Annotated in this window: 107 protein-coding genes, 1 tRNA gene and 1 pseudogene (2 of these 109 running past the window's edge); 59 read left to right on the forward strand and 50 right to left on the reverse strand. The window is 55.7% G+C overall.

What is annotated here, in order from left to right; all coding sequences use genetic code 11:
* The 6 genes from trxB to CFT68_RS04125 form a co-directional block, all read right to left on the reverse strand.
* Positions 1-410, reverse strand: the 5' portion of a protein-coding gene (trxB, locus tag CFT68_RS04100; protein ID WP_088842141.1) for a thioredoxin-disulfide reductase. The gene continues 538 nt to the left of window position 1, outside the view; 410 of the gene's 948 nt are visible here — the first part of the coding sequence; the start codon lies at positions 408-410; its stop codon lies beyond the left edge, outside the window.
* Between the two features lie 176 nt (positions 411-586).
* Positions 587-1,450 carry a sigma-70 family RNA polymerase sigma factor gene (locus tag CFT68_RS04105; protein WP_022823752.1) on the reverse strand — a complete coding sequence of 288 codons (864 nt, stop codon included), beginning with the start codon at positions 1,448-1,450 and terminating at the stop codon, positions 587-589.
* Between the two features lie 136 nt (positions 1,451-1,586).
* Positions 1,587-3,746 carry a polyribonucleotide nucleotidyltransferase gene (gene pnp / locus CFT68_RS04110; RefSeq protein ID WP_088842142.1) on the reverse strand — a complete coding sequence of 720 codons (2,160 nt, stop codon included), beginning with the start codon at positions 3,744-3,746 and terminating at the stop codon, positions 1,587-1,589.
* A gap of 192 nt (positions 3,747-3,938) precedes the next feature.
* On the reverse strand, positions 3,939-4,214 hold the full coding sequence (gene rpsO, locus CFT68_RS04115; RefSeq protein ID WP_088842143.1) for a 30S ribosomal protein S15: 276 nt from the start codon (positions 4,212-4,214) through the stop codon (positions 3,939-3,941).
* Positions 4,215-4,385: 171 nt separating this feature from the next.
* Positions 4,386-5,819, reverse strand: a complete 1,434-nt coding sequence (locus CFT68_RS04120; protein WP_088842144.1) for an LptF/LptG family permease — start codon at positions 5,817-5,819, stop codon at positions 4,386-4,388.
* A 117-nt stretch (positions 5,820-5,936) separates the two neighbouring features.
* A complete protein-coding gene (locus CFT68_RS04125; RefSeq protein ID WP_088842145.1) occupies positions 5,937-6,350 on the reverse strand; it encodes an START-like domain-containing protein in 414 nt (137 codons plus the stop codon).
* A 135-nt stretch (positions 6,351-6,485) separates the two neighbouring features.
* On the opposite strand from CFT68_RS04125, the gene CFT68_RS04130 reads away from it, so the two are divergent.
* A tRNA-Met gene (locus CFT68_RS04130) sits at positions 6,486-6,559 on the forward strand.
* Between the two features lie 155 nt (positions 6,560-6,714).
* Here the strand turns inward: CFT68_RS04130 and CFT68_RS04135 are convergent.
* From CFT68_RS04135 to CFT68_RS04185, 10 genes and pseudogenes are all read right to left on the reverse strand, one after another.
* Positions 6,715-7,128, reverse strand: a complete 414-nt coding sequence (locus CFT68_RS04135) for an EamA family transporter (RefSeq protein WP_088842146.1) — start codon at positions 7,126-7,128, stop codon at positions 6,715-6,717.
* Positions 7,129-7,226: 98 nt separating this feature from the next.
* Positions 7,227-7,883 (reverse strand): phosphatase PAP2 family protein, encoded by a 657-nt coding sequence (locus CFT68_RS04140; protein WP_170934692.1) that lies wholly within the window; start codon positions 7,881-7,883, stop codon positions 7,227-7,229.
* A 375-nt stretch (positions 7,884-8,258) separates the two neighbouring features.
* Positions 8,259-8,603, reverse strand: coding sequence for a 50S ribosomal protein L20 (rplT, locus tag CFT68_RS04145; RefSeq protein WP_088842148.1), 345 nt, complete (start codon positions 8,601-8,603; stop codon positions 8,259-8,261).
* 146 nt (positions 8,604-8,749) lie between these two features.
* Entirely contained in the window at positions 8,750-8,944 is a 195-nt protein-coding gene (rpmI, locus tag CFT68_RS04150) for a 50S ribosomal protein L35 (protein ID WP_088842149.1), read from the reverse strand.
* Between the two features lie 182 nt (positions 8,945-9,126).
* Positions 9,127-9,684, reverse strand: a pseudogene (gene infC, locus CFT68_RS04155) (translation initiation factor IF-3); the annotation flags it as partial.
* 265 nt (positions 9,685-9,949) lie between these two features.
* Entirely contained in the window at positions 9,950-11,899 is a 1,950-nt protein-coding gene (thrS, locus tag CFT68_RS04165; RefSeq protein ID WP_088842152.1) for a threonine--tRNA ligase, read from the reverse strand.
* A 210-nt stretch (positions 11,900-12,109) separates the two neighbouring features.
* Positions 12,110-13,252, reverse strand: a complete 1,143-nt coding sequence (locus tag CFT68_RS04170; protein WP_088842153.1) for a tetratricopeptide repeat protein — start codon at positions 13,250-13,252, stop codon at positions 12,110-12,112.
* 72 nt (positions 13,253-13,324) lie between these two features.
* The gene (locus CFT68_RS04175; protein WP_088842154.1) at positions 13,325-14,200 is read right to left on the reverse strand and encodes a tetratricopeptide repeat protein; all 876 of its coding nucleotides are present in this window, start codon (positions 14,198-14,200) and stop codon (positions 13,325-13,327) included.
* 177 nt (positions 14,201-14,377) lie between these two features.
* Positions 14,378-17,338, reverse strand: a complete 2,961-nt coding sequence (locus CFT68_RS04180) for a DNA gyrase/topoisomerase IV subunit A (protein WP_088842155.1) — start codon at positions 17,336-17,338, stop codon at positions 14,378-14,380.
* A gap of 166 nt (positions 17,339-17,504) precedes the next feature.
* Positions 17,505-19,436 carry a DNA topoisomerase IV subunit B gene (locus CFT68_RS04185; RefSeq protein WP_088842156.1) on the reverse strand — a complete coding sequence of 644 codons (1,932 nt, stop codon included), beginning with the start codon at positions 19,434-19,436 and terminating at the stop codon, positions 17,505-17,507.
* Between the two features lie 193 nt (positions 19,437-19,629).
* On the opposite strand from CFT68_RS04185, the gene CFT68_RS04190 reads away from it, so the two are divergent.
* The 4 genes from CFT68_RS04190 (at position 19,630) to CFT68_RS04205 (ending at position 23,747) form a co-directional block, all read left to right on the forward strand.
* Positions 19,630-20,814 (forward strand): AI-2E family transporter, encoded by a 1,185-nt coding sequence (locus CFT68_RS04190; RefSeq protein ID WP_088842157.1) that lies wholly within the window; start codon positions 19,630-19,632, stop codon positions 20,812-20,814.
* Between the two features lie 207 nt (positions 20,815-21,021).
* Positions 21,022-21,492, forward strand: coding sequence for a ferritin-like domain-containing protein (locus tag CFT68_RS04195; protein WP_088842158.1), 471 nt, complete (start codon positions 21,022-21,024; stop codon positions 21,490-21,492).
* A gap of 169 nt (positions 21,493-21,661) precedes the next feature.
* On the forward strand, positions 21,662-23,146 hold the full coding sequence (locus CFT68_RS04200) for an exonuclease domain-containing protein (protein ID WP_088842159.1): 1,485 nt from the start codon (positions 21,662-21,664) through the stop codon (positions 23,144-23,146).
* A 184-nt stretch (positions 23,147-23,330) separates the two neighbouring features.
* Positions 23,331-23,747: a hypothetical protein gene (locus tag CFT68_RS04205; protein ID WP_088842160.1), complete on the forward strand. Its 417-nt coding sequence runs from the start codon at positions 23,331-23,333 to the stop codon at positions 23,745-23,747.
* 16 nt (positions 23,748-23,763) lie between these two features.
* On the opposite strand, the gene CFT68_RS04210 is transcribed toward CFT68_RS04205, so the two are convergent.
* The gene (locus tag CFT68_RS04210) at positions 23,764-24,186 is read right to left on the reverse strand and encodes a hypothetical protein (protein WP_088842161.1); all 423 of its coding nucleotides are present in this window, start codon (positions 24,184-24,186) and stop codon (positions 23,764-23,766) included.
* 104 nt (positions 24,187-24,290) lie between these two features.
* Positions 24,291-25,886 carry a hypothetical protein gene (locus CFT68_RS04215; protein WP_141106434.1) on the reverse strand — a complete coding sequence of 532 codons (1,596 nt, stop codon included), beginning with the start codon at positions 25,884-25,886 and terminating at the stop codon, positions 24,291-24,293.
* Between the two features lie 144 nt (positions 25,887-26,030).
* Here CFT68_RS04215 and CFT68_RS04220 point away from each other — a divergent pair, with 144 nt between their 5' ends.
* The gene (locus tag CFT68_RS04220) at positions 26,031-27,617 is read left to right on the forward strand and encodes a hypothetical protein (RefSeq protein WP_088842163.1); all 1,587 of its coding nucleotides are present in this window, start codon (positions 26,031-26,033) and stop codon (positions 27,615-27,617) included.
* Positions 27,618-27,873: 256 nt separating this feature from the next.
* Here the strand turns inward: CFT68_RS04220 and CFT68_RS04225 are convergent, their stop codons facing one another.
* A complete protein-coding gene (locus tag CFT68_RS04225; RefSeq protein WP_088842164.1) occupies positions 27,874-28,995 on the reverse strand; it encodes a DNA topoisomerase IB in 1,122 nt (373 codons plus the stop codon).
* Positions 28,996-29,333: 338 nt separating this feature from the next.
* Between CFT68_RS04225 and CFT68_RS04230 the strand changes: the two genes are divergently transcribed.
* The 3 genes from CFT68_RS04230 (at position 29,334) to CFT68_RS04240 (ending at position 32,169) form a co-directional block, all read left to right on the forward strand.
* A complete protein-coding gene (locus CFT68_RS04230; protein WP_088843664.1) occupies positions 29,334-30,143 on the forward strand; it encodes a M48 family metalloprotease in 810 nt (269 codons plus the stop codon).
* A gap of 140 nt (positions 30,144-30,283) precedes the next feature.
* Positions 30,284-31,462 carry an App1 family protein gene (locus CFT68_RS04235; protein ID WP_088842165.1) on the forward strand — a complete coding sequence of 393 codons (1,179 nt, stop codon included), beginning with the start codon at positions 30,284-30,286 and terminating at the stop codon, positions 31,460-31,462.
* Between the two features lie 71 nt (positions 31,463-31,533).
* Positions 31,534-32,169, forward strand: a complete 636-nt coding sequence (locus CFT68_RS04240) for a GNAT family N-acetyltransferase (protein WP_088842166.1) — start codon at positions 31,534-31,536, stop codon at positions 32,167-32,169.
* Positions 32,170-32,212: 43 nt separating this feature from the next.
* Here CFT68_RS04240 and CFT68_RS04245 read toward each other — a convergent pair whose 3' ends face one another.
* Both CFT68_RS04245 and mtgA read right to left on the reverse strand, forming a co-directional pair.
* A complete protein-coding gene (locus CFT68_RS04245; RefSeq protein WP_088842167.1) occupies positions 32,213-32,662 on the reverse strand; it encodes a YybH family protein in 450 nt (149 codons plus the stop codon).
* Between the two features lie 15 nt (positions 32,663-32,677).
* Positions 32,678-33,424, reverse strand: a complete 747-nt coding sequence (gene mtgA / locus CFT68_RS04250; protein ID WP_245815271.1) for a monofunctional biosynthetic peptidoglycan transglycosylase — start codon at positions 33,422-33,424, stop codon at positions 32,678-32,680.
* A gap of 266 nt (positions 33,425-33,690) precedes the next feature.
* On the opposite strand from mtgA, the gene CFT68_RS04255 reads away from it, so the two are divergent.
* Positions 33,691-34,404 (forward strand): VIT1/CCC1 transporter family protein, encoded by a 714-nt coding sequence (locus CFT68_RS04255; protein ID WP_088842168.1) that lies wholly within the window; start codon positions 33,691-33,693, stop codon positions 34,402-34,404.
* Between the two features lie 69 nt (positions 34,405-34,473).
* On the opposite strand, the gene nhaA is transcribed toward CFT68_RS04255, so the two are convergent.
* Positions 34,474-35,790 (reverse strand): Na+/H+ antiporter NhaA, encoded by a 1,317-nt coding sequence (gene nhaA / locus CFT68_RS04260; protein WP_088842169.1) that lies wholly within the window; start codon positions 35,788-35,790, stop codon positions 34,474-34,476.
* A gap of 86 nt (positions 35,791-35,876) precedes the next feature.
* On the opposite strand from nhaA, the gene CFT68_RS04265 reads away from it, so the two are divergent.
* The 7 genes from CFT68_RS04265 to CFT68_RS04295 all read left to right on the forward strand — a co-directional run bounded on the left by CFT68_RS04265 (position 35,877) and on the right by CFT68_RS04295 (position 41,343).
* Positions 35,877-36,260, forward strand: coding sequence for an ArsR/SmtB family transcription factor (locus CFT68_RS04265; protein WP_245815272.1), 384 nt, complete (start codon positions 35,877-35,879; stop codon positions 36,258-36,260).
* 88 nt (positions 36,261-36,348) lie between these two features.
* A complete protein-coding gene (locus CFT68_RS04270) occupies positions 36,349-36,927 on the forward strand; it encodes an ArsI/CadI family heavy metal resistance metalloenzyme (protein WP_088842170.1) in 579 nt (192 codons plus the stop codon).
* A 181-nt stretch (positions 36,928-37,108) separates the two neighbouring features.
* On the forward strand, positions 37,109-37,618 hold the full coding sequence (locus CFT68_RS04275; RefSeq protein WP_088843667.1) for a GNAT family N-acetyltransferase: 510 nt from the start codon (positions 37,109-37,111) through the stop codon (positions 37,616-37,618).
* Between the two features lie 57 nt (positions 37,619-37,675).
* Complete coding sequence (locus CFT68_RS04280) at positions 37,676-38,107, forward strand: arsenate reductase ArsC (RefSeq protein WP_088842171.1); 432 nt, start codon at positions 37,676-37,678, stop codon at positions 38,105-38,107.
* A gap of 21 nt (positions 38,108-38,128) precedes the next feature.
* Positions 38,129-39,181, forward strand: coding sequence for an ArsO family NAD(P)H-dependent flavin-containing monooxygenase (locus CFT68_RS04285; protein ID WP_088842172.1), 1,053 nt, complete (start codon positions 38,129-38,131; stop codon positions 39,179-39,181).
* Positions 39,182-39,388: 207 nt separating this feature from the next.
* Complete coding sequence (locus tag CFT68_RS04290; RefSeq protein ID WP_088842173.1) at positions 39,389-40,021, forward strand: LON peptidase substrate-binding domain-containing protein; 633 nt, start codon at positions 39,389-39,391, stop codon at positions 40,019-40,021.
* Positions 40,022-40,104: 83 nt separating this feature from the next.
* Positions 40,105-41,343: a metallophosphoesterase gene (locus CFT68_RS04295; protein WP_245815273.1), complete on the forward strand. Its 1,239-nt coding sequence runs from the start codon at positions 40,105-40,107 to the stop codon at positions 41,341-41,343.
* Here the strand turns inward: CFT68_RS04295 and CFT68_RS04300 are convergent.
* Positions 41,340-42,254: a diacylglycerol/lipid kinase family protein gene (locus CFT68_RS04300; RefSeq protein ID WP_088842175.1), complete on the reverse strand. Its 915-nt coding sequence runs from the start codon at positions 42,252-42,254 to the stop codon at positions 41,340-41,342. The genes CFT68_RS04295 and CFT68_RS04300 overlap by 4 nt on opposite strands.
* 169 nt (positions 42,255-42,423) lie before the next feature.
* Complete coding sequence (locus CFT68_RS04305) at positions 42,424-43,233, reverse strand: M48 family metallopeptidase (protein ID WP_088842176.1); 810 nt, start codon at positions 43,231-43,233, stop codon at positions 42,424-42,426.
* A 182-nt stretch (positions 43,234-43,415) separates the two neighbouring features.
* On the opposite strand from CFT68_RS04305, the gene CFT68_RS04310 reads away from it, so the two are divergent.
* A complete protein-coding gene (locus tag CFT68_RS04310; protein WP_088842177.1) occupies positions 43,416-43,610 on the forward strand; it encodes a hypothetical protein in 195 nt (64 codons plus the stop codon).
* Positions 43,611-43,730: 120 nt separating this feature from the next.
* On the opposite strand, the gene CFT68_RS04315 is transcribed toward CFT68_RS04310, so the two are convergent.
* Positions 43,731-44,534, reverse strand: a complete 804-nt coding sequence (locus CFT68_RS04315) for a murein L,D-transpeptidase catalytic domain family protein (protein ID WP_212590361.1) — start codon at positions 44,532-44,534, stop codon at positions 43,731-43,733.
* Positions 44,535-44,677: 143 nt separating this feature from the next.
* On the opposite strand from CFT68_RS04315, the gene CFT68_RS04320 reads away from it, so the two are divergent.
* On the forward strand, positions 44,678-45,070 hold the full coding sequence (locus CFT68_RS04320; RefSeq protein WP_088842179.1) for a hypothetical protein: 393 nt from the start codon (positions 44,678-44,680) through the stop codon (positions 45,068-45,070).
* A gap of 129 nt (positions 45,071-45,199) precedes the next feature.
* Here the strand turns inward: CFT68_RS04320 and CFT68_RS04325 are convergent, their stop codons facing one another.
* Positions 45,200-45,604, reverse strand: a complete 405-nt coding sequence (locus CFT68_RS04325) for a hypothetical protein (protein WP_141106435.1) — start codon at positions 45,602-45,604, stop codon at positions 45,200-45,202.
* Between the two features lie 258 nt (positions 45,605-45,862).
* Entirely contained in the window at positions 45,863-46,336 is a 474-nt protein-coding gene (locus CFT68_RS04330; protein ID WP_088842181.1) for a DUF4199 domain-containing protein, read from the reverse strand.
* Positions 46,337-46,639: 303 nt separating this feature from the next.
* On the opposite strand from CFT68_RS04330, the gene CFT68_RS04335 reads away from it, so the two are divergent.
* Complete coding sequence (locus CFT68_RS04335; protein ID WP_088842182.1) at positions 46,640-48,262, forward strand: ABC-F family ATP-binding cassette domain-containing protein; 1,623 nt, start codon at positions 46,640-46,642, stop codon at positions 48,260-48,262.
* 17 nt (positions 48,263-48,279) lie between these two features.
* On the forward strand, positions 48,280-49,101 hold the full coding sequence (locus CFT68_RS04340) for a hypothetical protein (protein WP_141106436.1): 822 nt from the start codon (positions 48,280-48,282) through the stop codon (positions 49,099-49,101).
* A 99-nt stretch (positions 49,102-49,200) separates the two neighbouring features.
* Here CFT68_RS04340 and CFT68_RS21450 read toward each other — a convergent pair whose 3' ends face one another.
* On the reverse strand, positions 49,201-49,371 hold the full coding sequence (locus CFT68_RS21450) for a lmo0937 family membrane protein (RefSeq protein ID WP_141106437.1): 171 nt from the start codon (positions 49,369-49,371) through the stop codon (positions 49,201-49,203).
* Positions 49,372-49,716: 345 nt separating this feature from the next.
* On the opposite strand from CFT68_RS21450, the gene CFT68_RS04345 reads away from it, so the two are divergent.
* Together CFT68_RS04345 and msrA are read left to right on the forward strand one after the other, a co-directional pair.
* Positions 49,717-50,607, forward strand: coding sequence for a 3-hydroxyacyl-CoA dehydrogenase family protein (locus tag CFT68_RS04345; protein WP_088842184.1), 891 nt, complete (start codon positions 49,717-49,719; stop codon positions 50,605-50,607).
* A gap of 217 nt (positions 50,608-50,824) precedes the next feature.
* A complete protein-coding gene (msrA, locus tag CFT68_RS04350; RefSeq protein WP_088842185.1) occupies positions 50,825-51,367 on the forward strand; it encodes a peptide-methionine (S)-S-oxide reductase MsrA in 543 nt (180 codons plus the stop codon).
* Between the two features lie 93 nt (positions 51,368-51,460).
* On the opposite strand, the gene CFT68_RS04355 is transcribed toward msrA, so the two are convergent.
* Both CFT68_RS04355 and CFT68_RS04360 read right to left on the reverse strand, forming a co-directional pair.
* On the reverse strand, positions 51,461-52,267 hold the full coding sequence (locus CFT68_RS04355; protein ID WP_088842186.1) for a hypothetical protein: 807 nt from the start codon (positions 52,265-52,267) through the stop codon (positions 51,461-51,463).
* A gap of 20 nt (positions 52,268-52,287) precedes the next feature.
* On the reverse strand, positions 52,288-53,112 hold the full coding sequence (locus CFT68_RS04360) for a 2,3,4,5-tetrahydropyridine-2,6-dicarboxylate N-succinyltransferase (RefSeq protein WP_088842187.1): 825 nt from the start codon (positions 53,110-53,112) through the stop codon (positions 52,288-52,290).
* A gap of 122 nt (positions 53,113-53,234) precedes the next feature.
* On the opposite strand from CFT68_RS04360, the gene CFT68_RS04365 reads away from it, so the two are divergent.
* The 5 genes from CFT68_RS04365 to CFT68_RS04385 all read left to right on the forward strand — a co-directional run bounded on the left by CFT68_RS04365 (position 53,235) and on the right by CFT68_RS04385 (position 59,457).
* Positions 53,235-54,386 (forward strand): glycosyltransferase, encoded by a 1,152-nt coding sequence (locus CFT68_RS04365; RefSeq protein WP_141106438.1) that lies wholly within the window; start codon positions 53,235-53,237, stop codon positions 54,384-54,386.
* Between the two features lie 94 nt (positions 54,387-54,480).
* On the forward strand, positions 54,481-55,494 hold the full coding sequence (locus CFT68_RS04370; protein WP_088842189.1) for a 3-oxoacyl-ACP synthase III family protein: 1,014 nt from the start codon (positions 54,481-54,483) through the stop codon (positions 55,492-55,494).
* Positions 55,495-55,669: 175 nt separating this feature from the next.
* Positions 55,670-56,329: a metal-dependent transcriptional regulator gene (locus CFT68_RS04375; RefSeq protein WP_088842190.1), complete on the forward strand. Its 660-nt coding sequence runs from the start codon at positions 55,670-55,672 to the stop codon at positions 56,327-56,329.
* A gap of 175 nt (positions 56,330-56,504) precedes the next feature.
* On the forward strand, positions 56,505-57,896 hold the full coding sequence (gene mnmE / locus CFT68_RS04380) for a tRNA uridine-5-carboxymethylaminomethyl(34) synthesis GTPase MnmE (RefSeq protein WP_088842191.1): 1,392 nt from the start codon (positions 56,505-56,507) through the stop codon (positions 57,894-57,896).
* 271 nt (positions 57,897-58,167) lie between these two features.
* Positions 58,168-59,457, forward strand: a complete 1,290-nt coding sequence (locus CFT68_RS04385; RefSeq protein ID WP_088842192.1) for a citrate synthase — start codon at positions 58,168-58,170, stop codon at positions 59,455-59,457.
* A 77-nt stretch (positions 59,458-59,534) separates the two neighbouring features.
* Here CFT68_RS04385 and CFT68_RS04390 read toward each other — a convergent pair whose 3' ends face one another.
* The 7 genes from CFT68_RS04390 to lepA all read right to left on the reverse strand — a co-directional run bounded on the left by CFT68_RS04390 (position 59,535) and on the right by lepA (position 66,532).
* Positions 59,535-59,894 (reverse strand): hypothetical protein, encoded by a 360-nt coding sequence (locus CFT68_RS04390; protein WP_088842193.1) that lies wholly within the window; start codon positions 59,892-59,894, stop codon positions 59,535-59,537.
* Between the two features lie 133 nt (positions 59,895-60,027).
* Positions 60,028-60,348 carry a hypothetical protein gene (locus tag CFT68_RS04395; protein WP_141106439.1) on the reverse strand — a complete coding sequence of 107 codons (321 nt, stop codon included), beginning with the start codon at positions 60,346-60,348 and terminating at the stop codon, positions 60,028-60,030.
* Between the two features lie 358 nt (positions 60,349-60,706).
* Entirely contained in the window at positions 60,707-62,656 is a 1,950-nt protein-coding gene (locus tag CFT68_RS04400; protein WP_088842195.1) for an OmpA family protein, read from the reverse strand.
* 17 nt (positions 62,657-62,673) lie between these two features.
* Positions 62,674-63,255 (reverse strand): 7-carboxy-7-deazaguanine synthase QueE, encoded by a 582-nt coding sequence (locus CFT68_RS04405; protein WP_088842196.1) that lies wholly within the window; start codon positions 63,253-63,255, stop codon positions 62,674-62,676.
* A 269-nt stretch (positions 63,256-63,524) separates the two neighbouring features.
* Positions 63,525-64,442, reverse strand: coding sequence for a bifunctional 5,10-methylenetetrahydrofolate dehydrogenase/5,10-methenyltetrahydrofolate cyclohydrolase (locus tag CFT68_RS04410; RefSeq protein ID WP_088842197.1), 918 nt, complete (start codon positions 64,440-64,442; stop codon positions 63,525-63,527).
* Positions 64,443-64,458: 16 nt separating this feature from the next.
* Complete coding sequence (locus tag CFT68_RS04415) at positions 64,459-64,638, reverse strand: hypothetical protein (RefSeq protein WP_141106440.1); 180 nt, start codon at positions 64,636-64,638, stop codon at positions 64,459-64,461.
* Between the two features lie 106 nt (positions 64,639-64,744).
* Entirely contained in the window at positions 64,745-66,532 is a 1,788-nt protein-coding gene (gene lepA, locus CFT68_RS04420; RefSeq protein WP_088842199.1) for a translation elongation factor 4, read from the reverse strand.
* Positions 66,533-66,863: 331 nt separating this feature from the next.
* On the opposite strand from lepA, the gene CFT68_RS04425 reads away from it, so the two are divergent.
* From CFT68_RS04425 to CFT68_RS04470, 10 genes are all read left to right on the forward strand, one after another.
* Positions 66,864-67,271: a GlcG/HbpS family heme-binding protein gene (locus CFT68_RS04425; protein ID WP_088843668.1), complete on the forward strand. Its 408-nt coding sequence runs from the start codon at positions 66,864-66,866 to the stop codon at positions 67,269-67,271.
* A gap of 45 nt (positions 67,272-67,316) precedes the next feature.
* On the forward strand, positions 67,317-68,543 hold the full coding sequence (gene fdhA / locus CFT68_RS04430) for a formaldehyde dehydrogenase, glutathione-independent (protein WP_088842200.1): 1,227 nt from the start codon (positions 67,317-67,319) through the stop codon (positions 68,541-68,543).
* 141 nt (positions 68,544-68,684) lie between these two features.
* Complete coding sequence (locus CFT68_RS04435; RefSeq protein ID WP_088842201.1) at positions 68,685-69,560, forward strand: carboxypeptidase-like regulatory domain-containing protein; 876 nt, start codon at positions 68,685-68,687, stop codon at positions 69,558-69,560.
* A gap of 119 nt (positions 69,561-69,679) precedes the next feature.
* Complete coding sequence (locus tag CFT68_RS04440; RefSeq protein ID WP_088842202.1) at positions 69,680-70,033, forward strand: hypothetical protein; 354 nt, start codon at positions 69,680-69,682, stop codon at positions 70,031-70,033.
* A 354-nt stretch (positions 70,034-70,387) separates the two neighbouring features.
* Positions 70,388-70,609 carry a hypothetical protein gene (locus CFT68_RS04445; protein WP_088842203.1) on the forward strand — a complete coding sequence of 74 codons (222 nt, stop codon included), beginning with the start codon at positions 70,388-70,390 and terminating at the stop codon, positions 70,607-70,609.
* A gap of 77 nt (positions 70,610-70,686) precedes the next feature.
* Entirely contained in the window at positions 70,687-74,166 is a 3,480-nt protein-coding gene (locus tag CFT68_RS04450; RefSeq protein ID WP_088842204.1) for a methylmalonyl-CoA mutase family protein, read from the forward strand.
* A gap of 148 nt (positions 74,167-74,314) precedes the next feature.
* Positions 74,315-74,443: a hypothetical protein gene (locus CFT68_RS22245; RefSeq protein WP_262490704.1), complete on the forward strand. Its 129-nt coding sequence runs from the start codon at positions 74,315-74,317 to the stop codon at positions 74,441-74,443.
* Positions 74,444-74,467: 24 nt separating this feature from the next.
* Positions 74,468-74,701 carry a hypothetical protein gene (locus CFT68_RS04460; RefSeq protein ID WP_088842206.1) on the forward strand — a complete coding sequence of 78 codons (234 nt, stop codon included), beginning with the start codon at positions 74,468-74,470 and terminating at the stop codon, positions 74,699-74,701.
* 57 nt (positions 74,702-74,758) lie between these two features.
* The gene (locus CFT68_RS04465; RefSeq protein WP_088842207.1) at positions 74,759-76,588 is read left to right on the forward strand and encodes a peptidoglycan D,D-transpeptidase FtsI family protein; all 1,830 of its coding nucleotides are present in this window, start codon (positions 74,759-74,761) and stop codon (positions 76,586-76,588) included.
* A 997-nt stretch (positions 76,589-77,585) separates the two neighbouring features.
* Positions 77,586-78,398 carry an FkbM family methyltransferase gene (locus tag CFT68_RS04470; protein WP_088842208.1) on the forward strand — a complete coding sequence of 271 codons (813 nt, stop codon included), beginning with the start codon at positions 77,586-77,588 and terminating at the stop codon, positions 78,396-78,398.
* A gap of 83 nt (positions 78,399-78,481) precedes the next feature.
* On the opposite strand, the gene CFT68_RS21455 is transcribed toward CFT68_RS04470, so the two are convergent.
* Positions 78,482-78,685 carry a hypothetical protein gene (locus CFT68_RS21455; protein WP_141106441.1) on the reverse strand — a complete coding sequence of 68 codons (204 nt, stop codon included), beginning with the start codon at positions 78,683-78,685 and terminating at the stop codon, positions 78,482-78,484.
* 483 nt (positions 78,686-79,168) lie between these two features.
* Between CFT68_RS21455 and CFT68_RS21460 the strand changes: the two genes are divergently transcribed.
* The 3 genes from CFT68_RS21460 (at position 79,169) to CFT68_RS04485 (ending at position 81,645) form a co-directional block, all read left to right on the forward strand.
* On the forward strand, positions 79,169-79,378 hold the full coding sequence (locus CFT68_RS21460) for a transposase (RefSeq protein ID WP_141106442.1): 210 nt from the start codon (positions 79,169-79,171) through the stop codon (positions 79,376-79,378).
* A gap of 267 nt (positions 79,379-79,645) precedes the next feature.
* A complete protein-coding gene (locus CFT68_RS04480; RefSeq protein ID WP_170934693.1) occupies positions 79,646-80,713 on the forward strand; it encodes an OmpA family protein in 1,068 nt (355 codons plus the stop codon).
* Positions 80,714-80,817: 104 nt separating this feature from the next.
* The gene (locus CFT68_RS04485; RefSeq protein WP_088842210.1) at positions 80,818-81,645 is read left to right on the forward strand and encodes a polysaccharide deacetylase family protein; all 828 of its coding nucleotides are present in this window, start codon (positions 80,818-80,820) and stop codon (positions 81,643-81,645) included.
* Between the two features lie 158 nt (positions 81,646-81,803).
* Here the strand turns inward: CFT68_RS04485 and CFT68_RS04490 are convergent, their stop codons facing one another.
* Entirely contained in the window at positions 81,804-82,697 is an 894-nt protein-coding gene (locus CFT68_RS04490; protein ID WP_088842211.1) for a ferritin-like domain-containing protein, read from the reverse strand.
* A 44-nt stretch (positions 82,698-82,741) separates the two neighbouring features.
* Positions 82,742-83,509, reverse strand: a complete 768-nt coding sequence (locus tag CFT68_RS04495) for a ferritin-like domain-containing protein (RefSeq protein ID WP_088842212.1) — start codon at positions 83,507-83,509, stop codon at positions 82,742-82,744.
* Positions 83,510-83,972: 463 nt separating this feature from the next.
* Here CFT68_RS04495 and CFT68_RS04500 point away from each other — a divergent pair, with 463 nt between their 5' ends.
* The 7 genes from CFT68_RS04500 (at position 83,973) to CFT68_RS04525 (ending at position 90,359) form a co-directional block, all read left to right on the forward strand.
* Positions 83,973-84,977, forward strand: coding sequence for an alpha/beta hydrolase (locus CFT68_RS04500; protein WP_088842213.1), 1,005 nt, complete (start codon positions 83,973-83,975; stop codon positions 84,975-84,977).
* Between the two features lie 237 nt (positions 84,978-85,214).
* Positions 85,215-85,442 carry a hypothetical protein gene (locus tag CFT68_RS21465; protein WP_141106443.1) on the forward strand — a complete coding sequence of 76 codons (228 nt, stop codon included), beginning with the start codon at positions 85,215-85,217 and terminating at the stop codon, positions 85,440-85,442.
* 386 nt (positions 85,443-85,828) lie between these two features.
* On the forward strand, positions 85,829-86,248 hold the full coding sequence (locus CFT68_RS04505; RefSeq protein WP_088842214.1) for a response regulator: 420 nt from the start codon (positions 85,829-85,831) through the stop codon (positions 86,246-86,248).
* A gap of 165 nt (positions 86,249-86,413) precedes the next feature.
* Entirely contained in the window at positions 86,414-86,551 is a 138-nt protein-coding gene (locus CFT68_RS21770; RefSeq protein WP_170934694.1) for a hypothetical protein, read from the forward strand.
* A gap of 372 nt (positions 86,552-86,923) precedes the next feature.
* Entirely contained in the window at positions 86,924-87,553 is a 630-nt protein-coding gene (locus CFT68_RS04515) for an FKBP-type peptidyl-prolyl cis-trans isomerase (protein WP_088842216.1), read from the forward strand.
* A 90-nt stretch (positions 87,554-87,643) separates the two neighbouring features.
* Entirely contained in the window at positions 87,644-88,276 is a 633-nt protein-coding gene (locus CFT68_RS04520) for a hypothetical protein (RefSeq protein ID WP_141106444.1), read from the forward strand.
* 112 nt (positions 88,277-88,388) lie between these two features.
* The gene (locus CFT68_RS04525) at positions 88,389-90,359 is read left to right on the forward strand and encodes a KUP/HAK/KT family potassium transporter (RefSeq protein WP_088842218.1); all 1,971 of its coding nucleotides are present in this window, start codon (positions 88,389-88,391) and stop codon (positions 90,357-90,359) included.
* 277 nt (positions 90,360-90,636) lie between these two features.
* Here CFT68_RS04525 and CFT68_RS04535 read toward each other — a convergent pair whose 3' ends face one another.
* Positions 90,637-92,442, reverse strand: coding sequence for a M61 family metallopeptidase (locus CFT68_RS04535; RefSeq protein WP_245815274.1), 1,806 nt, complete (start codon positions 92,440-92,442; stop codon positions 90,637-90,639).
* 211 nt (positions 92,443-92,653) lie between these two features.
* Between CFT68_RS04535 and CFT68_RS04540 the strand changes: the two genes are divergently transcribed.
* The 3 genes from CFT68_RS04540 (at position 92,654) to CFT68_RS04550 (ending at position 95,067) form a co-directional block, all read left to right on the forward strand.
* Positions 92,654-93,214 (forward strand): C40 family peptidase, encoded by a 561-nt coding sequence (locus CFT68_RS04540; RefSeq protein WP_088842220.1) that lies wholly within the window; start codon positions 92,654-92,656, stop codon positions 93,212-93,214.
* 831 nt (positions 93,215-94,045) lie between these two features.
* Complete coding sequence (locus tag CFT68_RS04545) at positions 94,046-94,486, forward strand: DUF2147 domain-containing protein (protein WP_088842221.1); 441 nt, start codon at positions 94,046-94,048, stop codon at positions 94,484-94,486.
* A gap of 170 nt (positions 94,487-94,656) precedes the next feature.
* The gene (locus CFT68_RS04550) at positions 94,657-95,067 is read left to right on the forward strand and encodes a DUF2147 domain-containing protein (protein ID WP_245815275.1); all 411 of its coding nucleotides are present in this window, start codon (positions 94,657-94,659) and stop codon (positions 95,065-95,067) included.
* A 19-nt stretch (positions 95,068-95,086) separates the two neighbouring features.
* Here the strand turns inward: CFT68_RS04550 and CFT68_RS04555 are convergent, their stop codons facing one another.
* The gene (locus tag CFT68_RS04555; protein ID WP_141106445.1) at positions 95,087-95,548 is read right to left on the reverse strand and encodes a hypothetical protein; all 462 of its coding nucleotides are present in this window, start codon (positions 95,546-95,548) and stop codon (positions 95,087-95,089) included.
* Positions 95,549-95,673: 125 nt separating this feature from the next.
* Between CFT68_RS04555 and CFT68_RS04560 the strand changes: the two genes are divergently transcribed.
* Positions 95,674-96,306 carry a hypothetical protein gene (locus CFT68_RS04560; RefSeq protein ID WP_088842223.1) on the forward strand — a complete coding sequence of 211 codons (633 nt, stop codon included), beginning with the start codon at positions 95,674-95,676 and terminating at the stop codon, positions 96,304-96,306.
* A gap of 83 nt (positions 96,307-96,389) precedes the next feature.
* On the opposite strand, the gene CFT68_RS04565 is transcribed toward CFT68_RS04560, so the two are convergent.
* The 4 genes from CFT68_RS04565 to CFT68_RS04580 form a co-directional block, all read right to left on the reverse strand.
* Entirely contained in the window at positions 96,390-98,411 is a 2,022-nt protein-coding gene (locus tag CFT68_RS04565) for a M1 family aminopeptidase (protein WP_088842224.1), read from the reverse strand.
* 201 nt (positions 98,412-98,612) lie between these two features.
* Positions 98,613-99,257, reverse strand: coding sequence for a cytochrome c oxidase subunit 3 (locus CFT68_RS04570; protein ID WP_088842225.1), 645 nt, complete (start codon positions 99,255-99,257; stop codon positions 98,613-98,615).
* 155 nt (positions 99,258-99,412) lie between these two features.
* Positions 99,413-99,757, reverse strand: a complete 345-nt coding sequence (locus CFT68_RS04575; protein ID WP_088842226.1) for a hypothetical protein — start codon at positions 99,755-99,757, stop codon at positions 99,413-99,415.
* Positions 99,750-99,995 carry a hypothetical protein gene (locus CFT68_RS04580; protein ID WP_088842227.1) on the reverse strand — a complete coding sequence of 82 codons (246 nt, stop codon included), beginning with the start codon at positions 99,993-99,995 and terminating at the stop codon, positions 99,750-99,752. Before CFT68_RS04580 ends, CFT68_RS04575 begins: the two co-directional genes overlap by 8 nt.
* Positions 99,996-100,284: 289 nt before the next feature.
* On the opposite strand from CFT68_RS04580, the gene CFT68_RS04585 reads away from it, so the two are divergent.
* The 4 genes from CFT68_RS04585 (at position 100,285) to CFT68_RS21905 (ending at position 104,556) form a co-directional block, all read left to right on the forward strand.
* Positions 100,285-101,088, forward strand: a complete 804-nt coding sequence (locus tag CFT68_RS04585; protein WP_141106446.1) for a TapB family protein — start codon at positions 100,285-100,287, stop codon at positions 101,086-101,088.
* Positions 101,089-101,115: 27 nt separating this feature from the next.
* A complete protein-coding gene (locus CFT68_RS04590; RefSeq protein ID WP_245815276.1) occupies positions 101,116-101,634 on the forward strand; it encodes a DUF4920 domain-containing protein in 519 nt (172 codons plus the stop codon).
* A 210-nt stretch (positions 101,635-101,844) separates the two neighbouring features.
* Positions 101,845-103,992: an NAD-dependent DNA ligase LigA gene (gene ligA / locus CFT68_RS04595; RefSeq protein ID WP_088842229.1), complete on the forward strand. Its 2,148-nt coding sequence runs from the start codon at positions 101,845-101,847 to the stop codon at positions 103,990-103,992.
* 114 nt (positions 103,993-104,106) lie between these two features.
* Positions 104,107-104,556: a rhodanese-like domain-containing protein gene (locus CFT68_RS21905; RefSeq protein WP_212590362.1), complete on the forward strand. Its 450-nt coding sequence runs from the start codon at positions 104,107-104,109 to the stop codon at positions 104,554-104,556.
* A 39-nt stretch (positions 104,557-104,595) separates the two neighbouring features.
* Here CFT68_RS21905 and CFT68_RS04605 read toward each other — a convergent pair whose 3' ends face one another.
* Positions 104,596-105,903: a glycoside hydrolase family 2 TIM barrel-domain containing protein gene (locus CFT68_RS04605; RefSeq protein WP_170934695.1), complete on the reverse strand. Its 1,308-nt coding sequence runs from the start codon at positions 105,901-105,903 to the stop codon at positions 104,596-104,598.
* 243 nt (positions 105,904-106,146) lie between these two features.
* On the opposite strand from CFT68_RS04605, the gene CFT68_RS04610 reads away from it, so the two are divergent.
* The gene (locus tag CFT68_RS04610) at positions 106,147-108,654 is read left to right on the forward strand and encodes a glycosyltransferase (protein WP_245815277.1); all 2,508 of its coding nucleotides are present in this window, start codon (positions 106,147-106,149) and stop codon (positions 108,652-108,654) included.
* 95 nt (positions 108,655-108,749) lie between these two features.
* On the opposite strand, the gene CFT68_RS04615 is transcribed toward CFT68_RS04610, so the two are convergent.
* Entirely contained in the window at positions 108,750-109,685 is a 936-nt protein-coding gene (locus CFT68_RS04615; protein ID WP_088843673.1) for a polysaccharide deacetylase family protein, read from the reverse strand.
* A 129-nt stretch (positions 109,686-109,814) separates the two neighbouring features.
* Here CFT68_RS04615 and dapA point away from each other — a divergent pair, with 129 nt between their 5' ends.
* Positions 109,815-110,684, forward strand: coding sequence for a 4-hydroxy-tetrahydrodipicolinate synthase (dapA, locus tag CFT68_RS04620; protein ID WP_088842231.1), 870 nt, complete (start codon positions 109,815-109,817; stop codon positions 110,682-110,684).
* A gap of 282 nt (positions 110,685-110,966) precedes the next feature.
* Here the strand turns inward: dapA and CFT68_RS04625 are convergent, their stop codons facing one another.
* Together CFT68_RS04625 and CFT68_RS04630 are read right to left on the reverse strand one after the other, a co-directional pair.
* Positions 110,967-111,698 carry a (Fe-S)-binding protein gene (locus CFT68_RS04625; RefSeq protein ID WP_088842232.1) on the reverse strand — a complete coding sequence of 244 codons (732 nt, stop codon included), beginning with the start codon at positions 111,696-111,698 and terminating at the stop codon, positions 110,967-110,969.
* 100 nt (positions 111,699-111,798) lie between these two features.
* The gene (locus CFT68_RS04630) at positions 111,799-112,653 is read right to left on the reverse strand and encodes a hydroxymethylglutaryl-CoA lyase (protein ID WP_088842233.1); all 855 of its coding nucleotides are present in this window, start codon (positions 112,651-112,653) and stop codon (positions 111,799-111,801) included.
* 238 nt (positions 112,654-112,891) lie between these two features.
* On the opposite strand from CFT68_RS04630, the gene CFT68_RS04635 reads away from it, so the two are divergent.
* On the forward strand, positions 112,892-113,293 hold the beginning of the coding sequence (locus CFT68_RS04635; protein WP_170934696.1) for a M23 family metallopeptidase. It continues 933 nt past the right edge of the window; the window shows 402 of its 1,335 coding nt (coding positions 1-402); the start codon lies at positions 112,892-112,894; its stop codon lies beyond the right edge, outside the window.

The following is a 113,293-nucleotide window of genomic DNA, read 5'->3' on the forward strand; positions in this document are numbered from 1 at the left end:
GACACACCCGAACCATTTAGGCGTTGCTCGGAGGGCAGGCCTAGCCACTTGGCCGAAGCCCCAGTTGCAATAATGACGGTGTCCGCTGTCAACTCCAGCTGCTCATCAATTGTTACGCGGTGTGGATGGCCCGAAAAGTCTACGGCCGTGGCGATACCGTAGCGGATATCAGTGCCGAAACGAGCCGCCTGCTTCTTCAGGTCCTCCATCATTTCCGGCCCCATGATACCGTCAGGGTAGCCCGGAAAATTCTCTACGTCATTCGTAATCGTCAGCTGCCCACCGGGCTGCAACCCCTGATACATAACGGGCTGCATATTAGCACGCGCAGCATAAATAGCTGCTGTATAGCCAGCTGGCCCAGAACCGATAATCAAACACTTTATGTGTTTGGGGGTGGTGTTCTCCATAAGTGTGAAAAAGCGCACGCTACAGCCTGCGCCATGAGAGGTTGAATTGGGAGTGCAAAGGTAATAGTTGCCGCGCGAGGTTTGTCCGCTGAAATAACGGCATACCTCTAGGCCACTGCTTTACAACAAAAAACCCCAACGGTAAGGTCGGGGTTTTTTGGTATCGTGGGTAAAAATTACCCCAGGTAAGGCTTCAGGGCCTTGCTACGCGACGTATGGCGCAAGCGGCGAATAGCCTTTTCCTTGATCTGACGAACCCGCTCACGGGTCAGGTTGAACTTCTCGCCAATCTCCTCAAGGGTGAGGGAATGCTCGCCGTTCAAGCCAAAATAGAGCGTGATTACATCGGCTTCGCGCTTCGTGAGCGTGCTTAAGGCGCGCTGTACTTCCTTACGGAGCGAGTCATTCATCAGGCCCGTATCCGGCGACTCTTCGTCCTCATTTTCGAGTACGTCGAGCAGGCGGTTCTCCTCGCCTTGCACGAAGGGAGCATCCACGGATACGTGGCGGCCAGAGATTTTCAGGGTATCAACTACTTCAGAAGTAGTCAGCTCCAATACTTCGGCAATTTCTTCGGGCGAAGGTTCACGCTCGAATTTCTGCTCCAGCTCGGAGAACGATTTGCTGATTTTGTTCAATGAGCCTACCCGGTTTAGGGGCAGACGCACAATGCGCGATTGTTCCGCTAGCGCTTGCAGAATGGACTGGCGAATCCACCATACGGCGTAAGAAATGAACTTAAAGCCGCGGGTTTCGTCGAAGCGCTTAGCCGCTTTGATCAAGCCGAGGTTGCCCTCATTGATCAAGTCGCCCAGCGATAAGCCTTGGTTCTGGTACTGCTTAGCCACCGACACCACGAAGCGTAGGTTGGCTTTGGTCAGTTTTTCCAGCGCCTGCTGGTCACCTTCCTTAATGCGTTGCGCCAGCGTTACCTCCTCATCGGGGGTTAGCAGATCGACCTTGCCAATTTCCTGGAGGTATTTATCCAGCGACTGGCTTTCGCGGTTGGTAATCTGCTTGCTGATTTTTAGCTGTCTCATTGCGGGCGCGAGAGAATTGAATTGTTGATGCTTGGAAACGTCGTGTTGATCCGGTATACGAAGGATACCCAAACGCGGGTACCGGGGTCAGTTGTGAGCAACACCCCGATACCCGCGAAAGTTCGGCAGCTTCTATCTATGCGGCGCCGTTTGAGTCGGCAGCGCGCTCCGGTTTCGGCAGCAACACTTTCCGCGAGAGACGGTACTTACCGGTTTTCTTGTCGATATCCAGCAGTTTCACGTCAATTTCCTGACCTACTTCCAGTACGCCTTCCAGCGCAGCGAGGCGCTCATGCGAAACTTCGGAGATATGCAGCAGGCCATCTTTGCCCGGCATAATCTCTACGAAAGCACCATAGGGCTGAATGCTGCGCACTTTGCCTTTGTAGGTAGCACCAATTTCCGGTACGGCTGCAATTGCCTGAATCCGGTCGATAGCGGCCTGCATATCTTCCTGATTGGAAGCGTAGATGCTTACGTGCCCTTTCTCGTCCTTCTCCTCGATGATAACTGTAGCGTTAGTATCCTTCTGGATCTGCTGAATCACCTTGCCACCTGGCCCGATTACCGCACCGATAAACTCTTTATCGATGAGCATCTTGTGCGAACGGGGCGTGTGAGGCTTCAACTCAGCAGCCGGCTGGCTGATAGTCTTGGCCATCTCCCGCAGGATATGCAAACGACCTTCGCGAGCTTGGTGCAGAGCGGCCGTCATGATTTCGCTGCTCAAGCCCTGGATTTTGATGTCCATCTGGCAAGCCACGATACCTTTTTCGGTGCCGGTTACTTTGAAGTCCATGTCGCCGAGGTGGTCCTCGTCGCCCAGAATATCTGAAAGCACGGCGTATTCGCCGGTTTCTTTATCCTGCACAAGCCCCATAGCAATACCCGATACGGCAGCGCGTACTGGAATACCAGCATCCATGAGAGCCATCGAACCAGCGCATACCGTAGCCATCGACGAAGAGCCGTTCGACTCCAGGATGTCCGACACAATGCGGATAGTATAGGGGTTTTCGTCGTCGGAAGGCATTACCTTCTTCAACGAGCGCAGGGCCAGGTTGCCGTGGCCAATTTCCCGGCGGCCGGGGCCGCGGTTAGGCTTTACTTCACCGGTCGAGAAGGCCGGGAAGTTATAGTGCAGCATGAACTTGCTGTAGCCTGAGGTCATGGCCGTATCGATAATCTGCTCATCGAGCTTAGTACCGAGAGCTACCGTGGTCAACGACTGAGTTTCGCCGCGGGTGAACAGGGCCGAGCCATGAGCACCGGGCAGGTAGTTCACTTCGCTCCAGATAGGGCGAATCTGGGTCAGGGCGCGGCCGTCGAGACGGGTACGCTCCTTAATCATCATGTCGCGGATAGCTTTCTTCTCAGCCGAAGAGTAATAACGGCCGAACATTTTCATATCCAGCTCAGGCTGCTCTTCCAGCAGTTTCTCCGTCAACGACTTTTTGATGGCACCGAAGCCTTCCTTGCGGCCGGCTTTGCTGGTGTTACCCGACTGCGCTACTTTGTACGCGTGCTCATACACACCTTCGTGAATGCGCTTCTTCAGGTCGTCGTTTTCTTCGTACTTCGGATACTCGCGCTTTACATGGGATTTCTCCACTTCAGCAGCCAGCTCCAGCTGTACGCGCACTTGTTCTTTGATGGCTTCATGAGCGTAGGCAATGGCTTCTACCATTTCCTCTTCGCTCACTTCGTTCATTTCGCCTTCTACCATGGCTACCGAATCAGCGGTAGCGCCTACAATCAGGTCGATGTCGGCGCGGGCAATGTCAGCGGTCAGGGGGTTGATTTGCAGCTTGCCGTCGATGCGAGCCACGCGTACTTCCGAAATCGGACCCGCAAAAGGAATATCAGAAATAGCCAGAGCAGCCGAAGCAGCCAGGGCGGCCAGCGCATCAGGCTGCACCGTTTTATCAGCCGAAATCAGGGTAATCATCACCTGCACCTCGTAATGATAATCCTTGGGGAACATCGGGCGCAGGATGCGGTCTACGATGCGGCATACCAAGATTTCGTAGTCGGACAGGCGACCTTCCCGACGCTGGAACGAGCCAGGAATATTGCCGGCACCACCAAATTTCTCCTGATAATCTACCGACAGCGGCAGGAAATCCACGTCGCCACGGGAGCTGGGCTGCGAAACGACCGTAGCGAGCAGCATGGCATCGCCAAGGCGCACCACCACGGCGCCATCGGCGAACTTGGCCAGCTTGCCGGTTTCGAGGGAAATCTGCCGGCCATCAGGCAGGGTAATGTGTTTGGTAACCGCGGTGTAGTTGGGCATCTTATGGTTTGCTTGAAAAAGCGACAGCGGGCGAGCAGCCAAAAAAACAGACCTAGGAAAGGTCTATTTTACTCTAAAAGTTCTTTCTGCGAAAAGGTACAGATTCAGGGCGTTAGCAACTAGAAACTGCCCGGATAAAAAAAGAGCAGGGAACCTTCCGGTTTGGAAGGCTCCCTGCTCCAGCGAGGCGGGCTACTTGCGAATACCCAGCTCCTTGATGATGGCGCGGTAGCGGTTAATCTCGCGGTGCTGCAGGTAATCCAGCATGCGGCGACGCTTACCAACGAGCTTCAGCAGACCCAAACGAGTCGAGAAGTCTTTCTTGTTTACCTTCAGGTGCTCCGTCAGGTGGTTGATGCGGTGCGTGAACAGTGCAATTTGCGATTCAGCGGAACCAGTGTCGTTAGACGTCTTCTGGAGGCTGTTCTTCTCGAAAATAGCCTGTTTTGCTTCGGTAGTGAGTTTCATCGGCAGATAGGTTTCCCCCGTCCTGGATTTAAGATGAAAAAAGAAAAATTGAACACCCCAAACCTTGGGGTGGGCGCAAAGGTACGGTTTTTTGGGAGGAACCTGCTAGGCCAGTCTTAGAAGTTTTTGCAGCATTTCTTGGCGGCCCTCTCCTGCTGCACTGGCCTAGGCCTATACCGTGCGCTTATAGCCCCGTAGCGGCCAGCGCAACCATGACGGACGAAACCGCTCCCAGTCTACATCCAGTATTCCGGAATCGTGGCGGGCTTGGTAGAGGAAGAACAGGCCTACGGGCGCCAGAATGGCCGTGGCCATCCACATGCCTACGCCTACCGGCATTATTACTTCCCGGCCGTACTTCTCCCCCATGATGGAGATGACGTAGTACACGATAAAGAAGACGATTGAGATAAGGATAGGAACTCCTAGGCCACCTTTTTTGATAATGGCCCCCAAAGGTGCCCCGATCAGAAACATCAACAAAATAGCGGCCGACTGCGTGAATTTGCGGTAAATCTCAATTCGGTAGTTGGCGGTATCCTTAGCCTTATTGTTAAGCCGATCGGCACTTGTACTGAGGTACGACTGCACATTACGAGCTCGGTTTGCGGCTTGCTGCATGATTTGAGAGCTCTCAGACCCCAGCTTTTTGGTAGGAACCCGCCAATTTTCAACCTTGTGAAGTGCTACCTGGCCGGTGGTATCGAGCCGCATGTAGGAATAGTAAGGATTGAGCTGCTGCACCAGCTGCTTACGCTCCCTGAAAAGACTGGAGTGCAAGGAATCGGTTGTATGATGCAGCTGCTGCAGATTCAGCATCATTTTATTTTCCTTGAACAGCTCCTTTTTTGTGCGGTCCAGGCCAAAGGATTCCAGAGAAAGCGTAATTAGGTTGCGCTTAAAATTCTGGCGGATGAAACTGGCGCCGGAGCGGTTATTGGCATCGGGTTGCTCCACGTAGGTGCGGCCACGGTAGAGCTCTAGGCCTAGGTATTGCCCTCCGAAGCGCGTAAACATTCTCCCCGAGTCGGCTAGAATTACGCGCATATTGCCGGAGCTTTGGGTATGGTCATAAATCATCACCCCCTTGAGCAAATCACCATTGGCGCCCAGCTTCTCATTCACCTTGATGGTGTAGCCGGGAATGCCGTTGTAGAAAACACCTTCGCGAATATCCAGGGCAAGCTTTTGCTGGCGCACATCCCACAACAAGCTGTAGGCCTCTAGGTTAGCCATCGGCACGATGGTATTATTAAACCAGAAAGCGCCTCCTGCCAGCAACGAGCTAACCAGGAGTACGGGCTGCAGAATGCGCGTGAGAGAAATACCGGAAGTCTTGATGGCCGTCAGCTCGTGGTGCTCACCCAGCGTGCCGAAAGTCATTAGGGAAGACAACAGCACGGCCAGCGGCAGCGATATGGGCACAATCAGAACGGTGAAGTAGAATAGCAGCTGCAGGATAACCCCAAAGCCCAGGTCCTTACCCACCAGATCGTCCATGTACTTCATCATGAACTGCATCAGGAAGATAAACTCCACCACGGCAAACGTGAGCATAAATGGGCCAATGAAGGCCTTAAGAATAAGCTTATCTAGTTTTTTCATCTGGAAATCGGTTGCAAACCTCTACTTCGGCGTGCACCTAACGCAAAAAAGGAGCAAACGGGAAACGAAGATACGGCTCGTTTCGCGTGTGCTCCTTTTCCTGGGTAAATATCCGACTTAGCCGCCTACCTGTTCCCGCAGTTTTTGAATGAGGCTGTCCCACATTTCCTGCAGTTCTACATCGTCCGTCTCCTCCGAGTAGTCCATGATGCGCAGATACACTTCCTGCGTCAGTTGCGACTCTTCCAGCAGAAAATCCAGATAGTTTGCGTCTGGAGTGTGGCGCTTGTTCTGGTCCAGGAAAACAAAGCGGACCGAACGGTTGGTGCGGTGGGAATTCATTTCAGCGAAGTGCGGCTGATTATCCCATATGAAATTGTAGCAGTGGTCTTCATCAATGCGTACATCCTGGCAAAACCATTGCGAAAGACCGGAAGCCGACGCCAGATACGGGTACAGGATTTTAGGGGAGGCATTAATGGGGTACTCAACCGTAAAACGGTGCTTGAGACGAGTAGCAGAAAGGGGCATAAGCAGAACTTTGTAATATTTATTGGCTCGGAAGCACAGGAACTTACCGTCCGGAAGCAATATACACGGGATTTTTTTCCCACAAATACTTGCATCTGCCCAAATCTTGTCTCTACCTTTGCACCACCAAAACAGGGCGGGGTAGCTCAGTTGGTTAGAGCACAGGATTCATAACCCTGAGGTCACGAGTTCAACTCTCGTCCCCGCTACAAGAAAAGGCCTTCCTATTGCAGGAAGGCCTTTTTTATTTTCCGTAATATTTTCAGGTCGGAGTAGTTTGCTAAGACTGGTCCAGATATCTCAACGCGTATCCGGATGGCCTGAGAGGGATATATCCTGAATGCCTATCCAGATCCTGATATCCTCAAAGAATAAGCACAAGGGTACCGATAATAATTAACCCTGCTCCTATTCCGGCCTGCAGCGTCAATTTCTCTCCCAGAAACACTACTGACAAAACAATAGCCAGTGCGACGCTGAGTTTGTCAACGGGGGCCACCTGCGACACTTTCCCAAGCTGCAGCGCCTTGAAGTAGAAAATCCAGGAAAGCCCCGTAGCCACTCCCGAGAGGCCTAGGAAAACAAGGTTTGTGGGGGTAAGAGTATGAAGCTCCGCTAGGCCACCCCGGAAATACACTATGCCCCAGGCTAGGCCTACAATCACAACAGTTCGGACAGCCGTTGCCAGATTAGAGTCAATTCCTTTGATTCCAATTTTAGCTAGAACGGCGGTTAAAGCCGCGAAAAGTGCTGATAGCAAAGCATACATCCACCACATAACAGCTCCGTAGAAAGGGGAAATACCTTTCTACGGAGCTGCTGTTTAGTTGGTGCTTTTTGTGGCCAGCTAGGTTGTAAGCCAACACTTCAGGCCCTTTATTTAGGCTGCCACGTAAAACGTAGGCTAGGTACACCTCCTAGGCCAGTTTGCCCGCCCATAGCATAGCCGGTTTGCCAGGTTGGACTGAAGCTCATACCCTGAGGCAGGCGAGGCTTGCGGCCCCAACGGTTGCGGTGCGTGAGGTAGCCTACGTGCGCCGATAAGATGCCGATGCCCGCCCCGGCCACAACATCGCTCTGCCAATGCTTGCTATTAATCATGCGCAAAGCGGCTACGCTGGTGGCCAATGTATACGCTCCTATTCCATACCATTGACTTTTATCCCGAAACTCGTTGTGGACTATACTGGCGGCCAGAAAAGCCTGCGCCGTATGCCCCGAAGGGAAAGAGAGGTTATCAGAGCCATCGGGGCGGGTCTCCCGTGTGAGGTTTTTCACCGCATACACCGTTGTGAGCATCATAATCTCACTTTTTAGTATCACAAGGCCAACATTGATACGATCATTCTTTGATTCTACTCCAGCCAATGCCACTAGTCCCAACTCGGCGTAAGGAGCCATAATCAAGATATTATCGAGCTTGGTGCGGTAAGTTGGAAAAAGCCTATGAATGTCGCGGTTGGCTTGCTGATTTGTATAAAATCCGCCTCCATTGAATGTATAGGCACCATAGCCAATCAGAACAGCAGGCACGATGGTAGCCCTAACGAGTTTTCCCTTGTACCAGGGCGACTTTGTAGCTGAGGAGACTCCAGCAGGGTTCTCAAACTTGTGTGTGGTATCGGCCGGTACAGTAGGCACAGTTGGGACTTGTGCCAAGGCGGGGATGTAAGAGGTACACCACAAAAAGGCGCTGGCTGTGATAAAGGCTATTTTGCTGTTCATTGAAAGTAGCGAGGAGGCCAGTTTTGATATGTTCGGGCCTTAATATTTATAGGCAACGTAATCCACAGCGCATGAGAGTAGCCTTGCAGCGAATTCCTAGGCCACTTGTGCGTTACATGGCTGAACACAAAAGAGCCTGACCGGTGAGGTCAGGCTCTTGGTGCAAGTGGCCTAGAAAAAGGCTTACTTGATTTTCTCGATGATGCCTTTGAAGGCAGCAGGATGGTTCAGGGCGAGATCAGCCAGAACTTTACGGTTCAGGTCGATACCAGCCTTTTTCAGTCCACCCATGAACTGCGAGTAAGATAGGCCATGCTCACGGGCACCAGCGTTGATACGCTGAATCCAGAGCGCACGAAACTCGCGCTTTTTGGTTTTACGGTCACGGTACGCATAGAGAAGGCCTTTCTCAACGGCGTTCTTGGCAACGGTCCAAACGTTTTTGCGACGGCCGAAATAGCCTTTCGCCAAACGCATTACTTTTTTCCGACGGTGGCGGGAGGCCACGTGGTTTACGCTTCTTGGCATAACCTGTTTTTTTTGGCGGCCGGCGGCGGACTACTGCCGCATCTTTCGTTTCAGCCGGACGCCTGGTGAAAATTTGTGACTTGCATTTAGAGTGCTTCTATCAGCCTACTGGTTCCAATAGATTATAGAGGCAGCTTTAAATCAAATCAGATGTTAAGCATGTCTTTAACGCGGTTCATATCGGCCGAGCTAACCAGGGTAGCATGCGTGAGGTTACGCTTCTGCTTGGTGGTTTTCTTGGTCAAGATGTGGCTCTTGAAGGCGTGCTTACGCTTGATTTTGCCCGTGCCGGTCAGCGAGAAACGCTTCTTAGCGCCGGACTTGGTCTTCATTTTCGGCATTGTGGTGAAATAAAAGGGTGAAAAACTGCGGCGGTCGGCTGCCTAGGGCCGGTGCGCCAGCGGAAAAGTGCGGCAAAGCCGCGGGTAAGCTATTCGGCTGCGTTGTCAGCAGGCTGAGGGGCTGGCTTGGGTTCCTTGGGAGCCTCCTTACCTGCTTCCTTAGGAGCAGCAGGCTTTACAGGCTTTACAGGAGCAATAGCCTTGGGAGCCAAGTACAAGAACATGCGCTTGCCTTCCAGCTTGGGCAGTTGCTCTACTTTGGCCAGATCCTCAAGGGCCTGAGCAAATTTGAGCAACAGGATTTCACCCCGCTCTTTGAAGACAATGCTACGGCCTACGAAGTGTACGTATGCCTTGATTTTAGCTCCTTCACGCAGGAACTCCTGCGCATGCTTCAGCTTGAAAGCGAAATCGTGGTCATCGGTGTTCGGACCGAAACGGATTTCTTTGATGACAACTTTCGTCTGCTTGGCTTTCAGTTCGCGCGTTTTTTTCTTCTGCTCGTACTTGAATTTCGAGTAGTCGATAACGCGGCAAACGGGCGGCACAGCGGTGGGCGAAATCTCAACGAGGTCGAGGTTTTGCTCCTGGGCCATGCGGCGGGCCTGCTCAACGGGGTAGATGCCTTGCTCGATGTTTTCACCGACCAGGCGCACCTCACGGGCCGTAATCTTTTGGTTGATCTTAAACGGCTCCTCTACTTGAGCGCGAGGAATGTAGCGGCGGTTAGGGGTAGCTATGGCTGTTCTCCTTAAAAGGTGAGCTAAAAAGTCAGGTTACTAGGATTTAAGTTGACATGCATCAGCTTAAATCCGTTCATTCAGCGGGCAAATATCCGGCATTTTTTCCAAACACTCAAAAAGGCGCTAGTAAATATTGCCTTGAGCACATGTTAAAGTCCAGATCGATATGGCCAACGGACGACCTCGTCCTACTTGATAGTAGCCGTAGGTACGGCTTTCTGCAGGGCAAGGTCGTCATTGTAGGCCAGATGACCGCTAAATATTAGAGAGTCTTTCCATCCATCAGGTCATTTACCTGAGTCTGGAAGCTTTGAATGAAGGCATCCAAGGGCACAGATCCAACGTCACCTTCCCCGTGCTTGCGCACAGATACAATGCCGTTTTCCTGCTCCTTCTCCCCTACAATCAGCATATAGGGCACTTTCGACATCTCGGCGTCGCGGATTTTGCGGCCGATTTTCTCGTCGCGGTGGTCTACAGTGCCACGGAGCTCGGCTTGCACCAAACGGTCGTAGACCTGCTGGGCGTAATCCTGGTATTTCTCCGAAATGGGTAGTACCGCAAACTGCTCAGGCGACAGCCACAGTGGGAAATTGCCGCCACAGTGCTCAATGAGCACGGCCACAAAGCGCTCCAACGAGCCAAAAGGCGCACGGTGCAACATCACGGGGCGCTGACGGGAGTTGTCAGAAGCAACGTATTCCAGTTCGAAGCGCTCAGGCAGGTTATAGTCTACCTGGATAGTACCCAGCTGCCATTTACGGCCGATGGCGTCGCGGACCATAAAGTCGAGCTTGGGGCCGTAGAAGGCAGCTTCGCCCAGTTCCGTAACCGTGCGTAGGCCTTTCTCGGCGGCAGCTTCCTGAATAGCCGTTTCGGCCAGGTGCCAGTTCTCGTCGCTGCCGATATACTTGGCTTTATTTTCAGGATCACGAAGGGAAATCTGGGCGGTGTAGTCTTCGAAGCCCAGGGCCCGGAACACGTACAGAACCAGGTCAATTACCTTCGTAAACTCTTCCTTTACCTGGTCGGGACGGCAGAAAATATGCGCATCGTCCTGGGTAAAGCCGCGTACGCGCGTCAGGCCGTGCAACTCACCCGACTGCTCATAGCGGTACACCGTACCAAACTCCGCCAGGCGAACTGGCAGGTCACGGTAAGAGCGGGGCTTGGTCTTGTAGATTTCGCAGTGATGCGGGCAGTTCATGGGTTTGAGGAAGAACTCCTCGCCCGGGTTTGGCGTCTTGATGGGCTGGAACGAGTCGGCGCCGTACTTCTCGTAGTGGCCCGACGTCACGTAGAGCTCCTTGGAACCGATATGCGGCGTCACGACGGGTTGGTAGCCAGCGCGCATCTGCGCACGACGCATAAACTGCTCTAGCCGCTCACGTAGCAGCGTGCCTTTTGGCAGCCACAAGGGCAGCCCCGCTCCTACTTTTTCAGAGAAGGCAAATAGCTCCAACTCCTTACCCAGCTTGCGGTGGTCGCGGCGCTTCGCCTCTTCCAGTCGCTCCAGGTACTCCGTCAGCTCTTTTGCTTTAGGGAATGTGATGCCGTAGATGCGCGTGAGCTGCTTATTCTTCTCATCGCCGCGCCAGTAGGCTCCGGCTACGTTCAGCAGCTTGATGGCTTTGATGGGCGACGTATCGGGGATGTGTGGCCCACGGCACAAGTCCGTAAACTCGCCTTGCGTGTAGAACGTGATAGTACCATCCTCCAGCCGGTCCAGCAGATCGAGCTTGTACTCGTCCCCTTTCTCAGTGAAGTATGCAATGGCATCAGCCTTCGATACATCGCGGCGCAGGTATTGGCTTTTCTTCTTGGCCAGCTCCAGCATTTTGGCCTCGATCTTCGGGAATTCATCCGTCGAAATCGAGCGGCCTTCGCCTAGATCAATGTCATAGTAGAAACCGTTCTCGATGCTGGGGCCAATGCCAAGCTTCACGCCCGGATACAGGTCTTCCAGGGCTTCGGCCATCAGGTGAGCCGACGAGTGCCAGAATGTCGATTTGCCTTCCTGATCATTCCAGGTCAGGATAGCTACATCAGCATTCTGTTCAATGGGGCGGTGCAGGTCGCGCACCTCACCATTCACGCGGACGCCCAGCGCATTACGGGCAAGGCCCTCACTTATGCTGGCGGCAACGTCATAGCCCGTGGCGCCATCTACAAACTGGCGCACGGAGCCGTCGGGGAGCGTTATATCAATCATTAGAGAAAAAAGTGGGTTTTAGCTTTACAAACAGCGTTAGCCCGCAAGTTAGAGGTTAGTTTTGGGTTTCCTGCTTTTAGCGCTCGATAAGCACCTTTAGCGGCCAGCTCATCGATTAGCAGGCCTAGGCACAAACAACAGGTAACGGCCGTAGCTACAAACGCCGGTTTACACAAATAAAGTCCCAGGCTCCGGATTATGCGTGCAGGCCTATAAACCGAGCGGGCGCTGTGCTGAGATGGGCTCAATCGGCTCTACGGCCCGGCGGGGAGTTTCATCGACGATGATTCCCTTGGCCCGGTTGCCGATCTTCCAGGCTTTGTAACTCCAATGGCGGTTTCCCGGGTTTTCTGCTACCAGCTGCCGATATTGATCTGCGGCCTCTGGGTAACGTGCTAGGCTCTCATAGCTTTCCGCCAGCATCTGCCGCCCGCCGGCCAGGCGTGGCGCCCGACGCAGAGCGCGCTGCAGGTGCGGAATAGCCTCGGCGTACTTATGGTTTTTGTAGGCCACTAACGCCAACCGGTAATCTGCGCGGTAAAAAGTGGTATCTAGCTGCACGGTGTGGGCATATACGCGCACGGCGCTATCCGGCTGGTTCTGAAGCTCAAATTGTCGGCCGTAATCATACCAGAGCGGCCCATACGTGGGAGCTAACTTGAGGCCCCTGGCCGCATACCGAGCAGCATTTGCCGGTTGCCGAAACGCATTGGATATAAAAGCCAGCTGATGCAGAGTTTCCGGCTGTCGAGGATCTCGGGAGAGACTGGCGCGCAGGTAATCCAGGGCTTGCAAAGTATCCTGCAGACCAATGTAGGCCACCCCTTTGTAGAACAGTGCGGCAGCATGATCGGGCTCCTGCTGCAAGGCGCGGTCCATCTGGTCTAGCGCATCCTGGTACCGACGCTCGGCCAAGTGGGTTTCCCCTACCAGCAAATTCAAATCGGGGGAGGTAAAGCCCCGGCGCGATGCTTCCTCCGCGGCCTCCAGCGCCGATTTGAGCTGGCCTTGCGCACGCAGCGCGCGGGCTTTGGTGAAATAGAATTCAGCCGGGCTGTCGTCGAGTTCCAACGCTCGGTTGATATCCTGCAGAGCCGCGGGGACTAAGCCGGCTTCCAGTCTGAAAGCGGCGCGCCGGGCATACAGCGAGGCATTGCGCGGCTGGCGCGCTATAGCTCCTTCCAGCTCAGTGGCCTGAATTTTGGGCCCGCTCTGCACGGTTTTTAAGTTCACCATCACTTCCCGCTGCTGAGCGGGGGCACTTTTCCCGCAGCCCGCCAGCATGCCCGCCAGGGCCAAAAGCAGCCCTAGGCACTTGATAATAGCCCAAGAAGAATGTTTCGTGTACTGCATCAGACGCCAAAGATACGCACCTAAACTGGCCTACCCACCGACAAAGCCCCTTATGCAGGTTCAATGCCTAGGCTAATTATGCTCTCGTTTCAAGCGTATATGGCGCTGAAGCTGGCGCCGAAGCTGCCGATTGAGCTGCTCCAGCAGCCGCCGGCAACGCCGGCTGGTTTCCAATTCTTCGGCCGTAACCGGGGTGAGGTTAATGGCTTCCTGCAGCACCGCAACAGCGCGGCTTCGCTGACCCTGGTTTAAGTACACCCGAGCCAGATCGTAGCAAAACTCAATGCGCTGCGGAGCCAGCTCGTGCGCCCGCACCAGCGCATCAATTGCTTTGCGGGTGCCGGCGCCACTGGGCGTTCCTCCCAGGAACAGTCGGCTGAATACCCGCTCCAGCAAATTGTAGTGGTCTACGCGGTAGTGCCACCGGCCTAGTAGCTGCCAGGCATCGGCCCAATCGGGGCGGCGGGCCACAGCCATAAACACGTGCGGCTTCATTTCGCGGTAGGCCAGTAGCCGCCCCCGGGAAGCCAGCAGCGTAGCTTGGTTGGAAAGCGCTAAAGCTTCAGCATAATGGCCCTCTCCTTCCGTGGGCTGCACTACTAGGGCCCGGTTGGCGTAGAGCCGAGCCGCCGAAAAGTAGGCAGCCTTGCGGGTTTCATCGGTATAACGGGCTCCTATGCGCACACTCAGCACAGCCGCCTGCCACAGCGCATCGTAAGTGGCGGGAGCTTTAGCCAGCACCTGCTCATACTTGGCCAAGGCCTCCGACTCGTGGTATTGCTCCTGCAGCGTTTTGGCGTCTGTCATCAACTGCCGAATGACCGGATCAGCAAGTGGCCTAGCAGCCTTCTCAGCTGCCGCACTTACTTGCGCGGCTGCTTCCGGCAGACATACAAGCGGCAGCCATAGGCTTAGAAACAGGACAGCTAAACGAAACAAACGAAGCATGGAAGATTTTAACCCTGCAAATCTGCTGGTTTTCCGTGAAGGAACCAGCAGGTAGCAGACTGATAGCGTAGGCGGGAGTGCAAGAATACGCTCCTGACTCTAGGCCACTACTGATGCTGCTTTTGAACCCCGGACAAAAAAAGCCCCACTCCTGGTTGTTGAGTGGGGCTTTTTTGCTTAAAACAGCTTCAGCTGCGACTTGGGAGTTTTCAGTACTGCCTGAGCCTGGGCTACGTCGGCGGCTGATATCTCCACGTCGCCGGTGTGCTCAGGCATGGGCGTTTCATCAGGAGCAGCTGCACTCCCGGCGCGCGGAATGGTGGCTGGGCCGGATTTTTTCTTGCCTTCGCGGCGCTGCGGCTCGGGGCCTTCATCCGTGAGCAACACCACAGAATGGATTTTGAAGTAGTTGAGCTTGTTGCCCATCGCCTTCCACCCTTTCACGTCAATAAACTCGTGGAGCTGGATTTTCTCGGTTTCCTTATCAGCCTTTTTGTCGCGCTGGAGCTGCACTTCTACCTGCGGCTCAGGGTTCGCGGTAACCACCAGCAACTTCGAGCCTTTCGATTCTGAGATGAATACAAAGCGGTTTTCCAGCTTGCTGGTTTCAATCTTAAACCGCTTAATGTAATGCATCTTCGTGTCACCTTCCGCGTACACGGCGCTAAGTACCGTGTCGGCCTCCAGCTTGCGCAACAGCACTATGTTGGGCAGATCAAAGTGGTGCGCCGGATCTGCTGCTTTTAGCTCGTAGCTGCCATCCTTGTACACCACCAGCACCGTGTCGTCAGTATCGAAGGCGCCGAGGTAACGACCGTGGCCCGTAGTATTGAGGCGGCCGGTAACCTCATCGAAGAACGTTTCGCGCCCACCCAGCGTGGAGTCGCCGAGGCTTTTTTGCGTGATTTTCTTGATGGGTTGCTTGGTCACGATGTTGCCCATCGACCCCTTGCCTTTAATGGACAGCTCGGCAAAGTCGAAGTCAAACTGCTTCACCCGGGCGGCCGCCTTATCGGAGAGCTGGATGTTTACAATTTCCGATTCCGAATTGGGGTTAGCCGTCAGGTAGAGCGTTTTGGTGCCTTTAGTGCCTTTGGTCAGGTCATACACCTTGTCGCGGGTAATGCCCGTGACCAGGAAGCGCTTGGCAAAGCTGATACCGGAGGCGCCATCCAAGTACACCATATTGTACACCAGCCGGTCGTCGTTCTTATTATAGACGCCTACGTGTAGAATGTCCTTGCCCACGAAGGTCTTTTCCGCGATTTTAGACACTGTAAACGTACCATCCCGACGAATAGCTATGATGTCGTCCAGGTCGGAGCAGCTGGTGACTTCCACGGCCTTCTCGTCTTTCTTGAGGCCATAGCCCACGAAACCATCGGCGTAGTTTACGTAGAGCTTCTGGTTAGCCACGGCCACTTTTTGGGCCGTTACCACATCAAAGGTGCGCAGTTGGGTTTTACGCTCTCTGTTCTGGCCGTACCTCTTCAGCAGACCTTCAAAGTAGTTGATGGCGTAGCGCGTGAGGTTGGCCAAATGGTCGGCTACTTCCGTCAGCTCACCTTCCAGACGCTGGATAAACTCTTCGGCCTTGAACCCATCGAACTTCGAAATGCGCTTGATGCGGATTTCCGTCAGGCGCGTCAAATCGTCCTCCGTGATGGTGCGGCGCAGCACAATGCGCGTGTCGTTGGCCTTTTGCTTCTCGCCTTCAATGCGCACGAACTTGCGTAGGCCACTGTCAATCGTTTCGAGAATCTCTTCCCAGGTTTCGCACTCCTCAATTTTGCGGTAGATGCGGTTCTCGATGAAAATCTTCTCCAGCGAAGCCGAAAGCCACTTCTCCTGCAGTTCCTCCTGACGAATTTCCAGCTCGCGCTCCAGCAGGCGCACAGTTTTCTGGGTGCTCAGGCGCAGCATATCCTCTACTCCCACAAAGCGCGGCTTATCCTCGATAATCACGCAGGTGTTGGGCGAAATGCTGATTTCGCAGTCGGTGAAGGCGTACAGCGCGTCCATCGTGAGGTCGGGGCTCACGCCGGTAGGCAGATGCACCTGAATCTCGACGGCCGCCGCCGTGTTATCGACCACCTTCTTGATCTTGATTTTATTCGCCTCCGAGGCCTTCACGATGCTTTCCATCAGCGCCGTGGTGGTGGTGCCGTACGGAATGTCCCGGATGACGAGCATGGTCTTATCCGCCTTCTCGATGGTAGCGCGCAGGCGTATTTTTGCGCCGCGTAGGCCACCGTTATAGTTCGAGACGTCGCAGAGGCCACCCGTCGGGAAGTCGGGGAACAGTTGAATGTCGCGGCCCCGCAGCACATCAATACTAGCCTTGCACAACTCGCGGAAGTTGTGGGGCATAATCTTCGTAGACAGGCCTACGGCAATGCCTTCTACGCCTTGGGCCAGCAGCAGCGGGAATTTGACGGGCAGCGTGGTGGGCTCGCGCTTGCGGCCGTCGTAGCTCATCTGCCACTCCGTGATGTCGGGGTTGAAGACCACATCCAAAGCAAACTTGCTCAGGCGGGCTTCAATATAACGCGGGGCAGCCGCGCCGTCGCCGGTCCGGATGTCACCCCAGTTGCCCTGGGTTTCGATCAGCAGATCCTTCTGGCCCAGGTTCACCATAGCGTCGCCGATGGAGGCGTCGCCGTGGGGGTGGTACTGCATGGTCTGCCCGATGACGTTGGCTACTTTGTTGAAGCGGCCATCGTCCATTTCCTTCATAGCATGCAGAATGCGGCGCTGCACCGGCTTGAGGCCGTCCTCAATGGCGGGCACGGCACGCTCCAGAATCACGTAGCTGGCGTAATCCAGAAACCAGTTCTGGTACATGCCGTTCACGGTGGCTACGTCATGAATGGTTTCGCCGGGCGCAAATTTAGGCTCCTCTTCCGTTTCTTCGGTTACGGGCGTGGGCTCCGTTACGGCTACCACGTCGGCACCCGACTCTGACAACAGCAACTCGCCGGTTTCGCTGACCACAAATTGCGCGGGCTCCTCCGTGGGGCTGGCCGCATCCGCCGGATCCTGCGCCGGCTCCGACCCAAACTCAAAGGAATCACCGGCCCCGAATAGGTTCGGCTGCTCTTCAGGGTTGAGGTCTTGGGGGTTCGTTTCTTCTGACATGAGGGGTGTGGCTGGCGCCACGGTTATTGTTCTTGTACCTCTCTCCTGCTTCTGTTTCGAGGAAAAGCAGAAGGTTTATTTGCGCTAGGCCAGTTGCCAGGCAATTTCACTTACTACGCTACTACATTAGCACACAACATGCTGGGTAGCTGGCAGCCAAAAAGGCCTAGGCCAGGTCTTCTTCCGGCACTTCCGCTACGGGCAGCACATCGGATGTCACCAGGTCCTTTTCCAGACGCAGGTTCTCGATGATAAATTCCTGACGGGCTGGCGTGTTTTTGCCCATATAGTAGGTCAGAACCTGCTGAATGGAGCGGTCGGACTGCAGGATAACCGGTTCCAGCTTAATGTTGTCGCCGATGAATTTACCGAATTCATCCGGCGAAATCTCGCCCAGCCCTTTAAAGCGCGTAACCTCGGGGTTGCGGCCCAGCTGGCGCATAGCATGTTGCTTTTCCTGCTCGTTGTAGCAGTAAATGGTCGTTTTCTTGTTACGGACGCGGAAAAGCGGCGTTTCCAGAATAAACACGTGCCCATTCCGGACCAGATCGGGGAAGAACTGCAGGAAAAAAGTGAGCAACAGCAGCCGGATGTGCATCCCATCCACGTCGGCATCGGTGGCAATAACCACGCGGTTGTAGCGCAAGCCTTCAATGCCTTCCTCAATGTTGAGGGCGTGCTGAAGCAGGTTCAGCTCCTCGTTCTCATATACAATCTTCTTCTTCAGCCCGAAGCAGTTCAGCGGCTTACCCCGAAGCGAGAAGACGGCTTCCGTCTCCACGTTGCGGCTTTTCGTGATGGAACCCGAAGCCGAGTCACCTTCCGTAATGAACAGCGTGGTTAGAGCTTCGGCTTCCTGCTTGCCTTCCCCGAGGTGGAAGCGGCAGTCGCGGAGCTTGCGGTTGTGCAGGTTGGCTTTTTTGGCGCGCTGGTTGGCCAGCTTCTTCACGCCGGCCATATCCGTGCGTTCCCGCTCGCTCTGGTCGATGCGCTTTTTAAGTGCCTCCGCGACATGCGGGTTTTTGTGCAGGTAGTTGTCGAGCTGCTCCTTTATAAAGTCCAGCACGAAGCCCCGCACGGTAGGGCCATCAGGACCCATATTAATGCTGCCCAGCTTGGTCTTGGTCTGGCTTTCGAACACCGGCTCCTGCACCCGTACCGAGATGGCGGCGATAATGGAGGCCCGGATATCAGAAGCTTCGTACTTCTTGGTTTTGTTGGTTTTGGCAAAAAACTCCTGCACCGTCTTCACCACGGCCTCCCGAAAGGCGGCCAGATGGGTACCACCCTGCGTGGTGTACTGCCCGTTCACGAAGGAATAATATTCCTCGCCGTAGTCGTTGCCGTGCGTTAAAGCCAGCTCAATATCCTCGCCTTTGAGGTGAATGATGGGATAGCGCAGGCTCTCAGGGTCGGCCTTGCGGGCCAACAAATCCAGCAGGCCATTCTCGGAGTAGTACTTCTGGCCGTTGAAGTTGATGGTGAGCCCCGCGTTCAGGTACACGTAGTTCCAGATCTGGTTTTCCAGGTACTCCGGGATGAAGCGGTAGTTGCGGAAAATGGAGTCGTCGGGCTGGAACGTGAAGAGCGTACCGTTGCGCTGACTGGTTTTCTGGGGCTTAGGGTCGCTCGTTAGCACGCCCTGCGAGAACTCCGCTGACTTCATCAGGCCCTCCCGGACGCTCTGCACCAGAAAGTAATTGCTGAGTGCGTTAACCGCCTTCGTGCCGACGCCGTTTAAGCCAACAGATTTCTGAAATACTTTGGAGTCATACTTGCCGCCCGTATTAATCTTACTGACCACTTCCACTACTTTGCCCAGCGGAATTCCCCGTCCGTAGTCGCGTACTTGCACGCGCTGGTCAGAGATTTTCACGTCGATAGTACGGCCGTGGCCCATCACGTGCTCGTCAATGGAGTTGTCAATGACTTCCTTTACCAGCACATAAATGCCATCATCATAGCTGGAGCCGTCGCCGAGCTTGCCAATGTACATGCCCGGCCGCAGCCGGATGTGCTCCCGCCAGTCCAGTGAACGGATACTGTCTTCGTTATAGCCGTGGTCGGGGGTTGCGGTGGGTACTTGTTCTTCAGCCATCAGGAAAACCAGAAATCATATTTGAGGTAAAATAACGCAGAAAATTGACCTTTTCCGCGCTTTACTTTCGCTATCCAAGTTAGCAATTACTGGGTATTCAACCTACGAAAAGCGCTGTTCGTTCCCGTAAAATGGCTTAAAACACTTCAAAAGAATCATCTCTCCCTTCTCATCTTCCCAATTTATTTAGCAAATGCTACCCCCCGCTGGTCAACATCACTTACCCCCTTCCGGGCACAAGCCCACTTCTACCGTCAAGCAAACCCCTATTGTTCAGTTTGCCTTCTTCATGCTGGGCTCTGTGCTGTTGATATATTCCCTTAAGGAATTAGACGACATCCTGCTGCCACTGCTGTTTTCGGCGCTCTTTACGCTGCTGCTGCTGCCCATTTGCCGGTGGCTGGAACTGCGCAAGGTTCCGCGCGTGCTTGCCATTATTCTGTGCCTGCTGCTGGTGCTGCTGGTGTTTGCCGGTATCATCTTCGGGTTTGGATCCCAGCTAGCGCAGTTTCAATCGGAAATACCCAAGCTGCAGGATAAGCTGATGGAGTTTTTCAATGAGGCACAGGCCTGGGCGCATACCAAGTTTGGGTACCAGCCCATGAGTATTGCCGACGTAAAAGACACCACGATGAAGGCCCTGAAGAAGTCGGGGGGTACCTACCTGGGTACCACGCTCAACACCACTTCGGCAGTGCTGAGCAACCTGGCGCAGGTACTGATTTACATCTTCTGCTTGTTGTTCTACCGCGACCATCTGCGGCAGTTCATGTTCCGTTTTGTGGCTCCGGATAAGCGCACGGCCGTGCTGCACACCGTCGATAATATCCAGACGGTAGTACAAGCCTACATCTCGGGGTTGTTTAAGGTTATCATCATTGTGGCTATTCTGAACGGTATAGGCCTAGTGGCGCTGGGCGTTAAGTTTGCGGTCTTCTTTGCCATCTTCGCTTCAGTGCTGGCGGTCATTCCCTATATCGGCATCATGATTGGGGCTACCATCCCGGCCATTATTACGCTGGTTGAAACGGGCTCCATTTTGCAGGCCTCTCTGGTAGTGGGTGTGTTTGTGGTGGTGCAGTTTCTGGAAGGCAACTTTATAACGCCCATGATTACCGGCTCACAGGTAAGCATCAATCCGCTGGCCGCCATCCTGGCCCTGATACTGGGCAACGAGCTCTGGGGCACTCCTGGCATGATTCTCAGCATTCCGCTGATTGCCGTAATTAAGGTGGTACTGGATGCCAACAAAACTACCGAGCCCTGGGGTTTCCTGCTGGGAGATACGGCCGAGGGCGAGGACTCTACCAAGCCCGAGACCAAGCAACCGGGTGGCTTGCAAAAGCTCTGGAACCGGGCTATTGGCAAGGCCGCTTAGATAGGCCTACAGGCCACGTAAAGGAACCCTGCTCCACACGATGTGAGCAGGGTTCTCTGTTTTAGAGCATCGCAAAGTCAACATATTTCTCCCAAATTTTATACCCCTTATTCAGCAACCTCCCAGCGTTTGGGTAGGTATAATGCTCAGGTTGCTGCTTCTGGCAGCGCCCTTTTTTGAATACTCTAACCCTGAAAATTCCTTCCCATGGCTATTATCACTGGCGAAACCGCTCGCGCTTACAACGACCTCGTAGAAATCAATAAAACGGCTGCTAAAGGCTATCAGGAAGCTGCCGAAGGTGTATCGAGCCCCGAGCTGAAATCTAAACTGAGCCAGCTAAGCCAGCAGCGCGCGCAGTTTGCTTCTGAGCTCACGCAGCATGCCAATCAGTATGGCATCACCCCCCAAGATGAAACCACGGTAGAAGGCGTAGTGGCCGATGCTGCCGCCGCCGTACACCGGGGCTGGATCAACATTAAGTCGGCTATTACCGGCCAAGACGACTCAGCCATTCTGGGCGAGTGCGAAACGGGCGATGCTACGGCCTTGAGCTCCTACGAAACTGCTCTAAAATCACGGGAGCTGCCCACTGAGGCCCGCACCGTAATCGAGAAACAGCACGGCGAAATTCTGTCGGCTAAAAACTGGGTAACGCAACAGAAAGGCAGCCGCTAGGCCACCTTCTTTCTTCCTAAAAAAAGCCTGCCATGTGCAGGCTTTTTTTGTTTTACTCAGTACCGCACAAGGTACTTTTGCAGAACTGTGGGCGCTTTGCAACCTTTGGAAAGCCTATCTTTGTTACCAATCTGCTTAGCACGTTTTATTACCTGATTTCAAGCCGCTTTTGTACGCCATCATTGACTTAGAAACTACCGGCGGCCAGCCTGCGCAGGACCGTATCACGGAAATTGCCATCTATATCCACGACGGAGAAAAGGTGGTGGATGAGTACAGCACGTTGCTCAATCCCGGTAGGCCTATCCCCTTCTTTATCACCCAGCTCACGGGCATTTCTGATGAGATGGTGCGCGAGGCTCCCAAGTTTCATGAGGTGGCCCGCAAGGTGGTGGAAATGACGGAAGGCTGCGTGTTTGTGGCCCACAATGTGCGGTTCGACTACAGTTTCCTGAAGAAGGAGTTTGCGGACTTAGGCTACAATTACTCCCGCAAAACGCTATGCACGGTGCGCCTGAGCCGCTCCCTGATGCCTGGCCAGCCTAGTTATAGCTTGGGGAAGCTGTGCCAGAACATCGGTATTCCGCTGGAAGGCCGGCACCGCGCGGGGGGAGATGCTGCGGCTACGGCCATTCTTTTTGGGCGGCTGCTCAAGATTTCGCAGCAGGAGGAAGCGCTGGTAGCTCCCGGCCTAAGCCCCGCTGACACCTTGGCGGCAGTAGATGCTACCGCACCCTCAGGCCGCCAGACGGCCAACGCCAAGGCACCCGCGCCCCGCAAGATAAAGGCTGTTCAGGAGGCAATCCGGACCGCGCTGCTGCCGCCCAATATTACGCCTGAAAAAGTGGCTTCTTTGCCCCAGGAGGCGGGCGTGTATTACTTCCACAACGAGCAGGGCGAAGTAATTTATGTCGGTAAAAGCATCAATATCTATAAGCGGATTCAGCAGCACTTTGCCGTCGATTACAAGTCGCGTAAGAGTCTGGAGTTCAAGAATTCCATTTCCGATATTACCTGGGACCTGACGGGCTCCGAGCTGGTAGCGCTGCTGTACGAGTCGCACGAAATCAAGCGCCTGAAGCCCTTATATAACCGCGCCCAGCGGCGCTCGGTGTTTCCGGCGGGCATTTTTATGCGCGTCGATGAGAACGGCTACAAGCACCTCTACTATGGCAAGGCCGATGACCATGCGGAGTCGCACCCGCTTATTGCGCTCGGCAACCAATACAAGGCAAAGGGCTTCCTTTTTCACAAAGTAGCCAAGTTCAACCTGTGCCAGAAGCTCTGCGACCTGTATAAGACCACCGGTTCGTGCTTCGATTACCAGGTGCACCGCTGTAAAGGGGCCTGCATAGGCCTAGAGCCCGCCGATGAGTATAACCAGCGGGTAGAGGCCGCCATTGAATCTTTCACCTATGAGCACGGCTCGTTTGTGGTGATAGGGCAAGGCCGAAATGAAAGTGAAAAGAGCCTGGTAGTAGTGGAAAACGGCCGTTACGTAGGCTTTGGCTACGTTGATGAGACCTTTACGGCTCGCCGCTTCCCAGATTTCAAGGACGCTGTGAAGCGCTACAACGACAATAAAGATGTGCAGCAGATTATCCGGCAGTACCTACGTACAAAGCACAAGGATAAAGTGAAAGTGTTCAGCTAACGCCAGCAGTAGCTGCAGTTGTACAAATGCCCTCAGGAGCCTGTCCGGCGCTATTATGCGCCGGACAGGCTTTTTTTATTTACCCAGCGATGCAGATAAATCTTAACATATAAGATAAACTATATAAAAAATAATTACGCTAACTTCGGTAGGTCGGTCGGTGGCCGCTAGCTAGTTCTGCGTGATGATGCAAGTGTTCGACTCTCCTTATTTGCGTATTCTTCATGATGCTACCTACCGGGTGCTGGAAATGCAGTGGCAGAAGGCTACCAGTGTCCAATTTCGGGAGGGCATGCTCTTAGGCATCTCCCAAGCCAGCCGGCTGGGCGTACACACCTGGATTGGCAATTTGCAGGCTATGCAAACCCTCACACCCCAGGATCAGGAATGGATATATGAGAAGTGGTTTCCACGCTTCGCGGCGCTGGGCATCCGGCGTATGGCGGTGATAGAGCCCGAAAACCCGCTCAATCGGATTGGCATCATGCAGGTGATGCAGCACGAAGCCAGCACAGTGCCCCTGGCTACGGCCTATTTTCTCTCGGTGGAGGAAGCCCGCAAATGGAGCTGCCGGCGCTATACAGATATTCTCATGGCCTAGGCCACTTCCTTTCTACTCAAAGTTGCTGTTGGGCCTGCTGCAGCCATTCTACGGCGCTGGTCTCATCATTAAAACGCCGCATAAAATACGTACGATCCGAGTTGGCGTCGGCCTCCGCGAAAGCTGGCAAGTCCATCGTCAGCATTTGGTAGGTTGGTGAGAGGAGCTGGCTCATGAAAACCGTCTGGCCCAGATGGGTGCTCAGGGTCGGGAAGAACTCATTGAGTCCCCAGTTCGTCGTTTCGTCATCGGCAGGAGTACGGCGGCGGCCATCCAGTAGCCAGTAAGGGCACTGGCACAGCAGAGCCGCCTCCAGAATATGCTGGTAGCCCTCCCGGGTTTCGGCCCCTGAAACAGGCCTTTGCCACCGCGCAACCAGAAAGTGAAGATCTGAACGATACGTCAGTGTCAGATAATCTGGGGTGGAAAAGTGCTGCATCGGAACTGTAGTTGACTCCATCTTACACAACCTGCCCAGTGGCTAGGCCAGGTATATACACATAACTAGCGGCTGAGCCTGTAATAACCAGGCAAAAGCCCTGCTTAATATAGCCGATGACGCAGCAGCCACCCAGCCGCGTCGAACTCATCGGCGCGGGGTAGGTATTTCTTTACCTCAACGGCCTTGGAAAGCGTGAGCGTATTGCCGTCGCCGCTATCATACACCGTAATACTGGTTTTGGCCCCTGCCGGAACCTGCGTGGTTTCAATCAGGTCCTGCCCGGCGCCATCGTATAGGCCTAGGGCGATGCGCGCATCGGGGACGCCGCGCACCTCAAAGGCATCGTTACCACCCAGGCCAAAAAGACGGATTACGTTGGTTTCGGCGGCATCGAAGGTCCGTTGGGACAGCAGCTTGTCGCCAGTGGGGTTTATCTGAAATACCTGTACCCGCACTTTGCCTGTGCCAGCGGGCTCCACCACAAAACGCTCGGCGGCATCGGTGCCGGGCAGCTCTATTTCTTCGGCCAGCAGCTCGTAGAACTTGTCCGCTACTGCCGGCAGCTCGTCGCGCCGCGCGTGCAGCTTGCGGTTGAAATCAGCCATTGACAGGGCCTGCACCTCCGTAGGCCACACTTGCAGCGCATCCGAAATCACGGAGTTGGGCAGCGCCTGGCGTAAGGAATCGGCAATTTCCCGAAAGTCATTGCGGGTAAGGTAGGCCAGTAACGACTTATCCATGGGACGCGCCGCCCGGTTCAGGCCCTCCACATCGCGCAGCCGAATGGTTTCGTGAAAGCTCTGGTAGTTGGATTTCACCCACCCAATGATGTGCGTGAGCAAGCCATCATCAAACTTAAAAAACGCATGGTCCCGGTCGCGCGGAATGGCTTTGTAGATGGTGGTACCAGTGGCTCCCGGAAAACTGGCCCAGCGCCATTGGTCTTCGCGGCGGCTCCAGTCGCCGAGCCACATATCAAACAGCCGGTTACGCAGATACTGGCGGGCATCAATGTGGTACTGTGGACTTGTGAGCAAATTGGTGAACACCTTGCGGGAGCTTTCCACACTGGCGGAGCGGCCAAAGCTTTGGACAGTGCTCTGGTCGCCTTCGGGCCGCTCTTCAAACAAGTACAGCTGATTGGCAAAAGCCGTCCGGTACTCTCCCAGGGCTGGGTCGTCTGACAGATATACTAGCCTTGGGTTGGTATGAAATAGGCCAGCTGCCTGGGCCAGCTGCGGCACAATGTAGGCGCCATACGGATGAATGACGCTGGTCTGGTCTTTCATGAGCCGGCCAATAGGCCCGGCCTGCAGGTTTTCGGGCAGGGCCTTGGTGGGGTCTTTATCTACGGAGCGCAACACGTATTGCATCCCGTTGCGGTCTACCAGGCGCAGGTTGCGGGTCTGGAAGCTGCCGCCTTCACGCACTGGCGTAAGGCCGCCCGGCACGGCCGTCCGGAGGTTGAATACGGGAGCCGTGACGGGAGTAGCCCATATCTCCCGGTAGTGTTTTCCCCAAAAAAAGGCGTGCACCGCCCCCCGCTGATACTGAGGCCCTGCTGCCACTTTCACGGTGGAGTCGGGCGCAATGGCCTGGGCCGGATGGGATACGACCGGCGCCGCGGGCGACGTGCACGAGCACAACAGTAAGGCACTCAGCAGGCCTACAGATGACGAGTAAGGGGAAAGCGGCACGAAATCTTAGGCTTAGAAGGCTTCTGCGGCCCAATGCCGCTGCCCTTATAGCGCAAACGGGGCCCTGCCGGTTGTTGAGCAAGGCCATCTACTTTTACAGCTGAGTTCCGTTCAAGGGTGTAAGCCGTGTTTTCTCTCTTTTGAATGACAAAACGTTTCCCCACCTTTCTGCTGGTGCTAGTGGCCACTACCAGCTGTTCGCGAGAAAGTTACTTCCAACCCGATGCCCGGGTGGCCTACCCGGCTCCCTTGCTCGCCGCCGCCGACAGTGCCCTGGTAACAGCCGGGCGCCATTACCAACGCGGCCCCCTGGGCCGGCTACTGCTGGGAGCCCACTACCGCAAAGTGTGGGCCACGCCGGTCACACTGCCAGTGTTCAAGCCGGCCACTGTGGTGAATGGAGGCCTGAAGTTTGGAAAGCTGGGCGGCGGCTTCCAGACCACCAGTGCCACGCTGCTGGCCTCAAGCGGCCGGAGCTATGCCCTGCGCAGCATCGATAAAGACCCGTACAAAACGCTGCCCAAAGTACTGCGCCAGGGCTTCGTGCTGACGACTGTTCGGGATGCTACTTCGGCCGGAATGCCCTACGGCGCTTTTGTAGTGCCGGCTCTGGCGCAGGCCGCCAAGATACCGCACGCAACGCCTCGCCCCTACTACATCCGGCCCGATGAAGATGGCCTAGGCGAGGCTTCGGCCCGGCTGCGGGGCAAGGTGGTGATGCTGGAGCAAAAGGTGGAAGGCGAGGAAAATATTGTGGGCGCTCTGAAGGGCGCAAGAGCGCTGGAGGAGTCTGAGAAAATGCTGGAAGAGCGTTATCATTCGCCGGAGCACAGCATTGATGAAGCCGCCTTTCTGCGAGCACGCCTGCTTGACTTGTGGATGGGCGACTGGGACCGGCATGAAGGGCAATGGAACTGGGCCGCCTACAGCCAACCCAACGGCAAAACTCTCTGGCGCCCCATTCCACAAGACCGCGACCAGGTATTTTTCCGGTTTGATGATGGCCTAGTTTCCTGGCTGGTGAGCCGGATAGTCCCGAAGTTTCGAACCTTCAAGCCCCATTATGAAAGCATAGAAGGCTACACACGCAACGCGAGCTTTATAGACGAACGCGCCCTGAGTAGCATGCCCCGAGAGGCCTACAGCAGTACCGCCCAGGAGCTGCAGCAGCTTCTCACCGATGAGGTGATTCATGCGGCCGTTCAGAAAGGACTGCCCCGCGAAGTGTATGCGCTGGAAGGTGCCCGCATGGAAGCCAAGCTACGTGCCCGGCGGGCTACCCTACCGCAGGCAGCCGAGGAATTTTACCAGCTGCGCGCACGCCGCGTGGTGGTAGCCGGCACCGACCAGGCCGAGCGGTTTGTGGTCGAGCGGCTCCATGACACAGTCACGGTGGTTTCGGTCTATACTTTGGGCACTAAAAAGGATTCCCTGCTGTACCGCCGCCGCTTCAACCCCGCCGATACCCGCCAAGTGGTGCTGCATGGCCTAAAGGGCAAAGATGAGTTTACGGTAACAGGTTCGGTGGCCCGCTCCCCTTTCATTGATATTTACGGCGGCCCGGAGGAGGACACCATCAACGATTCATCGGGGGTGAGTGGCCTACGCAAGAAAACCCGCATCTATGATACCAAGCGCAACACCGTGTTTGAAATAGGACCCGAAACCAAAGACCACCGCTCCCGGGGCGTCTCCACCCACGCCTTCGACCGCGACGGCTCAGGGAGATAATAGGTGGTGAAATAGTGAGGTTGAGGTTCTGGTGGCCTGCACGGTTCAGAAGGCCTAGGCATGTCATTGCGAGGAGGCACGACAAAGCAATTTTTCTTTCCCATTGCACAAGCCGTTAATACACTAAGAAGCCCTTACCACCACAATGGAGGTAAGGGCTTCTTAGTGTAGGCCAGCAGTTGGCGCGACTGGAAAGAAAGATTGCTTCGCTCCGCTCGCAATGACACGCTAGGCCTAGCTCAATAGAACGACCAACTCAGTTATTCCCTCGGTCCAGCTCTTCCAGCATCTCCAGCACCATGTGCTCTGTGGGCGTGAGCAGGTCGTCTTCGGCAGGGTCGGCATTGTGGCGGCGGAGGTAGTCGATGAGTTGATCGGAGTTGAATAGCTCGACTACTTGTGGATGGATATAGTATTTAGAGCACACGGTGGGCGTGTTGCCCAGGTTCTGGGCTACATCCCGCACGGCCCGTTTTAGGGTTTTGGGCTTCGGAAACTCGGGCTCCTCCTCAATTATAGATTCCAGACACTCCACCATTTTCACGGTGCCGCCCCAGGTACGGAAGTCCTTGGCCGACAGCTTCAGGCCCGTAACTTCCTGCAGATACGCATTCACATCGCCCGATTCCAGCTCGGCGCGGTGCCCGTCGGGGGCATAATACTGAAATAGGTGCTGCCCTGGTATCTCCTTGCACTTCTGCACTAGGCGGGCCAGCTTCCGGTCATGAATGGTCAGGTCGTGGGCCACGCCTTTTTTACCCACAAAGGCAAAGCGTACATCGGCGCCATTTACTTCCACATGCCGGTCGCGGAGTGTGGTGAGGCCGTACGTTTTGTTCTTCTTGGCGTACTCCTTATTCCCAATCCGGATAAACGACTGGTCCATCAGGGTCAGGACAATAGCAATTACTTTGGGCTTATCCAGCTTGGGGCGGGCCAGGTCTTTCTGAATCTGCAGGCGCAAATCGGCCAGCTTCTCCCCAAACGCGCGCAGGCGGCTGAACTTGGTAAGGCTGCGGGCCTCGTCCCAGGCGCCGTGGTAGAGGTATTGCTTGCGACCTTTGGCGTCGCGGCCAGTTACTTGCAGGTGGGTGTTGGGCGAGGGCGAAATCCATACATCCGTCCAGGCCGGCGGAATCACGAAGCCGTTGATGCGGGCCAGCGTTTTCTCATCCGTAACGGGCTCTCCTTTGGCACTCAGATACTGAAAGCTGCCCTCGGCGGCGGGCTGGCGCGTAATGCCGGGCTTAGCATCGGTGAGGTAGCGCAGGCCGGCCAGTTCGGCTTGGCGAGCCGGGTCTTTGTAAAGCAGGTGCGCCTCTTCCAGGGGATCAAGACGTTTCTTTTGGGTTTTGGGGCGGGCAGTGCTGAGGGACATAAACAGAACAGAAAAGCCCGCGGGCCGGAAGTGGCCTACGGGCGTTTAGCTCTACGCAAAAACCGCCGGAAGTGATGCCGGGGTAGCTCAACGCTTCGGCTGCCGCAAAAGCGCTCCGGCAGCTAAGGCGAAGGCGCGGAGCATCATCACCAGAAAGCAAGGCCCGAGCTGCTCAACACTATTTTTTTGGGCCTGATAATCCGATAAATAGCGCCAATGCGTTTAAAACGGCAACCACTGGCTTTGCGTGGCCGTACCGGAGCGGCGTGCTTTTGGCATCGTATTTTCTAGTGTGCTTTTACCATCCGCTCTTTTTTCACTTACTCTCCTTCCTGTTCATGCGTCGCACCTTGCTAAAGCCCTGGCTGTATTTAGGCCTTTTTCTAACTCTCGGCTCGATGGCCTCCTGCTCCAAAGACGGCGACGGTGTCATCCTGTTTTCGGTGGAAGACGATAAGGCCCTTGGCGTTAAAGTCGCCCACCAAACCGATTCTACTTACCGCGCTCAGGGCCAGCTGCTGGAAAAAAGCAGCAATGCCCGCGTCTACGCGCTGCTCAACCAAATCGTGACGCGGGTTCTCAACTCGGGCCAGCTGCAGTACCGCAACGAGTTTCCCTGGGATGTGCAGATCATCAAGGATGATAAGACGCTAAATGCCTTTGCTACGCCCGGCGGCCACATCTACGTATTCTCGGGCCTGATTAAGTTTCTGGATAGCGAAGACCAACTGGCCGGTGTGCTAGGCCACGAAATTGCCCACGCCGACCGCCGCCACACCTCGCGCCAGCTACAGCAGCAGTACGGCATTAGTGTGCTGCTGAGTGTGCTGCTGGGCGAAAACCCGAACCAGCTGGCCCAGATTGCTACTGGCCTAGGGCAGCTCAAATTCAGCCGCGACTATGAGCGCGAGGCCGATGAGTACTCTGTAGTATATCTGAACGGCACCAGCTATTACGCTTGTGATGGTGCGGCCGGCTTCTTCATCAAGGCCCAAACGCAGGGCCAGGCCAGCACCCCCGAATTCCTGAGCACCCACCCCGACCCCGGCTCCCGGGTAGAGGCCATTCAAACGAAGGCCGACCAGCTGGGCTGCCGCAACCGTACCTCTAGCAGTGCTTCGCTCAATGAGCTCAAGAGCTTGCTCTAGGCCACTGATGCTGAACGAAAAAGGCTTTTTGCTTCGGCAGAAGGCCTTTTTTTATGCCCTTCTTTTGAGGCTGGGCGCAACGAAAGACCTAAGGTTCACCGTAGGCCTATTCCATCTACTCTTGCTTTCTTTACGGTTCTATGGCTTCACTACTCGACAAATTCAACGACTGGGCCGAGCGGACCGATGATGCCCTGACCCGGGCCCGGGCGCGCCTGGGCCTGCTGCACCCGCTGCAGATGGTCCCCTACCGCAGCTACGGTACCCCTACCCGTCTGTACATAAAAGGTCGCCTGCTCACGGATAAGGGCATAAAGGAGCCCGGCGCAACCGACTCGCGGTGGCAGAACCTGCTGAACATGTATCGCCGCTTCGATAGCAACGAAATCAGCGGCGCTCTGCTCTCTGTGCGCCCGGCTGATGGCAGCGCGCACGCCGTCGTGACCGATGACGAAGGGTACTTCACCCTAAACCTGGAGCCAACCGTACTGCCCGAACCCATTGATTATTTGTGGTACCCAGTAGATGTGCTGCTGGAAAAGTCGCCGCCCCCGTTTCCGGCCGCGCTCAACCTCCGCACCCAGGCCATGGTGCTCATTCCGCCGCCCGACGCCGAGTATGGCATCATATCAGATCTGGATGATACCGTCATTCAGACCTCTGCCACCGATTTGCTGCGCATGGCCCGCACCGTATTGTTGCGTAATGCCCGCTCCCGGATGCCATTTAAAGGCGTAGCCGAGTTTTACCGGTCGTTGCAGCTGGGGCGTAATGGGAAGCGCAACAACCCGTTTTTCTACGTGAGCAGCTCGCCTTGGAATCTGTATGATCTGCTGGAAGACTTCCTAGACCTCAACAATATTCCGCCCGGCCCCCTGCTGCTCCGCGATATGGCCATGAAGCGCAAAGAAGCCGGCGCAACTTCGGAGCACCACGGCCACAAGCTTAAGGAAATCGACAACCTGCTGCTCACGTACCCGGAGCTGCCCTTCGTGCTCATCGGCGACTCGGGCCAGGAAGATGCCAACATCTACCGCGAGGTGGTGCGCCGCTACCCTGGCCGCATTCTGGCCGTGTACATACGCGACGTAAATTTGCCAGAGCGTGCCGCCCTGGTAGAACGCGTTTCGGAGGAATTGCGGAATGATAAAGTGGAAATGCTGCTGGTGAAAGACACCGTTCAAGCGGCCGAGCACGCGGCCCAAAAGGGCCTGATCTTCCAAGAGGCAATTCAGGCGGTAGAAACCGAGAAGCGCAAAGATGAAGCCGCTGAACCCAACGGCACGGAAGAAACTACCGGTGAGCCGGTGATGAAGTAGTCTGGCGGCTATGCATCGTGTCGGCTCTTTGCGTCTCACTTACTGAGTAAAACCGCTCCTTTCCCCGTTTCATGCATGTTGAGTTGAGTCTTCTGGAGCACTGGCTGACGGGCTGGAGCCTTGCCCGCGGCTTACCGCTTCCCCAGCCCTACGGCGAGGGATTAGTGGTGGAAGTAGGCTGGCCCGAGCAGGTGCGGCGCTACGTATTTGTGGAGGCCAGAGAAGCTTTACAAAACTGTGCCGCCCACATTCAGGACCCGTTTATTTACCTCAAGGCCGCTGTACAGCCAGCTCAGTTGCGGCGGGCGCTGCCTCCTGCCTGGCAGATTGAACTACCCCGGTATTTCATGCGCTGCCCCACCATGATGGCTCCGCTTAGCTCACTGCCCGCTAGCTATCAGGCGCAAACAGCCGTAGAACACGGGGCTTACGTGATCCGCTTGCTCGATACCACAGGCCAGACCGCAGCAATAGGCCGCGTTGTGCTGCACCGTGGAACGGCAGTATTCGACCGGATCGAAACGCGGGAACCCCACCGCAACAAAGGGCTCGGCACCAGCCTGATGCTTGCTCTGGATGCCTTGGCACAAGAAGCCGGCGTTTCTGAGCGCTTACTGGTGGCCACGGAAGCAGGTCGGGGGCTGTACCAGCGGCTGGGGTGGGAAGTAATATCCCCCTATTCCACTGCCTTCCTTCCGGCTTCTTAAGGCTTTAGGAGTATTACCCGTTTGTCACCTGCTAGCACCTTCCCTAGCTCGAATGATCGGCTACGATTACCCACTGGCCATTTATGCGCCGAAAAACCAGCAGAAAGTGGCCTTCTAGGTCGCCAGCGGCTGGGCGGGCCAGGTGCCAGCGACCAATAACGTGGGCCGCATCGGGGTTGAGAGGCTGAATGCGCAGGTTAGAGAAATCAAGCTGGCCCATGGCCTCGGGGGTTGGGTAGCTGCGGCGGTAGTTATCCAGCGTAGGCTGCCAGCCATATGTGAGGCCTTTCTTGCCGATGAAAACCAGGGAGTCATCGTGCCAGTAGCCCTCCATGTAGGCTGCTACATCGCCCCGGTTCCAGGCGGCAGTTTGCGTTGTCAGCACGCGCACAATTTCCGGGCGCGGGTTACCCGACTGGCCTAGCGGCTGGGTGGTGGTGCAAGCGGAGAGCAGGCACAGGCCTAGGCCACCTGAAAGCAAGTATCGGTTCATAATAAGCTGTTGGATTTAGTCTTCCAGGAGCGTGCGCACGTAGGCCGGGCCACCCAGCCGGCGCATATTGCGCAGCACCCGCTGCTGCTTGGCGCGGGCCTGCGGGCCGGGGTTGCTGGCCCGGAAACGCAAGGGATTGGGCAACACCCCTGCCAGCAGTGCTGCTTCCTGAGGGCTGAGCTTGCTGGCCGACTTATGAAAATACTGCTGCGAGGCGGCCTCCACTCCAAAAATACAGTCGCCCATTTCGGCCACGTTCAGGTACATCTCCATAATGCGGCGCTTGTCCCAGAGCAGCTCAATAAGGATGGTAAAGTATGCCTCGGCCGCTTTGCGCACGTAGCTGCGCCCTTGCCACAAAAACACGTTTTTGGCCACCTGCTGCGAGATGGTGCTACCGCCGCGCAGCTGTTTTCCACCGCTCATGTTCGACTTGGCCGCCTTCAACAGGGCATCTCCATCAAAACCATGATGCAGCAGAAAGCGCTGGTCTTCGGCGGCCACCAATGCCAGCGGCACGTGCGCCGAAACCTCCTCAATGGTGAGGAAACTGTAGTTGATGCGCCGGTCTTCTTCCCGGATTCCATAATACCCTTTGCCCACCGGCGCGTGGGCCCGGCGGTCTAGCATCAGCCAGGTAGCGGGCGGCGAAACCCAGCGGTACACCAGCACCCAGGCTACCGAAGCCAGAAACATAGCCGCTACCACTTGTAGGCCTATCCGTCCGGCACGACTCAACTGCCTTTTATACGTATTGTTCAAAACAGAAATCCCGCTAAATACTTTAGTTCTTACTTCCTGCGGCCGGGGCAGCGAGGCAAAAGTAGCAGAAATCGGGGTCCGGCTTCTCTACCTATGCCCAATTCTGCGGCAGCTACGTACCGGGTTCGTGAGCTTACTGCTTGAACTTTAATAGTTTAAAAAAGCCCAAGCCGAAGTTTTGTAGGCCACTCCTTTCGCTCCGGACTGGCCTACGGAAAGGATTCGCCAACCCTCGCTCACTGGTAAAAACTTCCCTACTGAACTCTATGCTCCCCTCCTCACACGCGCATCAACACCCGCACCCGGAAGACCACCTGACCAGCTCCGCCATGTTGCAGGATATCGTGATAGGCCTTTCTGATGGCCTGACGGTGCCTTTCGCTTTGGCGGCGGGCCTGAGCGGGGCTGTAGATTCCTCGGCACTGGTTATTACGGCGGGTCTGGCGGAAGTGGTAGCGGGTTCCATTGCCATGGGGCTGGGCGGCTACCTGGCCGGCCGCACTGAGATTGAGCATTACGATGCCGAGCTGGCGCGGGAGCACCGCGAAGTGCAGGAAGTACCGGAAACGGAACGTGCCGAAGTGGATGAGCTGCTGGCCGAAATGGGTCTTTCGGCAGCTACCCGCGAAGCCGCCGTGCGCGAGCTGACCTCCAACCCCGAGCAGTGGGTTCACTTCATGATGAAGTATGAGCTGGGCCTGGAAAAACCAGATCCTAAGCAAGCCCCTAAAAGCGCCGCCACCATCAGCCTGGCCTACGCCGTGGGTGGCCTGATTCCGCTGAGCGCCTATTTCCTTACTGAAACGCCGAGTGAAGGATTGCTCTGGTCGGCCATCATTACGCTTGTGTGTCTGCTGGTGTTTGGCTACTTCAAGAGCCGCATGACGGGGCAGCCGCCCGTTTGGGGTGCCCTCAAAATGGCCGGCACCGGCGCTTTGGCCGCCGCCGCCGCCTTTTTTGTGGCCCGGCAGTTCAGCTAACTGGCCTAGGAAGTCAGGTGCAACCACTCTGCGATGTAATCGAGCCCCAGGTACGCAATACCTGACTGATTACGCATGGGTGGCAGGGGTGGTACGCAACAGCAGGTAGCCCAACGTGCCGGCAAGCAGAGAAGCCAACAGAATGGCAATTTTCGCAACCGCCTGCCCTTCTGAATGCTCGCCCAGGGCCAGCAGGGTGATGAATATGGACATGGTAAACCCGATACCAGCCAGCACGCCGGCCCCCATAAGGTGCCGCCAGCTCACGCCTTTGGGCAGGGCACTTCGGGTGATGAACTGCATGAGCCCACAAACCAGGCCTATTCCCAACGGTTTGCCAACCACCAGGCCTACCAATATTCCCAGACTCAGCGGAGAGGCTAACTCCTGGATTGCGCTAGGCTCGATGATGAGACTGGTATTGGCGAAGGCGAAAAGCGGAATAATGCCGAACGATACCACCCCGTGCAACCGCTGCTCCAAGCGCTGCGCCGGCGAGCTGATGGTTTCGGCCAACGCTTCCAGTTCCTCACTAATCGTGCGCGGGTCGGCGGTGGTACCGTGTGCTTCCAGGTTGAGAAATTGCAGCTTCTCCTCCAACAAGCGTAACAGCGCGGGTCGGTCGTGGCCGATGCGCGAGGGAATGGTTACGGCCAGCAGCACCCCGGCCAGCGTGGCGTGCACCCCCGATTGCAGCATGTAAAACCACAGCACAAAGCCCAGAGGCAGATAAAACCACAGGCTGCGTAGGCCCAGGCGGTTGAATGCCACCAGTGCCAGCCAGATAACGGCGGCCGTGCCCAAGGCCGAAAGCTCCAGGTGCTGAGTATAGAAACCCGCAATTACCAGCACGGCTCCCAGGTCATCTACTATCGCCAAAGCCGTCAGGAACACCTTCAGCGCCAACGGAATCCGTGGCCCTAACAGATTCAGTACGGCCAGGGAAAAAGCAATATCGGTTGCCATCGGAATGCCCCACCCTCCGGCGGTTGGCGTGCCTCGGTTGATCAGCCAAAACAACAAGGCCGGCATGAGCATGCCCCCAATGGCCCCGGCAATAGGCAAAGAAGCCTGCTTGATGGAAGACAGCTCCCCTTCCAAAACCTCCCGCTTGATTTCCAGGCCTACGATCAGGAAAAACACCGTCATCAGCCCATCATTAATCCAATGCAGCAGGCTCATATTCAATAGGAAGCCTTCAGTTCCTATGTGCACGTGCTTTTCCCAAATAGCCGGGAAATAACGCGCAATTCCCCAGTCAGAATTTGCTAGAACCAAGGCCAGTAAACTTGTAGCCAGCAGCATAATACCACCCGCTGCTTCCCGACGAAAAAACTCATTAAATGGCCGTACCAACGGCCTTATTAGCGGAGAAACTGCTTCCATGTATAAGGGATAGTGTCGGCCCACAGCTGGCCAACCGATGCTGCAAGTACGGTTTTTTTCAGTATGACGTATATTTACGTCATTATATGTCGTATATTTACAACATACTTCATAACACCTCCATGACCTTCGCCAAAACAACCGCCTTCACGGAGGAGCAGCAGCAACTGGCTCGCGTGGCCAAAGCGCTGGCGCATCCCGCTCGCGTGGCAATTATTCAGCTGCTGGCCTCCAAAAACACCTGCATCTCCGGCGATATAGCGGCCGAGCTGCCGCTGTCCCGCACTACCGTATCGCAGCATTTGCAGGAGCTGAAAGCGCTGGACCTGATACGGGGTGAGATTGATGGCCTCACGGTTTGCTATTGCCTAAATACGGAGCTTCTGCGCCAGGTGCACGCGCAGTTCACCAGCTTCTTTCTGGAGGCCACCCCCCCCGGCGCCTGTGCTCCCGATGGCTCCTGCTGCTAACAGAATATTGGCTGACCGCGCAGTACACCATGGCCGCCGCATTCCTTAACCCTCATTTTTTAAGTTTTACCCTTTTAGCCATACCCTCATGAAAACTCCCGTTTTCCCTCGGATGCACGTTTCACTGTACGTGTCCGACCTGACCGCAACGGTTAATTTCTACACGGCTTTCTTTGGACAGCCGGCCACTAAAATCCGTCGGGGCTACGCGAAGTATGTACTCGCCCAGCCTGCTCTGATTATATCCTTCGTGGAGAATCTCGAGCGCGTCGCCAGCAACTTCGGGCACCTGGGTTTTCAGGTGGAAACGGTGGAGGAAATGGAGCAGCGAATGACCAAAGCCCGGACGCAGGGCCTGGTGGCCCGCGAGGAAATGGGCACCAGCTGCTGCTACGCCAAGCAGGACAAGTTCTGGGTGAATGACCCCGACGGCGTGGAATGGGAGGTTTACTACTTTCATGAGGATGCCGAGTTCAATGACCCACGCTACCAGCAGGAATACGACCAGGCCAATGGCAGCAGCCAGTGCTGCATTGCGCCTGCTACGTCTGCCGCCGCCGTGCCGGAAGAAGTATTGACCACCGCACCCATGGCTTTCACGCTGGTAGATGCCACCCCAGCTAACTCACCCGCTGCCGCCTGCACACCCGGCGGCGGATGCTGCTAGGCCACTCTCAGCCAATTGTGCCGGCTCAATATACATCCGCCCTGGTGGCCTAGGCCACTCCGAGCACTTGGCCTAGGCCCGACGTGGGCTAGCAGGAAAAGCAGGGCAAAGACTTTAGTGCCCTACCCTCTTTACTGGCGTTGTTGGCACACTATATTTTATTTACCCCATATTCATGGCTATGCTAATCAAACCACTGCTTGAAACGCACTGGCCAGCGGTACGAGCTATTTACGAGGCTGGCATAGCGACCGGAAATGCTACCTTCGAAACCCAGGCCCCTACCTGGGAAGCCTGGGACCGTGGCCACTTGGCCTACAGCCGCCTGGTAGCCACCTCCGATGACGGCACGGTGCTGGGCTGGGCGGCCCTGAGCCCAGTTTCGGGGCGCTGCGTATATGGCGGCGTGGCCGAAATCAGCATTTATATTGCGCCGGAAGCTCGGGGGCAAGGCGTAGGCCGGCAATTGCTGCAGGCGCTTATTGCCGACTCCGAGGCCAATGGCATCTGGACGCTGCAGGCCGGTACGTTCGAGGAAAACAAAGCCAGCATCGGGCTGCATACGCAGGCTGGCTTTCGGGTGATAGGCTACCGCGAACGAATCGGGCAGCACCATGGTGTGTGGCGCAACACTGTGCAGATGGAGCGGCGCAGCCCGGTAGTGGGTGTGCCCGCTCCAGAAGCCCATTAGCCGCCTCAGTCGGTTCTCATAAGCCAGTCGATTGTCGTAGTTCCCGTGGTTCACTGTATGTCAGAGAAGAAAAATATTCTGGTGCTGTGCACTGGCAACTCCTGCCGCAGCCAGCTACTGCACGGCTACTTGGAGCAGATGCTGGCGGGCCGGGCTACCGTGTATTCAGCGGGCATTGAAACCCACGGCCTCAACCCGCGGGCCGTGCGCGTAATGCAGGAAGCCGGCCTAGACATCTCTCACCACACTAGCAACCACGTAGATGAGTATGCCGCCGTGCCGTTTGACTATGTTCTGACAGTGTGCGACCATGCCAACGAGGTGTGCCCGGTGTTCCCTTCCAGCGCAAAACGCCGGCACCATAACTTCCCGGATCCGGCCAAAGCAACCGGTACCGAAGAGGAAATCATGCAACAGTTCAGGAACGTGCGCGACCAGATACAGGCCTACGCGCAGGATTTTGTGCGCAACGAATTCGCGGAGGCCTAAGCGCCTCCTTACTTTCCCCCGATGGAACCACGCGTGGCCGATGTAGTTGTGATTGGGGCCGGGCAGAGTGGCCTAGCCGTAGCTTATTACCTGCGCCGTGCCGGAGTTTCGTATGTGCTGCTCGACGCGGAGCCGCGGCCGGGCGGAGCCTGGCCCCACGGCTGGAACTCCCTGCGCCTGTTTTCACCCGCCGATGCCAGCTCGCTGCCCGGTTGGCTGATGCCTCGCCCACCCGACAACAGCTTCCCCGCGCGCGACTGGGTTATCGACTACCTCACCCAGTATGAGCAGCGTTACGACCTTCCCGTAATACGGCCTGTGCGGGTCAGCGCCATTGTCCGTAAGGATGACAGCTTCCTGGTAGAAACCGACCACGGCTCGTGGCGTGCCCGCGCCGTAGTGAGTGCCACCGGTACTTGGAGTCAGCCTTTTGTTCCGCCCTACCCTGGCCTGGCGGAGTTTAGTGGCCTACAGCTGCATTCGGCCCAGTATCAAAGTCCGGTGCCCTTTGCCGGAAAGCGGGTGCTGGTAGTAGGCGGCGGCAATTCTGGGGCGCAGATTCTGGCTGAGCTATCGGGGGTAGCTACCGTGGTGTGGGTTACGGAAAAGCCCCCGCATTTCCTGCCCGATAACGTGGACGGGCGCGTGCTGTTTACGCAGGCCACCCAGCGCTACCAGGCCGGAGAGGAACTTGCCCCACCCGCTTCGCTGGGAGATATTGTGATGGTAGAGCCCGTGAAAGACGCGCGCCGCCGGGGTGTTCTGCATAGCCGCGGGCCCTTCAGCCGTTTCACGGCAAGCGGGGTAGTATGGCCTGATGGGCAGGCCGAGCCGTTTGATGCCGTGCTATGGTGTACTGGTTTCAGGCCTGCCCTGGCGCATTTGCAGCCGCTAGGCCTGGTGCAGCCCAATGGCCGGGTGCTTACACAAGGCACCCGCGCCACCCATCTGGCCGGGCTGTGGCTGGTGGGCTACGGTAGCTGGACTGGCTTCGCCTCAGCTACCCTCATTGGGGTAGGCCGCTCCGCCCGCTCCACCGTCCTCGAAATTCAGGCTTTTCTGCATCCAGCGTAGTTTGGCGCAGGGTTTGGGAGAAAAGCCACGATATTGGGCCAGGGTCTCCACCAAAAGCACCATTTGTTTGTTTACGAGTGAAAGGGGACTACTGGCCTCTTTCTCACCAAACAGCCAGCGGCGGTTTTGCGCGTTGGCTTCTATCACGACCAGCCTGTTCCGGCTGCTCTACGGCCGCTGGCCTGCTTACTCTCTCACCTGGTCCGTATGCGCTTGCTTGCTTTGTTTCCTTTGAATCTGGTGGTTTTTCCGGGCGAAAAACTTAACCTGCACATCTTCGAGCCGCGTTACCGGCAGCTCGTGCACGATTGCCTGGAGCAGAATATCACGTTCGGTATTCCGCCCTTTATCAATGATGGCGTGAGCACGCTGGGTACCGAAATGAAGCTGGTGGGCATAGAAAAATCCTATGAGTCGGGGGAAATGGATATCCGGACCAAAGCGCTGGGCGTGTTCCGCATTCGGGAGTTCTACCGCGAGTCGCCGGGCAAGCTCTACGCCGGGGGCCAGATAGAAGACGTGGCTGATGACCATACAGGCGACATCCTGCTCCAGACGCGCATCAAGGAAGAAATTCAGCAGCTATATGATATCCTGGGGCTGCGGCGCCTGTTCTTGGACCTCCCCACCGACTTTCGAGTGTATGATATTGCCCACCATCTGGGCCTCAGCACCGAGCAGGAATACCAGTTGCTGGCTGCTGCCACCGAAACAGAACGGCAGGAGTTGGTGCTGGAACATCTGCAGCAGGTGCTGCCCATTTTGCTGGAAACCGAGCGGCTCAAGGAACGCGCCCGCCTCAATGGGCATTTCAAAAACCTCACGCCCCCGAACTTTTAAGGTGCTTCTTTCCCTGTGCCTAGGCCACCTGGGTGGAACGCCGGCCCCCGGTTCTTGCGTATAGGTAGTTCAACTGGAAAGCCGTGCCTACTTCTACTCTTGTTTTGTATGTATTTGCCCTGCTGGCCTTAGGGGCGGCTGTGTGGCTAAGCTGGCGGTTCTGGCAGGAGCGCCAGTACCGGCGGCGGCCCTACGTGGCGCCGGCCTTCCTCGACTGGGAGCACCAAGCCCCCAATGCCGACGCAGTACCGCTGCACCGCGTGGCCGTACTCGGCGACCCTGGCGCCGTAGCCACCGATGGCACCGATGCCATCCTGAATCTGCTGGAGCGCTGGGAACAGGAAACCGGCCCGGCTGGCACCATCATCATCCTGGGTGATAATATCTATCCGACTGGCCTACCCGCAGTAGAACACCCGGGCCGCGCGGCCGCCGAGGCGCGTTTTAAAACCCTGTTGGCCGCTCTGGCACAGTTTAAGGGCCAGGTAGTGCTGCTCAGCGGCAACCACGACTGGAACAAGGGCCGCCCCGATGGCTGGGAATATCTAAAGCGGCAGGAAGCCTTCGTGCACGAGCAGTTGCCCACGGCGCACTACCTCCCCGAAGGTGGCCTACCAGGGCCTGTAAGCCTGCAGCTGGCGGAAGGCGTGCTGCTCATCGTGCTCAATACCCAGTGGTGGGTGCAGACTGGCCCCCGGCCCGCTGCCGATGCCAAAGAGCCGTTTCGGCAGTTGCAACAGCTGCTGGAGGAAAACCAGCATCAGCGCGTGCTGGTGGCCGGGCATCATCCGCTGTATTCTAATGCTCTGCACGGGGGAAAATTCACGGCCAAGCAGCACGTATTTCCCCTCACTACGGTCAACAAACGGGCCTATGTGCCGCTGCCCCTCATTGGGTCCCTGTTGCCACTATACCGCAAAGTGGTGGGTGCTGCCGAAGACATGGCTCACCCCCGCTACCGTAAAATGCGCCGGCGCCTGCTGCGGGTACTCCAGCAGTTTCCCGGCGTGATATACGCCGCCGGCCACGACCATAACCTGCAGTACTTCCAGAAAAACGGAGGCCATTATCTGGTCAGTGGCGCAGGCAGCAAAACGGCCTTTGTACAAAAAGGCGGCTCCGCCACTTTCGTGCACGAGAACAAAGGCTTCTTCAGCCTGGATTTTTATCCCAACGGCGAAACCTGGCTCCGCACTCTGGAGCCTGCCCCCACAAGTGGCCTAGCCGATGCCTCAGAAGTATTCCGCTTGCGGCTGCAGCCTACCCATGCGGCTGCCCCGGCTGTGGTCCCGCTGGTGGTAGCCGGACGCCGGGTGGCCTAGCGGCCCTGCGTATTCAGGGGCACCAGCACCCGTAGGCTTTTCGGGTTGATTTCCACCTCAATGGGAGTGGGCAGGTTGCACGGCTCGCCGTCAATCTGCACCAGCACCTCCGTTTTGCCGGGTACCGAAATGGTGGCCCGGCGGCAGCAGAGCCGGCGGGTGTAGTCGGAAGCATCAAACCCGCTGGTGTAGAGATTATAGAGAATACCCGGTGCAGCAGCATTGGGAAAAGGATCGATCAGGCAGATTTCAAACTGGCCGTCGTCCAGGGGGCTTTCCGGATTAATGACGACGTTGCTGCCGAAAGTGTTGGCGTTGGCCACGGTCAGCATAAAGGCCGGTCCCTCCCACACTTCCACATCCGTTTGAATATGGTAGGTTTCCGGCTCAAAGCTCAGATATTCCTGTGTGGCAATGCGCACGTAGGCGCCGGGCCCTCGCACATCGCCTTTATCAAACTGCTCTACCACCAGCGCATTAAACCCCAGATCGGCTAGGTGAGCCGAGAATTTGCCCCCTACCCGCACCGTATCCATTACCAGCGTGCGGTGCTCCCAGGTGAGGCGCAGGGCCTGATCTATATCCTGCGGAATCCCCAGATCCTTGGATAAGCCATTGCCGGAGCCCAGCGGCACAATACCCAGCGGCACGGTTCCATTGGTGAGGGCCTCGGCCACCAAGCTCACCGTGCCATCTCCCCCAGCCGCGAAAACGGCATCGTAGGCCACTTCCCGCAGATGGTGCTGGAGATGCTGCAGGTCATCGTCGCCAGTGGTGTGGTAGAATTCTACTTTGCGGCCCCGTTCCAGGCAGTAATCCGTGATTTTGCCTTCAAACTCCGCCTTGTCAATATCGCCCGAGATGGGGTTGAGCACGAAAAGCAGACGTTCTAATTGGGCATGAGCAGCCATAGTACTAAACAAAAAAACAAGAGAAAAGCGGAACAGTACGGCCGCAAATCGTCGATACGATAGCCAGCAAGAGAGGGCTACCTCAGATGAGAAGAATTTGCCGATTCCCCTAACGAAACGTGGCCGACCAAATGGCCGGCCACGACAGTAAAATCGACAGCAGTAACGGTTATGGCTTCAGGTTAGCCGGCAGTCCCTGCGGAAAATCGGTCTGAATATCGCGCTGCAGCTCCTCGATACGGTTGCCGGGGTTGGGGTGAGTGCTCAGAAACTCGGGTGGGCCACCACCCTGGTTGGCTTGTTCCAGCACCTGCATCACCTGAATCATGGCGCGGGGGTCGTAGCCGGCCGATGGGGTGAAATCAACGGCCAACTTATCGGCTTCTAGCTCATCTTCGCGGCCATAGCGCAGCGTCAACAGCTTCCCAACCATGGCGGCGGCAGCAGCGCTGGCCGCCGTTCCTGGCCGGTCTGGGTCGTAGAGGCCGATGGCAGCGGCGCCGGTAAGGCCCTGCGTCAGGTTGGATTTAGCAATTTGCTCAGCCGAGTGCCGCGCAACCACGTGCCCGATTTCGTGGGCCAAAACGCCGGCTACCTGCCCTTCCGTTTTCAGGTTTTTCAGCAGTCCGGCCGTGATGAACACCTGCCCGCCGGGTAGCGCAAAGGCATTGATGGTGTTTTCATCGGCCAGCAGATGAAACTGAAACTTGTAGGCCGTCTGGCCTGCTTTGGTGCTGCGTACAATCTGCTGCCCGATTCTTTCCACGGCCGCGGAGGCTTGTTTATCGGGGTGTAGGCCACCGTACTGTTGGGCCATTTCGGGCGCCGCTTGCAGGCCTAGGGCAATTTCCTGGTCGGCCGTCATATCAATATGCTGCGTTTCGCCGGTCACATCGTTCACGGAGCGTTTGCAGTAGTAGGATATGAGGGTGATGCCCCCCAGAAGCAGGGCAATTATGTAACGAAGGCTTCCTCTCATGGTTGGTGTGAAAAAAGGGAGTGAATAGGGCGGGAAAGGAGAATGAATGTTCCTCTACGGGCTTGTAACGCGCAGCTTGCAGCAGGGTTGCCGGCCCGGATACACCCAAATTTCTCTTAACACCGTATCAGGCCATATCTCCCTTTCTTTGATTGTCTTCCCTTCTTACTCCCTTCGAAATTATGAATCAGAAACGCACATTTGGCAGCATCCTGACCATCCTGGGTATTCTCGGCATCATTGCCGGTGCCCTGGGCTACCTCCAGATTGGCGGTTTGGGCCTGAGCAAGATGAACTCCATTGTTCCCTTCATTGTCGGACTCATTTTCTTCTTCGCTGGCATCAACTTGGTAAAAACCACCGGCGACCGAGCCTAGCTTAGCACTGCAAGCACAGTCTAAAAACAGAAACACCCGACTCACTTGAGTCGGGCGTTTCTGTTTGCAGCTACTTATCTATTTACTAATACATTCAATCAGCTATTCTCAAGCGGCACTTTAACCGTTATCTAAGCCAGTGCTGCGCGCAAAGGCCAGCAAAGCCGGGTCCAGACTGAGCCAATCCGACTCGTAGGCCACTTCGGTTGGTCCGTTGGCGAATATCACCGTGCCCGACTTAATCGTGTTGATGATGGCGCTGGACTGGCCTACGGGCAAGGCCGGGCAACCCTGGCTGCGCCCCAGGCGACCATGCTGCCGGATGAAGCTTTCGCTGACATAATCGGCGCCGTGCACGACTACCGCGCGGCTGGCAGCGTTGGTATTATAACCGGGGTCGAGGCCGCGCAGTTTCAGCGAGAGGCCATGCTTGCCCTGATAGGTATTGGCGGTTACATAAAATCCCAGACTGCTCATTTCTGAGCCCTCCCGATTGGAAAAAGTCTGCGCATACTGTTCGCCCGTGTTCTTGCCATGGGCAACCAGTGTATGAAACACCACCCGCGACTTAGCCAGATCAATCACCCACAGGCGTTTTTGATTGCTGGCACGGCTGAAGTCGATGATGGTGAGCAAGGACTGCCGGGACTTTACGGCCCCTTCCTGCTGCAGGTGGTAGTAGCCCACCATAGCTTTCCGGAATACCAGCACCGGTAGGCCAGTATTCACAAGGCCAGCCTGCACGTAGGTACGCATCATGTGCTGCTCAAAAGCCGCCATGTACGTAGTGCGCAGCGAAGGAGTTAAAGCAGGACGAGCCCCCGATCCAACGAGTGGCCTAGAAGCCGGCACAGCTCCGGCCGGGCTTAAAAGTGCAAGACAAGCAAGCAACAGGCCGGTAGCGGCAGTTGGTTTATCAAACATCAACTAAACTTGTTGTAGCAAACAGAAAACACACCCTTGGGCACCAGACAAACTGGTGCGTTGGCAAAAATAGTACTTTTACGCCAACTAAGCACGCCACTCTCAACTACTTACTCTTCACTTCGGCCCTCCCGCCAGCTCATATGGTTTCTCGTTCTCTGGTTTTATTTGCGCTTGGCAGCCTGCTTCTGGCTGGGTGCGGTCATGCCCTCCCCGACTTTCCCGACTTCGATTCCACTACTTGGCGCCGCGATACCTACGGCTGCCAGAACAAGCGAATACCGTTGTTGCGTGTACTGGAAAAGCACCGTGATGAGCTCTACGGCGCCAGAATCAGTGAAGTAGACAAGCTGCTAGGCCACCCGGATGAAGAGGAATTGAGTGAACAGAGCGAAAAGGTGTACATCTATTACATCACTGCCGGCCCTCAGTGCGTGGCCAGTCATCCGCGTGCGGCCGGCCCCCGGCTGGTCCTGCGGTTTGGTGCTACTGGCATGCTTACGGAAACATTATATCCAGTGGTACCAGCTCAGTAAATTTATAATTATCCAAGTAATAAGCTTATATTAATTGCTTAATACTTTCCTTCGACTCATAAAACAATTAAATAAAAAAGGCCGCCCCGGATAATACGGAGCGGCCTTTTTGCGGTGCTTTGGAAGAGCTTACCCTATTCCGCCTTCATTTGAAGCCGGAGCCGTAGGCACTGAGTCACGCTTCTGCTCATTCTGATACATGCTCAACTGAGAAGGCGTCAGGATGCGGCTGCACTCAGCTTCAAACTGCGACTCCAGCTCCAGCAGTTTGGCATTACGCATGGCAGCGTCGCTTTCATACTGCCACTGAATCTCGTCGAGGCGGGCCAGCTTAATCTTGTTAGCCGCACGCAGCCGAATGAATTGCGCCTCATTCAGATGCAGCTGGTTGCTCATCTGTCGGGTGGCTTCATCAACCTGGGTGGCAGAAGGAGTGCCTACACCTGGTAGCTCAGCATGTCGCTCTTTCATCTGAGCAGAAGCAGCAGTGGATAAGGCAACCAATAAAATCAGAGTAGAAAGTAACGACTTCATAATAAGTGAAGAAAAGGTGTGCGGGTAGGAGTCAAGAGAACGGAATTCGAGTTCGTAACACTATAAAGAGCTGGAAAATTCCTATTTCACTTCACTTTGATTTAATACAAAAATATATAATCAAAAGCACATCCACAATACTCAACCATAAATTTATTATATATTTTTATTGGAATATTTATTTAATACTGAATTGCTAAAACGAAAGAGCCGCACCTTACTAATAGGATGCGGCTCTTAAACGTCTAGAATGCTCTTTTATTCAATTTCTGTAATGGGCTTATGATCGGGGCTCTTGTAATACTGCATAGCCACCAATGTGATGATTACCCCCGACATAACGCCTTGTAGCAGAATGGCCAGGAAAGCAATTGTCACGGATAAATCAAATCCGAACAGGTCTGCAGCCCGGATGCCTTCCATAATCCGGGGATTTATTACTCCGGCATATAGAATGAAGAAGAATCCAAAGGCGAGCGAGCCAACCATGGCCGTAATGACACCGGTGCCGAAGCCGTGCAAATACGGCATTCTGTCGTGTCGGTAGCGCTTATAGTTCGCTATGGCCATGCATATACCCACTGCCAAGATAACGCCGTTCAGGAAGCTAAATTCAATACGGTCTGTTAGCTTGAACAGAGAAGCAACCACGAAATAGAGGATCATACCAACGGCCGTAAAAAGGCCGTAACGGACGCCATTAGTTTCAGGCGTAAGGCGGGTGTCAGCCATAGGAGTAAGTCAGCTAAAAGTGGGAAAGACAGAGAACGAAGACCGCGACGGAACTCACGCTCAGATAGAGAATGTTGCTTTCCCATGAGCATCGGGCGCCCAGCCAACCAGTTATACTCTATACCAGGTTGGTAGGCAATGTGTTGTGCATCGGAGGCTTTTTTTCAGTTTTCGTGGCCAGCCATGTATAGGCCGTTGCACAGCATCCCATTAAGCCAAGGCATTTTGCGTACTTTTGCGCGCCGCAGCAGTGGCCTAGGCCACTGCTAGCCTTATACTAGTGTTTCTCCGCACCTTTTTGATATGATCAGCACCTCCAACGTAAGCCTGCGCTACGGCAAGCGCGTATTGTTCGAAGACGTTACCATCAAGTTCATGCCCGGCAACGTGTATGGCCTGATTGGGGCCAACGGCGCCGGCAAGTCTACTTTTCTTAAAATCCTTTCGGGCGAGATTGAGCCGAATACGGGCTCGGTTGATATGCCCAAGGGGGCCCGCCTTTCGGTACTAAAGCAGGACCAGTTTGCGGCCGATGCTTTCCCAGTGCTCCAAACCGTAATCATGGGCCACACGCGCCTATGGAAAGTAATGGAGGAAAAGGATGCTCTATATGCCAAGCCCGATTTTTCGGATGCTGACGGAGAGCGCGCCGCCGAGCTGGAAGGCGAATTTGCTGACCTGGAAGGCTGGAACGCCGAGTACGAAGCCGCCGAGTTGCTCTCGGGCCTGGGCATTGGCGAAGACAAGCACCAAACCATCATGGGCGACTTGGGCTCGTCCGATAAAGTTCGGGTCTTGCTAGCCCAGGCTCTCTTCGGTAACCCCGATGTCCTGCTTCTCGACGAACCAACCAACGGCCTCGATGCGGAAACTGTATTGTGGCTGGAGAATTTCCTTGATTCTTTCCAGAACACGGTAATTGTAGTAAGCCACGACCGTCACTTCCTAGATGCCGTGTGTAACTACATGGCCGATCTGGACTTCTCGAAAATCACGATGTATCCCGGTAATTACTCGTTCTGGTACGAGTCGTCGCAGTTGGCCTTGCGTCAGCGCCAGGATATCAACAAAAAGACCGAGGACAAGCGTAAGGAACTGGAAGAGTTTGTACGCCGGTTCTCGGCCAACGCCTCGAAATCCAAGCAGGCCACCTCGCGCCAGAAGCTACTCCAGAAGCTCACGCTGGAAGAAATCAAGCCTAGCTCTCGTAAGTACCCCTACATCGCCTTTAAGCCCGAGCGCGAGGCCGGCAATCAGCTCCTGACAGTGGAGAACCTGAGCAAGTCGGTTGATGGACAGGTGGTATTCCGCAACGTATCGTTTGCGCTGGATAAGAAGGATAAAGTAGCCATCATTGGCCGCGACGACCGGGCCGCCTCCCTCCTATTCGATATTCTCTTCAATGAAGCGAAGCCCGATACCGGCGACTTCAAGTGGGGTACGACTATCACACCCAGCTACTTCCCGAAGGAAAACACCGAGTTTTTCAATACTGATCTGAACCTGGTGGACTGGCTCCGGCAGTACAGCACTGAGAAGGACGAGTCGTTTATCCGGGGCTTCCTGGGCCGCATGTTATTCTCGGGCGAAGAGTCACAGAAGAAATCCAACGTCCTCAGCGGAGGCGAGAAAGTGCGCTGCATGCTGTCCAAGATGATGATGGAAAGCGGCAACGTACTCGTGCTCGACGACCCGACGAACCACCTGGACCTGGAGAGCATCACGGCGCTGGACAACTCTCTACGGGAATTCAACGGCACCCTGCTGTTTGCTTCTCATGACCTGCAAGTAATTCAGAGCGTAGCGAACCGTATTATTGAGCTGACGCCAGATGGTATCATCGACCGTCGTATGTCGTACGAAGAGTACTTGGCTGATGACGTAATCAAAGCCCAGCGTCAGCGGATGTATCAACTTGTGTCGTAGGCACGTTTAGCGCGGATATGAAACGACTTCTGTTAGTTCTTAGCTTGGGTGGGGCCGGCCTGTGGCTGGCTCCGACCGCGCACGCCCAGCGCACCGACAGCACTGGTGTAAAGCCTCAGCTAAATACCGCGCCTCCTGGCGCAGTTCCGCGCCCGGCTCCGCAACAGCCCGTCAATTCTCCGCAGCCTACGGTACCGGTTCCCCAACCTATAGAGGCACCGCTTCCATCGGGCAGCCAGTACGATCCTAACCGGCCATCGGGCCTAGACTTGCCCAACCGGCCGGGGGTGGCAGCGCCACCCCCGCCTCTTCGCAAGTATTTCCTGTATTCCAATTTCGGACTGGGCTACAGCAGCGTAAATGAGTCGGGGTTGTTTAATGCCAGTATTGGGCCAGCGTTAGGTTACCAGGTAAACGAGCGGTTTGCCTTTGGTCCGGGCTTTAGCTACGTATTCAATAACTATTCTTTCCCGGATTATTTCCGTCAAGCTGGTTATCCTTCCAACCTGTCGTTGCATAGCTTCGGACTGAAGGCGTTTGCTCAGTATAGAGTGGTTAGCCAGTTCTTCGTTCACGCTGAGTATGAGGTAACGCGTGCCCAAGCCTATGGCATACGAGACAACATTAATACGCAGCAGGTTGAGATATTCAAGGTAAACCGAACCTACCAAACTCCACTAGCCGGCGTAGGATATCGCCAGGATCTGGGCGAGCGGGTGGCTGCTGATATTCTGGTCCTCTACAATTTCAATGATGGAATTGATGCCTACGGTAACCGGACTTCTCCTTATAGTCAGCCTGTGATTCGGTTTAACTTTCTTTACCGGCTAGGCCACTAGGCTACTGCCAAACACAAAAAAGTCCTTCTCAGTTAAAAGAAGGACTTTTTTGTGTTTTTTCGGATGTAACCCACGGGCTACCACCAAGCAGTTTGGTTACTAAACTACCCGTCCGCCGCGGATAACGCGTAGCAGGATGGCGATGATGGCAATTACCAGCAGGATGTGGATCAGACCATTACCCTGAATACCGGCACCCAGCACGCCGAAGAAGCCCAGAGCCCAAATGATGATGAGGATGACAGCGATGATATACAGCAGATTTCCCATGGTGATTGTAGTTTGGTGAGGTTGGAGAGAGATGAAGGGATGATTCAAGGACCAGTTTGGAAACCAGATAGTAACATCTGGCTGTGTAGAAAGGTCATTTGCGGATTTGTACGCGGGTATAGAGAAAAGGATATTATTCTATGAAAAAAAACTAAACAATTCTGCTAGAAAAACATCTTACTCCCATACTATGAGACGTTTCGGGGTATTTCAGCGTGCATTAAATTCCTCTGCTATTTGGTCACAGTCGCCTCCACTTATGTTCGTAGCAGATGAGATAACCATTAGATTTGTGGCCCCACCCAAGCCTCATAGGCATAGTTCACCCACCCTTTCTCTCTTAATATGCAGAATATCGCCGTCATCGGCTCTGGCACCATGGGCAATGGCATTGCCCACGTTTTTGCTCAGAATGGCTTCACCGTGGCTCTGATTGATATCAATCAGTCGGCGCTGGACAAAGCAGTTGAAACTATTGGCAAAAATCTGGACCGGCAAATCAGCAAGGGCAGCCTCTCTGAAGCAGAGAAGACAGATACCCTTGGCAGGCTGACCACCTTCACGAGCGTAGCCGACGGAGTTCGTAGCGCAGAACTGGTGGTAGAAGCTGCCACGGAAAACTTTGAGTTGAAACTGAATATTTTCCGTGAACTGGATAAGCATGCGCCGGCACATGCCATTCTCGCTTCCAATACATCCTCTATTTCTATCACCAAGATTGCAGGAGCCACGAAGCGCCCTGCGCAGGTGATTGGCATGCACTTTATGAACCCGGTGCCGGTCATGAAGCTGGTGGAAGTTATCCGGGGCTATGCCACTTCCGATGAAGTGACACAGCAAGTGATGGAGCTTTCTCGGAAGCTGGGCAAAACGCCTACCGAAGTAAACGATTACCCGGGCTTCGTGGCTAACCGCATTTTGGTGCCGATGATCAACGAGGCTATTTACTCTCTATATGAGGGCGTAGCGGGCGTGGAAGAAATAGACACGGTGATGAAACTAGGCATGGCCCACCCCATGGGGCCCCTGCAACTCGCCGACTTCATAGGCCTAGACGTATGCCTGGCTATTCTGCGGGTGCTGCATGAGGGCCTGGGCAACCAGAAATATGCCCCCTGCCCTTTGCTGGTGAACATGGTGACGGCGGGACGTTTGGGCGTGAAATCTGGGGAGGGCTTTTACTCCTGGGGGCATGGCACCAAAGACTTGGTGCTGGCTGAACGGTTTCGTAAATAGTCTTACTTATATACGATCATGCACTGGCCTACAGGAAAGACTTCCTGCAGGCCAGTTGTTTAATAGCCTCTATCATTTATCAGTAAACTTTTCTGCCTCCCAAATCCTTGTAATCATAGACTGGTTACGGCACAGCCTCTGGCTGACCGGGACAAGCAGCGACCAACGACTCTTGTTGAGCGCTGCACACCTTCATCAACTACGATTTTTACACAATATGGAACAGGCAACTTTTGGCGCTGGCTGCTTTTGGTGCGTTGAGGCGGTTTTTCAGAACCTCGCTGGCGTAGAGAAAGTAGTTTCCGGCTACACCGGCGGGCGTATCGCCAACCCTACTTATAAAGAAGTTTGCAGCGGCCTGACAGGCCATGCTGAGGTAATTCAGATCACCTACGATCCGGCCAAAATCAGCTTCGAGGAGTTGCTGGAGATATTCTGGAAAACCCACGACCCCACCACGCTCAACCGCCAAGGAGCCGATACAGGTACTCAATACCGTTCGGCCATTTTTTACCACAATGAGCAGCAACGCCAGCTGGCAGAGGCTTACAAGCAAAAGCTCAACGAAGCTCATGCATTTCCCAATCCTATCGTGACGGAGATAGTAGCGCTGCCAACTTTTTATGTGGCTGAAAACTATCATCAGGACTACTTCAACCAAAATGGCCAGCAGCCTTACTGCCAGTTCGTGGTGAAGCCTAAAGTGGATAAAGTACGCCAGGTGTTCGGGCTCAAGTTGAAATCTGCGGCTAGCGCATAGCTGGCTCTCAGTGCTAGGCCACTTTTGAAAGCAAAACGCCGCTCCAAGACTATTGGGGCGGCGTTTTACGTGCAGTGTAAGCCGGGTACAGGCCTAGGAAGCGGCAGGTATCTCTATCTGGAAAGGCCCATGCTCACGCCCCAGCACATAATATAGCGCCAGTTTGTTATAGAGCAACCGGATATAGGGCTGCGGCTCATTCACTTCCAGAATCTGGTTGTTTTTCACGGCAATAAAGCCGGTCAGCTGGCCGGGGTATGCACCATCTTCGCCTACGGCCGGAATAGCCTCAAAGGGCGACATGTTGGTAACCGGAATGAAGGTCTGCTTGGGCAACTCAAACAGTGTCTTTTCGCCAAGTGGGATAAACCCTTTCACGGAAGAATAACGGTAGTATGGGTTCCAGACCCAGTGACCATCGAAAATATAATACTCCTCCGTGCCCAGGCGCAAAAATTCCCGCAGCGTAATATTCACCCCAATGCGCCAGTTGGTGCGCTCCTGCAGGGCATTCTGGATGACAGACAGCCGCAAGGGGTCTGGGGCATCGGTGAGGGGCTGAGTAAGGCGGGCCTGCACGGCTAGCTCGCAGCCCGCGTACAGGTTGATCAGGTGCTGGCGCCAGGCATTTACCGGGCCCAACTCGTAGGCCTCTTGACGGGACAGCTCGAAGAAATTATAGGTATAGGGGCCGGCAATAGCTACGCCGTCGCGGCCGTTGGGCTCCGCCCACTCCACCAAAAAGCAGGGCCGGGATTTGCCATCAACCCAAGGAAGCTCTCGGTTGAAAGCCACCCGCGTCTGCACGGAGTCTGGTTCTACGCCAAGTTCCTGGGCTACAAAATCGCGCACTTCATCGCGGGCCTGTGCCGCGGAAACAACTGTGGTATGTTTGCTCATCGAAAGAAGAAAAGCAGCCGCTAAACGGCTACGTTATGCTCGCGCAGAGCATCGTTGAGGGAAGTTTTCAGGTCGGTGCTGGGTTTGCGCTGGCCGATGATGAGGGCGCAGGGCACGTGGTACTCGCCGGCCGGGAACTGCTTCGGCAGAGAGCCCGGAATGACTACTGAGCGGGCTGGCACATAGCCCCGGTACTCCTTCGGCTCGGCGCCCGTCACGTCGATAATGCGGGTGCTGCCCGTGATGGTTACGCCAGCCCCAATCACGGCTTCCTTACCCACGAAGCAACCTTCCACCAGAATGCTGCGCGAACCCACAAAGGCGCCGTCCTCTACAATTACGGGGGCAGCCTGTACGGGCTCCAATACACCACCAATGCCAACGCCACCGCTCAGATGTACGCCAGCCCCAATCTGGGCGCAGGAGCCTACAGTAGCCCAGGTATCCACCATAGTTCCTTCGCCTACCCAAGCCCCAATATTTACGTAGCTGGGCATCATGATGACGCCGGGCGCCAGGTAGGCACCGTAGCGGGCCACAGCAGGCGGCACTACCCGCACACCCTGCTGCTCGTAGTTGGTCTTGAGGCGCATTTTGTCGCGAAACTCAAACGGTCCTACCTCTATCGTTTCCATCTGACGGATGGGGAAGTACATAATAACGGCCTTCTTCACCCAATCATTTACCTGCCAGTCGGCACCTTCGGTTGTGCCGGGCTGGGCCACACGCAGGCGGCCCTTGTCGAGTTCTTCGATGATATGATGGATGGCCTCGAGAGTAGTGGTTTGCTGGAGCAGGCTTCGATCGGCCCAGGCGGCTTCGATGGTGTGTTGGAGGTCGGACATGAAAAGTAAAGTGGTCAGTGCGTACTAGTCAGTTATTTCGGGGCCCGAAGCCAGTAAGTGTAGGTAAACTGGCAACCGGAAACCGGCAACTACCAAGCAAACTTACCATCTTCACGGCCAATATGCCGCGTCCCGTCACCATTTTACTCGCCTCAGTTTTAAAGCCGCTGGATGATACCCGCATGCTGGGCAAATTTGCGCGCACGCTGGCTTCCCGCCCGAATACCGAGATCCATGTGGCCGGCCGCTTCGCCCCCACTCCTACTGGCCTACCCGCCAACTTGCACACCCATGCCCTGCTGGATGGCAACCGCCTAAGCCTAAACCGCCTGCGCGCCCAACGCCGCTACTGGCAGCTACTCCAGGAAGTGCAGCCGGATGTGGTGTGTGTGCATGCCCCCGAGCTGCTGCCGCTTACAGTGCTGTGGCGTATCCTGGACCCAGGCCGGCGGTTTGTGTATGATGTTCGCGAAAACTACGCCCTCAACATCCGGACCCAGCAGGTGTACCCGGCATGGGCCCGCAACACCTTGGCAGCCCTCGTGCGGGGCCTGGAGACGCTGGCCGCCTCAAGAGCTGCGGGCGTTTTGCTGGCGGAGCGCAGCTATTCGGCTGAGCTCCCCTTTGCCACTCCCAACCGGACCCTCATCCTCGAAAATAAGTACCAGCCGTACACGGGCGAGGATGCCCCCAAGGCCCTAGGCCACTTGCCAGCTACCACTGAGCCTTTGCGGCTACTGTACTCCGGCACTATTTCGGAGCTGAATGGGGTGTTTGAGGCCATTACCTTTTGGCAGCAGGCCAGAGCCGTGTGGCCGGCCGCGCAGCTTACCATTGTAGGATTCTGCCAGCAGCCGGCGCAGCTGATACAGCTTTGGTCGGCGATTGACCGCGCCGGAGAAGGCATTACGCTGCTTGGGGGCAATACGCTGGTGCCGCACGCCCGCATTGTGGAGGAAATAAACCGGAGCCACCTGGGGTTGCTGCCATACCGGCCGCATACCAGTACGGCGCGGTGCATCCCCACTAAGCTCTTTGAATATATGGCGCATGGGCTGCCGGTGGTCATACCGCCAAATCCACTCTGGCAAAAAATGATAGAGCGCTATAAGGCAGGAATATGTATCGACTTTCAGGTCCTAGGCCAGTACCCCTTATCCGGAACGGAACTGGCTGCACTGCTTCAGCAACCTTTTTATCCGGCTGGGGTCCCTGCAGAAGCCTTTTGGAAAACTGAAGCGGAAAAATTACACCGCTTCATGGATTCTATTTAGCAACTGTCGATCTTCGCAGCCCGTTTTAGGAAGCAGGAAGCTGAATTTAGCTACTTTCCACTCCTTTTTCGCCCTCTCCCTCGCAAAATTCCCGATGAGCAACACCCTACGATTTTCTGAAATTGCCGGTGTAGGCCACTATGTGCCCGACCGTGTAGTGACCAACGCCGATATCACCGGCCTGATGGATACCACCGACGAGTGGATTCAGGAGCGCACCGGGATAAAAGAGCGCCGGTGGTTTGAGGAAGGCAAGGATACCACCGCCAATATGGCCGCCAACGCCGCCCGCAAGGCGCTGGAAATGGCCGGCCTCACCCCCGACGACGTGCAGATGATTGTATTTGCCACCTTGTCGCCGGATTATTTCTTCCCTGGCTCAGGCGTTTTGCTGCAACGGGAACTCGGTATTAAGGCTCCAATTCCGGCTTTTGATGTGCGGAATCAGTGCTCCGGTTTCGTGTATTCGCTCTCGATGGCTGACCAGTTCATCAAGACCGGCATGTATGATACCGTGCTGGTGGTGGGCTCCGAAATCCATTCCTCGGGCCTCGATATCAGCACCCGCGGCCGTGCCGTTTCGGTTATTTTTGGTGATGGAGCCGGCGCGGTGGTGCTGCGCCCCTGCACCCGCGAAGGGCATGGCATTCTGAGTACCCACCTGCACTCCCAGGGCGAGCATGCCGAGGAGCTTATTGTGAAGGAGCCCGGCTCTAACCGCAATGACCGGGTAGGCTACATCATGTCGCATGAGGAGGAGCTGTACCCGGTCATGAATGGCCAGAACGTGTTCAAGCACGCCGTAGTCCGGTTTCCACAGGTAATCAAGGAGGCGCTCGATCAGAACGGCATGCAGCCGCAGGATATTGATATGCTCATTCCGCACCAGGCCAACCTACGCATCACGCAGTATGTGCAGCAGAAAATGGGCCTCAGCGACGATAAAATTTTCAGCAACATCCAACGCTACGGCAATACCACGGCGGCTTCGGTGCCCATTGCGCTGAGCGAAGCCGTGCAGGAAGGCCGCATCAAGCGCGGCGACCTGGTGTGCCTGGCTGCCTTTGGCTCCGGCTTCACCTGGGCTTCGGCGCTGATCAAGTGGTAGGCCTATCCCGGCCCGCACTCAGAAAAAGTTACTTTGCTAGGCCAGTGCGCTGGCATGCGTAGTAGTTGATTTAGTGGCAGTCGGCTTCCGGCTGCCACTTTTTTCTTGTAGGCCTGCTCTAATCTTTGCGCGCCAAATCCATCAAATTCTTCATTTTTGGTTTTTACTTGAAGAAATGCCCAGTTACACCGAGGAGAATTATCTAAAAGCCGTTTATAAACTTGCCGAAGCGCAGCCTGGCGTGGAGGTCAGCACCAACCGTGTGGCGGAGGAGCTCCAGACCCGGGCCGCCTCCGTTACCGATATGCTCCGGCGGCTCGGTGAGAAGGGCCTGCTCCACTATACCCGCTACCGGGGCGTATCCCTCACCGAGGAAGGCCGCCGTGTGGCGCTACTCACGATCCGGAAGCACCGGCTCTGGGAAGTATTCCTAGTGCAACAGTTGGGCTTCTCCTGGGATGAGGTGCACGATGTGGCGGAACAGATGGAACACATCGACTCCGATCTGCTCATCCGGCGCCTTGATGAGTTCCTGGGCTTCCCGCAGCTCGACCCCCACGGCGACCCTATCCCAACTGCTGAAGGAGCTATTCTTCGCCCCCAGCACCGCCTGGTTTCCGAGCTGGTACCCGGCGACCGAGGCACCGTCGTAGCTGTCAAAAACACCTCGGTTCCCTTCCTGCAGTACCTGGATAAAGTCGGTTTGAACTTAGGTGCCAGCCTTGAAGTACTTGATAAGATAACGTTTGACAACTCATTAGAAATCAGAATAAACGGATCAACCAAATACCTCATATCCTCAGAGGTTAGCAGAAACCTGTACGTGACTGACTAGTGCCTATAGTCACATGCACGAATACCAAGGTTGGGCTTTTATGACGACTAGCAGGCCATCTACCTTTCGTTTTGCACCTCTCCAAATGTCCCGGCCGGTAAAGCCCCATGGGGCGACGTTGTAGGGGCCTAGGCCAGTAGCTCGTACCTTTACGGAAACATCCTATTCTGTTCCCGTGGCCCTACCGCTTCCAGTTTCGCTATCCGATACCATTGTGGCATTATCGACCCCGCCCGGCGCGGGCGCTATCGCACTGGTCCGCCTCTCGGGGCCACAAGCTATTGGCCTCACCGATGGTGTGTTTGCCGGCAAGCGCCTGCGCGACCAGCCGGGCCACACGCTGCACTTCGGGACCATCCGCGACGGTGACCGGATTCTGGATGAAGTGGTCGTGTCCTTGTTTCGGGGACCGCACTCCTATACCCGCGAGGATGTAGTGGAAATCAGCGCCCACGGCTCCGACTTTATTGTGCAGCAGCTCCTAGGCCTGTTCGTTCGGCGGGGGGCCCGCCTGGCCGAAGCGGGCGAGTTTACCAAGCGCGCCTTTCTGCACGGCGCCTTTGATCTGGCCCAGGCTGAGGCCGTAGCCGACCTCATTGCAGCAGACTCTGCCCTCTCACACCAAGTAGCCATGCAGCAGATGCGGGGTGGCTTCTCGCAGGAGCTGAAAGACCTTCGTGGGCGGCTGGTGCAGTTTGCGGCCTTGCTGGAATTAGAGCTGGATTTTGGGGAAGAAGATGTAGAGTTTGCTGACCGCACTGGCCTAGTAAAGTTGTTGCGGGAAGTACAGGCCCTGGTGCGCCGCCTGCTCCGCTCCTTCGAGTTGGGCAACGTCATCAAGCACGGCGTCACAACGGTTATTGCCGGCCGCCCCAACGCCGGCAAAAGCACCCTGCTCAACGCTCTCCTAAACGAGGAACGAGCCATCGTTTCGGAAGTGGCCGGTACCACCCGCGACCTGATTGAGGACGAAGTGAGCCTCGACGGGATTCGCTTCCGTTTCGTAGATACGGCCGGCCTCCGCGACACTACTGATCTGGTAGAATCCATTGGCGTAGAGCGTACCCTAAAGCGAGTTCAGCAAGCAGCTTTGGTTATATATCTATTTGATATAACGAGCACTACTCCTGCTCAACTTCAAGCTGAAATTGAAGCACTGAGTCTCCCGGCTACTATTCCCGTACTGGCCGTGGGCAACAAGATGGACGTGGCTTCCGATGCAGAAATTGCCGCTTTCCAGTCTGGCCCTAATACTGCCCTGATTGCTGCCTCCCGCGGCGACGGCCTCGACGAACTTCGCGAAACCCTGCTGGCCCGCGTGCGTGGCGAAGGCCTGGACCGTGCTGGCAGCAGCACCATCGTCACGAATGTGCGCCATGCCCGCAGCCTGGAGCAGGCCTCGCAGCACTTGGATGCCGTGCTCAGTGGCCTAGCCGCCGGTACCGGCACCGAGCTTCTGGCCGCCGATCTGCGCCATGCTTTGTCCGACCTGGGTCAGATAACCGGAGAAATCAGCAACGATGATTTGCTGACCAGCATCTTCACGCAGTTCTGTATTGGTAAGTAGTGGCCTAGGCTGTTTAGCTGGGGGTGCACGTCAGCACGCTAAAACAATCGTTAGCGCAAGGTCAACTCTCGCATTTATAACCACTTACCTATACATCCTTCTATTACCTCATCAAAAACCCATTTATTATACCACATATTTCCAACCTGGTCCTTTTCTTTGTGGCTTCACCTCCACGGCAAACAACAACCGGGCGGGTTTTGTAGTATAGACGCCAACTGCTTATCGGGATTTCTCTCTGTTCCCGTAACCCACCCTCTAACCCACGCTCATGGCAGAATCTGCTGAACTTATCCTCGACGGGAAATCCATTATTCTCCCCGTCATTGAAGGCACCGAACACGAAAAAGCTTTCGACATCGGCAAGCTGCGCGACCAGACGGGCTACGTAACCCTGGATTCAGGCTACAAGAACACCGGCGCTACCAAGAGTGCCATTACGTTCCTCGATGGTGAGGAAGGCATTCTGCGCTACCGCGGGTATCCGATTGAGCAGTTGGCTGAAAAGTCCAGCTTCATTGAAGTGGCCTACCTGCTGATTTATGGCAAACTGCCTACTTCGGCTGAGCTAACCGACTTCAGTACCCAGATTACCAAGCACACGCTGGTGCACGAAGATGTGCGCAAGATTTTCGACGGTTTCCCGTCGGCCGCCCACCCAATGGCCATCCTGAGCAGCCTGATCTGCGCCCTCACCGCTTTCTATCCTGAAAGCGTGTCGCCGGACCTGAACAAGGAGGAAATTGACCTGAACGTGATTCGTTTGATGGCCAAGCTGCCTACCATTGCCGCCTGGACCTATAAGAACCAGATGGGTCATCCGCTGAACTACCCGCGGAACGACATGGACTATTGCTCCAACTTCCTGCACATGATGTTCAGCTTCCCTACGGAGAAGTATGAGCTGAATCCCGTGGTAGTAAGCGCCCTCAACAAGCTGCTAATCCTGCACGCCGACCACGAGCAGAACTGCTCTACCTCTACCGTACGTTTGGTAGGCTCGGCCAATGCCTCGCTTTACGGCTCGGTATCGGCTGGTATCAATGCTCTCTGGGGCCCGCTTCACGGTGGTGCCAACCAAGAGGTAGTTGAGATGCTGGAGGCTATTGAGCGCGATGGCGGCGACACCAGCAAGTTCATTGACAAGGCCAAGGACAAGAACGACTCCTTCCGTCTGATGGGCTTCGGCCACCGTGTATACAAGAACTTCGACCCACGTGCTACCATCATCAAGAAGGCAGCTGATGAAGTGCTGGCGGCATTAGGCCTACAGAACAGCCCCCTGCTGAAGATTGCAAAGGAGTTGGAGCAGGCTGCTCTCACTGATCAGTACTTCATTGAGCGTAAGCTGTATCCGAACGTCGACTTTTACTCAGGCATCATCTACAAAGCACTAGGCGTCCCAACCGAAATGTTCACGGTGATGTTTGCCCTGGGCCGTCTGCCCGGCTGGATTGCCCAGTGGAAAGAGATGCGCGAGAACAAAGAGCCTATTGGCCGTCCGCGTCAGATCTATACCGGTGAAACCGAGCGCGACTACGTGACCATCGAGCAGCGCTAGGCCACTCCCCCTTTCACGTTAGCACACAAAAAAGCCCGCTGGTAGCGGGCTTTTTTCGTTTATACAGAAGGCAGTGCCTATTTGAGGTTCACGGCCGTCATGGTCACTTTGTTCTGATCATACACAGCCATCTGGCGGGGGCGCAACACGGCGGCCAGGTCCCACTCATAGCGCATTTGGATGTCGGCCATGGCTTCGTCTAGGCCAGTAGCATCACTGGCTAAGCGCTGACGAACATCAGCTGTTTCGGTCAGCAGACGCAGGTTAAGCTGACGCACTTTTACATATTGGCCTTCGCTCAAAGGCAGCTTTTCAGCCATCTGGCGGGTTAGCGTTTTAGCCCGCTCGTGCAGCTTGGAGCCATCGGTGGGTGCTGCCTGGGCATTACCAGTAGAATACAAAGCACACATCAAAAGAATAGTAGCGAGGGTTTTCATGGTGGTAGGATTTAGGTAGAAAGGAATGGGATAAGTGCATTTGGCAACAATTGAAAGCCACCAAAGAAGAAGCAATCAGATTAGCAGTTAGCGCAGAAGGCCCGCAACAAATAAGCCCTCTGCGCCACTGAAATTAGCGGGGCGTAGAGCCGAGAGCCGTCATGCTGGTGCGGGCCTGCTCATACATAGCCAGCTGGGCGGGGCGCAGCAACGACATCAGGTCTGACTCGTAGCGGGCCTGGGCATCAGCCAGACGCTGATCTAAAGCCGCCGAATCAGCACCCAGCAGGCTCTTCAGTTCATCAATCTCCGTGAGCATCCGAACATTCAGCTGCTTTACGCGCAGGTACTGCCCTTCATCCAACCGAGCTTTCTCTGCAATTGTACGCGTCAGGGCTGTAGCACGAGCCTGAACAGCCGAGGGGCCTTCTGATTCAGAAACTGACGACGCCATAGCAACGCTTTGTAAACCGACTAACAGACAAGCGAAAAAGTAGGCTTTTTTCATAGTGGTGAAGGATTAAGTAAGGAAGTGGAAAGTGTGACAGATTTAAGAAGCAGGAGTGACTAAGAGCTGATACTTGGTTTATAAGCGCCATTATCCTATCTGATCCTGATACCCAAACATACAATTTATAATTTAATAAAAAATAGAAATTTTATCACTATTCTATTCTATAACTTTCACTGGAAAATATTATTTTTCTCATTATCAATCATTTAATAGTTAAACCAAAAAGAGAAACTACAAACAAAAAAACCTGGCTGCTTACGCAACCAGGTTCTATAATTTAGCCAAGAGGCTGTTTTACTTACAAAATCCGTAGCTCAATCCGGCGGTTTTGCTGACGGTGTTCCTCCGAGTCGTTGGGTACGAGCGGCTTCGCCTCACCATAGCCTTTAAAACGCAGCCGGTTCGCACTAACGCCTTGCGTCACGAGGTAACTATACACTGATTTAGCCCTGTTCTGCGACAGCGCAACGTTGTCTTCGTCCGTGCCCACATCATCCGTATGCCCCGATACTTCTACCTGAATATCAGGATATTGCTTCATAAAGGCAATAAGGCGGTTTAGCTCTGTCCGCGACTTAGGTTTCAGCGCAAACTCCTTTGTATCAAAGAAAAGGTTGTTGAGTACGATGCTACGCCCCGACCTTACTGGCTCCAAATAAATGTCTAGTGTCAGGGGATTAAACGCCCGCTTATCGGTATAATCGAAACTCAGGCTCTTCATCAGGTATTTGTTGGCCGCCGCATACATGGCGTATTGGCGGCCTTCGTTCAATACCACAGTGTATTCGCCGTTTTCGCTGTCTGAACCAACGTACTGCACCAACTCATCGGTGTTCAGATCATAGAGCTGTACGTCGGCCTGAATGGGCTTTTTGGTAACGGCATCGAATACCCGGCCTTGCGTATAAGTGCTGGTTTCGCGGGCCCTGATAATCTGGGGCACTTCGAAACCAAATAGTTCTACTGGCCGGTCGCGCTCCTGCTTTACGCCAGGCTCAGTTGCCCGTGAGCGAGAACAGAAGCCTCGGCGGTTATCAGAACCGATAAACAAGGAGGCCTCGTTTTCGAAAGTATTCAGTGGATAGCCGAGGTTTTCGGGAGTGCTCCATTTATTCGGGGCCTGCAGCACACACCGATATACATCTAGGCCACCCATCCCCACCAGCCCATCGGTCACGTAGTAAAGTGTCGTGCCGCTGGCATGAATAAAGGGAGCCATATCCTTCCCAGCGGTATTGACAGGTTCGCCCAAGTTGCGAGCAGGCGTCCAGTTACCGTCCGCGTCCAGGGTCGTCATGTAGATATCCTCCTGACCCTTACCCCCGCGGCGCGTGCTGGTGAAATACAACGTGCGCCCGTCGGCGGAGAGCGTCGGCTGCGAGTCCCACTCCGGCGAGTTCACTGTCCGGCCCAGGTTCTGGGGTTTGCTCCAGTTGTTGCCGGTTCGGCGTGAGATGTACAAATCGCAGTTTCCTACGGAGTTCGGCCGGTCACAAGAAGCAAAGACCAGGGTCTTGCCATCACCCGAGATGGTGCCGGCACCTTCGTTGTAACTGGTATTGATGGCCGCAGAAATGGGCGCCGGTTCCCCAATGGCACCCTCTTTCGTGAAGGTACTGATGAACAGGTCTTCCCCGCTTTCCGACGTTGGGCGGCCTGTGAAGAGCAGGAAACGGTTATCAGCCGTGAGGGCCGGAAAATATTGAAACCGAAACCTGTTGAGCGGTTCGCCTAAGCGCTCCGGCTGCGGCCCTGTAGGGGCTGCCATGGCCTTCTTGGCAAACTCACAGTTCAGCAATTGCCGCTGAGCACGCGGGCCATTCCGGTTGCTCTTGGGAGCCGATTTGAGGTACTTCTTATAGCTGTCTGCCGCCGTAGTATACTCACCAAAGGTCATGGCAAGCTCTCCTAGCGTGAAGTAGTCGTTAGCTCGCAAAGGGTCGAGCGGGAGCTTACTTACACCGTCGCGGTAGGCCTCAAACGCCGGGCGGTTTTCGCCCATGGCTTTCAGCAAAGAGCCTTTCATCACATACGGCTCTCCCAGTGAAGGAAACTTCTGGTTTAGCTGATTGAGTGTTTCAATAGCCTTCGTGAAGTCACGATCTTTGGCTTGTGCCTGCGCTTTTTCCCAAAGGTTACGGGCTTTGGAGTTGGTAGTAGCCAGTTTGGCCTGCGCGGCAGCACTCATGGGAAGTAGCCCACCAGCTAGCAGGAGCACAAACAAGGGAGCAGAAAGCAGACGGCGCATAGAAAGGCGGTAGGAGGCTACGGGATATCGAGGAATTTGTGTGTCTGTAACGACACCTGCCACTTGGGGTTCTCCTTCACGTAGTCAACAATGAGCGGCATCATTTGCGAAACTTTGCTCCACTCGGGCTGCAGATATAGCCGGCAGCTGGGGCTCACTAAAGCGGCATGCTGCTCTGCCCAGGCAAAATCAGACTTATTAAACACGATTATTTTCAGCTCATGAGCTGCAGCCAGCACTTCTGGCAATGGTGCCTTGAATTTTTTGGGCGAGACGCAAATCCAGTCCCATTCGCCGCTTAGCGGGTAAGCGCCGCTGGTTTCAATCCAGTTCTGGCACCCGGCCGCGTGCAAAGCTGCCGTGAGGTGGCCTAGGTTATGCATGAGGGGCTCGCCCCCCGTAATAACCACGTTGCGCCCGGCGTGGGCAGTAGTAGTGGCGACAATATCTGGAATAGATACCCGCGGATGCGCGTCAGCATCCCAGGATTCTTTCACATCACACCATACGCAGCCTACGTCGCAACCACCCAGGCGGACGAAGTAGGCAGCGCGGCCGGTGTTGTAGCCTTCGCCCTGAATGGTGTAAAACTGCTCCATCACGGGCAGTGCAGGTGCCGGAGCCCCACCTGTCGGGGCCACCGACGCAATAGGAAGTTCGTGCAGCAAAATAGGGTATTCTAAAAACGACAAACCGGGCCGTCAGATGGGCAGAAACCAGGAGCTTCCATTGCCTTTTCTAACGGCCCGACTTTAAAAGTAGTACAACGCCTTGAAATCTAAAAGCCTGAAGCAGCTTTGATTGGATTTTACAAGGTAAACCAACGATGCAGGCTTATTACCAGGCAGGCCTAGGCCAGCGTACTGGCCTAGGCCTGTTTCGGATACACTTCCCCTTTAGCAGCCCGCAGGGTATTGAGCAAGAGCATGGCAATGGTCATGGGACCCACGCCACCCGGAACCGGAGTAATGTAGGAGGTAAGCGGCGCAACTTCAGCAAAGTTAACGTCGCCTTTCAGGGCCCAGCCCGACTTCTTGGTGGCATCCTCTACCCGGGTGGTGCCCACATCAATAACCACCGCACCCGGCTTCACCATATCGGCCGTTACGAACTCCGGTCGGCCTAGGGCAGCCACCAGAATGTCAGCGGTACGGGTGATTTCGGCCAGGTTCTGTGTGCGCGAATGACATAAAGTAACCGTGCAGTTTCCAGGCTCTAAGTTCTTAGCCAACAGTATGCTAACCGGTGTTCCAACAATATTCGAACGACCAATAACCACGCAGTGCTTGCCATCCGTCACAAGTTCGTAGCGGCGCAACAGCTCCACAATACCCGAAGGCGTGGCAGGCAGCAAGGCCGGTAGGCCTGCCACCATCCGCCCAATATTCATTGGGTGAAAGCCATCCACATCCTTTTCGGGCATTACCGCTTCAATCACCTTGTTGGTATCGATATGGCGCGGTAAGGGCAACTGCACAATGAAGCCATCAATCTCAGGGTCGTGGTTGAGCTCCTCTACTTTGGCCAATAGCTCAGCCTCCGTAATGGTGTCCTCGTAGCGGAGCAGCGTGCTCTCGAACCCTACCCGTTCGCAGGCAAGTACTTTGTTGCGGACGTAGGTTTCGGAACCGCCATCGTGGCCTACCAGAATGGCGGCCAAGTGTGGCACCTTATGGCCAGCTGCTTTCAGCTGGGTTACCTCCGCAGCAATTTCTTCTTTGATAGCCTCTGCGGTTTGCTTTCCGTCGATGAGGCGGTAGGTGGTAGCTTCGGGCGCTGTGGTCATGCGAACGTGTATGTGGTTAGTCCTGAGTTGGTGCTTTCTTTTCCTTATGCGCTGCAATAGCGGCATGGCCAGCGGCCATTAGGGCTTTCTCCATCGTAGGCCAGTCATCCCTCCACCGGAATTTGTGCTCTTGCCCTTTGCGGATCTTTTCTAGCTGCTCCTCGGAGGTACAGTTCTTGGTGAGTTTGTCTGGCATTTGATTGACGATAAAATCATAGCACGCCGTGTCAAGAAGTGTATGAGTGAAAAAAAGGAGATACAGGCACAAAAAAAACGCGCCTTTGTGAGGCGCGTTTCACTCTTTAATCGATTTTCAAGACGGCCAGGAAGGCCTCTTGAGGAATTTCTACGGAACCCACTTGGCGCATCCGCTTCTTGCCTTCTTTCTGCTTTTCAAGCAGTTTGCGCTTCCGGCTAATGTCGCCGCCGTAGCACTTGGCAATTACGTTTTTGCGCAGGGCCTTCACGGTTTCCCGCGAAATGATTTTTTGCCCGATGCTGGCCTGAATGGCTATTTCGAACTGCTGGCGTGGAAGGAGCTCCCGGAGCTTTTCGCAGAGGCGGCGGCCCCATTCATAGCTCTTGGAGCGGTGCACGATGGCCGACAACGCATCGACCTTCTCTCCGTTCAGCATGATATCGAGCTTCACCATATCCGACTCACGGAAACCGATCAGCTCGTAATCCAGGGAGGCGTATCCGCGCGAAATAGTCTTGAGCTTATCGAAGAAGTCGAACACGATTTCCGACAGCGGCAGCTCAAACGACAGCTCCACTCGCTCACTGGTCAGGTAGCTCTGGCCTTTGATGATGCCGCGCTTTTCCATACACAGCGTGATGATGGGACCTACATAGTCGGCAGCCGTGATAATCTGGGCCTTGATGTAGGGCTCTTCAATCAGCTTGATCATGTTCGGCTCCGGCATTTCGCTTGGGGCGTTGATGGTCAGGAGCTGATCTTTGGTGCCGGTGGCGTGGAACTGCACCGACGGCACAGTGGTAATTACCGTCATGTTGAACTCGCGCTCCAGGCGCTCCTGCACGATTTCCATATGCAGCATGCCCAGGAAGCCGCAACGGAAACCGAAGCCTAGGGCAACGGATGTTTCGGGTTCCCATACCAGCGAGGCATCGTTGAGCTGCAGCTTTTCCATGCACGAGCGGAGTTCCTCGTACTCGGTGGTATCCACAGGGTAGATACCGGCAAATACCATCGGTTTCACATCGGCAAAGCCCTGAATGGCTTCAGCGGTAGGCCTGGCCACGTGCGTGATGGTATCACCCACCTTTACTTCGCGGGCCTCTTTGATACCTGAAATCAGGTAGCCTACGTTGCCGGCGCTCATTTCCAGGCGCGGTTCCTGGTTGAGGCCCAGGATACCGATTTCATCGGCGCCGTATTCCTTGCCGGTGGCCATGAAGCGGAGCTTATCGCCCTTTTTCATGGTGCCGTTCTTGATGCGAAACAGAACCTCGATGCCGCGATACGAGTTGAAAACGGAGTCGAAAATAAGGGCCTGCAAAGGCGCTTCCGGGTCGCCGGCCGGAGCCGGAATCCGCTCACAGATAGCGTTCAGGATGGCTTCAATGCCGATGCCCGATTTACCCGAGGCCGGAATGATTTCGTCCCGGTCGCAGCCGATGAGGTCCACAATCTCGTCTGACACCTCCTCCGGCATGGAGTGGGGCAAGTCGATTTTGTTGAGAACCGGGATGATGGTCAGGTCGGAGCCGATGGCCAGGTACAAGTTCGAAATCGTCTGGGCCTCGATGCCCTGCGACGAGTCCACAATCAGCAAAGCGCCTTCGCAGGCGGCAATGGAGCGGGATACTTCGTAGCTGAAATCGACGTGACCGGGCGTATCGATTAGGTTGAGCGTGTAGATTTCCCCTTTGTAGGGGTACTGCATCTGGATGGCGTGGCTCTTGATGGTAATGCCTCGCTCCCGCTCCAAATCCATGTTGTCGAGAAGCTGAGCTTGCATATCGCGCTTCGAGACGGTGCTGGTAAATTCCAGCAGGCGGTCGGCCAAGGTACTCTTACCGTGGTCGATGTGGGCGATGATGCAGAAATTGCGGATGTTCTTCACTAGAGGCGGTTTTTTCCGAAGGCGAAGGTACGCAAAATGGCCGCAAAAAGCTAATGGAGGCCCTTGGCACTTCCGCGCATGCCGCTAGGCCACTTGCGGTATCGGGCATATTTCGTTGCCTTACAGAAGCCATATTTTCCGACAAAAGACTGTGTGGGGAGTGGCCTAGCGCTTGGTCCCGACTAACGCTACTGGCAAATACGGGCGCTCAACTGTGCTATAGTCGCAAAGAGGCGCTGTATCGTCTCAACTGTGCCCGGCGCAATAGCCGAAGCCCCAGGAAACCCGTTGTTTGGTGGAAATCCTTCCTAACCAAACTACCAAAATCATTATGGGAATTACCCTCGAACAAGCACAGGCCGCCCTTCATGCAGCCCATCAAAAGTCTATGGACATGGGCCTCAAGATGAATATTGCAGTGGTGGACGCCGGCGCTAACCTCACCGCCTTTATCCGGATGGACGACGCCTGGCTGGGCTCACTCGACATTTCCATTAAGAAAGCTAAAACCGCCCGTTTCTTTGATATGCCAACCGGCGCTATTGGAGGACTCTCCCAGCCCGGCGGCTCACTCTACAATATTGAGCACTCCAACGGCGGCCTCATCACCTTCCCCGGCGGAATTCCCATTAAGGACGCCAGCGGCCGCGTTATTGGGGCCATCGGCGTATCCGGCGACTCCGTGGAAAACGACCACACCGTAGCCGAAGCCGGTATGCAGGCCGTGGCAAACCGCTAGAGTGGCCTAGGCCACTTCACTTCCTTCATTTTTCAGGCAATAACCATGGCAGATAACAGAGGCGTAGTATATATGGGGCCCGGTAAAGTCGAGGTTCAGAATATTGCTTTCCCCGAGCTGAAGAACCCCAAAGGCAAGAAGATCACGCACGGGGTTATTTTGAAAGTGGTTTCCACCAACATCTGTGGCTCCGACCAACACATGGTGCGTGGCCGCACCACCGCCCCCAAAGGCCTAGTGTTAGGCCACGAAATTACGGGCGAGGTGGTGGAAGCGGGCACCGATGTAGAGTTTCTGAAGAAAGGCGACCTGGTGTCGGTGCCGTTTAACGTGGCCTGCGGGCGCTGCCGCAACTGCAAAGAGCAGCAAACCGGCATTTGCCTGACCGTGAACGAAGGCCGCGCCGGCGGCGCCTACGGCTACGTGGACATGGGCGGCTGGGTAGGCGGTCAGGCTGAGTATGTGATGGTGCCCTACGCCGATTTCAACCTGTTGCGCTTCCCCGACAAGGACCAGGCGATGGAGAAAATCCGGGACCTGACGATGCTCAGCGACATCTTCCCGACCGGTTTCCACGGCGCCGTTAAGGCCGGCGTGGGCCCTGGAGCCACCGTGTACATTGCCGGCGCGGGTCCGGTAGGCCTAGCGGCCGCGGCCTCCGCCCAGTTGCTGGGCGCCGCCGTGGTTATCGTCGGCGACCTGAACAAGGCCCGGCTGGCTCACGCCCGCTCCTTCGGCTGCGAAACTGTGGACCTTACCGAAAACGCCACCCTGGCCGAGCAGATTGCCCAGATTCTGGGTGTGCCCGAGGTAGACTGCGCCGTAGACTGCGTGGGCTTTGAGGCGCACGGCGAAGGCAAAACCTCCAAGGATGAGGTACCCGCGGCGGTGCTCAATTCCCTCATGGAAATTGCGCGGGCTGGTGGCTCTATTGGTATCCCGGGCCTCTACGTGACCGAAGACCCCGGCTCCAAAGACACAGCCGCGCAAAAAGGCAGCCTCTCGATTCGCTTTGGGTTAGGCTGGGCCAAGAGCCACTCCTTCTATACCGGCCAGACGCCCGTGCTGAGCTACAACCGCCAGCTGATGCAGGCGATTCTCTACGACAAAGTGCAGATTGCCAAAGCCGTGAACGTGGAGGTCATCAGCCTGGATGATGCGCCGCGGGGCTACGAGGAGTTTGATAGCGGCGTGGCGAAGAAGTTCGTCATCAACCCGCACAATATGATTCCAACCACAAAGTCAAAAGCGAAAGTAAAAGAGACGGCCTAGCCTATTATTCGTGTTCAAACGTTGCGCTCAGCCGGGCTTCCTATCAGGGGAGTCCGGCTGTTTGCGTTGGGAGGTGCAACCCGCCAGGTCACTTAGGGCTCCTGAGAGCAGTTCATCACTAGCTCCTCTCCTATTTTAATTATGCGCTTTCATCCCCGCTACTGGTTATTACCCGCAATCTTCTTGCTTCCCTTATGTGCAGCTACACCCCAGCAAACCCGGCCCTTTGTTACGGATGCCGCTACGGGGGCGCCCGTACCGTATGCCTCAGTGGGGGTGAAGAACAAGCCGATAGGCACCGTGGCAGATGGCCTAGGCCACTTCTCGGCTGATATGCTTGCCACCGCCGCTCCCACCGATACGCTGGTAGTAAGTTGCGTGGGTTATCAGGCCCATAAGTTGCTGGCCCGCGACCTGAGTGGCCTACGGGAAGTGAAGCTGCAGCCCCAGACGCACGCGTTGCAGGAAGTGCGGGTGCGGGCCGCTGGCTGGAAACAGCACACAATTGGCCGCGATGGTTCCTGGGGTATTACTTTCTATAATTTTCACCTGGCCTCTGACAAGGACCCCGCCCGAAAACTGGGCCGGGAGGTAGGCACTATTCTGCACGTTAAGCCCGAGAGCTTTCTGGATGATGCGCACGTGTACATCGGAGGCAACACGTTTCAAAACCTGCGCTTCCGCCTGAATGTGCGCGCCCTCGATGCAGAGGACCACCCAACCACCAGCCTGCTTTCTCAGGATGTGCAGTTCGCGGTAGCGGCTGGCGCCACCGGCTGGCAGCACATTGATTTAAAGCCTTATCAGGTGAACGTAGGCCAGCAAGAGCGCGTGGCTGTTACCGTTGAGTGGCTGGATGGCAGCCCCACCGAGAAAAAAGCGTGGTATATGCTCACCATCCCGGCCGCACTATCGGCTACGCACCGCATGGTATTCCGGGATAAGTCGGAGGATTCGTGGAAAGTACAGCCCGTGAATCTGAGCCTTTATGCGACGGCTCGAAGCCCAAGGGGCTAAGAGTTGCTTACTGGCTAGGCCAGTAAACGCCACACTAACACTTGCATTCCAAGGCGCGTAAAGTAGTGAAGTGCCCGTTTGGGCCAAACCTATTTCTTTCACTTCACCTCTCCCCTCCTATGATCGTTCAACTGAATCCCGAAGCTGTAAAGTTTGCCAAGCAACTCATTCAGGATGGCAAACTGAAGAACGACCAAGGCCACTGGGGCCAGTACAACCCCGACTCCAGCGCCGAAAACAAGTTCCTGGAAAAGCACGAAATAGCCGAATATGGCCAGTGGCACCTCGGCCTCGACAAGAGCAAAGGCGAAGACACCAAAGGCCGCTACCACTTCCCCTATGGTGACTTCAAAACCGTCCACCGCGACGGCCTGATTGCCGCCAAGGAGCGCGCCGCCCAACAAGGCTATTCCGATATTGAAAAAGCCGCCGATGACCTGCTTCAGGCTCTGGAAAAGAAAGCCACGAAGTAGAGCAAGTGGCCTAGAAGCAGCACAGCCGGACCGCTCTGGAGCAGTCCGGCTGTTTCATTTTTGCCTTATTTGACACTGGTAGAAACTGTTAAAGTATTGGGCAAGAGCGTCCAGTGAAACGCTGCTACCGGAGTTTACGCTACAGCTCTCGGAGTTCCGGTAACTTTGCCTGATTCTAGGCCAACTGATAATTTATACATGAGTGAATTGAACATTCCTCCTAGCCCTGAAGCTATTGCTAGCTTTCTGAAGTCGATTGACTTCACACCACCTGAATGGTACATAAACCTGATGAGTCAAACTCATGAAAAGATCTTTGATTTTGAGGGAGGAAAGTATCTACACCTTTAGCCTTTGATTGAAGTCGCGGAAATACACGAGGGATACAATAATGATGAAGAGTACTTCCCTGGTTTCTTTTTAATTGGCACTTATGAAGTTGGAGAAGCTTGTGCTATTGAAAAGAAAACAAGCCACATCTACACTGTTCCTTTTATCGGTGATATTCCAGAGGATACGACGTACATAGGAAAGAAACTCGAAGACTTAATACACTACTTGCAAGAATCTTGGTGATAAAAAGCCCTAGGCCACCACGCCGGGGCTTTTTTCGTACCTTCGCTACCCCAAAATCCACCCTAATCCCCCGCGCTATGCAAGCAGCTCCTGTAGCTCCGTATAAGCCCCAGAACCATATCCGCATCGTGACGGCGGCTGCCCTATTTGATGGGCACGACGCCGCTATCAACATCATGCGCCGCATTATTCAGAGCAGCGGCGCCGAAGTCATTCACCTAGGCCACAACCGCTCGGTGCAGGAAATTGTGGACTGTGCCATTCAGGAAGATGCTCAGGCCATTGCCATCACCTCTTATCAGGGTGGCCACAACGAGTACTTCAAGTACATGTATGACCTGCTGAAGGAGCGCGGCGCGGGGCATGTGAAGATCTTCGGCGGTGGCGGCGGCGTAATTCTGCCCACCGAGATAGAGGACCTAGAGGCCTACGGTATTACCCGGATCTACTCCCCCGACCACGGCCGTGCCATGGGCCTGCAGGGTATGATCAATGATCTGCTGCAGAAGTCGGACTTCCCTACTGGCCAGAACCTCAACGGCGAGGCCGGCCACGTGAAGGAGAAAGACGCCCGTAGCATTGGCCGCCTGATTTCCGCCGCTGAGAACTTCCCCCAGGAGTTTGAGCGCGTGAAAGGTCAGCTGATTGCGGATTTCCAGAAGTCGGAGTTTGGCTCTGATCAGCGCATTAATGATGCTTCTTCGGAGCCAAAGAAGGCGCCGATTCTGGGCATCACGGGCACAGGTGGTGCGGGTAAATCGTCGCTCGTGGATGAGCTGGTACGCCGGTTCCTGCTCGACTTCCCGGAGAAGACCATTGCCATTATCTCCGTTGACCCCAGCAAGCGCAAAACCGGCGGGGCCCTGCTCGGCGACCGGATTCGGATGAACTCCATCAACTCGCCGCGCGTGTACATGCGCAGCCTTGCCACGCGCCAGAGCAACCTCGCCCTGAGCCGCTACGTGCAGGATGCCGTGGACGTAGTACGCGCCGCCGACTTCGACCTGATTATCCTCGAAACCTCGGGCATAGGCCAGTCGGACACCGAAATTATTGAGCATTCTGATGCCAGCCTCTACGTGATGACGCCCGAGTACGGGGCTGCCACCCAGCTGGAGAAAATCGACATGCTCGATTTCGCCGACGTCATTGCTCTTAATAAGTTCGACAAGCGCGGCGCCCTTGATGCCCTACGCGACGTGCGCAAGCAGTACCAACGCAACCACCAGCTCTGGGAAAAGCCGCTGGAGGAGATGCCCGTGTTCGGCACCATCGCCTCGCAGTTCAATGACCCCGGCATGAACCGCCTCTACCGCGCCGTGCTGGCTACCGTAGAAGCCAAGACGGGCGTGCCGTTTGCGTCTCACCTCGAAACCTCCACCGAGGATTCGGAGAAGATTTATATCATTCCGCCTCACCGCACGCGTTACCTTTCTGAAATAGCCGAAACCAACCGCCAGTATGACCAGTGGGTTCAAAAACAGTCTGACGTCGCTCAGCAACTTTACGGAATCAGGCAGGCAATTGGAGCCGTCCAAAGCCTCGACGCAAACGTCACCCCTGGAGGATCTGGCGCCGGGAACAGCAGCCACGGACCCGACGCACGAGGCCTCGTGGCCGGCCTGGAGGGCACCTTCGAGGAGATCAAGCTTCGGCTGGACGGGCAGAACTGGAAGCTTCTGGAGGCCTGGCCGCAAAAGGTAGTCGCCTACAAAGCACCCGAGTTCATCTTCAAGGTGCGCGACAAGGAAATCCGCATCCAGACGCACACCACCAGCCTCAGCAACCAGCAGATTCCGAAGGTAAGCCTCCCCCGCTACACCGCGTGGGGCGACTTGCTGAAGTGGCAGCTGCAGGAGAACGTACCCGGCGAGTTCCCTTATACCGCCGGCGTGTTTCCCTTCAAGCGCGAAGGCGAAGACCCGACTCGTATGTTTGCCGGCGAAGGTGGCCCCGAGCGCACCAACCGTCGCTTCCACTACGTATCGGCAGGCCTACCGGCCAAGCGCCTGAGCACGGCCTTCGACTCAGTAACGCTCTACGGCGAAGACCCGAACCACCGGCCCGATATTTATGGCAAAATTGGCAACTCCGGCGTAAACGTGAGTAGCCTCGACGACGCCAAGAAGCTCTACTCCGGCTTCAACCTAGCCAACCCTAGTACGTCGGTATCGATGACCATCAACGGTCCGGCTGCCACAATTGCTGCCTTCTTCATGAACGCCGCCATTGACCAGCAGTGCGAGCTATACATAAAGGAGCATGGCTTAGAGGACGAGGTAAACCAGAAGATCGAGACTATTTATAAGGATAAAGGTGTAACGCGCCCGAGCTACCAGGGCGAGCTGCCCGCCGGCAATGATGGCCTAGGCCTCATGCTGCTCGGCGTGACCGGCGACCAAGTGTTGCCCGCCGATGTATACCTAGACATCAAAACCCTCACTCTCAGCCAGGTACGCGGCACCGTGCAAGCCGACATCCTGAAGGAAGACCAGGCCCAGAACACCTGCATCTTCTCCACGGAATTCGCCCTCCGCCTCATGGGCGACGTGCAGGAGTACTTCATCAAGGAGAAGGTCCGCAACTTCTACTCGGTGTCGATTTCCGGCTACCACATTGCTGAGGCTGGCGCCAACCCCATTACCCAGTTGGCCCTTACGCTCAGCAACGGCTTCACTTTCGTGGAATACTACGTGAGCCGGGGCATGGACGTGAACGACTTTGCACCCAATCTGTCGTTCTTCTTCTCCAACGGCATTGACCCGGAGTATGCCGTAATTGGCCGCGTGGCGCGCCGCATCTGGGCCAAGGCCATGAAGCTGAAGTACGGCGCCAACGCCCGCTCGCAGATGTTAAAGTACCACATCCAGACCAGCGGCCGGAGCCTGCACGCCCAGGAAATCGACTTCAACGATATCCGCACCACGCTGCAGGCTCTCTACGCCATCTACGACAACTGCAACTCTCTGCACACCAACGCCTACGATGAGGCCATTACTACGCCTACCGAAGAATCGGTGCGTCGGGCCATGGCCATTCAGCTCATCATCAACCGCGAGCTAGGCCTAGCGAAGAACGAAAACCCACTGCAAGGGTCATTCATCATCGAGGAGCTCACGGACCTCGTTGAAGAAGCCGTCCTGACGGAGTTTGACCGCATCAACGAGCGCGGAGGCGTGCTCGGGGCCATGGAAACCATGTACCAGCGTGGCAAGATTCAGGAGGAAAGCATGCACTACGAGATGCTCAAGCACACGGGCGAGTATCCCATCATTGGTGTGAATACCTTTCTCTCCTCGAAAGGCTCGCCCACGGTGGTACCCGCCGAGGTTATCCGCGCAACGGAGGAGGAAAAGCAGTTCCAAATTACGATGCTGCAGAACCTGCACGCCCGCAACGCTAGCACCACCGAGCAGCGCCTGAAGCAGCTACAACAGGTAGCTGTAGCCAACGGCAACCTCTTCGAGGAACTGATGGAAACCGTGAAGTTTTGCTCCCTAGGCCAGGTCACCAATGCCTTGTTTGAGGTAGGCGGACAGTACCGCCGGAATATGTAAATCGATTTTCGGACTAAGTTAAAAGGGCGCTACTTCAACGAAGTAGCGCCCTTTTCATTGTCATACAATCTACTATATGAAACATACCGAGAAACTAAATGCTATCCTTCGTGAACTTTATGCCCGAGGTTCTGATAAAATGGATCAGATGTTAAAGACCAAACATGCCCATCTTATTATCTGCAGCGAAAAGGATAACCTATCCGCCATCCTGCGCGACCTGAAGCGGCACATGTCCAAAACCATTCTGAAAGCCATTGAGGAGAATGGGCAGTAAAGCCGCCATGAGTAGCTGCTTTGGATGTTTGGACGGGCCGGGCAGCGCAACAGTCACAACGAGAAATATCAGTTCTGGCAGCAGTATAGCCATCCTATTGAACTGCACTCCCACGAGATGCACCGGCAGCGACTGGAGTATCTTCATGGCAACCCTGTCGTGGCGGGCTTTGTAGACACGCCCGAGGAACTTCAATATAGCAGCGCCCGTAACTACACCGGACGACCGGGGTTGCTGGAGGTACTGTTCATGGGCTAAACTGTCCCCGCTACAGGAGCGCCGTGCCTACTTCCGGCAATTGCCTAGCTTTACCCCATGCGCACTGCTTTCATTAGGTGGAAAAGTACCATATTACTATTACTGATAGGCCTAGCCGCCTGCTCTTCCCCTGATCAACAGACCAGCGCCCCTGTTCAGGACCCAAAGACAGGCGAAGTGTACGCCCAGCGGCGCGTAGTGGTGTCCGATACGCTTATCCGGGGCCGCATCCTCGACCGCAACGACTCCGTGCTAGTAGATACGCGCATGCAATACCTGCTGAAGCTGCCGCGCCGCCCCCCTCTCGACACGCTGGCGCTAGGCCTGTTGCTGGGTTGGGACTCCACAACCGTTCGGCGGCGTATTGCCAATGCCCTGCCCTACGAAGAAGCCCCGGCCGGCTACCCGGTTCAGCTTCGGCTAACTGCCACCGAAGCCAAACGCGTCCGTCGCGACAGCGCCGAGTGGCCTAGCCTGGTTCTGACTGAGCGCCGACAACGCACCTATACTACCAACGCGGGTGCTCCGGTGCTGGGCTATAAAGGCTCCGAGGCTCAGGCGTTTTTTGGCCAAGCCAAACGCTACCGGCGAGGCCGTTTTTATCGGCTGCGGAGTGGTGGCGTTGAGACCTACTATAATGGGTTGCTCAACGGACGCCACGGCTACCTTCACCCCCTTGTAGATGCCAAGGGCAAGGAGCACGGCACCTGGGCGAAGGACACCACCTTTCAGCAAGGCCAAGACCTGCACCTGACCATTGATGTGAAGCTGCAGGCCTACGCTGAGAAGCTGCTCGGTGGCCGCAAGGGCTACCTAGTGGCTATCGATCCGCGCACGGGCGAAATACTGGCCTACGTGTCGGCGCCCGTTTATGAGGCCGCTACTCTTACCGCCCCCGACCGAGCCGGGGTGCGCGCCAAGCTGTTGCAAAGCGAGAATATGCCGCTGCTGAATCGGCCTGCCATGGTGGCCAACCCGCCGGGCTCGGTGTTCAAGCTGGTGAATGCGGCCGTGGCCCTGCAACTGGGTGCCATCAGCCCCACCACGGGGTTTCGCTGCGACCAGTCGCTGATCAGCTGCGTGCACGACCACCGTCCGGCTAAAACCCTTACGGCGGGCCTGAAGTACAGCTGCAACCCCTACTTCTACCAAGTGATGCGCAACCTCATTGACCGCATGCCGGATAGTCTGGCCGCGGTGGATACGGTGGCAGCCCGCCACGCTAACCTGGCCCTTTGGCGCCGTTACGTCCGGTCGTTTGGGCTGGACTCGGTGCTGGGTGTGGATGTACCGCGCGAAGTACCGGGCTTTCTGCCTACCCCAGCGTATTACGACAAAGCTCGCCGCACCACTCGCTGGACGTACCGTTCTATCTATTCACTCAGCATCGGGCAGGGTGAAATCAACCTCACGGGCCTCCAGATGGCCAATATGGCGGCCATCATTGCCAACCGCGGCTGGTACTACCCGCCTCATCTGGTGCGCAAAGTTGGGGAAGGCGGGCCGCTGCCACGCTTCCTTGAAAAGCACCGCACCCTCATCGACAGCGTGCACTTTGCCGAACTCATTCCGGGCATGGTAGCCGTGATGCAGCGCGGCGGCACCGCCGATGCCTCCAGCCTCGCCGATGTGGGCATCACGGTGGCAGGCAAAACCGGCACCGTAGAAAACGACGAGGGCGACGACCACGCCGCCTTCGTAGGTTTCGCGCCGGCCAGCAACCCCAAAATAGCCGTGGCGGTGTACCTCGAAAACGGCGGCTTTGGAGCCAAGGCCGCCGCGCCCTGCGCCGTGATGGTAATGGAGAAGTACTTGCGCGGCAGCATCGCGGCCAAGCGTAAGCGCTGGGAAAAGCGCATTCAGAACCGGGCTCGGCAAGATGAGTGAATATAATTGGACTTCACATATAACCCAGCAAATCAAGCGTTGACATACTGCTTCTCACTTGGGTGACTATCACCTTGTCCCATAAGGAGGGGCAAGAAAATGAGTATGTCATTAATAGAAGGTGGTGGTCTAAGTGGGTGTGAAAGGCGTATAGCTGTTTATGATAACAACGAGCCAACGTTGCGGGCGCTGTCACAGCCTACACGTGCGCAGAAATGGCAGTAGTCATGGCCGCCCTAAGTAACAGTGTACTAGCTGCACCTATCAAGGGTACTCTCAAACTGCTGCCCCAGCGCGCGCTACCCTGTACGCCCATGTAGAGAAGTTGCTGGTCAAGCACGTATCCCAGCGCGCCATTGCACGCCTGATGGGTGTCGCTCGATCACAGCAGCCAAGCTGGCAAAAAAATGCGCAGGCACCGCTCCTAATCAGTCGCCTCCCCGTTCGGACGCAGGTACTGGGGATGGATGAAATGTGGCCCTTTGTGGGCCGTAGGCGCTGAAAAGTCTGAATAGAGTTAGCTGTCGCGCGGCACAGCCGGCGGATCGTGGCCTGGGTGCTCGGTACGCGCGGGACAGCCACGGCACAGCGGCTCTAGCTAGCCGTGCCGTGGCTGTGTTACACCGGCACCTAGTACTTTACGATGTGTGAGAGCCGTATCGAGGGTCGCTACCGCTCGCCGCCCATCGCCCTAGTCCCAAAGGTAGTGGTCATAATAGCATCATCGAAGCAGTGAAGTGTTCCCTGCGCCAGCGTTGTGCCGTACTGGCGGGTAAGTCATGCTCCTTTAGTCGCTCTATAGGCATGAATCGAATCTGGCTGCAACTCTGCATTGATGACCAAGATCAACGATTCACACCAAATTAGGCCACCTCCTAATAGAAATAGTTGATATTTACTGGCATTATCATGAATTTATTCATACATTAACACAGTTTATAACCGTCAATAAACATTGATCAACAGCCAAATTTTTGCTTTTTTAATTTTTTAATATATGAACATCCTAAAATTAATAAAAAATAAATATTTGCTTTTTTTAATTTGCAAAATAGGATATATGAGAAAAAATTTAAATTTAAGAAGCCTAAGAATGTATCACAAAGGCAGGTTTTTTATTTATGATGTAAATGGCTTTAATATGGCATCAGAATCATTTAGCTGGTATTTACATAAGTACTTATTGGAACAGGACGTAACCAATATTAGCGGTAAATTCTATCGTCCTTGCGCGGGTGACGTAGTCCTAGATATCGGAGCTGGACTAGGGGAAGAGACGTGTATTTATGCCGATCTTGTCTCCCCAAAGGGAGCAGTATATGCGGTGGAGGCTAACCCGATGGTATATGAAGTACTCCAGGAAGTTATTAAGCTGAATAATTTTACTAACGTGCACCTTTTTAATATTGCAATCAGTGAGCAGCAGGAGTTAGTTCGTATTGACGATGCACCCGACACCTATTTAGCTTCCTCACTGAACAATGTAAAAAAAGGCACAATATACGAAGTGCAAGGTCTACCACTGCATGAATTTTGTTCTTTCTACAATATTCACCAAATAGATTTGCTGAAAGTAAATATTGAGGGAGCCGAACGTTATCTAGCAACTGCTTTCGAACGGCCTGAACTTGATATTAGACACGTTGCTATTTCATGTCATAATTTTCGCTTTACCAAAGAAGGAAACGAATTTTTCCGTACGAAAGCATTGGTGAGCGACTACTTAAAGCGTAATGGGTATGCTATAATTAGCCAATGTACTGGCACGGATTACATTGATGATTGGGTTTATGGCACCAAAATGCGATAACATATTTGCTGCTTTCATCAACGTAAAATCTAATAAGGATTTATACAGCGGATTCACAAACGATGTAGCTGTTATTATGTGGCCTACGTAGATGGGGTATGCAAGCGTATTCCTTGGATTTGCGCCAGCGCGTGGCTCAGGCGCTGGCCTAGCCGGATGCTCGGCAGGCGCAGGTAGCGGCCCGCTTTTGTGTGAGCTTGGCCTTCGTGGGCAAGTTGCAGCGTAGGCAGCGGCAAACTGGCTCGATGGCGGGGCGGGCCGCCGGGGTGGTGGCGCAGGTCGGGCACCAGTCGGACGCGACTCTGGCCGAGTTGCGCGACGCGCTGGCGGCCGACACGGGCAGCGGGTGAGCATGGGCGCCGTCTGGCGCGTGCTAGACGAGCACAGGCTGCGGCGCAAAAAAAGTCTGCACGCGGCCGAGCGTGACATGCCCCGTGTGCACGAGCTACGGCGCCAGCACGTAGAAGCGGTGAGCGAGCGCGGCGATGTGCACCGGTTTTACTTCTTGGATGAGACCGGTCTGCACTTGGATTACGCGCGGCGCAACGGCACGGCCCCGCCCGCGCGCCGGCGCGCGGGCGGGGCCGTGCCGTTGCGCCTGGGAAAGAGTCTGACGCTGATCGGGGCACTGGGGGTGCGCGTCCTGAAAGCCGTGCACTGTTGGAAAGGGCCCTTACCGCTTTGCCCTCTACATCCTGCACGTCGCCCCGCAGTTGCGGCGTGGCGACGTGCAGGTGCTCGACAACTTGCCGGTCCACTAGCTGGCCGGGTTGCCGCAAGAGTTGGCCCAACGCGGCGTGGAAGTGTTGTTCCTGCCGCCTTATTGGCCTGACTTCACGCCAGTCGAGCAGGCCTGGAGCAAACTCCAAATCAAGCTGAGCCAGGCCCAGGCGCGCACCGGGGAAGCGCTGGGGGCGGCGCTACAAACCGCCATTGACTGGATCAGCAGCATAGACGCCAAAGCCTGGTTCAATCACTAGGTTTATCACGTACACCGTTCATGAATCCGCTATAACAAAGCTGTAGAATTCGTCTTATCTTATTTTCGTTGCATCAGACTGACTTCGGCTGCAAAGCAGAACCGTCGAGCTGATCATCTACGAGAAACGGCAGCATGCCAGTAGAACTATTTCCGCGGTTAATGGGCTACGGCTCTTTTCTTGTGGATGATTACCGACCCTTCCTGGCAATTTATATCCAGAGGCTCAGTCTTGCTACTATCTGACAAACTAGCCTTACTTAGTATAATGAAAGGCAGCATTTGGTATGGCATTTTAGCCCTGCTGATGACGGGGCAGGTACGAGCTCAATCCCTGGCGGGCATTTGGCAGGGTGTTGAAACCGATACAGGCGAGCGGGGCGCTACTTGGCCGGCTGAACTACGGCTCCAGAAAAGCGGCAGTGCGGGTATGTTTGGTGTACTTTACCAGGAGGTGGGTGGCCAGCCGTTCATCACGGTCACGTTTCAGGTAAAGGGCACGCAAACGGGCAACTCCCTGCGCCTGGAGCATCAGCAAAAGCTCAGCGAAACCGGCCGCACGCCCTTCTCTTATTGGTGCGAAGGTTTCATTAGGTTCACCTACGACCCTGCGCTGGAAAAGCTGACCGGCCACGCCACATACGAGCCCGTAGGCGACTGCGATGTCGGTACGTTTACCTTTTACCGCGTCAGGCTGAAATCGGCGGCTACGGTGCCGGCAGCTATCGAAACCACTCTTCGGGTTTCGGGGCGCAATGTGCTCTGGTATGCCGATGCAAGCCTGAAGCAGCCCGTAAATACGGGCAATACGTATCGCACCAAGCTCACCAAAACCACTACCTTCTACCTGACTCAGGGCTACTACCCTACTCGCCAAAGCGCCGTGGTGCCTATTACCATTCGGGTTACGGGCGCTGCTCCACCGGCCAAACTAAAACCAGTGGTGCCCATTCCGGCTCCGCTCCCACCCGATACTGCCCGGCCGGCCCCAGCGCCTATTCTGGCGCCTGCGCCCGTGGTGCTACCCAACGTATTGTTCAAGCTAGGCACCCCCGATTTGCTGCCCGAAGGCATTCCGGTCCTGGATCAGTTGGCAACGGAGCTCAGGAACCGGCCTACGCTGAAAGTGCGAGTGGCCGGCCACACTGATAAGATTGGGGAGCCAGAAAAAAATCAAGTCTTATCAGAACAGCGGGCCGAAGCGGTGAAAAACTATCTTGTGAAGGCCGGCATTCCCGCTGAGCGCATCAGCACCATTGGTTACGGCGATGCTCGGCCCTTGTATCCCTCGCCCGATGCCCGCAACCGGCGGGTAGAAGTGGAAGACATAAAGTAGCTTTCGAATCATACTCTGTCCTTGCTAGAGCAGAATTCAGTACCTCAATTCTGTGGCCTAGGCCTATCCACATCGTCTCTTACTCTACTCCTCATAGCACCCCGATGCGCGTTTTCCGAACCTGTGCGCTAGCTGCGGCCATTGGCCTGCTAGGCCACTCTGCCAGCCTCGCCCAAACCTCCAGCCTCTGGAATAACAAGCAGTGCGCGGTAGTACTGACCTACGACGACGCCATTGATGTAGACCTCGATAACGCCATTCCGGCCCTCGACTCCCTGAAGCTGCGCGGCACGTTTTACCTGATTGGCTCCTCACCGGTAGTAGCCAAGCGGCTGCCGGAATGGCGCCGTGCCGCCCAGCGTGGACACGAGCTCGGGAACCACGCCCTAATGCACCCCTGCGACGGCAGCCTGCCCGGCCGCACCTTCGTAACGCCCGACAACGACCTGAGCAAGTACACGGTAAGCCGGGCCGTAAGTGAAATAAGGGCTAATAACGTGCTGCTCAACGCCATTGATGGCAAGACGGCGCGCACTTTTGCGTACCCCTGCGGAGACCTGCAGATCGGGGGAGTAAAATTCTACGACCAGCTTCAGAACGATTTCGTGGCGGCCCGCGGTGTAATGGGTGGCCTACAAACCGCCGCCCAAGTAGACCTCACGAACATTGATAGCTACATGATCAATGGCCAATCCGGCGACTACCTGATTGATCTGGTGAAGCAAGCCCAACAATCCCACACGCTGGTGGTGTTCCTATTTCATGGTGTGGGTGGCGGCCACGGGCTTAATGTGGATCTGAAAGCGCATCGGCAGCTGCTGCGCTACTTAAAGGCCCATGAGAAGGACATTTGGGTGGCCCCCATGGTAGAAGTTGCCGAAAAGATCAAGTCGGCTCAGGCTAGCTCTGCCGCGGGCAAAGCCAAAGGGTAAACACCCCAACTGCTCTGACCTACAAGCAAGCACGTTGTCCGGAGCCAGACAGTTGGCGAATGTACCTGAGCTCTAGGCCACTCCCGTTGTCCTTTAGCTACCTAAAAAAGCGTACTGCCCTCTGGTGAGGCAGTACGCTTTTTTAACTTAGTACTCCGCTACTTAATGAAGTTGCCAGCAATGGCCAGTACCGTATTGGGGTCCAGAGGTTCATCAAAGGCCTCTGAAGCTTCAGCCATTGTCACGCCGAAGACGGTTACCAGATTTACGCCGGCCTGCGTCACGTTGGCCTCACTCGGGTAAGTAGCAGCGGGCATGCCAGGACCGTAAACGGGCGCCGTATATAGGGGCGCCGGACCGCCGTTATCGTCGCCGGATATCCAGCTTTTGGGCTTGGAGGTCAGGGGGCCTGGTATTCCCTGCGGACCACCCCGGCGCACCGTCCGGATATGGGAGGCGTGGCGGGCTTCTACTGAGTGAATATTCAGGGCGGCTTCCAGAATAGTGTTGTTGCTGATGAGCAGCGGGGCACCGCCTTTGTAGGCCCGCACGCCGGTATCTTCAAAGGCTTGCGCTACGGCCAGGAAAGTACCGGCATTGGTAAATACATCCGGAAACAGAGGAGCGCGGGCACCACCTTTTGCGCCTGTATAATCGAACGCGCCAGCGCCAGGGTCCGGAATGGCGGAGCTCCCTAGCACGCTGCGCAGGAAATTCACGTGGTTGCGCTCATCATTGCGGATCGTAGTAACAGAATTGCGTAACTGCCCCGTGAGTAAGCCCGGAGCATCGAGGCCCATTTGGTAGAAGTAATACTCCAGGTATTCGAGCTTGAGTGCGAAGTTGAGCACAAACTTAATTTGCTCACTGAGCCCCCCTGACTGGCCATAGGCCTTTTGGAATATGCCACCCAGAGCCAGTGGCACGGCCGCTGCAGCGAGTTTTTTGCCGAAGCCCGCAAAGTGCTGAAACATCTGCCGCCGCTGATCGAGGCGTTCATACACCTCGGGGTCAACACGCTCGATTTCAGTAATCAGATTTAAAATATTCATGGGTAGGACTTTTGACGATACGAGAACAGAAAGAAATGCCTACCCTAGTCGCGGGGCAGCTTGCTGACATTGATTTTAGAACCTGGCTTGAGGTACTTGTTAGCCATAGCGGCTACCTGCGCAGGTCGCAGTGACTTCTCCAGGCCAGTGCTTTGGTCCACTACTTCGGCCGTTACGAAGGTGCCGTACTGAATCAGGTCGCGGATTAAGGCGGCGTGGCGGGCTTCTACGGATACTACTTTACCAGCCAATCCCAGATACACCGGGTTGCTGATGAGAGGTCCGGCGCCGTTGTAGGCCGCCACCCCTAGGTCTTCGAATGCTTTGGCAGCACTGAGTACACTACTGCGGCTTCCAAAGTTGATACTGGAAAAATCGGGCTCCAAGTCCTCAATGGGGGTGCCACCGTTAGCCGCAATGCCCGCCTTGAAGAAATCCCGATGAATGCGCTCGTGCGCTTCGATGTCTTTGAAAACCAGTCTTTCTGCCTCTGAGGCAGAGGCATAATACCCTCCCTTCAACACTTGGGCATAGAAGGCGGCTTCCAACTGCTCGAGCGCGTACGCAAAGTTCAGGATGCCAAAGTCGCCGCTTCCCACATTTACCACACGGTTGTTGTCCTCTTTGCTGTCGCTGCTGGCAGCCTCGCTTAGCTCCTTGTCCAGCTGGTTGTCATCGCAGCCAGCCAACATCAGGCCTGTTAACACTACTCCGGCCCCGGTAAAACGCAAAAAAGATCGGCGCTTCAGCGGCGAACCAGACCTGTTCTCAGCTAATGCAGCTGCAGAACCTTCTTCAAAAATCTCTGACATATATGTAGGATTTAAGCGTGAAAAAGAATACTTATTTCAGCTACGAAGGTCTGATTCAAATTGGATTTACTGTGTCTAAATTCTACACAACTCCTTGTGCAAGTGTGCATTTACAGCGCCATTAATTGCATAAATTATTACATAACTGCACTTTACTTCTACTCATACTATAGATTCAGAGCCGCAAGATTTAAGTGGAGACTACTTAGCGACACTTCTACTCAAACCATCAGTAGGCTAACCAATCATTTTGAAGTCAGTCACTATAATATTGGGCTTAACCTGCGTCGGCATTAAGCACAACTCGACAAGACATTGTCCTATATTCCCAACTCTCAAATCAGTTAGTATATCCTATTAATAGTGATGCGGCATTAAGGAAACGGAAGGCGTAGGCCAGTCAAGAAAAAGTCTTTCTAGTAGCTTAGGGGTTGCGCCTTGTGCTCTTGTCTGACTTTCCGTTATGTGCTCCACCCAAATACCTCTAGGCCACTTCCGTTTTATCATTCTCCTGTTGGTGCTTCTGAAGTTGGCACAGCCCGCTTCGGCACAGCAGCCTGCCATAGCCCGAGACACTTCCTTCACGACTTATAGCGCCTATACCAAGGCCAAAAAGCAGAACCCAGCTATCAGTATTGCGCGGCCGCCGGTTCCGCGCAGGGTCAGGAGCAAAAACGACCTTGTTTACTGCACCCGCGGTGCGCACGGCCTGATGCTGGATGTGTTTTACCCCAAAGCAAAGCGCAAGCAGCGCCTGCCAGCGGTGTTGCTGGTGCACGGCGGCGGGTGGCGTTCCGGCGACCGAAGTCAGCACGTACCAATGGCCCAGCAGCTGGCCGCGCAAGGCTTCGTGGCCGTTACAGCAGAGTACCGACTTTCTACGGAGGCACAATACCCAGCAGCCGTGCTAGACCTAAAGGCGGCCATCCGGTGGATGCGGGCCAATGCCAGCGCTTATGCCATCGACACGACGCGTATTGCCGTCTGGGGATTTTCGGCAGGTGGGCAACTCGCGGCGCTGGTGGGCACAACTAATGGCGGCCCGCTTTTCGAGGATAATCAGTGCTACCCCACCCATAGCAGCAGCGTACAGGCCATTGTGGATGTGGATGGCATTCTGGCCTTTCTGCATCCGGAGTCAGGCGAGGGAGATGATAGCAAGAACACCTCGGCCGCTACGTACTGGTTTGGGAGCGCCAAAACCGTGCATCCGGAGTTGTGGCAACAGGCGTCGGCCTTAACATATGTAGGCCCCCAAACGCCCCCTACTCTGTTCATCAACAGCAGTGTAGCGCGTATGCACGCTGGCCGCGACGACATGGCCCGCGAACTGAGCAAGCTCGGCGTCTATTATGAAGTACAGCAGTTTTCGGATGCTCCACATCCGTTTCCGCTGTTTAACCCGTGGTTTGAGCCCACGCTGGACTACACGGTTAAGTTTTTGCGCAAGGTCTTCGGCCCCAACTGAACTACTTGAAAGTAAACCTGCCCGCTTAGCGCGGCATGCCAGCAAACCGATGCACTGCTAGGCCACTCCCTTGCTCATTCCCGATTACAAAATTAACTTCTGGCAATAGCTAAAATTAAAATAAATCCCTACTCATCAAATACATAGACTACATTCCCTACCCTAGGCAACTAGCCAGCTAAGCCAAGTGGTATGTTTGTTGCTTTTGGGAGAAAGGTGCATTTTTCCTTCTCCCTTATGCTCTCAACCGAAGCTTCTTTTCGTTCTGCTTTAAACAGGGGCCAACTCAATACTGCCGCTATTTTACTTGCTCAACTCTTGGTGGAGTACTACGAGCAGCACAAGCACCTGGGGCTGGCACAGGAGGTATATCTGCAACGACAGTGCGAGCAGCTGCTGGCCCAGCGCACCGACTGGAGTGCCGATGCCCTGTTGCAGGCAGCACAGCAATACGTGCCCGCCTAAGCCCTATTTTGTGAGCAATGAGGTTAGTACCCCTCTCGCCTTATAACAGCTCTCACATTTTGTGAGGTACCCTAGTTGCCCCGGTCAGCAGATCGGGGCTTTTTTATGTGCCTCCCAGCAGCTACTACCGGCTGCTTTGCCCACTCTACAGTTCTTACCTGAGCCCTAACCAATGCGTATATTTTCATCCTGCGGCAGCTACAGCCTTGTATGTAGCGGGCTGTGGCTTAGCTCGGTACAGGCTGTAGCGGACGGGGCGAATGCCGGAAGCGGCCTAGAAATTTGAAGGTGGGTCGGCCATGGCTTCCGTTATTTCGTTCATCTCCCTAACTAGCCGTTTTGGGCTATCCGTTGGGCTGTATTACGCCGGCCATTTAGTAGTGAGAATGCAAAAGCTAACCTGTACCATGCTGGTCGATGATGATCAGACGACCAATTACCTCAACCGAAAGTTGCTGGAGCGTTTAGCCATTTCTGATAGAATACTGGTTGCCCACAACGGCCAAGAGGCGCTTGACATCCTCACGAACACCTGCCACCACGCCACGCCCAGCTGTCCGGTCCTGATCTTTCTGGACATCAAGATGCCGGTGATGAATGGGTTTGAGTTTATGGAAGCCTACCTGCAGCTTCCGCTGGCCCAGCAACACAGCATTATCATAGTGATTCTTACCACCTCGTTGCATCCAGTTGACATGCAGCGCATTTCGCAGTTACCCGTATCTGGTTTTCTGAGTAAGCCCCTTAGCCGGGAGCACATCGACTCAGTTCTGCAGGAGCATTTCGCGCGCCAGCTGCCCGCGTAATTACGCCAACTGCGTTTTCAACTGGCCTAGGTGGCAACCGTGCTTTTCAAGAGGAAGCCGAACTATTCAGGAAGCAAATAAATGATGCTTGCATAACAATTTCGTCACGCGTCCGTATTACCTTTGCATTCAATAAACTGATTTGCATCAACATACATTAATACCATGAAAAAGAGCGCTGCTGCTGTTTCCTCGCTACTCTTTCTAGGTGGCCTGGGATCTTTAAGCTACCTAGCCGCCCAAGTGCGCGACCTGAACCTGTTTTTTGACCTTCGCGACGAAGAAGAGCTGCATTTCTGCTAAGCCGTTTGCGCTTTGTTCTTATCAGCCCGGACCCTGCCCTCGGCAGGGTCCGTTGTTTTTATGCTAGGCCACTTCACTGATCTGGCCAGCCGGGCTTACGGGCTTTTGCGGGCGGGCAGTAGGAGTTTCCTGGATTTTGCCTCACTTTGGGCTGAATTTTCCGTACTGGGTAATAATCTAGCTTTCAGCCTCAGACTGTTAGCCGAAGCCCACAAAAAAACCGTATCCATTCGGGCCGGTTTTCGGTACTTCACGCCAACGGTGGCCTACAGTGGGCTCACCGGTTTTCCTTTTCACCCGCTGAAAATGAAGCAGATTGACAGGAATATTTTCTGACAACGGCTTCAGTAAGCAGCGCAATAGTAGTGATTTATGAATCTGACCAGCCTGAAAGAGCAGATCAGCTACATCATCGGGCGCGATATGGCCCGCAACTTCGCCCAACAAGGCCTCGACATTGATGTTGATACCTTTGCCCAGAGCATGAAAGAAGCCATGGGTGGTGAGCCAAGCCGTCTCAACCCCGAGCAGATGCAGGCCGCCATGCAGCAACTGCAGGAGCAGTTGGGTGGCGGCGAGGACCAAGATGAACCACAAGACTCTAATTCTATGAACAACAAAGCAGAAGGCGAAGCTTTCCTGGCCGAAAACAAGAGCAAGCAGGGCATCACTACACTGCCAAGTGGCCTACAGTACGAAGTCCTGACGGAAGGCACCGGCAAAAAGGCCGGCCCCAGTTCCTCAGTAACTACCCACTACCACGGCACGCTCATAAACGGTACGGTGTTCGACAGTTCCTACCAGCGCGGCCAGCCCGCTACCTTCGGTGTAAACCAGGTTATTGCTGGCTGGACAGAAGCCCTGCAGCTGATGCCCGAAGGCTCGAAGTGGCGCCTATACATCCCGTCGGACCTGGCCTACGGACGCCGTGGCGCCGGCCGCGACATCGGTCCCGACACCGCGTTGATTTTCGACGTGGAACTGCTGAAAGTTAACAACTAAGCACCCTTCGGTTGAAGGCCCCGCTGCCCCAGAGCTGCTGGCACCATGTACATGGTACCGGGCTTACTAGGCGGCGGGGCCTCTTTCGTTATGCCCGATACGCCTCCCCTCCTGCCAGATGCTGCTCCCGAGGAGCAACCTGGAAATGACATGCCTTCACTAAGCACGTTACCTGGCCTAGCGGGAACTGCCGCATCCTCTTCCATTCCGGAACTTGGGTTTCAGCTACTCCCCCCACCTGCCCCCGAAGTGTTTCCGCTGGTGCGCAGCGAAGACGGGCGGATGGCCCTGACCAACGAGGCGCTGGAAGTGGATGGACAAACTGTAGGGTGGCGCGAGCTGGAGGCCGTAGATGTGCAGCCGGTGCGCTGGCTGTTGTGGTTTCTGCTGGGCGGTTTTACGCTGGCCGGCTTTATGCTCGCGTTTCTGCAAAACTGGCTCCGCACCATTCCTGCGGCGGCGGGTATGGCGGCCGGGGCGCTTCTGCTGGCCTTTGGAGCCCGCGGCTCCAACCGCTGGCGCCTGCATCGGCCGGGCCGCGAGGTGGCCTACTTTGCTCTGCCTGGCGCGGCCCGCAGCTGGCAGCAGCTAGCCGCCGAGGCCAACCGCCGCATCCGGCAGCGCCACGATGAGGCCGCCGCCAGTACTACCTATTGGATGCAGCGGGCTACCTGGCCTCCGGCGGCTCCTGGTTCGCTACCCACCACTGAGGATGGCTTCTAGGCCACTTCTCTTCACTTGCCGGTAGTTCTGCTGTTGTAGCGCAGGCTCCTTAAGCGACAACAACTACCTTTGGCGCCGCTTTACCACACGCTATTTCCTTTTCACTCCTCTCATGGACGCAAAACATCAGCTAGACGCCAAACACCCGCATACTGCGGTGTCAACGGCCGGCTTGCTTATTGCCCTCGGTATTATCTACGGGGATATTGGAACGTCGCCCCTGTACGTGATGAAATCCATCATTCAGTCGCAGTCGGTGAACCCTGGGCAGATTGATCCGCATCTGGTGTACGGCGGTATTTCCTGCGTTTTCTGGACGCTCACGCTCCAGACCACCATCAAGTACGTTCTGCTCACGCTCAATGCCGATAACAACGGGGAAGGCGGCATTTTCTCGCTTTATGCTCTGGTGCGGCGGCGGGCGGCTTGGCTAACCATTCCGGCCATTATTGGGGGCTCGGCGCTGCTGGCCGATGGGGTCATCACGCCTCCTATTTCGGTTTCCTCTGCTATCGAGGGCCTGGAAGCGGTGTACCCGCATATCCCGACTGTGCCAATTGTCATTGGCATTCTGATGGCTTTATTCCTGCTGCAGAGCTTTGGAACCCAGATTGTAGGCAAGGCCTTCGGACCGATTATGATGGTCTGGTTTTCGATGCTGGGCGTCCTGGGCGGTTCCTGGATTGCCCAACACCCCCAAATTCTGAAGGCCCTCAATCCCTACTATGCCTACGATCTGCTGGTGAACTACCCCGGTGGTTTCTGGCTGTTGGGCGCTGTGTTCCTGTGCACCACCGGGGCCGAGGCATTGTATTCCGACCTAGGCCACTGCGGCAAAGGCAACATCCGCATCAGCTGGATCTTTGTAAAAACCGCGTTGGTCCTCAACTACATGGGCCAGGGCGCCTGGCTGATTACCCACCAGGGCGAAATGCTCAAAGGCCGCAACCCGTTCTATGAGCTGATGCCGGAATGGTTTCTGCTCATTGGTATCGGTATTGCCACCATTGCGGCCATCATTGCCTCGCAGGCCCTCATCACGGGCTCGTTTACGCTGGTGGCTGAGGCTATCCGCCTGAATATGTGGCCCAAAGTGAAGCTCAACTACCCCACCGATGTGAAAGGTCAGCTCTATGTGCCCAGCATGAACCGGCTGCTGCTCATCGGCTGTATTGGCGTGGTGCTGTACTTCCAGCGCTCCGAAAACATGGAAGCGGCCTACGGTCTGGCCATCACGCTTACTATGCTCATGACCACGCTGCTCCTGACTATGTGGCTGCGCTCGAAGAAAGTACCGATGGCAGCTATTGTGCTGTTTGTGCTGGTGTATGGTGCTATTGAGGGCTCTTTCCTGATTGCCAACCTCATCAAGTTCCCGCACGGAGGCTGGGTGTCCCTGGCTATTGGGGCAGCGCTTATGGCCGTGATGTACGTGTGGCTGCGGGCTTACTACATCAAGCGCCGCCTCACGGAATTTGTGAAGATTGAGCCCTACATGGATGCGCTCAAGCAGCTCTCTGACGACGAAACGGTTTCCAAGTATGCCACGCACCTCGTGTTCATGAGCTCTGCTGAACGCGCCACGGAAATAGAATCGAAAATCATCTACTCCATATTCCAGAAGCGCCCGAAGCGCGCCGATATCTACTGGTTTGTGCACGTAGACACCACCGACGAGCCGTATACCATGGAATACAAGGTAACGGAGCTGGCCCCCGACGATGCCTTCCGCATCACGTTCCGGCTGGGTTTCCGGGTGGAGCAGCGCATCAACCTGTACTTCCGCAAAGTGGTGGAAGACCTGGTGCGCAACAAAGAGGTAGATATCACCTCCCGCTACGAATCCTTGAGCAAGCAGCACGTAACCGGTGACTTCCGCTTTGTAGTGCTGGAAAAATTCCTGTCGGTTGAAAACGAATTTCCGCTCATTGAGAAGCTCGTTATGCAGGCATACTTCTACATCAAGCAGTTCATTGCGTCGGAAGACAAGTACTTCGGCTTGGATACCAGCTCGGTGAAAGTAGAAAAGGTGCCGCTGGTTATTACCCCCGTCCGCGACGTTGCGCTGAAGCGTATCAGCTAACCTCGCCAACCTCCGGAAATACCCGGAATGTCAGCTTTTCAGTAAACGCCCTGCTACCTAGTAGCAGGGCGTTTTTATGTACCAATGCCTCTGGTTGGCCCTGAGCCGAGCCCGGTTGGCGCCACATCGGTAGCACCAGCAGCAGCTTGGGTTGGGGCCGCATAGAGGTGGCCGACATTACGAAGGGTCTTCTGCTGTAGGCCACTTCGGCAACCAACAAAAAGGCCCTGTGCAGTACTGCACAGGGCCTTTTTGTTGGTTGATTAGTCCGAAGGAATTAACGCACGGGCAACCATTTATTGAATACGGTTTGCTGCTCCGCAGTAGGGCTGGTTTGTCGCTCAATGCGGTAGCGGCTTGCGGGGTTTGCCAGCAGTGGCAAAGCAATTTCCTTAGTTTGGCCGTCGCGGGAAACCAGCAGTTTCACGGTGGAGCCCACGGCGCGGTTTGCCAGCAGCTTATTGGGGTCGTCGTTTACCCGCACGTCGTCAATGGCCAGAATTTCGTCGCCTACACTAAGGCCGCCTTGCCAGGCACTTCCGTTGCGCGCCACGCTCGATACGGTTTGCTTACCACCTGCCGAGCTAACGGTGGCGCCCAGCGCCACATCGGTAGCAGGTGCGGGCGTCACGTTCAGCTTCAGGCCGGCATACCCCAGAGCGGTTTCGTAGGGCAGCGTTTCGGTGCCATATACATAGCGACGGAAGAAATCATCGAAGCGGCGGCCGGCTACTTTGGCCACGGCATCCTGATATTCCTCATCCGTAAAGCCCCGGCCCAGCTTTTTGTAATACTGGTCGTAGAGGTAGCGCATCACATCATCGAGGTGCTTCTGGCCTTTGGTTACCTGAATGATCATCAGGTCCAATACTGCTCCAATTACTTCGCCTTTATCATAATAGCTGATGCCGGTATTCGAAGAGTTTTCGTTGGGACGGTAGTACTTGATCCAGGCATCGTAGCTCGACTCGGCGGCCGACTGCTGCTTATTACCGGGTGTGTTTTCTACGCGGTTGATGCCGTTGCTCAGGTCGCCGAGGTACTCATCGGGTGACAGGAAGCCGGCGCGCTGCGTAATCAGGTTGGAGAAATATTCGGTGCCGCCTTCGCTAACCCACAGCATGTGCGTGTAGTTCTCGTTGTCATAGTCAAACGGACCCAGCGCAATCGGGCGGATACGCTTCACGTTCCAGAGGTGGAAATACTCGTGCGCCACTAGGCCCAGGAAGCCCTTCCAGCCCGCCTCCGATGAATACGCATTGCGCGACACCGACAGCGTAGTGGAGAACAGGTGCTCTAGGCCACCCGTACCCCGGTCAATATTGTGCACAATGAAGGTGTAACGGTCCAGGGGATTCTGGCCCACCACGCGCTGGGCTTCCTCGCATACGCGCTGCATGTCGCGCGTGAGGCGGGTTTCATCTACTTTCGGGTCGCCGAACATGGCCACGGTATGCGGCGTGCCATAGGCCGTGAAGGTGTAAATTTTCTGATTGCCGATTTCGATGGGAGAATCGGCCAGCTCGTCATAATTGGAGGAGGTGAACGTGAACGTGCCACCGGCCGGTTTCAGGCTAGTGCTCACCTGCGTCCAGCCCTGGGCGGGTTTCACTTCCAGGGTGCTGGCCAGCTGCTTGGCATCGGCCGGGTACATGAACACGCTGCTGCCGTTGAGGTAGCCGTGGGCCGCATCAATAAAGCTGGTGCGCACACTTAGCTCGAAGGCATACACGCGGTAGTTTACCTTGAAGTCCTTGCCTTTGGCGTGGTACACACGCCAGGTGTTCTTGCTCACCTTTTCGGTGCGCAGCTTTTCGCTGCCTGCAGAAGCCTGGAAGCCCTCTACGTTTTTGGCAAACTCCCGAACCAGGTAAGAGCCGGGCGCCCACACGGGCATTTTCAGGTCGGTATAGGCTTTGCTGAAACCACCGAGCGTCATTTCCACCTCAAAGTAGTGGGTTTGCGGCGCTGGCATCGATAAGGTGTAGCGCAACGAGGGCGAAGCCGCTGCCGCCGGGGTGTACTGGCTCAGCAGCAACACCAGCGCCGCCGCCAGCAGGAGGCGGATACGGGAATGAAGCATGTTTCTGGGAAAGATTGAAGGATGGAGAAACGGATGACTGGCCTAGAATACCACGGCCGGGCCGCCAAAGAACGGGGAAAACAGCCGGAGGCTGCAAGCCTAGCCCGAAATTTGCGCCGCCTTACGTACCCCTGGCCTAGGCCAGGAGCGGAACCTCAACCGTGCCCCGCCCGTTACGGAAGCAAATCCTGGCTCCTGCCACCCCTAACTTATGCGTTACGTCTGGTTTGTATTTCTGACTTTGGCGACGCTGCTTCTCGGCCGTTTAGCGTGGGTAAGCCTGCATTCGGCTCCAACTTCCCTCGCCGCCACTAGCACCGCGCCACCCGTTGCGGCCAAGCAGGTGGCCTACGTAGTCACGAAGCGCCCCCTAGCCCGCGCCGATAGCGTGGTAGCGTTTGCCATGCGCCAGCTGGGCACCAACTACTGCTACGCCGGCAGCACTCCCGAAACGGGTTTCGACTGTTCGGGCTTCGTGAACTACGTGTTTGCCCGCTACAAAATCCCGGTACCTCACTCCACTGCCCTGCTCATCAGTATTGGCCAGGCGGTGCCGCGTACGGAGGCCCGGCGCGGCGATATAGTCGTGTTCACGGGTACCGCCACTACTTCTACCACCCCAGGCCACGCGGGCATCGTTATTTCCAACCCCGGCGAGCCTCTGAAGTTTGTGCACTCCTCCTCGGCCCGCCGCGAGTCGGGCGTCAAAGTCAGTCAGGTAGAAGGCACCGATTATGAGCGCCGCTTTATGCAAGTGCGCCGCGTGCTCTAAGCAGTGACATGGTGAATTTGCCGTTCGACTAGCCTAGCGGTTCTGTCATTGCGAGCGGAGCGAAGTAATCTTTCCTTCCAGTTGCCCTAACTCCTGGCCTATCTCCGACGCGGAAGTAAGGGCTTTTGCATTGGTCAACGGCTCGTGCAACGGCAAAGGAAAGATTGCTTCGTCCTTTGTCCTCGCAATGACACTTTCTAGGCCACTCTCCACTTCCTAATTTTTATAAAAAAGCGATGCCCGGACCGCCTATGCAGAACCTCTGGGAGGCTGCTGGGCGAACCGGGCATCTAATCCTTCAAATCTTACCAAGCGATGAGTCTGGGGTACAGCCCCATCATCCACTTAAGTTGTAAGACCTTGCCAGAATGCGGGAACATCTCAAATAGGAGCGAGTTCCGCGCGAAAGCTGTTGTTAAGCGCGTCCGGCGGTGAAGCGGACTACATTCGACAGGCTTGGCAGGATTTGTTTGGGACTACTAGACATTTTGTACCTCCTTTCTTTAGATCCGACATAACCCGGGCTTCGCTTCCCAGCACCTTAGGGCCGCTAGGCGGGGGCTGTAGCACTCGCTACAGTTAGTAAAGTTAAAAGCCCACCGGATGGTTCAAAATAAAAACCCCATTATTTAAGGCCTCAGCCTTGCTTTCCCCTCATATAGCTGATCATCAGCTGGTTTAATTTATCCTAGCGAGTATAAATTATTCATTCTGGTCTCTGGCCTCAAACTTGCCTTTACGGGTACCCAGAAACACTGCCGAGCTTAAGCTGGTACTTAGCTGTTTTTGTTCTATCTTTTTCCCGCAAACCCAATACTCTTTCCCACTCTCATGAAAAAAATTCTGTTCTTCTGTCTCACCCTGTTGCTAGGTGTTGTCGGAGCGGCTTCCGCTCAAAGCCTTTCGCCCTTGGGCGTTTGGACTGACGGCGAAAAAAAGGCTCAGTTTGAAATCTACCAGTGTGGCAACAAGCTGTGCGGCAAAATCATCAGCCTCACCGAGCCCAACGACCCTAAAACGGGCAAACCCAAGCTGGATGCGCAAAACCCCGACCCCAAAGTGCGCAACCGTCCGTTGGTAGGCCTGGTTTTCATGCGCAACTTTGAATATGACGAAGACAACAAGTGGGATGATGGCAAAATCTACAAGCCCCAGAACGGCAAAACCTACTCCTGCTACATCAAAATGCTGAAGCAGAACACCATGGAGGTAAAAGGCTATATCGGCTTCTCCCTGATTGGTGAGTCGCAGATCTGGACCCGCATCAAGTAGCCCCCGGCAGCCATCACGCAGTTTCAGGCGACGCTTCTATTCAGAAGCGTCGCTTTTTTTGTTTCTTACTCTCGGCTACCACGATGTACGTGGGGTGGCGCACCTCCTGACCCATGCGTATGACGATGGCAAAGACCTGGATTTTCGGCACGCTCAGCGCGCTCCTTAGCATGAAGGCTCCACAAGCTGGTCTAGGCCAGTCGGTGACGCCCGTGGGAGTTTGGGTGGACGATGCCGGCGATTCGCGCGTGGAAATCTATTCCTGCGGCCCCCAGGAGCTCTGCGGCAAGCTCGTATGGTTGCGCCCGGCGGGAGACAGCACAGCCACCACTCCCGTGCTGGATACGCGCAATCCAGATTCCTCCAAACGCAAGCAGCCCCTGCTAAACAAGCGTATTCTGCAGGGCTTGCTCTATGATGCCGACGATGACCGCTGGGAAGACGGCGAAATCTACGACCCGCGCAATGGCCGTACCTACTCCTGCTACCTGCGCGTGCTCAGCAAAAACCGGCTCGAAGTGAAAGGCTATATCGGCTTCTCGTTCATTGGCCGCTCCCACTACTGGACGAGGGTGCACTAGGCCACTTCCCTAGCCCGCTTTACAGGATTTCCTTGATCTGGTACGACTTGCCGCGAAACGTAAACGTGTCGCCGGGGTGCGACTGGGCCATAGCCTGGTACAGCGGCGAGAAAGCCGACAGCGCAAAATACGGCTGCCCGTCTACCTCAATTTCGCCAAGGCTAAGCGACACATAAAACCGCTGCGAGTCGGTGATGACAACCGAGCCCAGACCGGGCTGGTTATTGAGTGGGCGCGCTTCCGACACTTTGCGCAGCACCTGTAGGCCAGTCAGGGCCTCATCCAGCTGGCGCGCAAACAGGTCGCGCTGGCGGTGGCATACCTCCCGAAACGATTCCGTGGCTTCCTCCGCCGACTCCGTGTCCTGGGCGCTTTCCTGCACCTCCAGCATGGCCTGGCGGGCATTATCTACTTTTTCCTGCTGAATGCGGCGGCACTCAGCCATTAGCTGTTGTTTTAGAGTAGTGGTAGTCGTTGACATGATGCGAACAGTGACAAGAACTAGCGATAGTGGGACCACAAAAGACCCGATTTTTCAGGCAAAGGCTGCAGTATGCTAAGAAACTATTTACCCCGCCTTATGTTACTCCTGAAACTCCCCTGCTCTTGCTACCTTTCCTGAAACACCTTTTTTCTGCTTCTACTTCCGCTCCATCTGCTGAGTGGCAGCCTCTGCGGCGCAGTGCCGCCGAAGAGCGCATTCGGCAGCAATGGATTGAAGACCAGGTGTATCTGAACTGGATGGGTCCGTTTTACAAAGCCTACCATTACCAGAAGGCAGGCCTACCCAACCCACAATTTCGGGTGCAGCTCCTACGCGAAGACGGCCGCCAGGGTGCGTTGTTTTTCTACGACCCCAGCATTGGCCCCGGCAACTTCCGCCACCTGCTGGATTTCATCCGCGACCGGGTGCTGGCGCTAGGCTATAACCTGGCCACTTCCGATCAGCGCAGTCTACAGCACCCCACCTACACTGAAACCACCTACAAGCACTTCCTGAAGCCCCAGCCCCGCGACTGCACCGAAACCGGCCGCTGCAACCAGCGCTTCGGCAATATCATGGTAGACTTGGTGAGCATCAATGGACAGCCCGGTTTCCTACGCCTGTTCAGTAACCCCTACGACAACGACATTTTCACGCCGGCGCAGACATTTGATGAGATGCTGGAGGCCATTTTCGACATGCCTTCGGCCCCACCAGCGGTGCAGAAGCTCATCAAGAAATATGCCCGCAAATAAGCCTTTTTCTAGAGTGGCCTAGAACATCAACGGCGCGCTTCCTGCAGTGAGGAAGCGCGCCGTTGATGTTCTAGGCCACTCTGCTACTCAGCGGCCCGCACAAATCGAGCGTGGGATACCGTGCCGTCGGGACTAATGAGGCGCAGGTGGTAAAGACCGGGGGCCAGTGTACGGGTATCGACCGTAGGAGCGGCACCCGCCACCGATTGCCGCAGCACCACGCGACCCGTAGCATCCAGCACCTCCGCCTGGGCCCGCACCGACGAAAAATCAGTCAGCTTCAGCTCATTTCGGCAAGGGTTCGGGAAGACGCTCAAGGTGCTGGCCATCTTCGCCGAGCGGCTGGACAATACCAAGCCATTATCGCGGGTGATGGGGCCCAGGTTCTTAAGGATCCATTGTGCTGGATCAACCGAAATGGACTGCACTACCCGAGTATCCGAGAGAGCCATGGCGGTTGTGGGCTGGTCTTGCCGAAAGCGTACAATGCGCGACGTTCCATCGGTAAACTGCAGCTGTACGTCAATATCCGTTTTGAAGAAGGAAGTAATGGTGGGCATAGAGGCGGTCTGGGTGGATTGCAGATACACCTTTTGGCCCACCTGGTTCCAACGCAGCGCAAAGGTGGGGTAGCCCTGGCCCCGGAACCATTGATCAAAGAAATACTGCAACGGCTCCCCGGCTTCGGCCTCGAAAATGCGCTGCAAGTCGCGGGTACGGGCGGTACGGCCGGCGTACGTGGTCTGATAGGTGCGCAGCGCCCGGAAGAATTTCTCATCATCCTGGAGCAGGTAGCGCAACATATGAATGATAGTGGCGGCCTTTTTATAGCTCAGGCGGGAGTCGAAAATCCGGTTGACGTTACTTGTATCCGATACAAACACGCTTCCTCCCGGCAACAACATGGCCGTATTCTGTGCCGTGTTCATCCATTGCCGCGCAGCATCTGCCGACGAGAACTGGCCGAGCGAGATATACTCGCCATAAGAAGCAAAGCCTTCATTAAGCCAGATATCTTCCCAGGCCCCGCAGGTTACGTTGTCGCCGAACCACTGGTGGAACAGCTCATGCGCCGTGAGGGTAAAGGTGAAACTACTTTGCGTGGTCATGGTCTGGTGCTCCATGCCACTGTTTGCACCGATGGGGGCCATGCTGTGCCCATACTTCTCGCTGGCAAATGGATACAGGCCTACGAGGCGGGAGTAGTTCTCCAGAAAACCTGGTGTGCGGTCTATTTCCGTGCGGTAAGCATTCAGGGCCGCCTGGTTATAAACGTAGTTGACAATCGGGATGCGGGGGCCGCCCACGGGATTGGCGTAGTTGATGTATTCTATGTAGGGCGCCACAGCCACCGAAATCAGGTAATAATCAATCGGATACCTGGATTTCCATTCGTAGCGAACTTTGCCGGCTGGCTGGGGCGAAACGCCCATCAACAAACCATTGGAGCCTACTTTGTTGGTGGCGGAGGTCGTCACCCATACTTCCGAGGAATCCGCTTTGTCGGTCAGCACCTGCTTGCAGGGCCACCATTCATACGCATTGTAGGGCTCCGACAGGCTCCAGGTGGTATTGACCTTAAAACCGCCATCAGCCACGGTGTTCAGGGCATTGCCTATGGCAGCGGAGTTGCTGTTAGGCGCGGTACCGCGGTAGTAAATGAGCGCATTGAAAAAGGTATTGGGAGCCACAGCCTGGGGCAAAGCAGCCGTAACGTCGCCGGCGGCACGGCGCAGTCCGGGGCTTTTGCGCCCATCTACCACAATGGAGTCGATGGTGTACGTAGGGTACAGCTCGAAAGCCAGCGAATCGAGGCCGGACGCCAGGGCCCGGGCTTTGATGCGCACGGCGCCACCCACGTTGCGGGAGGTATTTTCGAGGCTCAGATCGAGCTTGTAGAAACTCACATCGTAGAGCGCCATTTTCTGCCGGTGGTTGAGGCTGGCGTAGGCCACTTGGCTGGCGTTGCTAATGCGCGCCTGGGCGCAGCCATCTGCCGCCCCTTCTATATCAGCGGGGCGGGCCTGGTAGCTGGGCACCTGGGCCATAGCGGAGTGGCCTAGCAATAAACAGGCGCTCCAGAAAGAGTATAAAATACGACGCATATAGTAAGGACTAAGAAGTAGTGGGGCCGGCAAGGTACGCAGGCAGACAGCTGTCGTGGTACTGATGCTCAAACGTGGGCAAAGGTTGGTTGAGGAAGCAGAGCGGTTGAAAGCGGGGCAGCGCAATGCCCAATAAAAAACCGGCCCCGGAATCTTAGCGAAATCCGAGGCCGGTATAGTCTGCCATAAAGCACCAGAGGCTTAGTACAGAAACAGGAAAGCGGCAAACAGCACCACCCAAAGCACATCAATAAAATGCCAGTACACGGTTATCATGTGGAGTTGGAGACGGCGGTAGGGGTTTCGGATGAAGACCAAGGTCCGAACACCATCGCGGGCGGCGTGCATGGTGCGCAGCAGCAGCGCCAGCAGAAACAGCATACCGCCCAGAAGGTGTACCACGTGCAGCCCCGAAATCAGGTACACAAAAGTGCCGCTGGCCACGCCATCCACTAGTACACCCTGGGTGCGAAGTTCCCGCCACCCCAACACCTGCAGTCCTGCGAAAACACTGCTGAGCAGCAAAGTAGCAGCTAGGCACCGCACCAACGTCTGCACATCATCCTGCTGATACAAGCGCTTGGCCTGGCTGATGGTATAGCTGCTGATGAGCAATACGATGGTGCTCAAGGAAAAATAGCGCGGAAACGGATACAGGCCGATGGGAGCAGAATTGGAGTACCGCAACCGGGCGTAAGCCACTAGCAGCACTACAAAAAGCACCGTAACACCAATCAGGCCCAGGTAGAGCATCATCAGTAGAACCGGCATCCGTTCCATGCGCTGTAGCGCGGAAGCGGGCCGCCCGGCCCCAACCTTATCCTTGTGTTCTTTATCAGAATTCATCAGACGAAAAAATGGGCTGCGTAGAGGTTAATCAAACCAATCTAAAGCCCATTAGTTCCAGCCCACGAAGGTAGTGGAGGCAGTTGAGGGCCTACCAGCAAGATACGTAAAAACCTACGGAAGGCTACCTCATTTTTAGCGAGTTAGCCCCTGGCCTACCCCCGAAAGAAAGACCCGATTTTGCCCAGAACTGCATTCAACGAAATTTTGGCCGAACTTCCTGTACCGAACGTGACGTGCGTTTTGTTGGCCACGCGCATATCCAGCACCAGGCCCAGCCGCAACGCCAGGTCATTGAGCTGCTGCAGGGGGTCAGGGGCATTCGGGTCCTTCGGCTTTTTAGGCGCGTTGGGGTCTTTGGGAGGGCCGCTCGTGATTTTATCGAATACCCGCTGGCTGGGGAAGTTCACGATGAGGTAGGACCCGACACCTGCAATCTTGATGTCGTCGCCATCGAGGGTAATGACCAGCTGCGCGTCTATTTCCAGCCCCTTAGCCAAGGGAATTGGGCGTTGCAGGTGGCAAAGCATCCGACGAGGAAGGGTTTTCGCCGCGGGTCCGGATGCGCAGGGCCCCATTCAGGCGCCAGGTGGTAGGTGCGCCAGGATTCTGCGGGTTGGGCATTTGCAGCTCCATCTGGTCGAAATTCAGGGCCAGCTCTACGCCGCCCGAAAGCTTGGAGAGCAACGAGGCGGCCGTATCGGCCCAGGAGGAAGGTTGTTGGGTGGAATCAGGCATAAGGCAAAGGAGGTAAATGTGGTGCAATAAACAACGAAAAGGCTTCTGATGCCCGCTGGAAGTGGCCTAGGCCCCAGCCAATGGCGTCCCGTTGCACCAACGGCGGGCATCGAAGCAAGTTACATGAGCCCCCGAAATACACCCTTCTTCCAAGGCTGGCAAGTCATTTGCAGCTACCTTGATACTGTTCTGCTAGCGCCTGACACAAAATCAGATGTTCAGGACAAAATCCAAAGGCCAAAACCTGCGTATGCTGCCAGCAGGACCTACTTCCTACCCGTTGTTACGTATGACCCGACTTCCGCTCCTACTCCTCTTGGCCGGCACGCACATGGCTGCCTCGGCACTAACCCTGTCCGTCGCCTCAGCCCCCGATACAGCTCATCCGTTTGGGCTGCAGCACGGCATGGAAACTGTGTATCAGTTGCAGGATGCCAAGGGCAAAACGACGGGGTTCATCCGCAATCGAGTAGTGAAGCTGGACTCGGAGCAGAACAAAAAACAAACCATCACGACGGGCACGGCGCTGCTGAAAAGTGGCCGCTATGATGCCAAAAACAAGCTTCTTAACCTACAGGACCTCACGTTTCGGTGCCGCCAGGACACAAGCTTTACGGACGGAACCAGCGAGCTGAACCCCGACAAACTGGCCTCTTTCCGAGACCGGATTTTTGTGTATTCACCCACCCCTGTACCCTGGCCCAACCAAGCCACAGTTGGTACACAGCTGCCCTCAGGCGGCATAACGGTACAAGTAAGCAGCTCAGCGGTGGATATTGCGAAGGTATACGCCAAGGTGCAAAACCGCCGAGTGGTAGGTGGCCTAGCGCCCGTTACCACCCCGGCTGGCACCTTCCAGTGCTACAAAGTAGAAGCCGAGCTGGAAAGCGCTACTGTAGCCCGCGCCGACATGGTTATCCGCACCAAACAACGCGTAGTCGATTTCTACTCGCCGGCGGTAGGCCTCGTTAAAACCGAGGTGTATGATAAAAAGGGCAAGCTGGAGCAGGTACGCCTGCTCATGGCCCGTAATTCTGCTTCAGAGCAAACCGCGGCGCCGGAGAAATACAAAGAGAAAACCAAGGTCAAATAGTTGTAATTTGACACTTCCAATCACCTGATGAACCGTTCTGCTATGCTACCTAAAACGTTGCTGCTGTCTGCCCTGCTGCTTGGCTTGGGTGCCTGCCAGTCCAAATCTAATACGGCCGTAGTACAGGAACCCTCTGCCCCTGCCGTTACGCTCACGGGCAACACCTACGGCACGGCTATTACGGCAGCTGGTGCTCAGCCTATTGCCACGCTGCAGCAAGTGCTAGCCGATAAGGACTCTGCGCAGATCAAGCTCATCGGGACAGCCGATGCGGTGTGCCAAGCTAAAGGGTGCTGGCTGACCATTAAGACGCCTACAGGCCAGGATATGCGCGTCCGGTTCAAGGATTACGCTTTCTTCGTGCCCAAAGACATAGCCGGCAAACAGGTGGTACTCAACGGGTGGGCACACCGCGAAACCATTCCGGTGCAGGATCTGCAGCATTATGCCCAGGATGCCGGCAAGTCGAAGCAGGAAGTGGCCGCCATCACGCAGCCGGAACAGCAGCTGACCTTTGAGGCCGATGGCGTACTGGTAGTTGAGTAATACAGCAGGAAATAAAAATAAGAAAAGCTCTGGCCTTGCGTCAGGGCTTTTTTATTGCGCTGGCATTTAGCCTTGAGTGGCCTACGCGAGCTTTCCTAAGCTGCACAGTTGAAACGGACACCCGCTCAATTCGTAGCTTGCAAAACCATTGGCGCTAGGCCACCTGTTGCCCATGGCGTACGCCTCTGAGTTACCCAAGCCTCCTTTTCCATGACCGATATTCAGCAGCAGATAACCACCCTTACCGAGCGCCTGCACTACCTCAACCACCAGTATTACCAGCGCGACCTTTCTGAGATACCCGATCAGGAATTCGATCAGATGCTGGCCGATCTGGCGCGTCTGGAGAAAGAATATCCGCAATTTGCTCATCCGAACTCCCCCACCCAGCGCGTGGGTGGCACCATCACCAAGCAGTTTCCAACGGCGGAGCACCGCTTTCCCATGCTCAGCCTCGGCAACACGTACTCTGAGGCTGACCTGCGGGAGTTTGATGAGCGCGTCCGCCGCGGCCTGGAAGGGGCCGAAGTGGCCTACGTGTGCGAGCTGAAGTTCGACGGGGTAGCCATGAGCCTCACTTACCAGGATGGCCAGCTGACCCAGGGCGTAACGCGCGGCGACGGCACCCGCGGCGACGTGGTGACCAGCAACGTGCGCACCATCAAGAACCTGCCCCTGCACCTGCGCCCAACTCCCAACCAGCCCTCCGATTTTGAAGTACGCGGGGAGATATTTATGCCCCTGCCTGTATTTGCCGACCTGAATGCGGAGCGCGAAGCCAACGGCGAACAGCTGCTGGCTAACCCGCGCAATGCTGCCAGCGGCGCCCTCAAGCTTCAGGATTCGGCTTTGGTGGCTGCCCGCCGCCTGCGCTTCTATGCCTATTCGTTCCTTACGGCTGGCCGCGGCACTTTCCCTACGCATAGTGCTTCGCTGGAGGCGTTGCAGGCATGGGGCCTACCCGTTTCCGACACCTGGCGTCGTTGCCACTCATTGCAGGATGTACTGGATTTTGTGCACGAGTGGGACAAAAAACGCTTTACCCTGCCCGTCGCTACCGATGGTATTGTGGTGAAAGTCGATGATTTTCAGCAGCAGGAAATCCTTGGGTTTACCGCCAAAAGCCCTCGTTGGGCCATTGCCTACAAGTACCCCGCAGAAGCGGCCCGCACCCGCCTGCGCGAAATCAGGTACCAGGTGGGCCGGACCGGAGCCGTTACGCCCGTTGCCCTCCTCGACCCTGTACCGCTGGCCGGCACTGTAGTGAAGCGCGCCTCCGTGCACAATGCCAACCAGATTGCCGCCCTCGATTTACGCCTCGGCGATATGGTTTTCGTGGAGAAAGGCGGCGAAATCATTCCTAAAATTACGGGGGTTGATGGTAGCGCCCGCCCCGCAGATAGTGAACCGATTAAGTACCCAACTGCGTGCCCGGCATGCGGCACCCCACTTATTCGGCCAGAAGGCGAAGCCCACTTCCGGTGCCCCAACGACCGGGGCTGCCCACCCCAGCGCAAGGCCCGGCTGGAGCACTTCGTCTCGCGCAAAGCCATGAACATTGATGGCCTGGGAGCAGAAACAGTGGGCCGCTTCTTTGATCTGGGACTGGTAACAGACGCGGCCAGCCTCTATGCGCTGCCCGCTAAAGCCGCGGAGCTGGCCCAGCTGGACCGCATGGGCGAAAAATCGGTGCAGCGCCTCCTCACTGGCCTAGAGGAAAGCAAGCAGGTCCCCTTCGACCGGGTGTTATTTGGCCTAGGCATTCGATATGTAGGCGAAACGGTGGCCGAAAAACTGGCGGCTCATTACCGCTCCATGGAGGCAATCAGCGCAGCAACTGCTACCGAACTGGCCGCCGTGCCGGAAGTTGGCGGCGTCATTGCTGAGTCGTTAGCCGCGTGGTTTCAGGAAGACGATAACCTGGCCCTGGTGAGTGGCCTACGGGCTGCCGGAGTGCAGTTGGCCCTCACAGGCGAGGCGCCCCAAGCCGTCAGCGACCGGCTAGCGGGACTGACGTTTGTGCTTTCGGGGGTGTTTGAGCAGCATAGCCGCGAGGACCTGCAGCAGCTTATCCAGCAACACGGCGGCAAGGTAACAGGCAGCATCAGCAAGAAGCTCAGCTACCTGGTGGCCGGCGACAAAATGGGCCCCGCTAAACGCGAAAAGGCGACCGAGCTGAAAGTGCCCATCATTTCGGAAGCCGATTTAATGGCCATGCTGCCCACTGAAACAAATGCCCCAGTGGCCGCAGAGGAGGAAAGCACCAGCACCACTCTCCCATCCGAGGATTTCTCCCCCGAAACTTCTTTGCCAGCCAAACCTGTTACTGGCCAAGGTCAGCAAGGCTCGTTGTTTTAGTCCCACGGTTCTTTTTCGCTTGCGAAGAATGGTGCAACCCATCGTCTAGGCCACTCTCGCAAAGAGAAGGTTGCTTTGCTCTATTTAGATCACTTTTCTTTTCCTAAGACTCCCATGCTCCGCTACATAACTCTGGCTACTGCCTTGCTCCTGGGTGCCACCTGCTCCGTGCACGCCCAAACGCAGCCCACACCCAAGCCTGCTCCTACTGCTGGCGCTGTCGTCCAGGGTGCGCCGGCCACTACGCCGCCAGCCGTGCCTATTGTGCCCGTTGATGAGGTTAAGAAGGCGCTGACACAGCCCGAGGTCGTCCTGCTCGATGTTCGCACTCCCGAGGAATATGCCACTGGCCACCTCCGCAACGCCCAAAACCTAGACTTTCGCTCCCCCGATTTTGCGTCTCGTGCGGCCTTGCTAGATTCTAAGAAAACATATGTATTGTACTGTGCTTCTGGCAACCGCAGCAGCAAGGCAGCTCTTTTGCTACAAGGAAAAGGCTTCAAGAATGTCGTGAATGCCGGTGCTTTCCAGACGTTGAAAGAAGCCCAGCTGCCTACCGAATAAAGGCAAGCTCACTTGATCAGCTTTTTCCTCTAAAGCTCTCTAGTTCACGCTGGAGAGCTTTTTTTTGAAGCTTCCCTCCTCCTTAATCTTTTCCATATCCTCTTCGGTCAGGACGCCTACGTAGAAGGGAAAGCTGTGCGTCGCGACGCTGCCATGCCCGTCGGAGGCCATAACCAGCAGTCGGTAAGCTCCTTTTTTGGTGGGAGCACGCAACAGGGCCTCTTTCGCATCGGAACGTAAAACCACTTCTTTCAGAGGCTCCGGGGCTGTGCGGTCCTGGGGTAGCACGAAGTTCTCGTCTACATCTTGCACCACCTCCCACGTAAGTTTCAGTGGGTCGCCCTCGGGGTCGGAGGCTTCAATGGTAGCTAAGTAGTGGCCACCGGGCCGAAGGGCGGCGCTGCAACTATCGACTTGCCCGCCTAAGCGCAACTCGTGCAAATGCGGCGCTTTATTAGCCACTTGTTTACCGGTCCATAAGTAGTGAACCATATCGGCCACCGCGGTCTTTTCGCCTTTTTCCGTGAACAAGCTAAACCACATCGATGTCTGCTCGAACCGTTGGCCCCAATACAAGGCATAAGAGCCTAAGCACTTATCCGGTTCGCCTAACACACTCTTCTTGAAACGCTTGCGAATGAACTCGGCCTTGGCATTACTGCTTTGGTCCAAGGGAGCAAGCCAGCTCGTCTTGGGCGCTTCCCACCAGCCCCGTGCTCCGTATTCTCCTACTATATACGGGCCGGTCCAGCCATCCTTTTCTAGATATTTCTTTATCTGACCCAAAGGACCAAATACATTCACTGTCAATACATCCAAATCGGGGCAGAACTTACGCACGGCAAATACCATGTTGAAATTGCCTGTAAGCGTGGTAGTTACCGGATGGTATGGATCCAGTTCATGAATCATGCGCACTATTTCATTCAGCACCTGAAAGGACCGGGGGTTGAAGGTGTGGTTATCCAGTTCGTTGCCCAGGTTCCAGATCAGCAGGGCCGGATGGTTGCGGAAACGCAACACCTGCTGCCGGATTTCTTCTTTTTGCTGGGCCACTGCCTTTTGGTCGTAGTAGTCAAAGTCTTCATACTCCGGCTTCATCCAGAGGCCTAGCATCACGGTGAGGCCTTGCTGATGGGCCTTATCCATAATGGCATCAGCATAATTGGTGGTGTAGAGTCGTAGCGAGTTTCCGCCTAGTTCGCGCACCCGCTCTATCTGTTGTAGTCCCGCCACCCCTTTTATGCGATAGGGCTTCCCGCCCCGCAGGAGCTGATAACCGGCTGGTGTCTTTACAATCTGTACCGGTGACACTTCAGGGGGAGGCGAGGCAGCCTGCGTTTCCATTTTGTGGTTGGATGACTGACATTCCAAAAGGAACAGGCACATGCTCATGCATACATACGACCACTTTATAAGGCAATAATTCATAACCGTGGACTAAAGAATACACAAACCAAACTTGTGAATTTTACTTTACTAATTTATGCATAAACTAATTTTTATTTGTATTATTTATAATCATATTACAAATCGATACGATCTACAGCACAATCGGAAAGCACGCTGGCTTTACTCTTGTGCTCTACTATGATAGTCAATCACACCATGACTATGAATGTTACACTGCCTCTGCAAACCCATAAGCCCAAAGGCCAGCTACCTCCTGCGGTTTCCCAGCCCGTTCGGAATGTGCCAGCGGCCTACGTGCCTCGGATGCGGGTGCTGGTGATAATTGGGGTGTTGCTGATGGTGCATTTTATCTGGTGGTTTGCTGATGATGACCACATCGGGTATGCCCCCTTGTTCTGGCTCCTGACGGTATCCTTGGGCTTCAAATGCCTGAAAATGCTGCACGAGTGGTACCATTACATTCAGGTCAGCGAGCCAGTAGCGCCAGCTACTTCCGGCCACCAGCAGTACACCGTAGATATGCTCACTACGGCCTGCCCCAGCGAGCCACGCGACATGATTGTGGACACCTTGCGGGCCATGCAGGCCGTTACGTACCCCCACACCAGCTACCTCTGCGATGAAGGCAACGACCCGTATCTGCGGCACGTGTGCGCCGAGCTGGGCGTAGTGCACGTTACGCGCCAACTGAAAGTGAATGCCAAGGCCGGCAACATCAACCATGCCCTGCAGCAGGCGACCGGCGAGCTATGCGTAGTGCTGGACCCCGACCACGTGCCTACGCCCGACTTCCTGGACAAGGTGGTGCCCTACTTTGCTGACCCTACCGTAGGCTACGCCCAGGTGGTACAGGCCTACAGCAACCAAGAGGAAACCTTGGTGGCGTTGGGTGCCGCCGAGCAAACTTATCAGTTCTATGGCCCCCTGATGATGGGCATGAATACCTACAACACAGCCCAGTCTATTGGCGCTAATTGCACTTTCCGCCGCGCCGCCCTCGACAGTATTGGGGGGCACGCAGCCGGCCTCACGGAGGATATGCATACGGCTATGTGCCTGCATGCCGCCGGCTGGAAATCAGTGTATGTGCCGGCCATTGTGAGCAGGGGGTTGGTGCCGGCCTCGCTGGCGGCCTTTTTCGCGCAGCAGCTCAAGTGGGCCCGGGGCAGCTTCGATTTGCTGTTCCATGTATATCCGCGCCTATTCACGCGCTTTACCTGGCGGCAAAAGCTACACTACGCCACGTTACCGCTGTACTTTTTTTCTGGGGTCATCACGCTCATTGATATTGGGGTACCTATTGCGGCCCTGATCATGATCCAGTTTCCCTGGCACTTGTCGTTGGGCGAGTTTGCCTTGCACATGACGCCGCTGCTGCTGGTGTCGTTGCTGATCCGGTACAACGCCCAACGGTGGCTGCGGGAACCCCATGAGACTGGCCTACACCTTGCCGGCGGCTTTCTGCGCATCGGCACTTGGTGGATTTATTGCCTAGGCCTCTTATACACTATCCTCGGGGTGCGGGTGCCCTACATCCCGACCCCCAAAGAAGGCTGCGGTGGCAATGAGTGGCAGCTCAGCCTGCCCAATATTGCCTTGGCGGCTCTATCCGTGGGGGCCGCCCGCTACGCTCATTATCTGATCCAGACCCCTTACGCGCTGCTGATGATGGCGTTGGCCATGTCTAACGCCGCTTTCCTTATGGTATCGGTGCTGATGGCCCAGCATGACCTGCTCAGGAGCCTAAAGCACTTCGTTAACTCCAAGCACTGGGTGCAAAATATGTTGCAAAAGGTGGAGCACTGGCTGACAGAGCGCACAGGAGCTGTTTTACCCCGCTTCCGCACAGCAGCGGTATATGTGGCCTGCTGCCTGATTACGGCGCATGCATTTTTAAGCGTGGGCGTCGAGTTCTGGCGTCACCACATCACGCCCTCGGCCTCTCTCATCTGGGCGCACACCGGCGAGGGTGGCCTACGCATAGGTCATAACGAAGCCCCCTCCACTATCTGGTCGGCATCTGTTAGATCGGCTTCTCAAACAGCCAGCCCAATGGCTCCGGCAGTTGTCGAGCTTTGGCTGACCCCGTCTGTTGCTCCGCAGGTAGAGCCAGCAGTCCTGGAGCAGCTAGACGCGCAAGGCAGCCTGCCCCTGCTCAGTTGGGAAGTAAAACCGGAATCTGTGGGCTCCTCCGAGTGGCAGCGCAGCGTAGATATTCTCAAGCAGCACAGCAAACCCCTGTTGCTGCGGCCCATCATCAGGGCCACAAACCCTGCCGCCTACCGGGCCGCATGGCAGCAACTGGTGACAAGCTTCAAAGCCTCGGGCGTCTCCGGTCCTGCCTGGGTCTGGACCCCGCCCCGGCCCGATTCAGTAGCCGCGTACTTCCCAGGCTCGGCCTTCACTGATTGGGTTGCCGCTGACTACCTCTCCCTGACTCCGGCCACGCTGGCCGAGATAAAAAAGCCCTACACTTCGCTTCGCCTGCAACTGGCCGAGCGTGCCGAGCTGAATAGCAAACCGATTTTTATGCTTGCCCTGGCTCAGCCAGGTCTTAACCAACAGGCACAGGCTAAGCGCTTGAAACAACAATATCCTGAAGTAAAAGCCCTCATTTTAGGCTCGCCAAAGGCCCAGCAAACCGAGGTGGTGGTGCTTAACGCTCAACCTGGCCTACAGCCCTAGTCACCGTTTTTTGGCTCCAAGTGGCCTAGTACCTTACAAAAAGAAAGGGCTACCCGAAATACTTCGGGTAGCCCTTTCTGCTGCTATAGAGTGGCCTAGAAGCTCTGCACAATGCTGTTGTGCAGCGTGCGGGGGCTCCAGTAGCCGCTGGCAATAATGCGACGGATAGTGTACAAGGGGTCCTGCTGGTCGCGCTTTTCCGCCAGCACAAAGGCCGCGTCCATGCCGCGCTTCTTCAGCTCCGGAATAGCTTCGGGGTTCCACAGCCCGAAGGGATACGCGAAGTAGTTGATCTTCTTGCCCGTGATTTCCTCCAACTGCTTGGTGGGCTTCTCAATCTGGGTCACCCAATCATGGCCCTGGTATTTCTTCACGTTGTGGTGGTCCCAGGTGTGAGAGCCGATGATGTTGCCTTCGTCGGAAAGCTGCTTTACCTGCGCCTTGCTCATGTAGTTCGGGCGGCCCAGGCTCACGGTCATGATGAAGTACACGGCCTTGTAGCCGTACTTATCCAAGGTGGGCTTTGCCACAGTGAACTGATCGAGGTCGGTGTCGTCGAAGGTCAGCATGATGGGCTTGCTGGGCAGCGGCGCGCCGGTCGTCAGGTAGGCGTACAATTGGTCGGGCAGGATAGCATGGTAGCCGGAGTCGGCCAACATCTTGATCTGGGCCTTAAACTGCTCCACCGGCACGATATAGTCCTTGGCACCCTTAGAGTCGCGCGGGCGCCAATCCCGGATCTGGTGGTAGCACAGAATTGGCACCTGAGGACGGGCCGTGATGGTGGCCGCATCGGCGCGCTTGCCGGCCGGAATAGTAGCGGGGCTACCCGTGTTTCCGGTATTGGCCGCCGTGGCCGTACCAGCCGTGGTAATGGTAGCGGTTTCGGCAGAGTCGGCGGCAGTGCCGATAACGGCGGAGGCCTGCTGGTTTTCAGAAACTGCGGCCGATTTGGAGTCGTTGCAAGCGGGCAGCGTGAGTGTAGCAGCCAGAGCAGCGGCAGCCATCAACGGAGAAGCGAAAGATTTCATGGGGGGCATTAACACGGCGGGCAGCTGCCGCAGACTAGGAAATTTAAAGCAGGAAAGAGAGCCTTCGCGGCGGGTGTTGTACCTTCGTCACTGACTCTTCCAGTCACAAAACAACAGCTTCTTTCCCGCATGAACAAACTCCGTGGTACGGGCGTCGCGCTCGTTACGCCCTTCACCCCCGCCCCCGACCACGCCGTAGACTATGCGGCCCTTCGTCGCCTCGTCGATTTTACCATTGAAGGCGGAGTGGAATACCTGGTAATCAATGGCACTACGGCCGAGTCGCCGACCATTACAACGGAGGAAAAAGCGGAAATTCTGCGTGTAGTGCGCGAACACACCGCCGACCGGGTGCCGCTGGTATACGGCATCGGGGGCAACGACACGGCCGGTGTAGAGCAAACCATCCGCAGCACCGACCTCACCGGCATCACGGCAATTCTTTCTGCCAGCCCTTATTATAATAAGCCAAGCCAGGCCGGAATAATAGCGCACTATGAGCGCCTGGCCGACGCCGCGCCAGTACCGATTATTCTGTACAACGTGCCCGGCCGCACGGCCTCCAACCTCACGGCCGCTACCACGCTGCGACTGGCCCAACACGAAAATATCATCGGAATTAAGGAAGCCAGCGGCAATGTAGAGCAGTGCCAGCTCATTGCGGCCCACAAGCCGGAAGACTTCCTGCTGATCAGTGGCGACGACATGCTCACGACTTCGCTTATCAGCTTCGGGGCCGTTGGCATCATCTCGGTGCTGGCCAATGCCTTTCCGCGTCGCTTCTCCGACATGACCCGCCACGCCCTGGCCGGCGACTTCAAAGCCGCCAGCAAGCTTCTCTTCGACTTCGTGGACCTGAACCCACTGATGTATGAGGAAAGCAACCCAGTAGGCGTGAAAGCTGCTCTTGAAGGCCTAGGCCTCTGCTCCAGCGCTGTACGCCTGCCGTTGCTAGAAGCTTCTGAGAACCTAAAGTCGCGGGTACAGAAGCTGCTGTAGGCCAGTCAACAAGGCATTTCAGTAATGTCTTGTCATTGCGAGGAGGTACGACGAAGCAATGACAAGACATTACTGAAATGCCTTGTCATTGCGAGGAGGTACGACGAAGCAACCTGTCCTTGTCGTTTAGAATACATCTAAAAAAACGTAAGCCTTTACCTCCTGGTGGAAGTAAGGGCTTTTCTGTCGGCCAGCAGTCGGCGTAATGGGAAGGAAAGATTGCTTCGTCGTACCTCCTCGCAATGACAAGGTAGGTTTAGGCCATTGGGGCAACCAACTGGTCTACCAGCCACTGGCCAGCACATCGGCCACGTGCAGCGTTTTGATGGGCTTCTTCTCGCGGCGGATGTAGGCGTCGAGGTGCATGAGGCAGCTCGTGTCGGTGCTGATGATGTACTCGGCACCGGTGGCCAGGGCATGCTCTACTTTCTGCTCGGCCATGGCTACCGAAATAGCCTCGAACTTCACGGCGAAGGTGCCACCGAAGCCGCAGCAGGTTTCCGTTTCGGCCATTTCCAGGCGCTCTAGGCCAGGTATAGCATCCAGCAGTTGGCGCGGCGCCTCCCGGATGCCGCACTCGCGCAGCGCAGAGCAGGAATCGTGGTAGGTGTATTTGCCCTGCAGGCGGGCCTTCGGAATGCTGCTGATGCCCAGCACATCTACCAGGAACTCGGTCATCTCGAAGGCGCGACGCTGCACGCCGTGGTAACGGCCTGCTTCTGGAGTACCTTCGAACAGATCGGCGTAGGTATTGCGTACCATCCCGATACAGGAGGCCGAAGGGCTCACGATGTAGCGCTCCTGCTGGGTCGGGAAGTCGTCGAGGAATTTACAGGCGACTTCGCGGCTTTGCTCCTTATAGCCCGCGTTGTAGGCCGGCTGGCCGCAGCAGGTTTGGGCAGCGTTATAATGAACCTCACAACCCACGGCTTCCAGCACTTTCACCATGTTCATGGCAGTTTGTGGAAACAGCTGGTCTACGAAGCAAGGAATGAACAGATCAACAGCAGGCATAGCGAGGGGAATAGAACGTCATTCGGCACTAGGGCCGCACCAGGCACTGGCCCAGAAGCCAAGGCTGCTTCCTAGGCCAGTGCCCCATGACAAAGTACGGTTAATGCGCCGCAAAAATGCGCTGATTCCACTGTATTGCGTCAGCTAAAGCCTCCGTCTGCAGGTTTGGCGCCTCCCCTACCTGCTGGGCAAATTCCAGCAGGCGCTCGGTGGGCATGTTGCCCGTGAGCTGGTCGGTGGCCATGGGGCAGCCGCCGTAGCCGCCCAGTGCGCCATCGAAGTGGCGGCAGCCAGCTTCGTAAGCCGCCTGCACTTTTTCATGCCAGCTATCGGGGGTGGTATGCAGGTGCGCCCCGAAGCGGATGTGCGGGAATGCGGCCGTCAGCTCCCGGAAAGCCGGACTGATGGTAGCGGGTGTAGAGGCCCCAATGGTATCGGAAAGGGCCACAATGGTTACGCCCAAGGCATCGAGCTTTTGCGTGAACTGGCCTAGCACCTCCGGGCTCCATGGGTCGCCGTAAGGGTTGCCGAAGCCCATGCTCAGGTACACCACCTGCTGTTGGCCGGTGCGGGCGCACAGCTCCTGCATGCGGGCTACATCATCGAGGGCCTGCGCAATGCTTTTGTTGGTGTTGCGCTGCTGAAAAGTTTCGGAAACAGACAGCGGAAACCCGATGTATTGAATCTGGCTGTATTGAGCGGCCGTTTCGGCGCCGCGCAGGTTGGCTACAATGGCCAGCAGGCGCGTATTTGACTGGCCTAGCTCCAGCCTGTCCAAGACTTCGGCGGTATCCGCCAGCTGCGGAATAGCCTTCGGCGACACAAAGGAGCCGAAATCAAGCGTATCAAACCCAACGCGAAGTAGCGTGTTCAGGTAGGCCACTTTATCGGCCGTCGGGATGAACGTAGGCCACCCTTGCATGGCATCGCGCGGGCATTCGGTGAGGTGGAGCATGGAGGTGGGCGGGTTGGTTGGGGCCGTAAAGGTAGAAGTCAAGCTGCTAACTGTCCTCACCATTCCCTACACCCTGCTCAACAAGCCGCAGTACGCCCAGAAAACCAGAAGGAAGCAAACACACTGGTTCATTTACGCTCAGGAAGCAGGAATCAGGAACACCGGTTCTTCTGGCCGAACTAGTCGGTTGCCGCTGGGGTTACTCCTATTATCCTTTCTTACTACCATACTCCAGTACATGCTGCACCGCCTTCGTGCCCTGCCTGCCATTCTTCTCGCTCTATTGCTTACTGCCTGCAGCCAAAGCCAGACGCTGCAGGGAATCTTTCAGAAATCCACTCCCCACGAAGAATATGCCCGCCGGCTCCGGCAAGCCCGCCTAGATGAAACGGCGTTGGGCCGCGACTGGCTGCGGGCCGCCGACCAAGCCCTGCACGATTCCCTGACCATCACGCTGCCTTTTCAGGAACGGGGCTTTTTTCCGGCTGATCGGGCTTCGGCGGTTGGTTACCGCTACAAAGTGCGCAACGGCGAAACTATTCATGTCAGCCTTAAGCTGGCGCCCGGCACCGATGCCCGCGTGTTTCTGGATGCCTTTGAGCTGCGCCCGTCGCAGCCCAAGCCGCACTTGTTAGCCTCA

Source organism: Hymenobacter gelipurpurascens (assembly GCF_900187375.1).
Lineage (GTDB): Bacteria > Bacteroidota > Bacteroidia > Cytophagales > Hymenobacteraceae > Hymenobacter > Hymenobacter gelipurpurascens.

What these genes read in the sequence shown, in the direction of transcription:
- rpmI (WP_088842149.1), bottom strand. Translation starts at nt 8,944, where the DNA reads ATGCCGAAAATGAAGACCAAGTCCGGCGCTAAGAAGCGTTTCTCGCTG.
- CFT68_RS21905 (WP_212590362.1), top strand. Translation starts at nt 104,107, where the DNA reads ATGCTCCGCTACATAACTCTGGCTACTGCCTTGCTCCTGGGTGCCACC.
- CFT68_RS04135 (WP_088842146.1), bottom strand. Translation starts at nt 7,128, where the DNA reads ATGTGGTGGATGTATGCTTTGCTATCAGCACTTTTCGCGGCTTTAACC.
- CFT68_RS04320 (WP_088842179.1), top strand. Translation starts at nt 44,678, where the DNA reads ATGGTTTCTCGTTCTCTGGTTTTATTTGCGCTTGGCAGCCTGCTTCTG.
- rpsO (WP_088842143.1), bottom strand. Translation starts at nt 4,214, where the DNA reads ATGAAACTCACTACCGAAGCAAAACAGGCTATTTTCGAGAAGAACAGC.
- CFT68_RS04300 (WP_088842175.1), bottom strand. Translation starts at nt 42,254, where the DNA reads ATGGCTGCTCATGCCCAATTAGAACGTCTGCTTTTCGTGCTCAACCCC.
- CFT68_RS04485 (WP_088842210.1), top strand. Translation starts at nt 80,818, where the DNA reads ATGCGCGTTTTCCGAACCTGTGCGCTAGCTGCGGCCATTGGCCTGCTA.
- fdhA (WP_088842200.1), top strand. Translation starts at nt 67,317, where the DNA reads ATGGCAGATAACAGAGGCGTAGTATATATGGGGCCCGGTAAAGTCGAG.
- CFT68_RS04205 (WP_088842160.1), top strand. Translation starts at nt 23,331, where the DNA reads ATGATGCAAGTGTTCGACTCTCCTTATTTGCGTATTCTTCATGATGCT.
- CFT68_RS04540 (WP_088842220.1), top strand. Translation starts at nt 92,654, where the DNA reads ATGCGTTACGTCTGGTTTGTATTTCTGACTTTGGCGACGCTGCTTCTC.
- CFT68_RS22245 (WP_262490704.1), top strand. Translation starts at nt 74,315, where the DNA reads ATGTTAAAGACCAAACATGCCCATCTTATTATCTGCAGCGAAAAGGAT.
- CFT68_RS04625 (WP_088842232.1), bottom strand. Translation starts at nt 111,698, where the DNA reads ATGCCTGCTGTTGATCTGTTCATTCCTTGCTTCGTAGACCAGCTGTTT.
- CFT68_RS04495 (WP_088842212.1), bottom strand. Translation starts at nt 83,509, where the DNA reads ATGTCAGAGATTTTTGAAGAAGGTTCTGCAGCTGCATTAGCTGAGAAC.
- CFT68_RS04405 (WP_088842196.1), bottom strand. Translation starts at nt 63,255, where the DNA reads ATGGAGCAGTTTTACACCATTCAGGGCGAAGGCTACAACACCGGCCGC.
- CFT68_RS04235 (WP_088842165.1), top strand. Translation starts at nt 30,284, where the DNA reads ATGGCTTCACTACTCGACAAATTCAACGACTGGGCCGAGCGGACCGAT.
- CFT68_RS04315 (WP_212590361.1), bottom strand. Translation starts at nt 44,534, where the DNA reads ATGTTTGATAAACCAACTGCCGCTACCGGCCTGTTGCTTGCTTGTCTT.
- CFT68_RS04570 (WP_088842225.1), bottom strand. Translation starts at nt 99,257, where the DNA reads ATGAATTCTGATAAAGAACACAAGGATAAGGTTGGGGCCGGGCGGCCC.
- CFT68_RS04515 (WP_088842216.1), top strand. Translation starts at nt 86,924, where the DNA reads ATGAATCTGACCAGCCTGAAAGAGCAGATCAGCTACATCATCGGGCGC.
- CFT68_RS04210 (WP_088842161.1), bottom strand. Translation starts at nt 24,186, where the DNA reads ATGCAGCACTTTTCCACCCCAGATTATCTGACACTGACGTATCGTTCA.
- CFT68_RS04425 (WP_088843668.1), top strand. Translation starts at nt 66,864, where the DNA reads ATGGGAATTACCCTCGAACAAGCACAGGCCGCCCTTCATGCAGCCCAT.
- CFT68_RS04105 (WP_022823752.1), bottom strand. Translation starts at nt 1,450, where the DNA reads ATGAGACAGCTAAAAATCAGCAAGCAGATTACCAACCGCGAAAGCCAG.
- CFT68_RS04630 (WP_088842233.1), bottom strand. Translation starts at nt 112,653, where the DNA reads ATGCTCCACCTCACCGAATGCCCGCGCGATGCCATGCAAGGGTGGCCT.
- nhaA (WP_088842169.1), bottom strand. Translation starts at nt 35,790, where the DNA reads ATGGAAGCAGTTTCTCCGCTAATAAGGCCGTTGGTACGGCCATTTAAT.
- CFT68_RS04555 (WP_141106445.1), bottom strand. Translation starts at nt 95,548, where the DNA reads ATGTCAACGACTACCACTACTCTAAAACAACAGCTAATGGCTGAGTGC.
- msrA (WP_088842185.1), top strand. Translation starts at nt 50,825, where the DNA reads ATGGAACAGGCAACTTTTGGCGCTGGCTGCTTTTGGTGCGTTGAGGCG.
- CFT68_RS04535 (WP_245815274.1), bottom strand. Translation starts at nt 92,442, where the DNA reads ATGCTTCATTCCCGTATCCGCCTCCTGCTGGCGGCGGCGCTGGTGTTG.
- CFT68_RS04415 (WP_141106440.1), bottom strand. Translation starts at nt 64,638, where the DNA reads ATGCCAGACAAACTCACCAAGAACTGTACCTCCGAGGAGCAGCTAGAA.
- CFT68_RS04290 (WP_088842173.1), top strand. Translation starts at nt 39,389, where the DNA reads ATGCGCTTGCTTGCTTTGTTTCCTTTGAATCTGGTGGTTTTTCCGGGC.
- CFT68_RS04470 (WP_088842208.1), top strand. Translation starts at nt 77,586, where the DNA reads ATGAACATCCTAAAATTAATAAAAAATAAATATTTGCTTTTTTTAATT.
- CFT68_RS04305 (WP_088842176.1), bottom strand. Translation starts at nt 43,233, where the DNA reads ATGAGAGGAAGCCTTCGTTACATAATTGCCCTGCTTCTGGGGGGCATC.
- CFT68_RS04225 (WP_088842164.1), bottom strand. Translation starts at nt 28,995, where the DNA reads ATGTCCCTCAGCACTGCCCGCCCCAAAACCCAAAAGAAACGTCTTGAT.
- CFT68_RS04185 (WP_088842156.1), bottom strand. Translation starts at nt 19,436, where the DNA reads ATGGCTGAAGAACAAGTACCCACCGCAACCCCCGACCACGGCTATAAC.
- CFT68_RS04240 (WP_088842166.1), top strand. Translation starts at nt 31,534, where the DNA reads ATGCATGTTGAGTTGAGTCTTCTGGAGCACTGGCTGACGGGCTGGAGC.
- CFT68_RS04520 (WP_141106444.1), top strand. Translation starts at nt 87,644, where the DNA reads ATGCCCGATACGCCTCCCCTCCTGCCAGATGCTGCTCCCGAGGAGCAA.
- CFT68_RS04245 (WP_088842167.1), bottom strand. Translation starts at nt 32,662, where the DNA reads ATGAACCGATACTTGCTTTCAGGTGGCCTAGGCCTGTGCCTGCTCTCC.
- CFT68_RS04120 (WP_088842144.1), bottom strand. Translation starts at nt 5,819, where the DNA reads ATGAAAAAACTAGATAAGCTTATTCTTAAGGCCTTCATTGGCCCATTT.
- CFT68_RS04365 (WP_141106438.1), top strand. Translation starts at nt 53,235, where the DNA reads ATGCCGCGTCCCGTCACCATTTTACTCGCCTCAGTTTTAAAGCCGCTG.
- CFT68_RS04285 (WP_088842172.1), top strand. Translation starts at nt 38,129, where the DNA reads ATGGAACCACGCGTGGCCGATGTAGTTGTGATTGGGGCCGGGCAGAGT.
- CFT68_RS04310 (WP_088842177.1), top strand. Translation starts at nt 43,416, where the DNA reads ATGAATCAGAAACGCACATTTGGCAGCATCCTGACCATCCTGGGTATT.
- CFT68_RS04360 (WP_088842187.1), bottom strand. Translation starts at nt 53,112, where the DNA reads ATGTCCGACCTCCAACACACCATCGAAGCCGCCTGGGCCGATCGAAGC.
- CFT68_RS04605 (WP_170934695.1), bottom strand. Translation starts at nt 105,903, where the DNA reads ATGGAAACGCAGGCTGCCTCGCCTCCCCCTGAAGTGTCACCGGTACAG.
- CFT68_RS04610 (WP_245815277.1), top strand. Translation starts at nt 106,147, where the DNA reads ATGATAGTCAATCACACCATGACTATGAATGTTACACTGCCTCTGCAA.
- CFT68_RS04270 (WP_088842170.1), top strand. Translation starts at nt 36,349, where the DNA reads ATGAAAACTCCCGTTTTCCCTCGGATGCACGTTTCACTGTACGTGTCC.
- CFT68_RS04355 (WP_088842186.1), bottom strand. Translation starts at nt 52,267, where the DNA reads ATGAGCAAACATACCACAGTTGTTTCCGCGGCACAGGCCCGCGATGAA.
- CFT68_RS04255 (WP_088842168.1), top strand. Translation starts at nt 33,691, where the DNA reads ATGCTCCCCTCCTCACACGCGCATCAACACCCGCACCCGGAAGACCAC.
- CFT68_RS04190 (WP_088842157.1), top strand. Translation starts at nt 19,630, where the DNA reads ATGCTACCCCCCGCTGGTCAACATCACTTACCCCCTTCCGGGCACAAG.
- CFT68_RS04170 (WP_088842153.1), bottom strand. Translation starts at nt 13,252, where the DNA reads ATGCAGTACACGAAACATTCTTCTTGGGCTATTATCAAGTGCCTAGGG.
- CFT68_RS21770 (WP_170934694.1), top strand. Translation starts at nt 86,414, where the DNA reads ATGAAAAAGAGCGCTGCTGCTGTTTCCTCGCTACTCTTTCTAGGTGGC.
- CFT68_RS04550 (WP_245815275.1), top strand. Translation starts at nt 94,657, where the DNA reads ATGAAGGCTCCACAAGCTGGTCTAGGCCAGTCGGTGACGCCCGTGGGA.
- CFT68_RS04175 (WP_088842154.1), bottom strand. Translation starts at nt 14,200, where the DNA reads ATGCTTCGTTTGTTTCGTTTAGCTGTCCTGTTTCTAAGCCTATGGCTG.
- CFT68_RS04545 (WP_088842221.1), top strand. Translation starts at nt 94,046, where the DNA reads ATGAAAAAAATTCTGTTCTTCTGTCTCACCCTGTTGCTAGGTGTTGTC.
- rplT (WP_088842148.1), bottom strand. Translation starts at nt 8,603, where the DNA reads ATGCCAAGAAGCGTAAACCACGTGGCCTCCCGCCACCGTCGGAAAAAA.
- CFT68_RS04325 (WP_141106435.1), bottom strand. Translation starts at nt 45,604, where the DNA reads ATGAAGTCGTTACTTTCTACTCTGATTTTATTGGTTGCCTTATCCACT.
- CFT68_RS04450 (WP_088842204.1), top strand. Translation starts at nt 70,687, where the DNA reads ATGCAAGCAGCTCCTGTAGCTCCGTATAAGCCCCAGAACCATATCCGC.
- CFT68_RS04505 (WP_088842214.1), top strand. Translation starts at nt 85,829, where the DNA reads ATGCAAAAGCTAACCTGTACCATGCTGGTCGATGATGATCAGACGACC.
- CFT68_RS04565 (WP_088842224.1), bottom strand. Translation starts at nt 98,411, where the DNA reads ATGCGTCGTATTTTATACTCTTTCTGGAGCGCCTGTTTATTGCTAGGC.
- dapA (WP_088842231.1), top strand. Translation starts at nt 109,815, where the DNA reads ATGAACAAACTCCGTGGTACGGGCGTCGCGCTCGTTACGCCCTTCACC.
- CFT68_RS04345 (WP_088842184.1), top strand. Translation starts at nt 49,717, where the DNA reads ATGCAGAATATCGCCGTCATCGGCTCTGGCACCATGGGCAATGGCATT.
- CFT68_RS04230 (WP_088843664.1), top strand. Translation starts at nt 29,334, where the DNA reads ATGCGTCGCACCTTGCTAAAGCCCTGGCTGTATTTAGGCCTTTTTCTA.
- CFT68_RS04410 (WP_088842197.1), bottom strand. Translation starts at nt 64,442, where the DNA reads ATGACCACAGCGCCCGAAGCTACCACCTACCGCCTCATCGACGGAAAG.
- CFT68_RS04275 (WP_088843667.1), top strand. Translation starts at nt 37,109, where the DNA reads ATGCTAATCAAACCACTGCTTGAAACGCACTGGCCAGCGGTACGAGCT.
- CFT68_RS04500 (WP_088842213.1), top strand. Translation starts at nt 83,973, where the DNA reads ATGTGCTCCACCCAAATACCTCTAGGCCACTTCCGTTTTATCATTCTC.
- CFT68_RS04460 (WP_088842206.1), top strand. Translation starts at nt 74,468, where the DNA reads ATGTTTGGACGGGCCGGGCAGCGCAACAGTCACAACGAGAAATATCAG.
- CFT68_RS04395 (WP_141106439.1), bottom strand. Translation starts at nt 60,348, where the DNA reads ATGGCGTCGTCAGTTTCTGAATCAGAAGGCCCCTCGGCTGTTCAGGCT.
- thrS (WP_088842152.1), bottom strand. Translation starts at nt 11,899, where the DNA reads ATGATTGATATAACGCTCCCCGACGGCTCCGTGCGCCAGTTTGTAGAT.
- CFT68_RS04390 (WP_088842193.1), bottom strand. Translation starts at nt 59,894, where the DNA reads ATGAAAACCCTCGCTACTATTCTTTTGATGTGTGCTTTGTATTCTACT.
- CFT68_RS04440 (WP_088842202.1), top strand. Translation starts at nt 69,680, where the DNA reads ATGATCGTTCAACTGAATCCCGAAGCTGTAAAGTTTGCCAAGCAACTC.
- CFT68_RS04195 (WP_088842158.1), top strand. Translation starts at nt 21,022, where the DNA reads ATGGCTATTATCACTGGCGAAACCGCTCGCGCTTACAACGACCTCGTA.
- CFT68_RS04615 (WP_088843673.1), bottom strand. Translation starts at nt 109,685, where the DNA reads ATGAAATCTTTCGCTTCTCCGTTGATGGCTGCCGCTGCTCTGGCTGCT.
- CFT68_RS04265 (WP_245815272.1), top strand. Translation starts at nt 35,877, where the DNA reads ATGTCGTATATTTACAACATACTTCATAACACCTCCATGACCTTCGCC.
- CFT68_RS21465 (WP_141106443.1), top strand. Translation starts at nt 85,215, where the DNA reads ATGCTCTCAACCGAAGCTTCTTTTCGTTCTGCTTTAAACAGGGGCCAA.
- CFT68_RS04400 (WP_088842195.1), bottom strand. Translation starts at nt 62,656, where the DNA reads ATGCGCCGTCTGCTTTCTGCTCCCTTGTTTGTGCTCCTGCTAGCTGGT.
- CFT68_RS04180 (WP_088842155.1), bottom strand. Translation starts at nt 17,338, where the DNA reads ATGTCAGAAGAAACGAACCCCCAAGACCTCAACCCTGAAGAGCAGCCG.
- CFT68_RS04220 (WP_088842163.1), top strand. Translation starts at nt 26,031, where the DNA reads ATGACAAAACGTTTCCCCACCTTTCTGCTGGTGCTAGTGGCCACTACC.
- CFT68_RS04525 (WP_088842218.1), top strand. Translation starts at nt 88,389, where the DNA reads ATGGACGCAAAACATCAGCTAGACGCCAAACACCCGCATACTGCGGTG.
- CFT68_RS04335 (WP_088842182.1), top strand. Translation starts at nt 46,640, where the DNA reads ATGATCAGCACCTCCAACGTAAGCCTGCGCTACGGCAAGCGCGTATTG.
- CFT68_RS04280 (WP_088842171.1), top strand. Translation starts at nt 37,676, where the DNA reads ATGTCAGAGAAGAAAAATATTCTGGTGCTGTGCACTGGCAACTCCTGC.
- pnp (WP_088842142.1), bottom strand. Translation starts at nt 3,746, where the DNA reads ATGCCCAACTACACCGCGGTTACCAAACACATTACCCTGCCTGATGGC.
- CFT68_RS04480 (WP_170934693.1), top strand. Translation starts at nt 79,646, where the DNA reads ATGAAAGGCAGCATTTGGTATGGCATTTTAGCCCTGCTGATGACGGGG.
- CFT68_RS04465 (WP_088842207.1), top strand. Translation starts at nt 74,759, where the DNA reads ATGCGCACTGCTTTCATTAGGTGGAAAAGTACCATATTACTATTACTG.
- CFT68_RS04385 (WP_088842192.1), top strand. Translation starts at nt 58,168, where the DNA reads ATGGCAGAATCTGCTGAACTTATCCTCGACGGGAAATCCATTATTCTC.
- CFT68_RS21450 (WP_141106437.1), bottom strand. Translation starts at nt 49,371, where the DNA reads ATGGGAAATCTGCTGTATATCATCGCTGTCATCCTCATCATCATTTGG.
- ligA (WP_088842229.1), top strand. Translation starts at nt 101,845, where the DNA reads ATGACCGATATTCAGCAGCAGATAACCACCCTTACCGAGCGCCTGCAC.
- CFT68_RS04370 (WP_088842189.1), top strand. Translation starts at nt 54,481, where the DNA reads ATGAGCAACACCCTACGATTTTCTGAAATTGCCGGTGTAGGCCACTAT.
- CFT68_RS04585 (WP_141106446.1), top strand. Translation starts at nt 100,285, where the DNA reads ATGACCCGACTTCCGCTCCTACTCCTCTTGGCCGGCACGCACATGGCT.
- CFT68_RS04125 (WP_088842145.1), bottom strand. Translation starts at nt 6,350, where the DNA reads ATGCCCCTTTCTGCTACTCGTCTCAAGCACCGTTTTACGGTTGAGTAC.
- CFT68_RS04590 (WP_245815276.1), top strand. Translation starts at nt 101,116, where the DNA reads ATGAACCGTTCTGCTATGCTACCTAAAACGTTGCTGCTGTCTGCCCTG.
- CFT68_RS04375 (WP_088842190.1), top strand. Translation starts at nt 55,670, where the DNA reads ATGCCCAGTTACACCGAGGAGAATTATCTAAAAGCCGTTTATAAACTT.
- CFT68_RS04340 (WP_141106436.1), top strand. Translation starts at nt 48,280, where the DNA reads ATGAAACGACTTCTGTTAGTTCTTAGCTTGGGTGGGGCCGGCCTGTGG.
- CFT68_RS04490 (WP_088842211.1), bottom strand. Translation starts at nt 82,697, where the DNA reads ATGAATATTTTAAATCTGATTACTGAAATCGAGCGTGTTGACCCCGAG.
- CFT68_RS04580 (WP_088842227.1), bottom strand. Translation starts at nt 99,995, where the DNA reads ATGCCTGATTCCACCCAACAACCTTCCTCCTGGGCCGATACGGCCGCC.
- CFT68_RS04330 (WP_088842181.1), bottom strand. Translation starts at nt 46,336, where the DNA reads ATGGCTGACACCCGCCTTACGCCTGAAACTAATGGCGTCCGTTACGGC.
- CFT68_RS04435 (WP_088842201.1), top strand. Translation starts at nt 68,685, where the DNA reads ATGCGCTTTCATCCCCGCTACTGGTTATTACCCGCAATCTTCTTGCTT.